General features: G+C 73.4%; 109 protein-coding genes and 1 pseudogene. 74 read left to right on the top strand and 36 right to left on the bottom strand.

The window, feature by feature from the left end:
* Window positions 1–230 precede the first annotated feature (230 nt).
* The 3 genes from metH to H299_RS0128750 all read left to right on the top strand — a co-directional run bounded on the left by metH (window position 231) and on the right by H299_RS0128750 (window position 6,605).
* Window positions 231–3,740: a methionine synthase gene (gene metH, locus H299_RS0128760; protein WP_027751244.1), complete on the top strand. Its 3,510-nt coding sequence runs from the start codon at window positions 231–233 to the stop codon at window positions 3,738–3,740.
* Window positions 3,741–3,914: 174 nt separating this feature from the next.
* Window positions 3,915–4,616, top strand: coding sequence for an HAD family hydrolase (locus tag H299_RS0128755; protein WP_027751243.1), 702 nt, complete (start codon window positions 3,915–3,917; stop codon window positions 4,614–4,616).
* Between the two features lie 390 nt (window positions 4,617–5,006).
* On the top strand, window positions 5,007–6,605 hold the full coding sequence (locus H299_RS0128750; RefSeq protein WP_027751242.1) for an ABC transporter substrate-binding protein: 1,599 nt from the start codon (window positions 5,007–5,009) through the stop codon (window positions 6,603–6,605).
* Between the two features lie 117 nt (window positions 6,606–6,722).
* On the opposite strand, the gene H299_RS0128745 is transcribed toward H299_RS0128750, so the two are convergent.
* Window positions 6,723–7,394, bottom strand: coding sequence for a response regulator transcription factor (locus H299_RS0128745; protein WP_027751241.1), 672 nt, complete (start codon window positions 7,392–7,394; stop codon window positions 6,723–6,725).
* A gap of 53 nt (window positions 7,395–7,447) precedes the next feature.
* Window positions 7,448–8,365, bottom strand: a complete 918-nt coding sequence (locus tag H299_RS36815; RefSeq protein WP_486587469.1) for a RecB family exonuclease — start codon at window positions 8,363–8,365, stop codon at window positions 7,448–7,450.
* A gap of 162 nt (window positions 8,366–8,527) precedes the next feature.
* On the opposite strand from H299_RS36815, the gene H299_RS0128735 reads away from it, so the two are divergent.
* The 3 genes from H299_RS0128735 (at window position 8,528) to H299_RS0128725 (ending at window position 11,569) form a co-directional block, all read left to right on the top strand.
* Window positions 8,528–9,763, top strand: a complete 1,236-nt coding sequence (locus H299_RS0128735; protein ID WP_027751240.1) for a site-2 protease family protein — start codon at window positions 8,528–8,530, stop codon at window positions 9,761–9,763.
* A gap of 122 nt (window positions 9,764–9,885) precedes the next feature.
* On the top strand, window positions 9,886–10,791 hold the full coding sequence (locus H299_RS0128730) for a tRNA (adenine-N1)-methyltransferase (RefSeq protein WP_027751239.1): 906 nt from the start codon (window positions 9,886–9,888) through the stop codon (window positions 10,789–10,791).
* A 166-nt stretch (window positions 10,792–10,957) separates the two neighbouring features.
* The gene (locus H299_RS0128725; protein WP_027751238.1) at window positions 10,958–11,569 is read left to right on the top strand and encodes a hypothetical protein; all 612 of its coding nucleotides are present in this window, start codon (window positions 10,958–10,960) and stop codon (window positions 11,567–11,569) included.
* Between the two features lie 39 nt (window positions 11,570–11,608).
* Here the strand turns inward: H299_RS0128725 and H299_RS0128720 are convergent, their stop codons facing one another.
* Window positions 11,609–11,896, bottom strand: coding sequence for a ferredoxin (locus H299_RS0128720; protein WP_027751237.1), 288 nt, complete (start codon window positions 11,894–11,896; stop codon window positions 11,609–11,611).
* Window positions 11,897–12,139: 243 nt separating this feature from the next.
* On the opposite strand from H299_RS0128720, the gene arc reads away from it, so the two are divergent.
* From arc to prcA, 6 genes and pseudogenes are all read left to right on the top strand, one after another.
* A complete protein-coding gene (gene arc / locus H299_RS0128715) occupies window positions 12,140–13,906 on the top strand; it encodes a proteasome ATPase (protein WP_027751236.1) in 1,767 nt (588 codons plus the stop codon).
* Between the two features lie 231 nt (window positions 13,907–14,137).
* On the top strand, window positions 14,138–15,649 hold the full coding sequence (gene dop, locus H299_RS0128710; protein ID WP_199782517.1) for a depupylase/deamidase Dop: 1,512 nt from the start codon (window positions 14,138–14,140) through the stop codon (window positions 15,647–15,649).
* A gap of 142 nt (window positions 15,650–15,791) precedes the next feature.
* Window positions 15,792–16,010 carry a ubiquitin-like protein Pup gene (locus H299_RS0128705; protein WP_027751234.1) on the top strand — a complete coding sequence of 73 codons (219 nt, stop codon included), beginning with the start codon at window positions 15,792–15,794 and terminating at the stop codon, window positions 16,008–16,010.
* A gap of 234 nt (window positions 16,011–16,244) precedes the next feature.
* Window positions 16,245–16,319 (top strand): annotated as a pseudogene (locus tag H299_RS40735) (endonuclease VII domain-containing protein); the annotation flags it as partial.
* Window positions 16,320–16,427: 108 nt separating this feature from the next.
* Window positions 16,428–17,273: a proteasome subunit beta gene (prcB, locus tag H299_RS0128700; protein ID WP_027751233.1), complete on the top strand. Its 846-nt coding sequence runs from the start codon at window positions 16,428–16,430 to the stop codon at window positions 17,271–17,273.
* 33 nt (window positions 17,274–17,306) lie between these two features.
* A complete protein-coding gene (prcA, locus tag H299_RS0128695) occupies window positions 17,307–18,089 on the top strand; it encodes a proteasome subunit alpha (protein ID WP_027751232.1) in 783 nt (260 codons plus the stop codon).
* 143 nt (window positions 18,090–18,232) lie between these two features.
* On the opposite strand, the gene H299_RS0128690 is transcribed toward prcA, so the two are convergent.
* On the bottom strand, window positions 18,233–19,276 hold the full coding sequence (locus H299_RS0128690; RefSeq protein WP_027751231.1) for a LacI family DNA-binding transcriptional regulator: 1,044 nt from the start codon (window positions 19,274–19,276) through the stop codon (window positions 18,233–18,235).
* A gap of 159 nt (window positions 19,277–19,435) precedes the next feature.
* On the opposite strand from H299_RS0128690, the gene H299_RS0128685 reads away from it, so the two are divergent.
* The 12 genes from H299_RS0128685 (at window position 19,436) to H299_RS36805 (ending at window position 32,688) form a co-directional block, all read left to right on the top strand.
* On the top strand, window positions 19,436–20,755 hold the full coding sequence (locus tag H299_RS0128685) for an MFS transporter (RefSeq protein ID WP_027751230.1): 1,320 nt from the start codon (window positions 19,436–19,438) through the stop codon (window positions 20,753–20,755).
* A gap of 9 nt (window positions 20,756–20,764) precedes the next feature.
* Window positions 20,765–22,126 carry a Pup--protein ligase gene (pafA, locus tag H299_RS0128680; protein ID WP_027751229.1) on the top strand — a complete coding sequence of 454 codons (1,362 nt, stop codon included), beginning with the start codon at window positions 20,765–20,767 and terminating at the stop codon, window positions 22,124–22,126.
* Window positions 22,127–22,210: 84 nt separating this feature from the next.
* Window positions 22,211–23,206: an FKBP-type peptidyl-prolyl cis-trans isomerase gene (locus H299_RS0128675; RefSeq protein WP_027751228.1), complete on the top strand. Its 996-nt coding sequence runs from the start codon at window positions 22,211–22,213 to the stop codon at window positions 23,204–23,206.
* Window positions 23,207–23,293: 87 nt separating this feature from the next.
* Entirely contained in the window at window positions 23,294–23,668 is a 375-nt protein-coding gene (locus tag H299_RS0128670) for an FKBP-type peptidyl-prolyl cis-trans isomerase (protein WP_027751227.1), read from the top strand.
* A gap of 160 nt (window positions 23,669–23,828) precedes the next feature.
* On the top strand, window positions 23,829–24,800 hold the full coding sequence (locus H299_RS0128665; protein ID WP_027751226.1) for a WYL domain-containing protein: 972 nt from the start codon (window positions 23,829–23,831) through the stop codon (window positions 24,798–24,800).
* A 54-nt stretch (window positions 24,801–24,854) separates the two neighbouring features.
* On the top strand, window positions 24,855–25,805 hold the full coding sequence (locus tag H299_RS0128660) for a WYL domain-containing protein (protein ID WP_027751225.1): 951 nt from the start codon (window positions 24,855–24,857) through the stop codon (window positions 25,803–25,805).
* Window positions 25,806–25,870: 65 nt separating this feature from the next.
* A complete protein-coding gene (locus H299_RS0128655; protein ID WP_027751224.1) occupies window positions 25,871–26,062 on the top strand; it encodes a hypothetical protein in 192 nt (63 codons plus the stop codon).
* Between the two features lie 166 nt (window positions 26,063–26,228).
* Window positions 26,229–26,528 carry a Sec-independent protein translocase subunit TatA gene (gene tatA, locus H299_RS0128650; protein WP_027751223.1) on the top strand — a complete coding sequence of 100 codons (300 nt, stop codon included), beginning with the start codon at window positions 26,229–26,231 and terminating at the stop codon, window positions 26,526–26,528.
* 105 nt (window positions 26,529–26,633) lie between these two features.
* Window positions 26,634–27,524 carry a twin-arginine translocase subunit TatC gene (gene tatC / locus H299_RS0128645; RefSeq protein WP_051262943.1) on the top strand — a complete coding sequence of 297 codons (891 nt, stop codon included), beginning with the start codon at window positions 26,634–26,636 and terminating at the stop codon, window positions 27,522–27,524.
* Between the two features lie 16 nt (window positions 27,525–27,540).
* A complete protein-coding gene (locus H299_RS0128640; RefSeq protein ID WP_027751221.1) occupies window positions 27,541–28,434 on the top strand; it encodes a diacylglycerol kinase in 894 nt (297 codons plus the stop codon).
* A gap of 44 nt (window positions 28,435–28,478) precedes the next feature.
* On the top strand, window positions 28,479–31,286 hold the full coding sequence (locus H299_RS0128635) for a DEAD/DEAH box helicase (protein WP_027751220.1): 2,808 nt from the start codon (window positions 28,479–28,481) through the stop codon (window positions 31,284–31,286).
* Between the two features lie 160 nt (window positions 31,287–31,446).
* Window positions 31,447–32,688, top strand: coding sequence for a phosphatidylinositol-specific phospholipase C1-like protein (locus H299_RS36805; protein ID WP_106965893.1), 1,242 nt, complete (start codon window positions 31,447–31,449; stop codon window positions 32,686–32,688).
* 52 nt (window positions 32,689–32,740) lie between these two features.
* Here the strand turns inward: H299_RS36805 and H299_RS0128625 are convergent, their stop codons facing one another.
* Both H299_RS0128625 and H299_RS0128620 read right to left on the bottom strand, forming a co-directional pair.
* Window positions 32,741–33,592: a siderophore-interacting protein gene (locus H299_RS0128625; RefSeq protein WP_027751219.1), complete on the bottom strand. Its 852-nt coding sequence runs from the start codon at window positions 33,590–33,592 to the stop codon at window positions 32,741–32,743.
* 75 nt (window positions 33,593–33,667) lie between these two features.
* The gene (locus H299_RS0128620) at window positions 33,668–34,573 is read right to left on the bottom strand and encodes a 5'-3' exonuclease (protein WP_027751218.1); all 906 of its coding nucleotides are present in this window, start codon (window positions 34,571–34,573) and stop codon (window positions 33,668–33,670) included.
* A 161-nt stretch (window positions 34,574–34,734) separates the two neighbouring features.
* Here H299_RS0128620 and H299_RS37815 point away from each other — a divergent pair, with 161 nt between their 5' ends.
* The 4 genes from H299_RS37815 (at window position 34,735) to H299_RS0128600 (ending at window position 39,892) form a co-directional block, all read left to right on the top strand.
* Window positions 34,735–35,949 carry a hypothetical protein gene (locus H299_RS37815; protein ID WP_027751217.1) on the top strand — a complete coding sequence of 405 codons (1,215 nt, stop codon included), beginning with the start codon at window positions 34,735–34,737 and terminating at the stop codon, window positions 35,947–35,949.
* A 303-nt stretch (window positions 35,950–36,252) separates the two neighbouring features.
* On the top strand, window positions 36,253–37,854 hold the full coding sequence (locus H299_RS0128610) for a TROVE domain-containing protein (RefSeq protein ID WP_027751216.1): 1,602 nt from the start codon (window positions 36,253–36,255) through the stop codon (window positions 37,852–37,854).
* Between the two features lie 69 nt (window positions 37,855–37,923).
* The gene (locus H299_RS0128605; protein ID WP_051262942.1) at window positions 37,924–39,090 is read left to right on the top strand and encodes a helix-turn-helix domain-containing protein; all 1,167 of its coding nucleotides are present in this window, start codon (window positions 37,924–37,926) and stop codon (window positions 39,088–39,090) included.
* Window positions 39,091–39,154: 64 nt separating this feature from the next.
* Complete coding sequence (locus H299_RS0128600) at window positions 39,155–39,892, top strand: helical backbone metal receptor (RefSeq protein WP_027751214.1); 738 nt, start codon at window positions 39,155–39,157, stop codon at window positions 39,890–39,892.
* Here the strand turns inward: H299_RS0128600 and H299_RS0128595 are convergent.
* Window positions 39,840–40,961: an SLAC1 family transporter gene (locus H299_RS0128595; RefSeq protein ID WP_027751213.1), complete on the bottom strand. Its 1,122-nt coding sequence runs from the start codon at window positions 40,959–40,961 to the stop codon at window positions 39,840–39,842. The genes H299_RS0128600 and H299_RS0128595 overlap by 53 nt on opposite strands.
* A 70-nt stretch (window positions 40,962–41,031) precedes the next feature.
* Between H299_RS0128595 and H299_RS0128590 the strand changes: the two genes are divergently transcribed.
* From H299_RS0128590 to H299_RS0128585, 3 genes are read left to right on the top strand one after another with little or no spacing between them, the layout of a single operon-like run.
* Complete coding sequence (locus H299_RS0128590) at window positions 41,032–41,997, top strand: LysR family transcriptional regulator (protein WP_078513122.1); 966 nt, start codon at window positions 41,032–41,034, stop codon at window positions 41,995–41,997.
* A 56-nt stretch (window positions 41,998–42,053) separates the two neighbouring features.
* Window positions 42,054–42,401, top strand: a complete 348-nt coding sequence (locus tag H299_RS40730) for a DUF6193 family natural product biosynthesis protein (protein ID WP_486587468.1) — start codon at window positions 42,054–42,056, stop codon at window positions 42,399–42,401.
* A gap of 43 nt (window positions 42,402–42,444) precedes the next feature.
* Complete coding sequence (locus H299_RS0128585) at window positions 42,445–43,368, top strand: DUF2510 domain-containing protein (RefSeq protein ID WP_078513121.1); 924 nt, start codon at window positions 42,445–42,447, stop codon at window positions 43,366–43,368.
* A gap of 70 nt (window positions 43,369–43,438) precedes the next feature.
* Here the strand turns inward: H299_RS0128585 and H299_RS0128580 are convergent, their stop codons facing one another.
* Entirely contained in the window at window positions 43,439–44,653 is a 1,215-nt protein-coding gene (locus H299_RS0128580; protein WP_027751210.1) for an alanine racemase, read from the bottom strand.
* A gap of 268 nt (window positions 44,654–44,921) precedes the next feature.
* Here H299_RS0128580 and H299_RS36795 point away from each other — a divergent pair, with 268 nt between their 5' ends.
* From H299_RS36795 to H299_RS0128560, 4 genes are all read left to right on the top strand, one after another.
* Window positions 44,922–46,067: a hypothetical protein gene (locus H299_RS36795; protein ID WP_051262940.1), complete on the top strand. Its 1,146-nt coding sequence runs from the start codon at window positions 44,922–44,924 to the stop codon at window positions 46,065–46,067.
* A complete protein-coding gene (gene mycP, locus H299_RS0128570; RefSeq protein ID WP_027751209.1) occupies window positions 46,067–47,257 on the top strand; it encodes a type VII secretion-associated serine protease mycosin in 1,191 nt (396 codons plus the stop codon). The genes H299_RS36795 and mycP overlap by 1 nt, the downstream gene beginning before the upstream one ends.
* Window positions 47,258–47,360: 103 nt before the next feature.
* Complete coding sequence (locus tag H299_RS0128565) at window positions 47,361–48,134, top strand: SseB family protein (protein ID WP_027751208.1); 774 nt, start codon at window positions 47,361–47,363, stop codon at window positions 48,132–48,134.
* A gap of 251 nt (window positions 48,135–48,385) precedes the next feature.
* Window positions 48,386–49,075: an MIP family channel protein gene (locus tag H299_RS0128560; RefSeq protein ID WP_486587482.1), complete on the top strand. Its 690-nt coding sequence runs from the start codon at window positions 48,386–48,388 to the stop codon at window positions 49,073–49,075.
* Window positions 49,076–49,091: 16 nt separating this feature from the next.
* Here the strand turns inward: H299_RS0128560 and H299_RS0128555 are convergent, their stop codons facing one another.
* The gene (locus H299_RS0128555) at window positions 49,092–49,409 is read right to left on the bottom strand and encodes a DUF1844 domain-containing protein (protein ID WP_051262971.1); all 318 of its coding nucleotides are present in this window, start codon (window positions 49,407–49,409) and stop codon (window positions 49,092–49,094) included.
* 412 nt (window positions 49,410–49,821) lie between these two features.
* Between H299_RS0128555 and infC the strand changes: the two genes are divergently transcribed.
* The 8 genes from infC (at window position 49,822) to H299_RS36790 (ending at window position 58,697) form a co-directional block, all read left to right on the top strand.
* Entirely contained in the window at window positions 49,822–50,466 is a 645-nt protein-coding gene (infC, locus tag H299_RS0128550; protein ID WP_078513119.1) for a translation initiation factor IF-3, read from the top strand.
* 101 nt (window positions 50,467–50,567) lie between these two features.
* Window positions 50,568–50,762, top strand: a complete 195-nt coding sequence (rpmI, locus tag H299_RS0128545) for a 50S ribosomal protein L35 (RefSeq protein WP_027751204.1) — start codon at window positions 50,568–50,570, stop codon at window positions 50,760–50,762.
* A 73-nt stretch (window positions 50,763–50,835) separates the two neighbouring features.
* Entirely contained in the window at window positions 50,836–51,219 is a 384-nt protein-coding gene (gene rplT / locus H299_RS0128540) for a 50S ribosomal protein L20 (RefSeq protein ID WP_027751203.1), read from the top strand.
* Between the two features lie 137 nt (window positions 51,220–51,356).
* On the top strand, window positions 51,357–52,196 hold the full coding sequence (locus H299_RS0128535) for a TrmH family RNA methyltransferase (RefSeq protein WP_027751202.1): 840 nt from the start codon (window positions 51,357–51,359) through the stop codon (window positions 52,194–52,196).
* 40 nt (window positions 52,197–52,236) lie between these two features.
* Window positions 52,237–53,340 carry an ATP-binding protein gene (locus H299_RS0128530; protein WP_027751201.1) on the top strand — a complete coding sequence of 368 codons (1,104 nt, stop codon included), beginning with the start codon at window positions 52,237–52,239 and terminating at the stop codon, window positions 53,338–53,340.
* A 115-nt stretch (window positions 53,341–53,455) separates the two neighbouring features.
* Window positions 53,456–54,598, top strand: coding sequence for a phenylalanine--tRNA ligase subunit alpha (gene pheS, locus H299_RS0128525; protein WP_027751200.1), 1,143 nt, complete (start codon window positions 53,456–53,458; stop codon window positions 54,596–54,598).
* On the top strand, window positions 54,598–57,108 hold the full coding sequence (gene pheT / locus H299_RS0128520) for a phenylalanine--tRNA ligase subunit beta (protein ID WP_027751199.1): 2,511 nt from the start codon (window positions 54,598–54,600) through the stop codon (window positions 57,106–57,108). Before pheS ends, pheT begins: the two co-directional genes overlap by 1 nt.
* 299 nt (window positions 57,109–57,407) lie before the next feature.
* On the top strand, window positions 57,408–58,697 hold the full coding sequence (locus H299_RS36790; RefSeq protein WP_486587467.1) for a PP2C family protein-serine/threonine phosphatase: 1,290 nt from the start codon (window positions 57,408–57,410) through the stop codon (window positions 58,695–58,697).
* A 173-nt stretch (window positions 58,698–58,870) separates the two neighbouring features.
* Here H299_RS36790 and H299_RS0128510 read toward each other — a convergent pair whose 3' ends face one another.
* The 3 genes from H299_RS0128510 to H299_RS0128500 form a co-directional block, all read right to left on the bottom strand.
* Window positions 58,871–59,728: a 3-hydroxybutyryl-CoA dehydrogenase gene (locus tag H299_RS0128510; protein WP_027751198.1), complete on the bottom strand. Its 858-nt coding sequence runs from the start codon at window positions 59,726–59,728 to the stop codon at window positions 58,871–58,873.
* A 254-nt stretch (window positions 59,729–59,982) separates the two neighbouring features.
* Complete coding sequence (locus tag H299_RS0128505; RefSeq protein WP_027751197.1) at window positions 59,983–60,177, bottom strand: DUF1918 domain-containing protein; 195 nt, start codon at window positions 60,175–60,177, stop codon at window positions 59,983–59,985.
* A gap of 104 nt (window positions 60,178–60,281) precedes the next feature.
* Window positions 60,282–61,259 (bottom strand): DMT family transporter, encoded by a 978-nt coding sequence (locus tag H299_RS0128500; RefSeq protein ID WP_027751196.1) that lies wholly within the window; start codon window positions 61,257–61,259, stop codon window positions 60,282–60,284.
* On the opposite strand from H299_RS0128500, the gene H299_RS0128495 reads away from it, so the two are divergent.
* The 3 genes from H299_RS0128495 (at window position 61,258) to H299_RS0128485 (ending at window position 63,940) form a co-directional block, all read left to right on the top strand.
* Entirely contained in the window at window positions 61,258–62,697 is a 1,440-nt protein-coding gene (locus H299_RS0128495; RefSeq protein WP_027751195.1) for an aminotransferase-like domain-containing protein, read from the top strand. The genes H299_RS0128500 and H299_RS0128495 overlap by 2 nt on opposite strands.
* Before the next feature lie 45 nt (window positions 62,698–62,742).
* Window positions 62,743–63,342 carry a histidine phosphatase family protein gene (locus H299_RS36785; RefSeq protein ID WP_486587466.1) on the top strand — a complete coding sequence of 200 codons (600 nt, stop codon included), beginning with the start codon at window positions 62,743–62,745 and terminating at the stop codon, window positions 63,340–63,342.
* A gap of 172 nt (window positions 63,343–63,514) precedes the next feature.
* Window positions 63,515–63,940 (top strand): hypothetical protein, encoded by a 426-nt coding sequence (locus tag H299_RS0128485; protein ID WP_027751194.1) that lies wholly within the window; start codon window positions 63,515–63,517, stop codon window positions 63,938–63,940.
* A 226-nt stretch (window positions 63,941–64,166) separates the two neighbouring features.
* On the opposite strand, the gene H299_RS36780 is transcribed toward H299_RS0128485, so the two are convergent.
* Entirely contained in the window at window positions 64,167–64,790 is a 624-nt protein-coding gene (locus H299_RS36780) for a winged helix-turn-helix domain-containing protein (RefSeq protein WP_051262939.1), read from the bottom strand.
* A 146-nt stretch (window positions 64,791–64,936) separates the two neighbouring features.
* Here H299_RS36780 and def point away from each other — a divergent pair, with 146 nt between their 5' ends.
* From def to H299_RS36775, 3 genes are all read left to right on the top strand, one after another.
* Window positions 64,937–65,551, top strand: coding sequence for a peptide deformylase (gene def / locus H299_RS0128475; RefSeq protein WP_027751193.1), 615 nt, complete (start codon window positions 64,937–64,939; stop codon window positions 65,549–65,551).
* A 147-nt stretch (window positions 65,552–65,698) separates the two neighbouring features.
* Entirely contained in the window at window positions 65,699–65,944 is a 246-nt protein-coding gene (locus H299_RS0128470; RefSeq protein ID WP_027751192.1) for a hypothetical protein, read from the top strand.
* A gap of 796 nt (window positions 65,945–66,740) precedes the next feature.
* On the top strand, window positions 66,741–68,288 hold the full coding sequence (locus tag H299_RS36775; protein ID WP_051262938.1) for an MFS transporter: 1,548 nt from the start codon (window positions 66,741–66,743) through the stop codon (window positions 68,286–68,288).
* 9 nt (window positions 68,289–68,297) lie between these two features.
* Here H299_RS36775 and H299_RS0128460 read toward each other — a convergent pair whose 3' ends face one another.
* From H299_RS0128460 to gvpO, 10 genes are read right to left on the bottom strand one after another with little or no spacing between them, the layout of a single operon-like run.
* Window positions 68,298–68,576, bottom strand: a complete 279-nt coding sequence (locus H299_RS0128460) for a gas vesicle protein K (RefSeq protein WP_027751191.1) — start codon at window positions 68,574–68,576, stop codon at window positions 68,298–68,300.
* The gene (locus tag H299_RS0128455) at window positions 68,573–68,803 is read right to left on the bottom strand and encodes a gas vesicle protein (protein ID WP_027751190.1); all 231 of its coding nucleotides are present in this window, start codon (window positions 68,801–68,803) and stop codon (window positions 68,573–68,575) included. Before H299_RS0128455 ends, H299_RS0128460 begins: the two co-directional genes overlap by 4 nt.
* Window positions 68,790–69,638, bottom strand: coding sequence for a GvpL/GvpF family gas vesicle protein (locus H299_RS0128450; protein ID WP_051262937.1), 849 nt, complete (start codon window positions 69,636–69,638; stop codon window positions 68,790–68,792). Before H299_RS0128450 ends, H299_RS0128455 begins: the two co-directional genes overlap by 14 nt.
* Window positions 69,635–70,027: a gas vesicle protein gene (locus H299_RS0128445; RefSeq protein ID WP_027751188.1), complete on the bottom strand. Its 393-nt coding sequence runs from the start codon at window positions 70,025–70,027 to the stop codon at window positions 69,635–69,637. Before H299_RS0128445 ends, H299_RS0128450 begins: the two co-directional genes overlap by 4 nt.
* A 6-nt stretch (window positions 70,028–70,033) precedes the next feature.
* On the bottom strand, window positions 70,034–70,954 hold the full coding sequence (locus tag H299_RS0128440; RefSeq protein WP_027751187.1) for an SRPBCC family protein: 921 nt from the start codon (window positions 70,952–70,954) through the stop codon (window positions 70,034–70,036).
* A gap of 2 nt (window positions 70,955–70,956) precedes the next feature.
* Window positions 70,957–71,493, bottom strand: coding sequence for a hypothetical protein (locus H299_RS36770; RefSeq protein WP_051262936.1), 537 nt, complete (start codon window positions 71,491–71,493; stop codon window positions 70,957–70,959).
* On the bottom strand, window positions 71,490–71,753 hold the full coding sequence (locus tag H299_RS0128430; RefSeq protein ID WP_027751186.1) for a gas vesicle protein GvpG: 264 nt from the start codon (window positions 71,751–71,753) through the stop codon (window positions 71,490–71,492). The genes H299_RS36770 and H299_RS0128430 overlap by 4 nt, the downstream gene beginning before the upstream one ends.
* 2 nt (window positions 71,754–71,755) lie before the next feature.
* Window positions 71,756–72,511, bottom strand: coding sequence for a GvpL/GvpF family gas vesicle protein (locus tag H299_RS0128425; RefSeq protein WP_027751185.1), 756 nt, complete (start codon window positions 72,509–72,511; stop codon window positions 71,756–71,758).
* A 3-nt stretch (window positions 72,512–72,514) separates the two neighbouring features.
* Window positions 72,515–73,012, bottom strand: coding sequence for a gas vesicle protein GvpJ (gene gvpJ / locus H299_RS0128420; protein ID WP_027751184.1), 498 nt, complete (start codon window positions 73,010–73,012; stop codon window positions 72,515–72,517).
* Window positions 73,013–73,043: 31 nt separating this feature from the next.
* On the bottom strand, window positions 73,044–73,370 hold the full coding sequence (gvpO, locus tag H299_RS0128415; RefSeq protein ID WP_027751183.1) for a gas vesicle protein GvpO: 327 nt from the start codon (window positions 73,368–73,370) through the stop codon (window positions 73,044–73,046).
* A gap of 620 nt (window positions 73,371–73,990) precedes the next feature.
* Here gvpO and H299_RS40725 point away from each other — a divergent pair.
* The gene (locus tag H299_RS40725) at window positions 73,991–74,122 is read left to right on the top strand and encodes a hypothetical protein (RefSeq protein WP_486587465.1); all 132 of its coding nucleotides are present in this window, start codon (window positions 73,991–73,993) and stop codon (window positions 74,120–74,122) included.
* A 45-nt stretch (window positions 74,123–74,167) separates the two neighbouring features.
* Here H299_RS40725 and H299_RS0128405 read toward each other — a convergent pair whose 3' ends face one another.
* The 3 genes from H299_RS0128405 to H299_RS40720 all read right to left on the bottom strand — a co-directional run bounded on the left by H299_RS0128405 (window position 74,168) and on the right by H299_RS40720 (window position 76,697).
* Window positions 74,168–75,148: a hypothetical protein gene (locus H299_RS0128405; protein ID WP_037761117.1), complete on the bottom strand. Its 981-nt coding sequence runs from the start codon at window positions 75,146–75,148 to the stop codon at window positions 74,168–74,170.
* Window positions 75,149–75,258: 110 nt separating this feature from the next.
* Window positions 75,259–75,933: a response regulator transcription factor gene (locus H299_RS0128400; protein ID WP_027751371.1), complete on the bottom strand. Its 675-nt coding sequence runs from the start codon at window positions 75,931–75,933 to the stop codon at window positions 75,259–75,261.
* Window positions 75,930–76,697, bottom strand: coding sequence for a sensor histidine kinase (locus tag H299_RS40720; RefSeq protein ID WP_486587464.1), 768 nt, complete (start codon window positions 76,695–76,697; stop codon window positions 75,930–75,932). The genes H299_RS0128400 and H299_RS40720 overlap by 4 nt, the downstream gene beginning before the upstream one ends.
* A gap of 93 nt (window positions 76,698–76,790) precedes the next feature.
* On the opposite strand from H299_RS40720, the gene H299_RS40715 reads away from it, so the two are divergent.
* Window positions 76,791–77,405 (top strand): ABC transporter permease, encoded by a 615-nt coding sequence (locus H299_RS40715; RefSeq protein ID WP_051262934.1) that lies wholly within the window; start codon window positions 76,791–76,793, stop codon window positions 77,403–77,405.
* Between the two features lie 66 nt (window positions 77,406–77,471).
* Here H299_RS40715 and H299_RS0128385 read toward each other — a convergent pair whose 3' ends face one another.
* Entirely contained in the window at window positions 77,472–78,056 is a 585-nt protein-coding gene (locus tag H299_RS0128385; protein ID WP_027751181.1) for an isochorismatase family protein, read from the bottom strand.
* A 273-nt stretch (window positions 78,057–78,329) separates the two neighbouring features.
* On the opposite strand from H299_RS0128385, the gene H299_RS0128375 reads away from it, so the two are divergent.
* The gene (locus H299_RS0128375) at window positions 78,330–78,665 is read left to right on the top strand and encodes a hypothetical protein (protein ID WP_027751179.1); all 336 of its coding nucleotides are present in this window, start codon (window positions 78,330–78,332) and stop codon (window positions 78,663–78,665) included.
* Between the two features lie 14 nt (window positions 78,666–78,679).
* Here H299_RS0128375 and gap read toward each other — a convergent pair whose 3' ends face one another.
* Together gap and H299_RS0128365 are read right to left on the bottom strand one after the other, a co-directional pair.
* Entirely contained in the window at window positions 78,680–79,678 is a 999-nt protein-coding gene (gene gap / locus H299_RS0128370) for a type I glyceraldehyde-3-phosphate dehydrogenase (protein ID WP_027751178.1), read from the bottom strand.
* A 103-nt stretch (window positions 79,679–79,781) separates the two neighbouring features.
* Window positions 79,782–80,738: a helix-turn-helix domain-containing protein gene (locus H299_RS0128365; RefSeq protein WP_027751177.1), complete on the bottom strand. Its 957-nt coding sequence runs from the start codon at window positions 80,736–80,738 to the stop codon at window positions 79,782–79,784.
* A 130-nt stretch (window positions 80,739–80,868) separates the two neighbouring features.
* Between H299_RS0128365 and argC the strand changes: the two genes are divergently transcribed.
* The 5 genes from argC to H299_RS0128340 are packed head-to-tail and all read left to right on the top strand — an operon-like array spanning window position 80,869 to window position 85,842.
* The gene (gene argC, locus H299_RS0128360) at window positions 80,869–81,903 is read left to right on the top strand and encodes an N-acetyl-gamma-glutamyl-phosphate reductase (RefSeq protein ID WP_027751176.1); all 1,035 of its coding nucleotides are present in this window, start codon (window positions 80,869–80,871) and stop codon (window positions 81,901–81,903) included.
* Complete coding sequence (gene argJ, locus H299_RS0128355) at window positions 81,900–83,051, top strand: bifunctional glutamate N-acetyltransferase/amino-acid acetyltransferase ArgJ (RefSeq protein ID WP_027751175.1); 1,152 nt, start codon at window positions 81,900–81,902, stop codon at window positions 83,049–83,051. The genes argC and argJ overlap by 4 nt, the downstream gene beginning before the upstream one ends.
* Complete coding sequence (gene argB / locus H299_RS36755; RefSeq protein ID WP_051262933.1) at window positions 83,048–83,998, top strand: acetylglutamate kinase; 951 nt, start codon at window positions 83,048–83,050, stop codon at window positions 83,996–83,998. The genes argJ and argB overlap by 4 nt, the downstream gene beginning before the upstream one ends.
* Window positions 83,995–85,272: an acetylornithine transaminase gene (locus H299_RS0128345; protein ID WP_078513115.1), complete on the top strand. Its 1,278-nt coding sequence runs from the start codon at window positions 83,995–83,997 to the stop codon at window positions 85,270–85,272. The genes argB and H299_RS0128345 overlap by 4 nt, the downstream gene beginning before the upstream one ends.
* A 42-nt stretch (window positions 85,273–85,314) precedes the next feature.
* A complete protein-coding gene (locus H299_RS0128340; RefSeq protein WP_027751173.1) occupies window positions 85,315–85,842 on the top strand; it encodes an arginine repressor in 528 nt (175 codons plus the stop codon).
* Window positions 85,843–85,885: 43 nt separating this feature from the next.
* Here H299_RS0128340 and H299_RS36750 read toward each other — a convergent pair whose 3' ends face one another.
* Together H299_RS36750 and H299_RS0128330 are read right to left on the bottom strand one after the other, a co-directional pair.
* Entirely contained in the window at window positions 85,886–86,818 is a 933-nt protein-coding gene (locus H299_RS36750; protein WP_051262932.1) for an SCO6745 family protein, read from the bottom strand.
* A gap of 108 nt (window positions 86,819–86,926) precedes the next feature.
* Window positions 86,927–87,112 carry a hypothetical protein gene (locus tag H299_RS0128330; protein WP_027751172.1) on the bottom strand — a complete coding sequence of 62 codons (186 nt, stop codon included), beginning with the start codon at window positions 87,110–87,112 and terminating at the stop codon, window positions 86,927–86,929.
* Between the two features lie 222 nt (window positions 87,113–87,334).
* Between H299_RS0128330 and H299_RS0128325 the strand changes: the two genes are divergently transcribed.
* The 4 genes from H299_RS0128325 to H299_RS0128310 all read left to right on the top strand — a co-directional run bounded on the left by H299_RS0128325 (window position 87,335) and on the right by H299_RS0128310 (window position 91,661).
* Entirely contained in the window at window positions 87,335–87,703 is a 369-nt protein-coding gene (locus tag H299_RS0128325; RefSeq protein ID WP_027751171.1) for a DUF488 family protein, N3 subclade, read from the top strand.
* Window positions 87,704–87,995: 292 nt separating this feature from the next.
* A complete protein-coding gene (gene argH, locus H299_RS0128320) occupies window positions 87,996–89,468 on the top strand; it encodes an argininosuccinate lyase (protein WP_051262969.1) in 1,473 nt (490 codons plus the stop codon).
* Between the two features lie 85 nt (window positions 89,469–89,553).
* The gene (locus H299_RS0128315) at window positions 89,554–90,105 is read left to right on the top strand and encodes a TetR/AcrR family transcriptional regulator (protein ID WP_027751169.1); all 552 of its coding nucleotides are present in this window, start codon (window positions 89,554–89,556) and stop codon (window positions 90,103–90,105) included.
* Window positions 90,102–91,661 (top strand): MFS transporter, encoded by a 1,560-nt coding sequence (locus H299_RS0128310; protein ID WP_027751168.1) that lies wholly within the window; start codon window positions 90,102–90,104, stop codon window positions 91,659–91,661. The genes H299_RS0128315 and H299_RS0128310 overlap by 4 nt, the downstream gene beginning before the upstream one ends.
* A gap of 94 nt (window positions 91,662–91,755) precedes the next feature.
* On the opposite strand, the gene H299_RS0128305 is transcribed toward H299_RS0128310, so the two are convergent.
* Complete coding sequence (locus H299_RS0128305; protein WP_027751167.1) at window positions 91,756–92,436, bottom strand: lysophospholipid acyltransferase family protein; 681 nt, start codon at window positions 92,434–92,436, stop codon at window positions 91,756–91,758.
* A gap of 256 nt (window positions 92,437–92,692) precedes the next feature.
* On the opposite strand from H299_RS0128305, the gene H299_RS0128300 reads away from it, so the two are divergent.
* Together H299_RS0128300 and H299_RS0128295 are read left to right on the top strand one after the other, a co-directional pair.
* Window positions 92,693–93,841, top strand: coding sequence for a glycerophosphodiester phosphodiesterase (locus H299_RS0128300; RefSeq protein WP_027751166.1), 1,149 nt, complete (start codon window positions 92,693–92,695; stop codon window positions 93,839–93,841).
* A 306-nt stretch (window positions 93,842–94,147) separates the two neighbouring features.
* A complete protein-coding gene (locus tag H299_RS0128295; protein ID WP_027751165.1) occupies window positions 94,148–94,654 on the top strand; it encodes a GNAT family N-acetyltransferase in 507 nt (168 codons plus the stop codon).
* Between the two features lie 7 nt (window positions 94,655–94,661).
* Here the strand turns inward: H299_RS0128295 and H299_RS0128290 are convergent, their stop codons facing one another.
* Together H299_RS0128290 and H299_RS0128285 are read right to left on the bottom strand one after the other, a co-directional pair.
* A complete protein-coding gene (locus tag H299_RS0128290; protein WP_027751164.1) occupies window positions 94,662–95,126 on the bottom strand; it encodes a hypothetical protein in 465 nt (154 codons plus the stop codon).
* On the bottom strand, window positions 95,119–95,487 hold the full coding sequence (locus tag H299_RS0128285) for a hypothetical protein (RefSeq protein ID WP_027751163.1): 369 nt from the start codon (window positions 95,485–95,487) through the stop codon (window positions 95,119–95,121). Before H299_RS0128285 ends, H299_RS0128290 begins: the two co-directional genes overlap by 8 nt.
* 592 nt (window positions 95,488–96,079) lie before the next feature.
* On the opposite strand from H299_RS0128285, the gene H299_RS36745 reads away from it, so the two are divergent.
* The 6 genes from H299_RS36745 to cobT all read left to right on the top strand — a co-directional run bounded on the left by H299_RS36745 (window position 96,080) and on the right by cobT (window position 105,100).
* Complete coding sequence (locus tag H299_RS36745) at window positions 96,080–97,243, top strand: ATP-binding cassette domain-containing protein (protein ID WP_078513114.1); 1,164 nt, start codon at window positions 96,080–96,082, stop codon at window positions 97,241–97,243.
* On the top strand, window positions 97,240–97,911 hold the full coding sequence (locus H299_RS0128275; protein WP_027751162.1) for a methionine ABC transporter permease: 672 nt from the start codon (window positions 97,240–97,242) through the stop codon (window positions 97,909–97,911). The genes H299_RS36745 and H299_RS0128275 overlap by 4 nt, the downstream gene beginning before the upstream one ends.
* 79 nt (window positions 97,912–97,990) lie before the next feature.
* Window positions 97,991–98,854, top strand: a complete 864-nt coding sequence (locus H299_RS0128270; protein ID WP_027751161.1) for a MetQ/NlpA family ABC transporter substrate-binding protein — start codon at window positions 97,991–97,993, stop codon at window positions 98,852–98,854.
* Window positions 98,855–98,998: 144 nt separating this feature from the next.
* The gene (locus H299_RS0128265; RefSeq protein ID WP_027751160.1) at window positions 98,999–99,637 is read left to right on the top strand and encodes a GNAT family N-acetyltransferase; all 639 of its coding nucleotides are present in this window, start codon (window positions 98,999–99,001) and stop codon (window positions 99,635–99,637) included.
* A 140-nt stretch (window positions 99,638–99,777) separates the two neighbouring features.
* Window positions 99,778–101,007: a precorrin-6y C5,15-methyltransferase (decarboxylating) subunit CbiE gene (cbiE, locus tag H299_RS0128260; protein WP_027751159.1), complete on the top strand. Its 1,230-nt coding sequence runs from the start codon at window positions 99,778–99,780 to the stop codon at window positions 101,005–101,007.
* Between the two features lie 250 nt (window positions 101,008–101,257).
* Window positions 101,258–105,100: a nicotinate-nucleotide--dimethylbenzimidazole phosphoribosyltransferase gene (gene cobT / locus H299_RS0128255; protein WP_027751158.1), complete on the top strand. Its 3,843-nt coding sequence runs from the start codon at window positions 101,258–101,260 to the stop codon at window positions 105,098–105,100.
* An 81-nt stretch (window positions 105,101–105,181) separates the two neighbouring features.
* Here cobT and H299_RS0128250 read toward each other — a convergent pair whose 3' ends face one another.
* Window positions 105,182–105,856: a polysaccharide deacetylase family protein gene (locus tag H299_RS0128250; RefSeq protein ID WP_027751157.1), complete on the bottom strand. Its 675-nt coding sequence runs from the start codon at window positions 105,854–105,856 to the stop codon at window positions 105,182–105,184.
* Window positions 105,857–106,137: 281 nt separating this feature from the next.
* On the opposite strand from H299_RS0128250, the gene cobA reads away from it, so the two are divergent.
* A complete protein-coding gene (gene cobA / locus H299_RS0128245; protein WP_027751156.1) occupies window positions 106,138–107,352 on the top strand; it encodes a uroporphyrinogen-III C-methyltransferase in 1,215 nt (404 codons plus the stop codon).
* Window positions 107,353–107,419: 67 nt separating this feature from the next.
* Entirely contained in the window at window positions 107,420–108,256 is an 837-nt protein-coding gene (locus tag H299_RS0128240; RefSeq protein ID WP_027751155.1) for a TrmH family RNA methyltransferase, read from the top strand.
* Window positions 108,257–108,655: 399 nt separating this feature from the next.
* On the opposite strand, the gene H299_RS36740 is transcribed toward H299_RS0128240, so the two are convergent.
* Window positions 108,656–110,053: a serine/threonine protein kinase gene (locus tag H299_RS36740; protein WP_078513113.1), complete on the bottom strand. Its 1,398-nt coding sequence runs from the start codon at window positions 110,051–110,053 to the stop codon at window positions 108,656–108,658.
* 798 nt (window positions 110,054–110,851) lie between these two features.
* On the opposite strand from H299_RS36740, the gene H299_RS0128230 reads away from it, so the two are divergent.
* The 3 genes from H299_RS0128230 to H299_RS0128220 all read left to right on the top strand — a co-directional run bounded on the left by H299_RS0128230 (window position 110,852) and on the right by H299_RS0128220 (window position 112,632).
* On the top strand, window positions 110,852–111,061 hold the full coding sequence (locus H299_RS0128230; protein WP_027751154.1) for a hypothetical protein: 210 nt from the start codon (window positions 110,852–110,854) through the stop codon (window positions 111,059–111,061).
* Window positions 111,062–111,279: 218 nt separating this feature from the next.
* Window positions 111,280–112,275, top strand: coding sequence for a phosphotransferase (locus H299_RS36735; RefSeq protein ID WP_037761110.1), 996 nt, complete (start codon window positions 111,280–111,282; stop codon window positions 112,273–112,275).
* A gap of 45 nt (window positions 112,276–112,320) precedes the next feature.
* Entirely contained in the window at window positions 112,321–112,632 is a 312-nt protein-coding gene (locus tag H299_RS0128220; protein WP_027751153.1) for a TFIIB-type zinc ribbon-containing protein, read from the top strand.
* Window positions 112,633–112,813: the final 181 nt, after the last annotated feature.

The following is a 112,813-nucleotide window of genomic DNA, read 5'->3' as shown; positions in this document are numbered from 1 at the left end:
CCCGTGCACGCGCGCTCCGTGTACCAGGCGTCTCCATGGATGTGCGATTCGGCAATGCCGAACACTATCGCCTCATGTCGACCGGGTGAAAGACGGGACCTGGAGCCCTTACGCCCGAGTGCCGCCCGTCGCCGCCGAGCCGGTCTTGCCCCGCCCGATACCCTGGCGAGGTGCGCGGTCCCACCGGGCCGTGCAAAGCCGACAGCCGTCGCACTCCAGGGAGCATTTCCATGGCCTCGTCCCAGTCCCAGTCCGCCGCCCAGAACACCCGGGCCGACGAACTCCGCGAGGCGCTGGCCTCGCGCGTGGTCGTCGCCGACGGGGCGATGGGCACGATGCTCCAGGAGCAGGACCCCTCGCTGGAGGACTTCCAGCAGCTGGAGGGCTGCAACGAGATCCTCAACGTCACCCGGCCGGACATCGTGGCCTCCGTGCACCGCGCCTACTTCGAGGTCGGCGTCGACTGCGTGGAGACCAACACCTTCGGGGCGAACTACGCCGCCCTCAAGGAGTACGACATCCCCGAGCGCAACTTCGAACTCTCCGAGGCCGGCGTCCGCATCGCCCGCGAGGTCGCCGACGAGTTCGCCGCCGACGGCCGGACCCGCTGGGTGCTCGGCTCGATGGGCCCCGGCACCAAGCTGCCCACGCTCGGCCACGCCCCGTACGTCACCCTGCGGGACGCCTACCAGGAGAACGCCGAGGGCATGATCGCCGGCGGCGCCGACGCGCTGCTGGTGGAGACCACCCAGGACCTGCTCCAGACCAAGGCCGCCGTTCTCGGCGCCCGCCGCGCCCTGGAGGCGACCGGGGCGCGCCTGCCGCTGCTGTGCTCGGTGACCGTGGAGACCACCGGCACCATGCTGCTCGGATCGGAGATCGGCGCCGCCCTGACCGCCCTGGAGCCGCTGGGCATCGACATGATCGGGCTGAACTGCGCGACCGGCCCCGCCGAGATGAGCGAACACCTGCGCTACCTGGCCCAGCACGCGCGGGTGCCCCTGTCCTGCATGCCGAACGCCGGGCTGCCCGTGCTGGGCAAGGACGGCGCGCACTACCCGCTCACCGCACCCGAACTGGCGGACGCCCAGGACACCTTCGTCGGCGAGTACGGCCTCTCGCTGGTGGGCGGCTGCTGCGGCACCACCCCCGAGCACCTGCGGCAGCTGGTGGAGCGGGTGCGCGGCCGGCGCCCGGTGGAGCGCTCGCCCCGGCCGGAGCCGGGCGCCGCCTCGCTCTACCAGAGCGTGCCCTTCCGGCAGGACGCCTCCTACCTGGCCATCGGCGAGCGCACCAACGCCAACGGCTCCAAGAAGTTCCGCACCGCCATGCTGGAGGGCCGCTGGGACGACTGCGTGGAGATGGCACGGGACCAGATCCGCGAGGGCGCCCACCTGCTGGACCTGTGCGTGGACTACGTCGGCCGGGACGGTGTGGCGGACATGAAGGAGCTGGCGGGGCGGTTCGCGACCGCCTCCACGCTGCCGCTCGTCCTGGACTCCACCGAGGTCGCCGTCCTGGAGGCCGGGCTGGAGAAGCTGGGCGGGCGCGCGGTCATCAACTCCGTCAACTACGAGGACGGGGACGGCCCCGAGTCGCGGTTCGCCAAGGTCACCGCGCTCGCGGCCGAGCACGGCGCGGCGCTCATCGCGCTGACGATCGACGAGGAGGGCCAGGCCCGTACCGCCGAGCACAAGGTGGCCATCGCCGAGCGGCTGATCGAGGACCTCACCGGCAACTGGGGCGTCCTCGAGTCCGACATCCTCATCGACTGCCTCACCTTCACCATCTGCACCGGCCAGGAGGAGTCCCGCAAGGACGGGGTCGCCACCATCGAGGCCATCCGGGAGCTGAAGCGGCGTCATCCCGAGGTGCAGACCACGCTGGGCCTGTCCAACATCTCCTTCGGCCTGAACCCGGCCGCCCGCGTCACCCTCAACTCCGTCTTCCTGGACGAGTGCGTCAAGGCAGGCCTGGACTCCGCCATCGTGCACGCCTCCAAGATCCTGCCCATCGCGCGGCTGGAGGAGGAGCAGGTCAACACCGCGCTCGACCTGATCTACGACCGCCGCAGCGAGGGCTACGACCCGCTCTCGAAGCTGCTGGAGCTGTTCGAGGGCGTGGACACCAAGTCCATGAAGGCATCCCGCGCCGAGGAACTCCTGGCCCTGCCGCTGGACGAGCGCCTCCAGCGGCGCATCATCGACGGCGAGCGCAACGGCCTGGAGGCCGACCTCGACGAGGCGCTCCAGACACAGTCGGCGCTGGTCATTGTCAACGAGACGCTGCTGGCGGGCATGAAGGTCGTCGGCGAACTGTTCGGCTCCGGGCAGATGCAGCTGCCCTTCGTGCTCCAGTCCGCCGAGGTCATGAAGAACGCGGTGGCCTACCTGGAGCCGCACATGGAGAAGACCGACGACGAGGGCAAGGGCACCATCGTGCTGGCCACCGTCCGCGGCGACGTGCACGACATCGGCAAGAACCTCGTCGACATCATCCTCTCCAACAACGGCTACACCGTCGTCAACCTCGGCATCAAGCAGCCGGTCGCGGCCATCCTGGAGGCGGCCGAGGAGCACCGCGCCGACGTGATCGGCATGTCCGGGCTGCTGGTCAAGTCCACGGTGATCATGAAGGAGAACCTCGAGGAGCTCAACCAGCGCAGCATGGCCGCCGACTACCCCGTCATCCTCGGCGGCGCGGCACTCACCCGCGCGTACGTGGAGCAGGACCTGCACGAGGTCTACGAGGGCGAGGTCCGCTACGCGCGCGACGCGTTCGAGGGGCTGCGGCTGATGGACGCGCTGATCGCCGTCAAGCGCGGCGTCCCCGGCGCCGTGCTGCCCGAGCTGAAGCAGCGCCGGGTGCCCAAGCGGGAGCTGACCATCGAGGAGCCGCCGCCGAACGACGGCTCGGTGCGCTCCGACGTCGCCGTCGACAACCCCGTGCCCACCCCGCCCTTCTGGGGCACCCGGGTCAGCAAGGGCCTCCAGCTCGCCGACTACGCGTCCTGGCTGGACGAGGGCGCGCTCTTCAAGGGCCAGTGGGGCCTGAAGGAGGCGCGTGGCGGTCAGGGGCCCGACTACGAGGAGCTGGTGGAGACGGAGGGCCGCCCCAGGCTGCGCGGGTGGCTGGACAAGCTCCAGACCGAGAACCTCCTGGAGGCGGCCGTCGTCTACGGCTACTTCCCCTGCCACTCCAAGGGCGACGACCTCATCCTGCTCAACGACGACGGCTCCGAGCGGACCCGGTTCACCTTCCCCCGGCAGCGCCGGGGCCGCCGCCTCTGCCTGGCCGACTTCTTCCGGCCCGAGGACACCGGTGAGACGGACGTGGTGGGGCTCCAGGTGGTCACCGTCGGGAACCGCATCGGCGAGGCGACCGCCGAGCTGTTCGCGGCCAACTCCTACCGCGACTACCTGGAGCTGCACGGGCTGTCCGTCCAGCTGGCCGAGGCGCTGGCCGAGTACTGGCACGCGCGCGTCCGGGCGGAGCTGGGCTTCGCCGGGCAGGACCCGGCACGCATCGTCGACATGTTCGACCTGAAGTACCGGGGCGCCCGCTTCTCGCTGGGCTACGGCGCCTGCCCCAACCTGGAGGACCGCGCGAAGATCGCCGAGTTGCTGGAGCCGGAGCGGATCGGCGTGGAGCTGTCGGAGGAGTTCCAGTTGCACCCGGAGCAGTCCACCGACGCCATCGTGCTGCACCACCCCGACGCCAAGTACTTCAACGCGAGGTGACCTGAGCCCGGCCCGGAGGGGTCCGGCGCCGCGGCGGTCCGGCGCGGCGGGCCGGATATCGGCAGGAGCGCGCGGAGAGATCGTCGTACACTGGTCGATCCGGTGAGACCGGTCGCCCGAGGTCCTCGTGACCTCGGGGGGCCGGTCTTCGTGTCCCTCAGGAGGTGCATGCGGATGACCAGCTCCATCCCGGCCACTGTCACCCGTACGGCGGGTGGTTCCGGCCTCCAGGCCGTGCTGCTCGACATGGACGGCACCCTGGTGGACACCGAGGGGTTCTGGTGGGACGCGGAGGTCGAGGTCTTCGCCGGCCTGGGGCACGTGCTGGACGAGGCGTGGCGGCAGGTCGTCGTCGGCGGGCCGATGACCCGCAGCGCGGGTTTCCTGATCTCGGCCACCGCCGCCGACATCACCCTCGCCGAGCTGACGGTCCTGCTGAACGCCAAGTTCGTCGAGCGTCTGGAGCTGGGCGTCCCGCTGATGCCCGGCGCCCGCCGTCTGCTCACCGAGCTGGCCGCGCACTCGGTCCCCACCGGGCTGGTCTCCGCCTCGCACCGCTCCGTGATCGACCGGATGCTGCACTCGCTGGGGCCGGAGCACTTCCACTTCACCCTCGCCGGGGACGAGCTGGAGCGGACGAAGCCGCACCCGGACCCGTACCTGACGGCCGCCGCGCGGCTCGGAGCGGACCCGGCGCGCTGCGCCGTGCTGGAGGACACCGTGACCGGTGTGGTCTCCGCCGAGGCGGCCGGCTGCCGCGTCGTGGCGGTCCCCTCCGTCGCACCGATCGAGGCCGCGGACGGCCGTACGGTGGTCGGCTCGCTGGAGGAGGTCGATCTCGCGTTTCTGCGATCTCTGATCATGGTCGAGCAGTGAGTCCCGCGGTGGGGCCTCTTCGGGGGAATACCGGAAAAGGCGTGGTGGCGGCGCACGCCGGGTCTCCCGCATTCCCGGCCGAATTCCTCTGCGTGGCCTGCGAGTTGGCGGCGTGATATTTGTCACGTGCGGTACTGTCGACAGTTTTCCCGTGCTGTGCTGGCAAGGGTGCGCCGCGCGGTAAAGTAGCGACCCTTGTGTCCGTATTGGTTCTCGGTCGCCTGGTACGTTCCGGCGTCCGTATAGCGGATCGGCGACAGGTGATATCGGTGCGCGATTGTGCGCTTACGGGACCCTGTTCGGGAATCCCGCAGCAGAACTACTAATGTCTTCTCCTCGGCCATAAGACCCCTGCAACAACCCCTGGCCGGACGAGGGAGACCGTCGACGATGAAGCGAAAGACCCTGGTGCTGCCTGCCCTGGCAGTTCTGCTCGCCCCGCTGCTCGCCGCATGCGGCGGGTCCGACGGGGGTGACTCGGGCGGCGACACCATCGTGGTGGGCACGACGGACCAGTTCGTCGTCACGGAGGACACCCCGGCGCCCTTCGATCCGGCAGCCGGTTACGAGACCGCCGCCTGGAACATCATGCGCAACACCTTCCAGACGCTGGTGCGCGCGCCCCGCTCGGGCACCGAACCGGTGATGGAGGCGGCGAAGAAGTGCGAGTTCACCGACCAGCAAGGTGAGCAGTACCGCTGCACATTGCGGGACGGCCTCACTTTCACCAACGGCAACGAGCTGACCTCCGCGGACGTCGAGTTCTCCGTGCAGCGCATGCTCGCCATCGGGAACGACATCGGCCCCGGCTCGCTGTTGGCGAACATCGACACGGTCGAGGCCCCCAGCGACAGCGAGATCGTCTTCCACCTCAAGAAGCCGGACGCGACGTTCCCCTTCAAGCTGGCCACCCCCGCCGCGGCCATCCTGGACAGCGAGAGCTATCCCGCGAAGGCCTTCAAGAAGGGTTACAAGGTCGTCGGCTCCGGGCCGTACACCCTCGACTCCTTCAAGGCCGCCAGCGGTGAGGCCGAGTTCGTCAGGAACCCGGACTACGAAGGCACACTCGACGTCAAGAACGAGAAGATCGAACTGCGGATGTACAAGAGCGCCGAAGCCATGGAGAAGGCGCTCACCGCCGGCAAGATCGATGTCATGAACCGCTCCATCTCCCCCGAGCAGGTGCAGCGGCTGGAGGCGGACCAGGGCGACAAGATCGACATCATCGAGTCGCCCGGCCAGGAGATCCGCTACCTCGTCTTCAACACCGACTCGCCCGTCGGCGGCAACAAGGCCATCCGCCAGGCCATGGCCCAGGTGGTCGACCGCAAGGCCCTCACCCGCGACGTCTACCGGCGCACCACCGAGGCGCTCTACTCCCTCGTCCCCAGCGGTCTCCCCGGGCACCGCAACTCCTTCTTCAACGAGTACGACGAGCCGGACACCGAGGCCGCGCGGGACATCCTGAAGTCCGCGGGCATCGAGAAGCCCGTCGAGCTCACCCTGAACTACACGACGGACCACTACGGCGCCGTCACCGAGGACGAGTTCAAGGCGCTCCAGAAGCAGCTGAACTCCACCGGCCTCTTCGACGTGGACATCAAGGGCGTCCCCTGGAAGGACTACCTGCCCACGGCCCTCAAGGGGAACTACCCGGTGTACGGCTTCGGCTGGTTCCCCGACTTCCTGGACCCGGACAACTTCATCGCGCCCTTCTTCGTGAAGGACAACGTGGTGAAGACGCCGTACGTCAACAAGGAGATCCGGGACAAGCTCATCCCCGAGACGCGGCGCGAGACCAACCGGGCCGCCGCCGCGGCCGACTTCGAGCGCGCGCAGGACATCATCGCCGAGGAGGTGCCCATCCTCCCGATCTGGCAGGGCAAGCAGTACATCGCCGTACGCGACGACATCACCGGCGCCGAATGGGCGCTCAACTCCGCCTCCGTGCTTCAGCTCTGGGAGCTGGGGCGAGGCGTCTCCGACTGAACGGCGCGCCCCCGCGGGCGCGAGCAGAGCCAAAGCAGGGGCAGGCGGCCCCGCCAGGTGCGCGGCCGCCTGCCCCTCCCGTGTGCCGCGGCGCTCCGGGCGGGGCGCCGGGACGGGTTACTGGGCGCCCGGCCGCACCAGCCCGCTCTCGTACGCGTACACCGCTGCCTGCACGCGGTCGCGCAGACTCAGCTTGGTCAGCACATGGCCCACGTGCGTCTTGACCGTCGTCTCGCTGACGAACAGGTCGGCGGCGATCTCCGCGTTCGACAGGCCGCGGGCCACCAGCTTCAGCACCTCCACCTCGCGCTCCGTGAGCGTATGCAGGGTGTTCGGCACCGAGTCCTCACCGGAGGGCAGCTTCCCCGCGTACTTGTCCAGCAGCCGGCGGGTGATCGACGGCGCGAGCATCGCCTCGCCCGCGGCGACCACCCGAATGGCCTGCACCAGCTCGCCGGCCGGAGCGTCCTTGAGCAGGAACCCGCTGGCCCCCGCGCGCAGCGCCTCCACCACGTACTCGTCGAGATCGAAGGTGGTCAGCACCAGCACCTTGGCCGGCCCGTCCTTGGCGGGACCGGTGATCTGCCGGGTCGCCTCCACGCCGTCCATCCGCGGCATCCGGATGTCCATCAGCACGACATCCGGCTGGAGCGCCCGCACCTGGTCGAGTGCCTGCAGGCCGTCTCCGGCCTCACCGACCACGGCCACGTCGTTCTCGGCCTCCAGAATCATCCGGAAGCCGGTGCGCAGCAGCGGCTGATCGTCGACCAGCAGTACGCGGATTGCCACGGAGTCTCCGTTCGTAGGCGGGATCGCCCCCATTCTGGCCTACGGGACGGCTCTCAGGCTCCGGCCGCCGACTCGTCCGCCTCCGCGGCGCGCTGCACGGGCAGCCGCGGCTGGATCGTGAGCGGATAGGGCGGGGGAGTGCCGCCGAACTCGGGGCAGCGCTCCTGGTGGTCGCACCAGTCGCACAGGCGGCTGGGCCGGGGGCGCCAGTCCCCGGACTCCGTCGCCCGCTCGATCGCCTCCCACAGGGCCAGCAGCTTCCGCTCCACGCCCCGCAGATCCGCCTCCTGCGGGTCGTACGTCAGGACGTCGCCGCTGCCGAGGTAGACCAGCTGGAGGCGCCGCGGCACCGAGCCGCGCAGCCGCCACAGGACCAGGGCGTAGAACTTCATCTGGAAGAGCGCGCCCGCCGCGTACTCCGGCTTGGGCGCCTTGCCCGTCTTGTAGTCGACGATCCGCACCTCGCCCGTCGGCGCGACGTCGATCCTGTCGATGATGCCCCGCAGCCGCAGCCCCGACTCCAGCTTCGCCTCCACGAACAGCTCGCGGTCCGCGGGCTCCAGCCGGGACGGGTCCTCCAGCGTGAACCAGCGCTCCACCAGCGCTTCGGCCTCCGCCAGCCAGCCCGCCAGCTCACGGCCCTCCCCGCCGCCCTCCCCGGCGAACAGCTCCGCCAGCTCCGGCCGCTTGGCCAGCAGCCGCTCCCATTCCACCGGCACCAGCGCGCGGGCGCGCGGCACGCTCCGCTCCGCGGCCGGAGCGTCGAAGAGCCGCTCCAGCACGGCGTGCACCACGGTGCCCCGGGTGGCCGCGGCCGACGGCTTCTCCGGCAGTCTGTCGATCACCCGGAAGCGGTAGAGCAGCGGACACTGCATGAAATCGCCCGCTCGCGAAGGAGACAGCGAACTCGGCGCCGCGGCCGGCCGGGACGCGCCCGCGGACTGCCCCGCCGCGGAAGGAAAGCTACTCATGGGCCCAGACCCTACGGCCCGCCACTGACACCGGGCGCATACCATCGACCACAGGCGCCCTCGTACGGCATGCCCGCACGGCACCGTCCCGGCGATCGTGTGATCGGCGTGTCGGGACCGGCCGCGCATGAGCGGAGGCGAGGACACGACGGAGAGGACCCCTTGGCAGACACGGACAACGGCGGCGGGCAGCACCAGGGCGGCGGCCCGCCCGGCGGCGGCGACGGGGACGGCAAACCCACCCGGCCCCCGCGCGGCAGCGGCGGCGGCATTCTGATGGGCCGCCCCTTCGGCGTGCCCGTCTACGTGGCGCCCAGCTGGTTCCTGGTCGCGGCACTGATCACCTGGGTCTTCGGCGGCCAGCTCGACCGCGTGCTGCCGGAGCTGGGGGCCGTGCGCTACCTCATCGCGCTCTTCTTCGCCGTCGCCTTCTACGCGTCCGTCCTCGTCCACGAGCTGGCCCACACGGTCGCCGCGCTGCGCTTCAAGCTCCCGGTGCGCCGCATCCAGCTGCAGTTCTTCGGAGGGGTCTCCGAGATCGAGAAGGAGTCCGAGACGCCCGGCCGCGAGTTCGTCCTCGCCTTCGTCGGCCCGCTCCTGTCCCTCGTCCTGGCCGCGCTCTTCTACGGCGGGATGCAGCTGGTCGAGCCCCGCACCGTGCCCGGTGTGCTGCTGGCCGGACTGATGGTCTCCAACCTCATCGTCGCGGTCTTCAACCTCCTGCCGGGCCTGCCGCTGGACGGCGGCCGGATGCTGCGCGCGGTCGTCTGGAAGCTCAGCGGCAAGGCCATGACCGGCACGGTCGCCGCCGCCTGGACGGGCCGCGCGCTGGCCCTCGCGGTCCTGGTCGGGTTCCCGCTCGCCACCCACGCGGGCGGCTTCACCGACGACGGTGTCGGCGGCATGGACACCCTCACCGACGCCCTGCTCGCCGCGATCCTCGCCGCGATCATCTGGACCGGCGCGGGCAACAGCCTGCGCATGGCCCGCCTGCGCGAGCGCCTGCCCAACCTGCGCGCCCGTACGCTCACCCGGCGCGCCGTCCCCGTGGAGTCCGGCACGCCGCTGTCCGAGGCGCTGCGCAGGGCGAACGAGGCCGGAGCCCGCGCGCTGGTCGTGGTCGACGGGCAGGGCGACCCGCTCTCCCTGGTGCGCGAGGCGGCCATCGTCGGGGTCCCCGAGCACCGCCGCCCCTGGGTCGCGGTGAGCACCCTGGCGCAGGACCTCAAGGAGGGCATGCGCGTGCCGGCCGAACTGGCGGGGGAGGAGCTGCTCGACCACCTGCGCGCCGCGCCCGCCACCGAGTACCTGGTGGTCGAGGAGACCGGGGAGATCTACGGCGTGCTCTCGACGGGCGACGTGGAGAAGGCGTTCGTCGCGGCGATGGCCAAACCCTGACCCCGGCGGACCGGGCCGGCGCCGCGGTGGACGGTGCGGGGCGGCCTCGCGGGCCCGGTGCCGTGCCGGGCACCGCCGCCCCGTGGTCACCGCGGCCCCCGCTGACCGCTAGGCTGGTGACCATGTCCGAACCGACCGGTGCCGCCCGCCGTCGCGGGCCCTTCAAGGTCGGGGACCAGGTCCAGCTCACCGATCCCAAGGGACGCCACTACACGTTCACGCTCGAGGCCGGGAAGAGCTTCCACACCCACAAGGGTGCTTTCCCGCACGACGAGCTGATCGGTGCGCCCGAGGGCAGTGTCGTCCGTACCACGGGAAACGTCGCCTATCTGGCGCTGCGCCCCCTGCTCCCCGACTACGTCCTGTCCATGCCGCGCGGCGCCGCCGTCGTCTACCCGAAGGACGCGGGGCAGGTGCTGGCCATGGCCGACATCTTCCCCGGCGCCCGGGTCGTCGAGGCCGGGGTGGGCTCCGGCTCGCTCAGCAGCTTCCTGCTCCGCGCCATCGGCGACCACGGCATGCTGCACTCCTACGAGCGCCGCGCCGACTTCGCCGAGATCGCGCAGCAGAACGTACAGCGCTACTTCGGCGGCCCGCATCCCGCCTGGACGCTCACCGTCGGTGACCTCCAGGACAACCTCGCCGAGGCGGACGTCGACCGCGTCGTCCTGGACATGCTCGCGCCCTGGGAGTGCCTGGAGGCCGTCTCCAAGGCCCTGGTCCCCGGGGGCATCGTCTGCGCCTACGTCGCCACCACGACGCAGCTGGCGCGCACCGTGGAGTCCATCCGCGAGCACGGCACGTTCAACGAGCCGCAGGCGTGGGAGACCATGGTGCGCAACTGGCACGTCGAGGGCCTGGCCGTGCGCCCCGACCACCGCATGATCGGCCACACCGGTTTCCTGCTCACCGCCCGCCGACTCGCCGACGGGGTCGAGCCGCCGCTGCGCCGCCGCCGCCCCTCCAAGGGCGCGTACGGCGAGGACTACACGGGCCCCGGCGCCACCCGCCCGGACTCCCCGAGCTGACCGGCGCGGGCCGGGCTGCTGTTCCCCGCGGGGAACTCGGCGCCCGGCCCCCGCCGTTGGCGGCCGCCCGGCGCACGCGCACCCGCACCCGGACGTTCCGCCGCACTGTGACGTATGGCACCATGCTGGGCACCCCGCCCTCCCAGCCTCACAGGAGACATCCCGCGTGCAGCCGTCGGCAGGCCCGGACCTCCCGCACACCCGCGTGCGCCTCGCGCACTGGATCGCCACCGGCGCGGCGCTCGCCGCCGTACTCGGGCTCGCGGCGGCGCTCCAGCCGTCCGACGCCGCCGCCCGCCCCGACGCGACCGCACGGCCCGGTGCCGCCGTCGGCCCGGCGGCCGGCCCCGACCCGGCGAAGGCGCGCTACCCGATCGAGTGTCCGGGTACGACGAGGACGGGCCGCGCCGTCGACGTACTCGACAAGGGCTCCGCGGACTTCGACGGCGACGGCCGCGCCGAGACCGTCGCCCTGGTGCGCTGCCACTCGGAGACCGGCACCCCGCCCAGCGGGATCTTCGTCCTGGCGCACCCGGCGAAGGCGGCCGAGCGGCCGCGCGTCGCGGCGACGCTGATGCCGACGGAGGAGGGCATGAGCGCGCAGGACTTCCGGGTCGGCGGCCCCGGGCCGCGGCACGGCACGGTGTCGGCGCGCCTGCTCGGCTACTCCTCGGCCGAGGTGCCGCGCTGCTGCCCCGACCAGGAGCGAAGGGTCAAGTGGGAATGGCGGGACGGTCAGTTCGCGCTGGTCCCCGCGCCGGTCGCCGGGAGTGTCTGAGCGCTCACCCGGCCGACCCGGTGGGCCGGGTCCGCGCGGTCACTCCGCGTCCGGGCCGTAGACTTCCACGCCGTCCGCCACCCGCCGCACGTGGATGCAGTCGCCGGGGCACTCCTTCGCGGAGTCGGCGACGTCCCGCAGCAGCGGCAGCGGCACGGGCGTGGTGGCGCCCGCCGACTGGAGCAGCTCGTCGTCGGCGCTCTTGACGTAGGCCAGACCGTCGATGTCCAGCTCGAAGACCTCCGGCGCGTACTGCACGCAGATCCCGTCGCCGGTGCACAGGTCCTGGTCGATCCAGACTTCGAGACCTTCGGTGCCGGTGCTCATCCTGGTACCTGCCGTTCCGGTGCTTGTGACGAAATAGTGCCACCCTTGACGGGTGTTGGCCTGATCGACGATACAACCGGGCCGCTTTCCGATGTCGATCGGTGGGTATTCCCCAGAGGTGAGGGAGTGCGCAAGGGTGAAGATCAGACACACCCCGACCGTCTTTGTGATCTAGGGGTTTCAACCCGCACCGGCCCAGGTAGGGTCAGGAAGCGTCCAGCTCCCCTGGAGGAGGTGAGGACCGTGGCAGCCCACGACGACGACACCAACCGCGGCATCCGGCCGGGTCGGGGTTCTGAAGACCCGGCCGGCCAGGTTGCCTATCTCGAGCAGGAGATCGCCGTCCTGCGCCGCAAGCTCGCCGACTCTCCGCGGCACACTCGGATTCTCGAGGAGCGGATCGTCGAGCTTCAGACCAATCTGGCCGGCGTGTCCGCGCAGAACGAGCGGCTCGTCAACACCCTCCGTGAAGCCCGCGACCAGATCGTGGCCCTGAAGGAGGAGGTCGACCGGCTCGCGCAGCCGCCGGCCGGCTTCGGAGCGTTCCTGGAGGCGAACGAGGACGGCACGGCCGACATCTTCACCGGGGGCCGCAAGCTCCGGGTGAACGTCAGCCCCAGCGTCGAGCTGGACACGCTCCGGCGTGGCCAGGAGGTGATGCTCAACGAAGCGCTCAACGTGGTCGAGGCCATGGCGTTCGAGCGCGCCGGCGACATCGTCACGCTCAAGGAGGTGCTGGAGGACGGCGAGCGGGCGCTCGTGGTCGGGCACACGGACGAGGAGCGGGTGGTGCGGCTCGCCGAGCCGCTGATGGACGCCACGCTCCGCGCCGGGGACGCCCTGCTGCTGGAGCCGCGCTCCGGCTACGTCTACGAGGTCGTGCCCAAGAGCGAGGTCGAGGAACTGGTCCTCGAAGAGGTCCCGGACATCGACTACAGCAAGATCGGTGGCCTGGGCGGGCAGATCGAGTCCATCCGCGACGCGGTGGAGCTGCCGTACCTCTTCCCGGACGTCTTCAAGGAGCACGAACTGCGCCCGCCCAAGGGCGTGCTGCTCTACGGCCCGCCCGGCTGCGGCAAGACGCTGATCGCCAAGGCCGTGGCCAACTCGCTTGCCAAGAAGGTCGCCGAGGTGACCGGGAAGCCCCAGGGGAAGAGCTACTTCCTCAATATCAAGGGCCCGGAGCTGCTCAACAAGTACGTCGGCGAGACCGAGAGGCACATCCGGCTGGTCTTCCAGCGGGCAAGGGAGAAGGCGAGCGAGGGCACTCCCGTCATCGTCTTCTTCGACGAGATGGACTCCCTCTTCCGCACCCGCGGCTCCGGAGTCAGCTCGGACGTGGAGAACACCATCGTCCCCCAGCTGCTCTCCGAGATCGACGGCGTGGAGGGCCTGGAGAACGTCATCGTCATCGGCGCCTCGAACCGCGAGGACATGATCGACCCGGCGATCCTGCGGCCCGGCCGCCTCGACGTGAAGATCAAGATCGAGCGCCCGGACGCGGAGGCGGCCCGGGACATCTTCTCGAAGTACCTCACCCCGACCCTGCCGCTGCACCCGGACGACCTCGGTGAGCACAACGAGGACGCCAAGGCCACCGTGGCGGGCATGATCCAGTCGGTCGTCGAGCAGATGTACGCTGAATCCGAGGAGAACCGCTTCCTCGAGGTGACGTACGCCAACGGCGACAAGGAAGTCCTCTACTTCAAGGACTTCAACTCCGGCGCCATGATCCAGAACATCGTGGACCGGGCCAAGAAAATGGCCATCAAGGCATTCCTCGACCAGAACCAGAAGGGTCTGAGGGTCTCCCACCTGCTCGCCGCCTGCGTGGACGAGTTCAAGGAGAACGAGGACCTGCCCAACACCACCAACCCCGACGACTGGGCCCGTATCTCCGGCAAGAAGGGCGAGCGGATCGTCTTCATCCGCACCCTCGTCACCGGAAAGCAGGGCGCCGACACGGGGCGCTCCATCGACACGGTGGCCAACACCGGGCAGTACCTGTAAGGCAGTCCGACCGGCTGCGGGTGTCCCTGAGCGGGGCCCCGCAGCCGGATGTTTTCCCAGCCAGTCCGGAAGGAAGCCCGCAGTGATGTCCCCACCCGGGGCCGCGCGTTCTAGGCTCTGCCGTACCACCGCCTCGCGCAGTGCGGGTCCGGGGACCGCGGCCGGGCCGGATGCGCAGCGGGACGTGAGCGGGGGCCCTACCGCGGGCCGCCGCCGGGCAAGGAGGGCCGCATGACCGTACGGCGAGTAATGGGCATCGAGACGGAGTACGGCATCTCCGTCCCCGGCCACCCCAACGCCAATGCCATGCTCACCTCGTCCCAGATCGTCAACGCCTACGCGGCGGCGATGCACCGGGCGCGCCGCGCGCGCTGGGACTTCGAGGAGGAGAACCCGCTGCGGGACGCCCGGGGCTTCGATCTCGCCCGGGAGGCCGCCGACGCCAGCCAGCTGACCGACGAGGACATCGGCCTGGCCAACGTCATCCTCACCAACGGCGCGCGGCTGTACGTGGATCACGCCCACCCCGAGTACAGCTCGCCCGAGGTCACCAACCCGCTGGACGCCGTGCTCTGGGACAAGGCCGGTGAGCGGATCATGGCGGAGGCCGCGCAGCGCGCCGCCGAGGTCCCCGGCTCCCAGCCCATCCACCTCTACAAGAACAACACCGACAACAAGGGCGCCTCCTACGGCACGCACGAGAACTACCTGATGAAGCGGGAGACCCCGTTCTCGGACATCGTGCGCCACCTGACACCGTTCTTCGTCTCCCGGCAGGTCGTGTGCGGGGCCGGCCGGGTGGGGCTGGGCCAGGACGGCGGCGAGCACGGCTTCCAGATCAGCCAGCGCGCCGACTACTTCGAGGTCGAGGTCGGGCTGGAGACCACGCTCAAGCGGCCCCTGATCAACACCCGCGACGAGCCGCACGCGGACGCCGAGAAGTACCGTCGCCTGCATGTGATCATCGGCGACGCGAACCTCTCCGAGATCTCGACCTATCTCAAGCTGGGCACGACCGCCCTGGTGCTCTCCATGATCGAGGACGGCTTCATCGCCGTCGACCTCGCGGTGGACCAGCCGGTGCGGACTCTGCACGACATCTCGCACGATCCCTCGCTGCGCCGGCTCGTCACGCTGCGTGGCGGCCGTACCCTGACCGCCGTACAGCTCCAGATGGAGTACTTCGAGCTGGCCCGCAAGTACGTCGAGGACCGCTGGGGCGCCGACGCCGACGAGCAGACCAAGGACGTGCTGGCCCGCTGGGAGGACGTGCTGGTGCGCCTCGAGCACGACCCGATGAGCCTGTCGGGGGAGCTGGACTGGGTCGCCAAGCGGGAGCTGATGGAGGGCTACCGCCGCCGGGACCGCCTGGAGTGGGACGCGCCCAGGCTGCACCTGGTGGACCTCCAGTACGCCGACGTGCGCCCGGAGAAGGGCCTGTACAACCGTCTGGCGGCGCGCGGGAAGATGCGGCGGCTGCTGGACGAGGAAGACGTGCTCAGGGCGGTCGGCAAGCCGCCCGAGGACACGCGGGCCTACTTCCGCGGGCGCTGCCTCGAGCAGTACGCGGACGACGTCGCCGCGGCCTCCTGGGATTCGGTCATCTTCGACCTGCCCGGCCGTGACTCACTGCAACGGGTCCCCACGCTGGAGCCGCTGCGCGGGACCCGGAACCACGTCAAGGAGCTGCTGGACCGCTGCCGTTCCGCGGAGGATCTGGTGCGGTTGCTGTCCGGCGGCTGAGAAGCGGCTAAGTCGGGCGCGATCCGGGAATCATCGTGGGGACTTCCGGACGTTGAGCGAAGTGAAGGGCCGATGTCAGTCCCGGATTGTAGGGTCTGATCTTGTAGGTCTCGCGTACACCGAACCGAGCGGGGTGAGGGAAATGGCGACCAAGGACACCGGCGGCGGACAGCAGAAGGCGACGCGTCAGACCGAGGAGACCGAGGAGCAGGCCGAGGAGACACAGGCGTCCGAGGACCTCAAGGAGCGCCAGGAGGCCCTGTCGGAAGACGTGGACTCCGTCCTGGACGAGATCGACGACGTCCTCGAAGAGAATGCCGAGGATTTCGTGAGGTCGTTCGTACAGAAGGGCGGAGAATAGCAGTAAATGTCCGGATGGTGCCGAGGGAGGTGTGCTCCCGTGGCAGCGGACATCGCGGTGCGACGCCTTCGGGCGCGGCACAGGAGCGCGTGACGGGCTCCAGGCTGTTGCCGAGAGCGTCAGCAAGCAGGGGAGGCAGGCGGTCCGGGTCCGGACGCCTCCGCGGGCCGGACGGGACCGGACCGCCTGCCTCCCCGGAAGCAGGGCCTGGCGGAAGCGGCGCGGGGCGATCTCGTGGCGAGCCGGCTGGGCGTCTGCCCCGTTCGCCTCTCCGCTCCCGCAATCCATGTGGATCACGACCACGCGCCGGGTAGGGTCCGGGGCGTGCTGTGCTTCAGCTGCAATGCCGCACTGGGGCCAATTCAAGGACCGGCCCGAGGCGATGCGGCGGGCCATCTCCTACGTGGAAGGAAACGTGTGGAAGCCGAAACTCGTAGCACCGGGCGTCTACCTGCTGCCTTCCTGACGCCCGGCTCGTCCTCCTTCATGGACTTCCTGTCCGTGCACGCGCCGGAGCAGCTGCCGGGCAGCAGGACGCTGCCGCCCGTGCAGGGGGCGATCGAGGCGCCGCACGGCACCACGATCGTGGCGGCGTCGTTCGACGGCGGCGTGATCATGGCCGGTGACCGGCGGGCCACCATGGGCAACGTCATCGCGCAGCGCGACATGGAGAAGGTCTTCCCCGCCGACGAGTACTCGGCGGTCGGTATCGCCGGTACCGCCGGGCTCGCGGTGGAGATGGTGAAGCTCTTCCAGCTGGAGCTGGAGCACTTCGAGAAGGTCGAGGGCTCGCAGCTGTCGCTGGAGGGCAAGGCCAACCGGCTCTCCACCATGATCCGCGGCAACCTGGGCATGGCTCTCCAGGGCCTGGCCGTGGTGCCGCTGTTCGCCGGGTACGACGTGGATCGCGGGAAGGGCCGGATCTTCCTGTACGACATCACCGGCGGGCGTGCCGAGGAAGTCGGCTTCACCGCCGTCGGATCGGGCTCCGTCTTCGCGCGCGGCGCGCTCAAGAAGCTGTTCCGCGAAGGGCTGACGGAGCAGCAGGCGGTCACCGTCGCCGTCCAGGCGCTCTACGACGCGGCGGACGACGACTCGGCGACGGGCGGGCCGGACTTGGTCCGGCGGATCTATCCGACCGTCACCATCATCACCGCGGAGGGCTTCCGGAAGCTCACCGAGGACGAGGTCTCCGAGATCGCGCGTGCCGTGCACGAGGGGCGTCTCCAGCACCCCAACGGGCCGCAGGCCCCGGTCGTCTAGTAGCCGTCGAGAAGCAGGAAGGGACGATTGCCGGTGTCGACGCCGTTCTATGTCTCACCCCAGCAGGCCATGGCAGATCGCGCGGAGTACGCCCGCAAGGGCATCGCGCGCGGGCGCAGCGTGGTCGTGCTGCAGTACGCCGACGGCATCGTGTTCGTCGCGGAGAACCCCTCCAGGGCGCTGCACAAGGTCAGCGAGATCTACGACCGGATCGCCTTCGCGGCGGTCGGCAAGTACAACGAGTTCGAGAACCTCCGGATCGGCGGGGTGCGCTACGCCGACCTGCGCGGCTACACCTACGACCGGCAGGACGTGACGGCGCGCGGCCTGGCCAACGTCTACGCCCAGACCCTGGGCACGATCTTCTCGGCCAACGCGGAGAAGCCCTACGAGGTCGAGCTGATCGTCGCCGAGGTCGGCCCGGCGCCGGAGGACGACCAGATCTACCGCCTGCCGCACGACGGCTCCATCGTCGACGAGCACGGCTCGGTGGCGGTCGGCGGGAACTCCGACCAGATCGGCACCTACCTCGACCAGCGGCACCGGGACGGCATGTCGCTCGCCGAGGCGCTGAACCTCGCGGTGGAGTCGCTCACCCGGGACAGCAACGGCGCCGACCGCAGCCTGACCGCCGAGCAGCTCGAGGTGGCCGTGCTGGACCGCGCCAGACCGCAGCAGCGTAAGTTCAAGCGGGTGCTGGGCCGCCAGCTCGCCGGCCTGCTGGAGGAGGGCGCGCCCGCCCCCGCGGACGAGGAGGGTGAGGCGGACGGGGAGTCCGGCTCCGGCGAGGCGGCGGGCTCCGACGACACGAAGTGACGGGTGCGGGGCGGTCGCCGCTCCGCACACGCCGCACGGGCCGCGGGCGGACAGCCCAGCCTCCGCCTCCGCCGTATCCTGTGCCCCGCCGCGCGCCCCGCGGTGGGGCACGGCCGTGCCCGGGGCCGGGCGGGCGCCGCCCGTCAGCGGGCCGCAGGAGGCCCGGTGGACCCGCGGACCACCAGGGAGACCGGCAGCACCTCCGGCTTCGGCGTGCGGCCCGCCAGGACGTCCAGGAGGGCGCGCATGCCCGCCGCGCCCACGTCCTGGGCGGGCAGCCGTACGGTGGTCAGTTCCGGCTCCAGCGCGGTGGCCAGGTCCAGGTCGTCGAAGCCGGTGACCGAGACGTCGCCGGGCACGCGCAGCCCCAGCCGCCGCGCCGCCTTGCAGGCGCCCGCCGCCAGCAGGTCGTCGTCGCAGACGAGCGCCGTGGGCGGGTTCCGCGCGGCGAGCACCCTGGTCGCCGCCCGCAGCCCGTCGCGGACGCTGAGCGCGGCCGGTTCCGTGTCCACGAGGGCGCCGCCGGTGCCCGCGAGTGCCTCCGCGAGCGCCCGCGCCCGGACGGCGAAGGTCCACGAGTCGACGGCGGCGGTCAGATGCGCCAGCCGGCGATGGCCCAGGCCCAGCAGGTGCCGGGTGATCCCGCGCATGCCGTCGGCGATGTCCAGGTTGACGGTGGCGGTGGCCTGCGTGCCCTGCGGATCGCTGTCCAGCATGACCAGCGGAAGGCTGTCACCGCGCAGCGCCGCGAGGGCCTCGGGCGCCATGGAGGAGGCGATCACGCCGTCCAGCGCGGAGCGCGCGGAGTCGAACGGATCGGGCGCCGGGCCGATCCCCTCGGGCGAGGGGTAGAGCACGATGCCGAAGTCGTGCTCCGCGGCCACCCGGGCGGCTCCGGTGTGCACATGGGCGAAGAAGTCGCCGGTGATCACGGGGACGACCAGCAGCGCGGTGCGGGTGCGGCCCAGCCGCAGGCTGCGGGCGGCCAGGTTCGGCCGGTAGCCCAGCTCGCGCGCGGCGGCCCGTACGGTCTCCGCCCGGACGGCGGAGACCCGGCCGTGCCACTTCTCGGCCAGGACGAGGGACACCGTCGCCTGGGAGACACCGGCGTGCCGGGCGACGTCACGGCTGGTGGGCCGGGCGCCGCCGGGCGGGACGGCGGGGCCGTCGGCTGTCGCACGGGGCACGGGCCGCTCCTTGTCACTGGACCTCGGTCAGCCGCCATGGTACGTATGGAGACCAACATTATACGTAACACCTTCGCGGATTCGTCACTCCCGGTGACCATCGGGCCGGGCGGTGCTGCCGTGGATCTCCCGGTGCGCCGGGCGGAGAGGAGCCCTGGGATGGCGACCGGCTACGCGGAGCTGCTGCGCGCCAAGCACGCGGCGCGACTGCTGGCGGGCACGCTCATCGGCCGGCTGCCGAACGCCACGGCGGCGCTGGCCATCGTGCTCTTCGTCCGTGCCGAGGGCGGGAGTTACACGCTCGCGGGCGTGCTCTCCGCCGTCTACGGCGCGGCCACCGCGGTCGGCCAGCCGGCGCTGGGACGAGCCGTGGACCTGCTGGGCCAGCCCCGGGTGATGGTGCCCGCCGCGGCGCTCTCCGCGCTCGGCATGGGCGTGTTCGCCCTCACGGGTACGGACTCGCTGCCGCTCGCGTGCGCCCTGGTCTTCGTCGCCGGGCTGTTCACGCCGCCGCTGGAGGGCGGGCTCCGGGCGCTGTGGCCGAGCGTGCTCGGCCGCGAGGAGCGGGTGCACGCCGCCTACGCGCTGGACGCGGTGGCGCAGGAACTGATGTTCGCGCTCGGCCCGCTGCTGGTGACCCTGCTCGTCGCCCTGTGGGACGAGGGGGCGGCACTGCTGGTGATCAACGTGCTCGGCGTGCTGGGCGCCCTGTGGGTGGCGGCCTCGCCGCCCTCCCGGCAGTGGCGTTCGGCGCCCCGCGAGGCGCACTGGCTGGGCGCACTCCGCGCGCCCGGCCTGCTCGCGCTGCTCGGCGCGTTCTTCTTCGTCGGTCTGGCCCTGGGCACCATCGCCGTCTCCGCCGTCGCCTACGCGGACGACCACGGCGACAGCCTGATCTCCAGCTACCTCCTCTCGGGGCTCGGCGCGGGCGCCCTGCTGGGCGGCCTGCTCTACGGTGCGCGGCTGTGGCCGGGCAGGCCGGAGCGCAGGCTGCGGCTGCTGGTGGCCGCGCTCGCGATTGGCTACCTGCCGCTGCCGCTGGTGCCGGGGGTGGCCGCGATGACGGTGCTGGCCGGCGTCGCGGGCGTGTTCCTGGCCCCGGCACTCGCCTGCGCGTTCGTGGTGGTCGACCGGCACGCACCGAGGGGCACCGTCACCGAGGCGTTCTCCTGGCTGGTGACGACCTTCGGTGTCGGCGCCGCCCTGGGCACGGGTGCGGTCGGCCCGGTGATCGAATGGGGCGGCGCGTCGGCGGGCTTCGCGGTGGCGGGCGCGGGCGGCGCCGCCGCGCTGGGGGTCCTGCTGGCCACCCGCCGGGTGCTCGACGCCCCCGCGGTGCGTTCGGGAGGGGCGGCGGTCCCGGTCGCCGCGTCCCCGCCGGGCCCGGTGCCGGGCCCGGTCCCGGAGTCCGGCCCGGCCGCCGAAAATGATCGCAACGGTGCCGCCGAACCCGGTTTCAGAACCCGTCATCAGGCGTAATGTTCAGTCATGGACCGCCGAATCTTCGGGCTGGAGAACGAGTACGGCGTCACATGTACGTTCCGGGGGCAGCGGCGGCTGTCCCCTGACGAGGTGGCGCGGTACCTCTTCCGCCGTGTCGTGTCATGGGGCCGCAGCAGCAACGTCTTTCTGCGGAACGGAGCCCGCCTGTACCTGGATGTGGGCTCGCACCCCGAATACGCGACCCCCGAGTGCGACAGCGTGACCGAGCTGGTAACCCACGACAAGGCGGGCGAGCGCATCCTGGAGGGTCTGCTCGTCGACGCCGAGCGCCGCCTGCACGAGGAAGGAATCGCGGGCGACGTCTATCTGTTCAAGAACAACACCGACTCGGCCGGCAACTCCTACGGCTGCCACGAGAATTACCTCGTGGCCCGGCACGGGGAGTTCTCGCGCCTCGCGGACGTCCTCATTCCCTTCCTCGTCACCCGTCAGCTGATCTGCGGAGCGGGCAAGGTGCTCCAGACTCCGCGCGGCGCGGTGTTCTGCGTCAGTCAGCGCGCCGAGCACATCTGGGAAGGGGTCAGTTCCGCCACGACCCGCTCCCGGCCCATCATCAATACGAGGGACGAGCCGCACGCCGACGCCGAGCGCTATCGCCGCCTGCACGTCATCGTCGGCGATTCGAACATGTCCGAGACCACGATGCTGCTCAAGGTCGGCGCCACCGACCTGGTGCTGCGCATGATCGAGGCGGGCACGGTGATGCGCGACCTCACCCTGGAGAACCCGATCCGGGCCATCCGTGAGGTGAGTCACGACATCACGGGCCAGCGCAAGGTGCGCCTGGCCAGCGGCCGGGAGGCGTCCGCCCTCGAGGTGCAGCAGGAGTACTACGACAAGGCGGTGGACTTCTGCGAGCGGCGCGGAATCCGCACGGGCACGGTCGAGCAGGTCCTCGAGCTGTGGGGCCGCACCCTGGAGGCGGTGCGCACCCAGGAGCTGGGCAAGGTGGGCACCGAGATCGACTGGGTGATGAAACACCAGCTCATCGAGCGCTACCGGGAAAAGAACAACCTCACGATGTCGCATCCGCGAATCGCGCAGATAGATCTCGCCTACCACGACATCCACCGCCGTCGCGGGCTCTACTACCTGCTGGAGCGGAAGGGGCAGGCAGCCCGGATCTGCAATGACCTGAAGATCTTCGAAGGCAAGTCGGTGCCTCCGCAGACCACGCGGGCCCGGCTGCGCGGCGATTTCATCCGGCGGGCGCAGGAGCAGCGCCGCGATTTCACCGTGGACTGGGTGCATCTGAAGCTGAACGACCAGGCACAGCGCACCGTGCTGTGCAAGGACCCCTTCCGGTCCGTGGACGAGCGAGTGGAAAAGCTGATCGCGGGAATGTGATTCCGTGTCGGGCGGGGTAGGGGTAGTCGCACGGGGCCGTAGGCTGACAGGAAAGGCGACACCCCCTACCTCGCGAGTTGACACATGACTCTCTCCACCACGGCCCGGCGATTCGCCGCGCTGTTGTCCGTCCCCCTGATCATCGCCTCCGTCGCCGCGTGCGGCAGCGACGACTCCGACGCCGAGGAGAAGCCCAAGGCGGCTACGGAGAAGCCCAAGGCCGCTGGGGAGAAGCCCAAGGCCGCTGGGGAGAAGCCCAAGGCCGCCGCTGTGCCCGCTGTCACGGCCGAGGACGGGAAGCCCAAGATCGAGAAGGGCGAGGGCACCCCGCCCAAGGAGCTCAAGGTCAAGGTCCTCAAGGAGGGCAAGGGCGAGAAGGTCAAGAAGGGCGAGGTCCTCAACGCCGCCTATGTGGGTCAGCTGTGGAACGGCAAGGTCTTCGACAGCACGTGGCAGGAGGGCCGGACCCCGGCCAGTTTCGAGGTCGGCACCGGCAGCGTCATCAAGGGCTGGGACGAGGCGCTGGTCGGCAAGCGGCTCGGCAGCCGCGTCCAGATGGTCATCCCGCCGGAGAAGGGCTACGGCGCCCAGGGCAAGCCGCCGCAGATCCCTCAGAACTCCACTCTCGTCTTCGTCGTGGACCTGAAGAAGACCATGCCGAGCAAGATCGACGGGCAGCCCGTGGAGGGCGAGCAGAACGCGGACCTGCCCAAGGTCGGCACCAAGATCGAGGACAAGGCGCCGGAGATCGAGATCAAGAAGGGCGCCAAGGCGCCCGGCAGGATCATGAGCGAGACGATCATCGAGGGCGACGGCAAGGAGGTCGACGCGAAGAGCACCGTCCTGGCCAACTTCAGCGCCAAGCTGTGGGACGGCAAGGACTTCGCGGACACCTGGCAGCAGGGCGGCCCGCAGGAGTTCCCGGTCGCCCAGATCCCCGGCTGGAAGCAGGGCCTGGAGGGCAAGAAGGCCGGCAGCCGTGTGGTGATCTCGGTGCCCGAGAACAGGTTCCCCAAGGAGCAGCGGCCGCAGTTCAAGTCGGGCATCGTCTTCAGCGTGGACGTGCTCAGCGTGAACTGAGCCCGGCGTCAATCGGGCGCGCGCCAGGTCACCCGGCGTGACAGACTGGTGAGCTGTCCAGCAGATTCCTTTCGTAGGAGCAATTTCGTGAGCATCGAGAAGCCCGAGGTCGACTTCCCCGAGGGCGAGCCGCCGGCCAGCCTGGAGATCAAGGACCTCTGGGAGGGCGACGGGCCTGTGGCCAAGGCCGGAGACCAGGTCTCCGTGCACTACGTGGGCGTCTCTTTCTCCACCGGTGAGGAGTTCGACGCGAGCTGGAACCGCGGCAATCCGCTTCAGTTCCAGCTCGGCGCCGGGCAGGTCATCGCCGGCTGGGACCAGGGCGTGCAGGGCATGAAGGTGGGCGGGCGCCGTCGGCTGACCATCCCGTCCCACCTCGCCTACGGCGAGCAGGGTGCGGGTGGCGGCCGGATCAAGCCCAACGAGACGCTGATCTTCGTCTGCGACCTGGTCTCCGTCTGACGCACGCGGCCGGGGGCGCCGCACCGGCGCCGGCCGCCGGAGCGCCCCGCCGGGCCCCTGCCGTACGCGATCCGCGTACGGCAGGGGCCCCGGCTTTGCGCTGTGTGCACCGAGCGGTACGGTCAGCACCCGGGAGCGGAACGAGAGAGGCAAGGGGTCCATGGCGATTGCCAAGGCCGAGCGGCTGATGAATCTGGCGCTGTGCCTGCTGGGAGCCCGGCGCCCGCTCACCAAGCACGAGCTGCGCGCCTCCATCGAGGCCTATCTCGAAGCGGGCAGCGACGAGTCCTTCAACCGGATGTTCGAGCGGGACAAGGACGACCTGCGCGAACTCGGCCTGGTCATCGACGCGGTGGACAACCTCGACGGCGACGCCGGCTACCTCGCGCGCCGGGACAGCAACAGCCTGCCGCCCATCACGCTGGACGCCGCCGAGGCCACCGCGCTCGGCCTGGCCGCGCGCGTCTGGCAGCAGGCGCGGCTGGCCGGCGCCGCCAGCGGCGCCCTGCACAAGCTGCGGGCCGCCGGCGGGATGCCGCAGGCGGACGAGGAGGAGTCGTACGGGCAGCTGCATCCGCACAGCAGCCTGGAACCGTACATCCCCGCCCGCGAGGCCGCGTTCGAGCCGCTGATGCTCGCCTGCCGCGACCGCCGGGTGGTCGTCTTCGACTACCGCAAGTCCACCGCCGCCCGCCCCGAGCGCCGCCAGGTGGAGCCGTGGACGCTGGAGTGCTGGCGTGGCCAGTGGTATCTGGCGGGCTTCGACCGCGACCGGCAGGCGGAGCGCGTCTTCCGGCTCTCCCGCATCACCGGCCCGGTCCGCTCGCGCGCGGCGGCCTTCACCGCCGTCGTGCCCGACCAGGTCAGGGTGCGCGAGACGGTGGAGCGCTGGGCGGGGGAGAGCGCCTCCCGCACCGCGCGCATCCGGCTGCGCCGGGGCGCCGGATATCCGCTGCGGGCGCGGGCGAGCGAGGTCTGCGAGCGGGAGGACGGGTGGGACGAGCTGGAGATCCCCTACGGGCACGGGCTGGACGCCTGGCTGGTCGAGTTCGGCCCGGACCTGGTGGTGCTGGAGCCCGCCGAGCTGCGGGCCGACGTGGTGGACCGGCTGCGCGCCGTGGCCAAGGGCTGAGCGGCGCGAGCCGAGCAAAACGGTACGGGTAGAGGGGCAAGGGGAGCGCAAGCCATGGCGTCGAACGCGATCGACCAGACCCGCAGGATGCTGTCGCTGGTCACCTACCTGCGGGACCGCCCCGGCGCCCGCGTGGACGAGGTGGCGCGGGCCTTCGGCATCACCGTCGACGAGCTGATCTCCGACCTCGACGTGCTGCCGCTGTGCGGTACGAGCTTCCGCGGGGGCGACCTGCTGGAGATCGACACCGACGGTGAGCACATCTGGTGGCGCAACGCCGACGACCTCGCGGCGCCGCTGCGCATCGCCGCCGACGAGGCGACCGCCCTGCTGGTGGCGGCCCGCGCGGTGGCCACGCTGCCGGGGCTGCGCGAGGGCGACCGGGACGCGCTGCTGCGGGCGACGGCCAAGCTGGAGGCGGCGGCGGGGGAGACGGCGGGCGCCTCCGCCAGGCTGTCGGTGACCTTCGAGTCGGAGGGCGGGGTCTTCGCGGATGTGGACCGGGCCATAGCGGAGCGGCGCAGGCTGTGGGTGCGCTACTACTCGCCGGCGCGGGACGAGCTCACCGAGCGGGAGATCGATCCGATCCGGCTCTTCGCGGTCGGCCACACCTACGTCGAGGCGTGGTGCCGCCTGTCGGAGGCCCGGCGTACGTTCCGGCTGGACCGGGTGGCCGAGATCCGGCTGCTGGACGAGCCCTCCGACCCGCCGCCGGTGGAGCTGCGTGATCTGTCCGAGGGGCTGGTGCAGCCCGCGGCCGAGGACCCGGAGGTGGTGGTCGAGGTGGCGCCCGGCGGGCGCTGGGTGGCCGAGTACTACCCGCACGACAGCGCCGAGGAACTTCCGGACGGCGGCCTGCGGATCACCCTGCGCACCCCCGACCCGGCCTCGCTGCGGCGGCTCGCACTGCGGCTGGGCCCGGACGGCCGGATCACCGCCCCGCGTGAGCTGGCCGACAGTGCCCGGGACGCGGCGAAGCGTGCACTGGCGGGGTACGGGGAGTGAACCGGCGGGTGAGCCGCGCGGTGGCCGGGTGCGGCGGCTCCGTCCGCGCTCGTTAGGCTCGGGGCATGCTCTGGCCGATGTTCTTCCTCGTGCTCGCCTTCTGCGGGATCGCCCTTCTGAGCCTGCTCGCGGTGCGCGTGGCACTGGAGGTCCGGCGGTTCTCGCGCGCGGTGGGGGACGGCTCGGAGCGCATCGCGCGGGCCGCTGAGGATCTCGAGCGTGCCACGGTCTCCTGTGCTCGTACCTTTGAGCGGTAGGCTTACCCTGCTGCGTCGCCGCCGCGGCGACCGTCAATCCGGAGTACGCACAGGGATTGCCACGCGTTTACTCCACAGGGTTACGATCGCTGGCAGCGCGACGAAGCCAGTCCGATTCCAACGGCAGGCAAGAACACACGCCGCCCCGGCGAGAAGGTAGTGGCACATGCTCGGCAATCTGAAGCCCATCGAGATCGTGCTGATTCTCCTTGTCATCCTGCTGCTGTTCGGTGCCAAGAAGCTTCCGGACATGGCACGCTCCCTCGGTAAGTCGGCCCGCATCCTCAAGAGCGAGGCCAAGCAGATGAAGAAGGACGGCGCCGCCGACAGCGACGCCGACAAGGACGCCGGCCCGCCCGCGGACGCCCAGCAGACCGCTCCGAGGACGATCCAGGCCGCCCCCGGCGACGTGACCAGCTCCCGCCCGGCGGGCGAGCCCGCGAAGCAGCCCAACAGCCAGAACTGACTCCCCACTCCTGCCGGACCATGGCCGGCACGACTGACATGAGGACCCGGGTTGCTCAAGTCCGCCCGCAAAGAGGGTAAACAGCAGAGAGATCCCGAGGGCCGGATGCCGCTCGCGGAGCATCTGCGGGAGCTGCGCAACCGGCTGATGAAGTCGGTGCTGGCGATTCTCGCCGTCACCGTCGTCGCGATCATCTACTACAAGCAGATCGCCGAGTTTCTCACCGACCCCGTGCGCGATGCCGTGGGCTGCGACGACGGTTTCGGCGAGGATTCCGGCGGTGAGGTCTGCGCCGAGATCACGATCCAGGGTCTGGTCGCCCCCTTCACCATCATGCTCAAGGTCGCCCTCACCGCCGGCGTGGTCGCGGCCTCCCCGGTGTGGCTCTACCAGCTCTGGGCCTTCCTGGCGCCCGGTCTGCACCGCCAGGAGAAGAAGTACGCCCGCGGGTTCGTCGCCGCCGGAGCCCCCCTCTTCCTCGGCGGCGCGTGGCTGGCGTACATCATCCTGCCGACCGCAGCGAAGGCGCTGCTGGACTTCAGCCCCGACGGCACGGGCAACCTCATCCCGCTGGACGACTTCCTCGACATCGTCACCCGGCTCGTGATCGTCTTCGGGCTGGCCTTCGAGCTGCCGCTGCTGCTGGTCATGCTGAACTTCGGCGGCATCGTCCGGGGCAGGCAACTGCTGGGCTGGTGGCGGTTCATGGTGATCGGCATCGCGGTCTTCTCCGCGGTCGCCACCCCCACCGGTGACCCGCTGACGATGGCGGCCCTGGCCGTGCCCATCGTGCTGCTGTACTTCGCGGCCGTGGCAGTGTGCCTCTTCAACGACCGGCGCCGCAGGCGCAACGACCCGAACGCCGGGCTGGACGACGACGAGGCATCCGACCTCGACCTCACCCCGGAGCCGGTGGCGCCGGGCGGCGTCCCCAAGCCGACCTCCTCGCCGGAGGTCAACGGCACCCCGCGCGAGGGTTTCGACGACGCGACGTGACCGGTAAAGTCCGCGCGTGACCAGCGAGATCACCCTCTTCGTCAACCCGACGGCGGGCCGCGGCCGGGGTGCCCGGGCCGCCCAGCCCGCAGCCGCGGCGCTGCGCGCGGCGGGGTTCGCCGTGCGCACCGTGGTCGGCCGCGATGCGGCGGACGCCCTCGTACGCGCCCAGGAGGCCGTCCGGGGCGGCACCGGGGCGCTGATAGCCGTCGGCGGGGACGGCATGGTCTCCCTGGCACTCCAGGCCGTCGCCGGTACGCAGGTGCCGCTGGGCGTGGTGGCCGTCGGCACGGGCAACGACTTCGCCCGCGCGACGGGGCTGCCGCTGCGCGACCCGGCCGCGGCGGGGCGGGTGATCGCCGAGGCGCTCAAGGCGGGGCAGGTCCGCTCCCTCGACCTGGGCCGGGTCGGCGGGCGCTGGTTCGGTTCCGTGCTGGCCTCCGGCTTCGACTCGCGGATCAACGACCGGGGCAACCGCATGCGCTGGCCCCGCGGCCGGCTGCGGTACGACCTGGCGATGCTCGCGGAGCTGGCCGTGACGCGGCCCATCCCCTTCCGCCTCACACTGGACGACGGGGAGCCGCGCGAGCTGGCGGCCACACTCGTCGCCGTCGGCAACGGGTCCAGCTACGGTGGTGGCCTGAGGATGTGCCCGGGGGCCGTGCTGGACGACGGGCTCTTCGACATCACGGTGGTGGGGGTGTGCAGCCGGGCCACGCTGCTGCGGGTCTTCCCCCGCGTCTACCGGGGCGCGCACCTGAGCCATCCGGCGGTGAGCGTCCACCGGGCCCGGAAGGTGCGGCTGGAGGCCGAGGGGCTGACCGGGTACGCGGACGGTGAGCCGGTGGGGCCGCTGCCGCTGACGGCGGAGGCGGTGCCGGGCGCGGTGCGGGTGCTCGCCGCCGGTTAAAGACCAGGGCACTGTCACACTCGGCCGGTACGCTCGTAGACACGATGACCGACGACCTCTCCCCAGCTGAGCGGTATGCCGAGGCACGGAAACGCGCCGCGGACGCCGCCACCGCTCTCGCCCCGTTCCGTGACCTGTACGACTTCGAGCTGGACGGCTTCCAGATCGAGGCGTGCCAAGCCCTCGAAGCCGGTAAGGGAGTGCTGGTCGCGGCGCCGACCGGCTCCGGCAAGACGATCGTCGGCGAGTTCGCCGTCCACCTCGCCCTCGCGCAGGGCCGCAAGTGCTTCTACACCACCCCCATCAAGGCGCTGTCGAACCAGAAGTTCAACGACCTCTCGGCGCGCTACGGCGCCGCCAACGTCGGCCTGCTGACCGGCGACAACAGCGTCAACGCGGACGCCCCGGTGATCGTGATGACCACCGAGGTCCTGCGGAACATGCTCTACGCGGGCTCGCGCGCGCTGCTGGGCCTGGGCTATGTCGTGATGGACGAGGTGCACTACCTCTCCGACCGCTTCCGCGGCGCCGTCTGGGAGGAGGTGATCATCCATCTGCCCGAGTCGGTGACGCTGGTGTCACTCTCGGCGACGGTCTCCAACGCCGAGGAGTTCGGCGACTGGCTGGACACCGTCCGCGGCGACACCCGGGTGATCGTCTCCGAGCACCGCCCGGTGCCGCTGTGGCAGCACGTGCTGGCAGGCCGCCGGATGTACGACCTCTTCGAGGAGAAGGGCGACAAGAAGGAGGTCAACCCTGACCTGGTGCGGATGCTCCGGATGGAGAACGGCCGCCCCACCGCCGGGCGCGACAAGCGCCGGGGCCGCCCCCAGCGCGAGGCGGACCGCGAGCGGGAGCGGCGCCAGCGCAGCCGGATCTGGACCCCCAGCCGTGCCGAGGTCATCGACCGGCTGGACACCGAGGGGCTGCTGCCGGCCATCACCTTCATCTTCAGCCGCGCCGGCTGCGAGGCCGCCGTACAGCAGTGCCTGCACGCCGGGCTGCGGCTGAACGCCACCGCGGACCGCGCCCGGGTGCGCGAGATCGTCGAGGCGCGTACCACCGACATCCCTGACCAGGACCTGCACGTGCTGGGCTACTTCGAGTGGCTGGAGGGCCTGGAGCGGGGCATCGCCGCGCACCACGCGGGCATGCTGCCGACGTTCAAGGAGGTCGTGGAGGAGCTGTTCGTCCGCGGTCTGGTCAAGGCCGTGTTCGCCACCGAGACGCTGGCGCTGGGCATCAACATGCCCGCGCGCTCGGTGGTGTTGGAGAAGCTGGTCAAGTGGAACGGCGAGCAGCACGCCGACATCACCCCCGGCGAGTTCACCCAGCTGACCGGGCGGGCCGGGCGGCGCGGCATCGACATCGAGGGCCACGCGGTCGTGCTGTGGCAGCGCGGCATGGACCCGGGCGCGGTGGCCGGGCTGGCCGGGGCGCGTACGTATCCGCTGCGCTCGTCCTTCAAGCCGTCGTACAACATGGCGGTCAACCTCGTCTCCCAGTTCGGGCGGCACCGCTCGCGCGAGCTGCTGGAGACCTCGTTCGCGCAGTTCCAGGCGGACCGCGCCGTGGTCGGCATCTCCCGTCAGGTGCAGAAGAACGAGGAGGGGCTGGAGGGCTACCGCGCTTCCATGACCTGCCACCTGGGGGACTTCGAGGAGTACTCGCGGCTGCGCCGCGATCTCAAGGACCGGGAGACCGAGCTGGCCAAGCAGGGCGCGGCGCAGCGCCGTGCGGCGGCCTCGGTGGCGCTGGAGAAGCTCAAGCCCGGTGATGTCATCCACGTGCCCACCGGCAAGTTCGCCGGGCTTGCCCTCGTGCTCGATCCGGGCACCCAGGCCGGGCGCGGCACGGGGCGGCGGGGCGCCTACGACCAGCACGAGGGGCCGCGCCCCATGGTGCTCACCGCACAGCGGCAGGTGAAGCGGCTGGCCGCACTGGACTTCCCGGTTCCGGTCGAGCCGCTGGACCGGATGCGCATCCCCAAGTCCTTCAACCCGCGCAGCCCGCAGTCCCGCCGGGACCTGGCCTCCGCGCTGCGCACCAGGGCGGGCCACCACGAGCCGCAGCGGCACCGCAGGCAGCGTTCGGAGGCGGCCGACGACACCGAGATCGCGCGGCTGCGCGCGGAGATCCGCAAGCACCCCTGCCACGGCTGCGCCGAGCGGGAGGACCACGCCCGGTGGGCCGAGCGGTACCACCGGCTGCGCCGGGACACGCGGCAGCTGGAGCGCCGCATCGAGGGGCGTACGAACACCATCGCCCGCACCTTCGACCGGGTCTACGCGCTGCTGTCCGAGCTGGAGTACCTGCGCGGCGACGAGGTGACGGACGACGGGCGGCGCCTGGCGCGCCTCTACGGCGAGCTGGACCTGCTGGCCTCCGAGTGCCTGCGCGACGGCGTGTGGGAGGGGCTGCCGCCCGCCCAGCTCGCGGGCTGCGTCTCGGCGCTGGTCTACGAGGCGCGTGCCTCGGACGACGCGCTGCCGCCCCGGCTGCCCGGCGGGCAGGCGAAGGAGTCGCTGGCCGAGATGGTGCGGATCTGGGGCCGGCTGGACGCCCTGGAGGAGCGGCACGGGATCACGGCGGCCGAGGGCGTGGGGCAGCGTGAGCCGGACCTCGGGTTCGCCTGGGCGGCGTACCGCTGGGCGGAGGGCCACGGCCTGGACGAGGTGCTGCGGGACGCGGACATGCCCGCGGGCGACTTCGTGCGCTGGTGCAAGCAGGTCATCGACGTGCTGGGCCAGCTCTCCTCGGCGGCCCCGGAGGCGGGCACGGTGGGGAAGAACGCGCGCCGGGCGATCGAGGAGATGCGGCGCGGCGTGGTGGCGTACACCTCGGTGGGCTGAGGCGCGGCCGGGCGGCCGTGGCTCCGGCTCCGGCGCGGTCCCCCGGCGTTCCGGTGATCTCCCAGAGTTCAACCGCCGGTCCGGCGCACGCTGTTGATTGTGCGGCGGTCCGGCGGCATGTTGAGGCGCGACCGTGTTCGCGCTCCAACGGGAGGTGGATGTGCCCAGGCACTCCAGCAGGCACCTCGGCAGGCATTCGGACCACAGCTCCGGCCGCAGCGCGGCCCGCAGACCGCGCGGCGCCCGGCTCCGGCGCTGGCTCGCCGCGGTGACGGCGGCCACCGCCGTCGCGGCTCTCTCCTCCGCCGCCCAGGCCGAGCCGCGCCATGGGCGCGACCCCGCGCAGCAGTTGCGGCTCAACCAGATTCAGGCGATGGCCACGCACAACAGCTACCACCGCGAAGTCTCCTTCGCCGAGCAGAAGTTCATGGAGCAGAACGACCCGAACTTCCGCAACCTCCTCTACAGTCACGCGTCGCTGCCGCAGCAGTTCGAGCGGCAGCGGGCGCGCGGCATCGAGCTGGACGTCTTCCCGGACCCGGACGGCGGCCTCTACGCCGATCCGCTCATCCGCAAGGCCGCCGGTCTGCCGCCACTCGCCGACGCCGACCTCGGGAAGCCCGGCTTCAAGGTGCTGCACTGGGCGGACTTCGACTACCGGAGCAGCTGTGTGACGCTGCGCGGCTGCCTCACCCAGGTCAAGGAGTGGTCACAGCGGCAGCCGGGCCACGTCACCGTGCCGATCCTGCTGGAACTGAAGAAGACCGACCCGCGGCTCGAGGAGCGGGGCGGGGCCAAGAGCCCGCCGTGGGACACTGCGATGCTCGACGCGCTGGACGCGGAGATCCGCTCCGTCTTCCCCGACGGCGACACGGTCACCCCCGACGACGTGCGGCGCGGGGACGAGACGCTGGAGCAGTCCCTGCTGCGGCACGGCTGGCCCGAGGTCGCCAAGACGCGCGGGCAGACGATGTTCCTGATGGACAACACCGACCAGAAGATCCAGGACGCCTACCGCGCGGGCGGCCGGGAGAGCCTCCAGGGCCGGGTGCTCTTCACCGACTCCCAGGCACCGGGCCGCCCCGACTCGGCGTTCATGAAGGTCAACGACCCCACCGGCGCGAACAAGGCGGTCATCCGGGATCTGGTCGAGCGGGGCTACTTCGTCCGCACCCGCTCCGACGTGCCGCTGGACCAGGCGTCCAGCGGTGACACCACGATGCTGCGGGACGCCCTGGAGTCCGGCGCCCAGATGGTCAGCACGGACTTCCCGGTGCCCGGCCTGGCCGCCCGTTACGGCTCCGACTACGTCGCGGAGCTGCCCGGCGGCAAGGACGTGGTGCGCTGCAACCCCGTCTCCGTGCGCAAGTGGCAGTGCCCCTGGCGCCCGTTGGAGGGCTGACCCCCCGCCCGCGGCGGGAGGAGGGGGCCGGGGCCCGGTGTCCGGTGCGCGTTCACACCGACTGCCGGGCCCGCTCCTGCTCCGCCTCCACCCGCTCGTTCCACTCCTTCTTCGACGCCTGCCAGCCGTCCTCGTTGTGGCCCAGCCGCCAGTAGCCCGAGATGGAGAGCTGTTCGCGGGCGACCTCCCGCTCCAGCCGCAGGTGCCGGCGCAGCTCCTTGACCATGCCGGCCTCGCCGTGCACGAACGCCTGCACGCGGCCGGCGGGGAAGTCCAGCGCCCGTACGGCCGCCACCAGCGCCGTTCCGGGCGCCGCCGCGCCCCGGTGCAGCCAGCGGACGCCGACGCCGGGCGGTGCCTGGAGAAGCTGCTCCTCCTGCGGCCCGGCGACCTCGACCAGCGCGTGTACGGGCGCGCCCGCGGGCATCCGCTCCAGTGCGGCGGCGATGGCGGGCAGCGCGCTCTCGTCGCCGGCCAGCAGGTGCCAGTCGGCCGCCGGGTCGGGGGTGTACGCGCCGCCGGGCCCCAGGAGCAGGAGTGCGTCGCCGGGCCGGGCGGCCAGCGCCCACGGGCCCGCCAGCCCCTGGTCGCCGTGGATCACGAAGTCCAGGGCCAGCTCCCGGGTCCGCGGGTCCCAGTGGCGCACCGTGTACGTGCGGGTCACCGGCCACTGGTCGCGCGGCAGCTCGGCGCGGACGCGGGCGAGGTCGAAGGGCTCGGGGTAGCGGACCCCGGGCAGCGGGAAGAGCAGCTTGAGGTAGGAGTCGGCGTGCATCTCGCGGGGGAGGTGCGCCAGCCCCTCGCCGCCCAGGACGACGCGGAGCATGTGCGGGGTGAGCCGCTCGGTGCGCACCACCCGGCCGCGGTGAGGTTCCGGCTGCTGACGGCTCGTACGGTCTGCCACGGCATCTCCAGGGAACACGAGGGAGCACGCGAGGGCACGCCGCCTCCGGAAATTAGGTATGCCTAACTTAACAGATCATGGGCCCAGGACGTCGAGCAGCCGTTCGAGCGAGCCGCCCAGGCCCCAGCGGGCGGACAGCGCGGACAGCGCGGCCGGATCACGGGGAGCGGCGGGCAGCGCGGGGTCGAACTCGGGCAGCGCCACGTCATCGGCGACCCGCACCACCGCCGGGGCCACCGCCAGATACGGGCGCGCCTCCACCAGCCGCCTGCGCTGCGCCGGGGTCACCGCCGAGGAAGGGTCCTCGGCCGCCGCCAGGATGCCGGCCAGGTCACCGTAGGCGGCCAGCAGCTTGGCCGCCGTCTTCTCACCGACGCCCGGCACGCCCGGCAGCCCGTCGCTGGGGTCGCCGCGCAGCAGGGCCAGAGCGGCGTAGCCCGGGCCGTCCACGCCGTACTTCTCGCGCAGCGCGGCCTCGTCGAACACGGCGAGCTTGCCCACGCCCTTGACCGGATACAGCACGCGCACGCCGCGCGCGTCGTCGACCAGCTGGAAGAGGTCCCGGTCGCCGGTGACGATGTCCACCGGACCGGCCGCCCGCGCGGTCAGCGTCCCGATGACGTCGTCGGCCTCGAAGCCGGCCGCGCCCACCCGGGCGATGCCCAGCGCGTCGAGCACCTCGTCGATCACCGGCACCTGCGGGGAGAGCGTGTCGGGCACCTCCTCGGTGTCCGGGCCCCGTTCGGACTCCTCCTGGACGCGGTGCGCCTTGTAGGAGGGGATCAGCTCGACCCGCCAGGCGGGCCGCCAGTCGAAGTCCATGCAGGCCACGAGCGTGTCGGGGTGGTGGTCCTGGACCAGCCGGGCGATGAAGTCCAGCAGGCCGCGCACCGCGTTGACCGGCGTGCCGTCGGGGGCGCGCACCGTCTCCGGCACGCCGAAGTAGGCGCGGAAGTACAGGGACGCGGTGTCGAGAAGCATCAGGCGTGGAGTCACGACTCCGATGATGCCGCAGGCCGGGCGTGACGGGTCCCCGGGCACGGCAGGTCGTGCGGTACGGCGGGTCGCGCGGTCCGGCCGCGGATATCATCAGCGGGGGCCTACCGGGTGCCCCGGACAGACGGACAGGGTGGGGGTAGCGGATGTTCGACGCTCTGGCGTCGCTCTTCGGCGGGGGCCGGCGGGAGAGCGACGAGCTTCGCGAGATCGAGCGGGAGATCACCGCGTTCGGCGAACTGCTCGCCCAGCACCCCTTCGTGCCGGGCGCGAGCGGCCAGGACGCGGAGACCCTGGCCGACTACGAGAAGGCGTTGCACGCCTACGAGGAGGCCAAGCAGGCGTTCGTGGGCGACCGCGACCGGAGCGACGCGGAGGACGTCCTCCTCGCCCTGGACGCCGGACGCCACTCCCTGGCCCGCCTGGACGCGCGCCTCGCGGGCCTCCCGCTGCCCGAACGCCACCCCCTCTGCTACTTCGACCCCCGCCACGGGCCGTCCGCCCAGGTCGTGCGCTGGGCGCCGCCGGAGGGCGTGGCCCGTACCGTCGCCGTGTGCGCCGCGGACGCCGTACGGCTGGCCGACGGGTACGCGCCCCTGGCCACCGGCGGTCGCGGCGCCGGTGCGCCGCGGCAGCGCCGCCCGCAGCGCGGCGACGGCACGCCGCCGCGGGCCCCGTCCCAGCACCCGTCCCCGCCCCCGCGCCCACGCCCGCGCACCGGGGCGCCCCGCCCCGCCGCACAAGGCACCGGGGCGCCACGCCCTGCCGCGCAAGGCGCCGGGGGCCGGCCCGAGGGGTCTTCCCGCAGCGCGGAGGGCCGCGGCTCCGCCCGCATCGAACTGCCCCGCTTCGCTCCCCACCTGCCCGTCCTGCTGGTCCTGCGCGTCTTCGAGGACGGCCTCGTGGAGCTGTACGACGCGGCCGACGGCTCCTCGGGCGAGCAACTGCTGCGCGGCGGGGCGCCGCTGCGGGCGCGGCTCGCCCTGCCGCCCGACGGTGCCGACCACGTCCGGCTCGACCTGCACACCTCCTCCCACTGGCGCGCCTCGCTCCAGCGTCCGCGGAGCGTGCGCGCGGTCGACCTCTCCGACCTCTCCGGCCGTGAGGTGCGGGGCACCGGGTGCGACGTGCTGGAATACCGGGGCCCGTCCACCCCGGCCCTGCTCTCGCACGAGGGCAAGGGCGAGGTGCGGGTGTGCGTCCTGGACGCCGACTTCCGCCCCGCGGGCGAGCCGGCCGAGGGGAAGGGCAGCGGCACCACGGCGATCCCGCTGCCGGGGCCCACGCTGCTGGCGATCACGGCCCGAGGCGCGTGGACGCTCTCCGCACCGGCCGCGCGCGGCGTCTTCCGGCGGCGTTAATTCGCGTGACGTGCACGGTCGTTGCTCCTAGCCTCACAGGTGTGAACGAACGCACCTCCCGGTGCGAGGACGACGGTTACTTCGGCTGACACAGGTTCGACTCCTGAGACTCCGCACCCCTGGGCGCGGAGTTGGACCGTCGTCGCATTCCTGATCTCGGGAGGCGTGCTCGGCACACCGGAGCGCCCGGTGCGCAGGTGACGGTTACTTCCTCCTAAGAACCACCGTCGCCGCTCGCATGTCCGACTCGGGCGTCTCCGGCATGCCGTCACGCACTCCCCCTGTGCCCGCTTCGGGGGAATCATGAGCAAGTTCAACCGCGCGGCTGCGCGCGAGGCACCGGTGGTCACCCACGAGGGCGCCCCGGCCTACCGGCGGGACGCGAAGTCGGAGCTGGTGCTGCTGGCCGTGGTGAACATGGTCGGTGAGCAGACCTTCTACGAGCGGGCAAGCGAGCGCGACGCGCGCTTCGCGCGGCTGGTGCGCGCCGTCGCCGTCGAGGACGGCGCCTGGACGCTCCGCTTCCTGACCTGGCTGCGCGGTGAGGCGCAGATGCGCTCCGCGTCGCTGGTCGCCGCCGCCGAGGCCGTACGCGCCCGGCTCGCCGCCGGACTGCACGGCGGCAACCGGCAGCTCGTCGCCGCCGTGTGCCTGCGGGCGGATGAGCCGGGCGAGTTCCTGGCCTACTGGACGGCCGCGTACGGGCGGGCGCTGCCCAAGCCGGTCAAGCGGGGGCTGGCGGACGCGGTGCGGCGGCTGTACGGCGAGCGGGCGCTGCTCAAGTACGACACCAGCAGCAGCGCCTTCCGCTTCGGCGACGTGCTGGAGCTGGTGCACGCCGCGCCCGAGCCCGCCAAGCCGTGGCAGGGACCGCTCTTCCGGCACGCCCTGGACCGGCGGCACGGCCGGGACGGCGAGGTGCCGCCCGAGCTGGGCACCGTACGGGCCCGCGCCGAGCTGGCGGCGCTGCCGGCGGCCGAGCGGCGCGCCGCCGTCACCGCTCCGGACGCCGCCGCGACGCTGCGCCGGGCGGGCATGACCTGGGAGGCGCTGGCGGGCTGGCTCCAGGGCCCGCTGGACGCGGCGGCCTGGGAGGCGGTGCTGCCGTCCATGGGCCTCATGGCGCAGCTGCGCAACCTGCGCAACTTCGACGAGGCGGGGGTCTCCGACGAGGCGGCGCAGCTGGTGATCGACCGGCTGTGCGACCCGGCCGAGATCGCGCGCTCGCGGCAGTTCCCGTACCGCTTCCTCTCGGCGTACCGCTCGGCGCCCTCGCTGCGCTGGGGCCACGCCCTGGACCGGGCGCTGACCGCGGCGACGGCCTGCGTGCCACAGCTGCCGGGTCGCACGCTCGTCCTGGTCGACACCTCCGGCTCGATGCAGCGCCAGGTGTCGCGTCGCTCGGCCGTACGGCACGTGGACGCCGGTGCGCTGGTCGGCGTGGCGCTCGCCCAGCGCGGCTGCGCGGTGGACCTGGTCGGCTTCGCTTCCGGATGGTTCCGCCACCCGCTCACCCCCGGAGGCTCGGCGCTGCGCGAGATCGACAGTTTCTGCGCCCGCGTCGGCGAGGTCGGCCACGGCACGAGCACGGTGGAGGCGCTGCGCGGGGCGTACGCCGGGCACGACCGCGTCGTGGTCGTCTCGGACATGCAGGCGTTCGCCTCTCCCGGGCAGTACGGGCCGGACACCGTCTCCGAGGCGGTGCCCGCCCACGTGCCGCTGTTCGGCGTCGACACGACCGGCTACGCGGCGACGGCGATCGACGCGAGCAGGCCGTACCGGTACGAGATCGGCGGCTTCAGCGACAAGCTGTTCACCATGATGGACGTGCTGTCGCGGGGCGCGGCGCCGCGCCGGGAGCCGGGCCAGGAGGCCGGGGTGTGGCCGTGGGAGAGCGCGGCCTGACGGCGCCCCTCCCGCTCCTCCCTCAGCTGAGGGATGGGCGGGAGGGGCCGGGCCTGCGATGCTGGTGAGGTGACCAGCCCCGCCACAGCCCGCGCCGCCTCGGCCCGCGCGCCCTCCGCCCGTACGGCCGCCTCCGCCCGTACGGAACTGCTCTCCCGCGCCGCGCGGGCGCGCGACGCCCTGGACATGTTCGCCGCCGCCTCCACCCGGCTGCGCCGGCTGCTCCCGTACGACGCCGCGGTCTGGCGGGTCACCGACCCGGTGACCGGGATGATGACCGCGCCGGTGCGGGCGGAGAACCTGGACGAGGCCGGCTGCGCCGTCTACTGGGAGTCCGAGCTGTTCTCGGAGCAGGTGAACACCTTCCGGCAGCTGGCCCGCGCCGACGTGCCGGTGGCCGGACTGCGTGAGGCCACCGGCGACCGGCCCGCCCGCAGCTCCCTCTACCAGAGCTTCATGCGCCCGCGCGGGCTGGGCGACGAACTGCGCGCGGTGCTGCGCGTCAACGGGCGCCCGCAGGGGCATCTGAGCCTCTTCCGGGAGGCGGGCCGCCCCGCCTTCGGCACCGAGGAACTGCGGCTGGTCGCCGGGCTGACCACCCCGCTGGCCCGGCAGCTGCGCGCGTACGCCGAGCCGCCCGCGCCGCCGCCGGCGCCGGACGGGCCCGGCGGTCCGGGGCTGCTGCTCTTCGGCGCCGACGGGACCCTGCTCTCGGCGAACGACGAGGCCCGCGCACACCTGGCCGACCTGCCCGAGGGCCCCGCCACCAGCTCCCCGCCGGGCCTGCGGGTGCCCGCCTGGGTGCGCGCGATGGCGCTGCGGGCCCGTGCGGCCCAGCTGCGGCCCGAAGAGGGGCCGGCCCGGGTGCGGGTGCGCACCCGGTCGGGCCGCTGGCTGGTCTGCCACGCCTCGTGCCTGCGCGACGCGGACGGCGGCGCCGGGCCGTGCGCGGTGGTCCTGGAGGCGGCGAAGACCTCGGACATCGTGCCGCTGATCGTCGACGCCTGCGAACTGACCGCCCGGGAGGCGGAGGTCACCCAGTGCGTCGCGCGCGGCCTGGCCACCGGGGAGATCGCCGCCGCGCTGGGGGTCTCCCAGCACACCGTCCGCGACCACATCAAGGCCGTGTTCGAGAAGGTGGGGGTCTCCAGCAGGGGTGAGCTGGTGGGCAGGCTGTTCACCGAGTACGCTGCGCCGCTCGCCGAGCGCGGTACCGTCCGGGTGTGGACGGGCTGACCGGGCCCGAGCGCACGCGGGGCCGGGCAGGGCGCGCGGCCGGATCGGCGGAAGGGATCAGCGGATGGCGGGCAGCGGCACCGTACGGCGCGTCGTCTCGCTCGTCCCCTCGCTGACCGAGGCGGTCGCGGCGACCGAGCCCGGCCTGCTGGCCGGGGTGACCGACTGGTGCAGCCACCCGCCCGGTCTGACGGCGGCCCGGGTGCGCGGCACCAAGAACCCGGACGTGCCCGCGATCGTCGCCCTCGCCCCTGACCTGGTCCTCGCCAACGAGGAGGAGAACCGGGCCGCCGATCTGGCCGCCCTGCGCGCCGCTGGGCTGCGGGTACTGGTGACCGAGGTCCGCACGCTTCCGCAGGCGTTCACCGAGCTGGAACGGACCCTGGTGCACGGCTGCGGCCTGCCGCGGCCCGGCTGGCTGGCCCAGGCGGAGGAGGCCTGGCGGGCGGTGCGCGCGGAGTTCGACGCGGTGGCCGTCGTGCCGGTGTGGCGCAGGCCCTGGATGGTGCTGGGCAGGGACACCTTCGCGGGCGCCCTCCTGGCCCGCCTCGGCGTCCGCAACGCCTACGCGGGCCACCTCGAGCGCTACCCCCGCGTCCCGCTGCCCGAGCTGAACGACGGGCGCGCCTCGCTGGCGGTGCTGCCCGACGAGCCCTACCGCTTCACCCCGCAGGACGGGCCCGAAGCCTTTCCCGCGCTGCCCGCGGCACTCGTCAGCGGACGCCATCTGACCTGGTACGGCCCCTCGCTCAGCGAGGCGCCGGAAGTGCTGGCGCGGGCCCTGCGAGCAGCCCTCCGCTGACCAGCCCGCGCAGGGTGCACGCCAGCGCGGTCGCCCACGCGCACACCAGCAGCGCGTACAGGCCGCCCGCCAGCCAGTCCAGCGCGACCAGCCCGGTGTGCCGGGCCAGCGAGGCGGCCCCGGTCACGCAGGTGCCGACCGGGAAGGTGAACGCCCACCAGGTGAGGGTGAAGCGCATGCCGCGCCGCGCCGCCCGTACCACCAGCGCGGCCGAGACCGTGAGCCACAGCAGCGCGAACCCCAGGACGGGCACGCCGTAGAGCACCGCGGCGGCGGCGAAGGGGTCCGGCGCGGCGTCGGCGAGGTTGCCGACCGCCGTCGTGGACTGCCCCAGCGGCCCCAGCACGAGGAACATCGTCGGCGTCAGGGCCGTGGGCAGCGCCCCGTACTGCACCAGCCGGGAGAAGACCAGCGGCAGGATCAGCAGCGTGGCGAACAGGCTCAGCCCGAACAGCGCGTAGCAGCCCAGCAGCAGCGTCGACCGAGCCTGCCCGGCGGGCAGGTACGGCGCCAGCGCGGGCCCCAGCGCGGCGGAGACCATGGGGGCGACCACCGGCAGCAGCCACACCGGCGACGCGTCACCCGGCGCGATCCGGTGCCGGGCGATCATCAGGTACGGCACCCCGGCCGCCGCCGCCAGCGCGGCCAGGGTGCCCACCGCCCACAGCGCGCCGGCGATCGCGGCGCCGCCGGGGACCCCGGTGGCCGACGCGCCGCCGCCCACCGCGAGCAGCGCCATCGCCATGCAGCCGTGGAACGGCGCGACGGCGGGGTCCAGCAGGTGCGCGCGCGCCTGGTCGGCGTGGCGCGCCCAGTGCACGGCACGGGCGGTGAGCAGCGCGGCCAGCATCAGCGCGGAGAGCGCCCAGACGAGCATCAGCCCGGGTATCCGTACCGGCAGCGCGGCCCCGGCTCCGGCCACGATGGCGGTGCCCATCACCGAGGCGTACCAGTGGGGCCCCAGGTGGCGGACGGACCGGACGGCGGGGGCGCCGGGGGAGCGGCGCGGGCGGCGGGCTGATCGGCCCGGGGCGTCACGCGAGAGAAGCAGGTACGGGGCGGTGGTCATGTACCGACGGTCGCCGCACCGCACGCCGCCCGCCAGAGCGCCGAGGGCTATCGGGGCATAAGCTGGGTCTATGAGTGGCAACGGAGCAGGCGGTGTGACGGGCGCCGCGGCGGGGGCGGGCGCGGCGGGCGACGGCGCCGGGCTCTCCCGCCGGGTCCCCGACCTGGGTGCCCTGCAACTGCTCCTCGCCGTCGCCCGGCTGGGCAGCCTGGGCCGCGCGGCCCGCGAGTGCGGGGTGAGCCAGCCCGCCGCCAGCAGCCGCGTACGGGCGATGGAACGGCAGCTGGGCATCGCCCTGCTGGAGCGCTCACCGCGCGGTTCCCGCCTCACCGGTGCCGGAGCGCTGGTCACCGACTGGGCCCGGCGCGTCGTCGAGTCGGCGGAGGTCTTCGACACCGGGGTGCAGGCCCTGCGCGGCCGCCGCGACTCGCGGCTGCGGGTCGCGGCGAGCATGACCATCGGCGAGTACCTGCTGCCGGGCTGGCTCATCGCGCTGCGCACCCGGCACCCCGGCACCGCCGTGTCGCTCGCGGCGGGCAACTCCGCACTGGTCGCCGAGCGGCTGCGCTCGGGCGAGGCGGACATCGGGTTCGTGGAGGGGCTCGCCGTGCCGCACGGGCTGGACGGCGCGGTCATCGGCCGCGACCGGCTGGTGGTCGTCGTGGCCCCGGCCCACCCGTGGGCCCGCCGCCGCAGGCCGTTGGAGGCGGCGGAACTGGCCGCCACCGCGCTCATCCTCCGCGAAGAGGGCTCCGGCACCCGCGAGGTGCTGGCAGGTGCCCTGGGCGAGCTGGCCGCGCCGCTGCTGGAGTTCCCCTCCACGACGGCCGTCAAGGCGGCGGTCGTGGGCGGCGCGGGCCCGGCGGTGCTGAGCGAACTCGCCGTACGGGAGGAACTGGCCGCCCGCCGCCTGGTCGCGGTGCCGGTCGCGGGCGTGGAACTGCGGCGGGCCCTGCGCGCGGTGTGGCCCAAGGGGCAGCGTCCGCCCGCCGGCCCGGTGCGCGACCTCCTCGGCCTCAGCAGGCTGCCGCGCTGAGGCCCCGGCCCGCCGGAGCCCTCGCGCTCGCGCAGGCCGACGGGCAGGATGACCCGATGACGAGGACGCCGTCCGGAACTGCTGGCCGCCGCCTTCGACCAGCCGCGCCTGCGGCAGCTGTTCCCCTGGACGGGCAGGCGAGCTGCACTTCAGCCGGTGCACCGCACCACGCTGGACCTGGGACATCCCCCTACGTCCTGCCCACCGCCGGAGGCGGCTACCTGGTCCTGGGCCCGCTGCGCTCGCTGACCGCGGGACCCGCGGAGACGGCCGGGGAAGCGGTCGCCTTGCTGCTGGCGCACCTCCCGCCCGGCTGTGGGCCCGCCTTCCTGGGCACGCCGGTGGAGCGCGGCACGCCTGCGGGAGGGCTCCTGGCCGGTTCGCGTGCCGTAATTCCCTCCTGAGTCCTCACTCGCACATCTGTTGCCCTAGGGTTTCCCCGTGACCATGACGACTCCGCCCGGCTGGTATCCAGACCCTGGGCACACAGGCAACGGCCCCGCCCTGGAGCGCTGGTGGGACGGCTCGGTCTGGACGGAGCAGACCCGCGCGCCGGGCTACCCCGCGATGATGCAGCCCCCGCCCCCGCTGCCGCCGCCCGGCGGCGCCCGCCCCAAGGGGCCGTTGATAGCGGGGATATGCGCGTCCGTGGTCGTGCTGGCGGCTCTGATCATCGGCGGCGTGCTCGTCCTGGGCGACTCGGACGGTGACTCCGGCGGCGAGGCGAAGGACGACCCCTCCGCCTCCGCGCCCGAGAAGCCGGGCGACGACGAGGCGCCCGAGGACGGCGAGGGCAAGCCGGAGGACGAGGCTCCCGAGGGCCCGCCCGACCAGCCCGCCCCCGGAGCCCCCGGCAGCATGGCCGAGGGCGTCACCCTGCCGCAGCTCAGCGGCTGGCAGCGGGCGGAGGGCGCGGCGGGCGCGGCGGTCACCATCGGCCCGTACAAGTGCCCCGGGGACAAGGCGCAGCGCTGTGTGCGCGGCGGCGCGTCGGTACTCAACGCGTCCGAGAGCGAAGGCGACGCCGAGACGCTCGCCAAGGCCGACATCGAGCCCAACGCGGAGCAGTCCTACAGCGACGAGGTCTACGGCGGCGTCGAGTCGCACAAGGAACTGCTCTCCGAGAAGGTCACCGTCGCGGGCCAGGAGGGCTACCGCGTCCGCTGGAAGGTGGAGAACAAGCTCGGCCCGGACGCCTACATCGAGTCCGTCGTCTTCCCGCACCCCGACGAGTCCGGCCGGATGCTGGTGATGCGCAGCGGCTTCGACATCCACGACGAAGCCCCGCCGCTGAGCGAGATGGACAAGCTGGTCAAGGGCGTGACCAAGGGCTCGGTCGCCGAGGACGACGGCAGCAGCGAGCAGGTGTGAGCCGAGCGCCCCGCGCACGTACCGGTGCGGCCCGGAAGGGCGCGGGGCGCACCACCGGGGCGGCGGGCCGTCACAGGAAGGCGTGCCCCTCGCCCCGGTAGGTGGGCACGGTGGCGGTCACCCGCCCACCCTCCACCAGGTGCAGGGACGCGAACCGCTCGCACAGCTCACCGGACTTGGCGTGCCGGAACCACACCTTGTCGCCGAGGCGCAGCCCGTCCGCCGCGCGGCCCAGCAGCGGCGTCTGCACCTCGCCCGGGCCCTCCAGCGGGTCGTAGCGCAGCCCGGGGGGCAGGTAGGGCTGCGGCAGCCGGTCCGCCCCGTGCGCCCCGGAGGCCGGGTAGCCGCCGCCGAGGACGGTCACCACCCCCGCGCCGGGCCGGCGCACCACCGGCAGCGCGAAGAGCGCCGCCGCCCGGCCGGTGAAGGAGGTGTAGTCGTCGAAGAGCCGCGGCACGAACAGGCCGGAACCGGCCGCGACCTCGGTCACCGCCTCCTCCTCCGCCGTGTGCTGCACGCTTCCGGTGCCCCCGCCATTGACGAACTCCAGGTCCGGCACCACCGCGCGTACCGCCCGTACGGCCGCCGCCCGGCGTACCGCCAGCTCCCGGCGCGCTGCCGCCTGCATGACCCGGATGCCGCGGGAGCGCAGGGGATGGCCGGGGACCGCGTCGCCCACGCCCGCCACATGCCCCTCGTACGCCATCAGCCCCGCCAGCCGGAAGCCGGGCCTGCGCGCGACGGCGCGGGCCGCCGCGGTCAGCCGGGCGGGGGAGTGCAGCGGCGAGCGGCGTGCCCCGATCCGGACCCGGCCGCCCAGCAGCCGCAGGGAGGTGTCCAGTTCCAGGCAGACCCGGATCTCCTCCCGGCCGCCGGCGCGCGCGGCGTCGATCAGCGCGAGCTGGGCCGGGTCGTCGACCATCACCGTCACCGCCCGCGCCAGTTCCGGGTCCGCCGCCAGCCGCGCGAAACCGGCCCGGTCGGCCGACGGGTAGCCGAGCAGCACATCCCGTACGCCGTGGCGCGCCAGCCAGAGGCACTCGGCGAGGGTGAAGCCGAGCACGCTCTCGAAGCCGTCCATGGCCAGCACCCGCTCCAGCAGCGCCCGGCAGCGCACCGACTTGCTGGCCACCCGCAGCGGCTTGCCGCCCGCCCGGCGGCGCAGCGCGGCGGCGTTGGCGTCGAAGGCGGCGAGGTCGACGAGGGCCAGCGGCGCCTCCAGGGCGGCGGTCGCCCGGTCGTAGCGGGACCGGTCGGCGGCGAGGTCGGCGGTGGTGTCGAACACCCTGGGCAGCCTGCCAGACCGACGCCCGCGCGCACAGCCCCGGCGACCTCGCCGCTCGCGGCGGTGCCGCCGGGGGCGTACGCGGGGCGGACGGGTTGCCGCGCACACCCGTCGGCCCCGTAGAGTGACCGCGCACACCACACCTCGGCGGGAGCGCGGGCGCCTCCCGGGCCGCCGAGCCCAGGAAGAGCCGGGCTCGTCCGGGTACCGGCCCGGCTCGTGTGGAGGGCACTTGTGCGGACGGCGGGGGTGCGGAAGGGGGCTGCGAATGAGCACGGAGGCCGACGCCGCGTACTCCGCGTCCCCACCGGGTCCGCCGACGGCTCCGCCGCGCCCCGCCGCGCCGCCCCGCCCCCCGGCCGCGCCGCCCGCGTGGCCGCCGCCGCCCACCGGCAGTCCCCGGACGGGGCCGGAGGCGTCCGGGGAGGGGGCGGACGACGTGCCGCCGCCGAGACCGCCTGCCCCGCCGCGCACCGCCGTCCGGCGCCCGCCGCCGCCCGGCGCGCCACCGCAGCCCCCGCCGCCCACCGGCGACCCGATCGTCGGCCCCCGGCGCGCCGCCCGTGCCCCCGCCGCCGACCCGGGCCCCCCGCCCGGCCCGGCCGACCTCGCCGGGCCGCCCACCTTCCGGCTGCGGCCCATCCCGGCCCAGCGCCGCCGCCCGCCGCTGCGCACCGTGCTGGCCGTCGTCTGCCTGGTGCTGGGCGCGGGCCTGCTCGGCGGCGTGGGCACCGGCGTCTGGTTCACCGACGACGCGGACGCCGAGCCCGCCGCCGAGGCCGCCTTCGACGACTCGCGCGAGCTGTGGCACAGCGTCCCCGTCGACACCCTCTTCCCCCGGAAGCTGACCGGGAAGGGCGCCGGCCCCGGCGGCGCAGACCGGGCCTGGACCAGGGTCGCGGTGGCCCCGGACAGCACCTGCCGGGACGCCTTCGACCCCCTGCTGGGCAAGGTGCTCAAACCGGTCGGCTGCGAGCGCCTGCTGCGCGCCACCTACGCGGACGAGACCAGCAGCAGCGTCACGACCGTCGGCATCGTCTTCACCAAGGCCGACGCGAAGGGCATGCGGGAACTGCACGACCGGTACGCGGCCGAGCAGCTCGCCGAACGCGGTGACCTGATGCCCCGCCCCTACGCGGCGCGCGGCACCCTCTCCGCCGACTTCGGGGACGCGCAGCGCGCGAGCTGGACCCTCGAGGTCCTCACCGACGCCCCCGTCCTCGTCTACACCGTCACCGGCTTCGCCGACGGCCGTACCGTCAGCGACCCGCAGCCGGCGGCGGACGCCACCGGCAAGGACCAGACCTCCGCACCCGCGCAGGCGGGACTGGGGCACGACGCCCGCAGCATCGCGGAGCGGATCGAGCGCGGCCTCCGCAAGCAGCTGCCGGGCGCGGACACGGAAGACAAGTGATGACAGCGCACCCCCTCCGGCTGCCGTTCGCCCTGCTGCTGGCCACGGCGCTCCTGCTCACCGGAGCCCCCGGCCCGGCGTACGCGGCCGGCGACGGCATCCGGGAGCGCCAGTGGGGCCTGGAGGCGGTGCACGCGGCGGACGCCTGGAAGACCACCAAGGGGGACGGCATCACTGTCGCCGTCCTGGACACCGGAGTGGACGCGACCCATCCCGACCTGCGCGGCTCCGTGCTGGAGGGCAAGGACATGGTCGGCTTCGGCGCCTCACGTGGCGACGCGGCGTGGGCCCGCCACGGCACCGCGATGGCCGGGATCATCGCCGGGCACGGCCACGGCCCGGGCGGCTCCCAGGGGCTGCTGGGCGTCGCTCCGCAAGCCCGCGTCCTGCCCGTACGCGTGCTGCTGGAATCGGGCGACCCGCAGCGCGACAAGGCCCGCCGCGACCGCGGCGGCGCCCTGGCCGAGGGCATCCGCTGGGCCGTCGACCACGGCGCGGACGTCATCAACCTCTCCCTCGGCGACGACAGCGACTCCGCGCACCCCGAGCCGCGCGAGGACGCCGCCGTGCGGTACGCGCTGCGCAAGGGAGCGGTCGTCGTCGCCTCGGCGGGCAATGCGGGCGAGGACGGCGACCACATCTCCTACCCGGCCGCCTACCCCGGCGTGATCGCCGTCGCCGCCGTCGACCGCAACGGCGCCCGCGCCTCGTTCTCCACCCGCCGCTGGTACGCCACCGTCGCCGCACCCGGCAAGGACGTGATCATCTCCGAGCCGGACCGCCGCTACTACGAGGGCTGGGGCACCAGTGCCGCCGCCGCCTTCGTCTCCGGCGCGGTCGCGCTGGTGCGGGCCGCGCACCCCGACCTGACCCCAGCCCAGATCAAGACGCTCCTCGCCGACACCGCGCGCAACACCCCCGAGGGCGGGCGCAGCGACGCCCTGGGCACCGGCATCGTCGATCCCGCCGCGGCTATCGAGACGGGCGCGGACCTCTCCGCGCGCCGCCTGGAGCCGAGCAGACTGCCGCAGGACAAGCGGTACTTCGGTGCCGGGCCCCAGGAGGAGAGCGAGGACACCGGGTGGCTCGCCCCGGTCGCCGGGGTCTTCGGCGTCCTGCTCATCGGGGCTGCGCTCGCCCTGCTGCGCGGGCTGCGGTTCCGGCTGCGCCACGGGGTGCCGCGCGGCTGACACGGCGCGCGCCGCCCCCTGCGTACGGCCGGTCGGCCGGCCCGGTGCCGGACGCCCCGGTGCTCGCGAACCGCGGCCCGCAGCGCCCGATACGCTCGCTCCCATGGAGCCCAAGAACATCCCCGACCCCGGATTCTCCGGCGACGACGGGTCGGCCGACCCCGCACTGACCGCGGCGCTCGCCGCCTGGCGGGCGGACCCGGCCACCGAGCCGAAGCTGCTGGCCGTCCTGTCCGGGGCGCGGCTGCTGGTCCCGGTCCTCGCGGTGCTGGGCGAGGCGGAGACGGGGCCGGACGGGCTGCGCCGGGACAAGACCAGCGACATGGCGGTGCCCACCCTCACCGCCCCCGGCGGCCGGCGCGCGCTGCCCGCCTTCAGCTCCACCGAGACCCTCGCCCGCTGGCAGCCCGACGCGCGGCCGGTGGCCGTACCGCTGGGGCAGGCGCTGCGGGCCGCCGCGCAGGAGCGGGCCGACACTCTGGTCATCGACCTGGCCGGACCGGTGCCGTACGAGCTGACCGGCAGCGGGATGCGCGCGCTCGCGAGCGGCCGGCCCGGCCAGGAGGGCGGGCCGCTGCGGGACCCGGCCGTCACCGCTGCGCTGCGCACCGTACTGGCCGCCGAGCCGGAGGTGCTGGGCGCCCAGCTCGCGCCCAGCGGCGGCGACGGCGCGACAGGTGCCGGCGGAGGGCACGGCACCGACGGGACGCTCGCCCTGGCGCTGGCCCCGGCGGCGGACGTGTCCGCGGTCGCCCGCCGGGTGGCGGGTGCGCTGGCCGCCGACGAGGCGCTGCGCGCGCGGCTGGTGCGCGGCCTGGACCTGGCGGTGCTGCCGCCGGGCAGCGCGCTGCCCGGCGACGCGCTCTACCGGCGCTGACCGGCCCCCCGCTGCCCCGCCCTGGGCCCGCTCACCCGGATGGCGCACTGCGGATGCGGGGTCCCGTACCCCGTCCCACACTCAGGAGGACATCACGATCCGTGACCATCCTGAGGGAGGGCGCCATGTCTCACGAGCGGGAGTTCCCGCCGGACGAGGACCCCGGCGGCGACGCGGACGAGCGCGGGCGCGCGAGTGCCAACGCCGGTCTGCGGACCCGCCTGACGACCCCGGTGGCGCCGGAGATCCTGGTGGCCGAGTGCCTGGGCACCGCACTGCTGGTCTTCTTCGGTGTGGGCGCGGCCGTGCTGTCCGCCGAGTACATCGGCACCCTGGGCATCGCGCTCACCTTCGGTTTCGTCCTGCTGGCGCTCGCCTACGCGCTGGGCGCGGTCTCCGGCTGCCACGTGAACCCCGCCGTCACCCTGGGCATGCTCATCGCCGGACGGCTGGACCTCGCGATGGCCGTCCGCTACTGGGTCGCGCAGGTCGTCGGCGCCATTCTGGGCGCGCTGGTGCTCTTCCTGGTGGCCAAGCAGGTGCCGGGGATCGAGACCAGCGAGAGCTTCGGCAGCAACGGCTTCGGCGACCGCTCGGCCGTGCAGATCAACACCGGCGGCGCGTTCGTCGCGGAGATCGTGCTGACCTTCCTGCTCGTGTTCGTCGTGCTCGCGGTGACCCACCGGGTGGCCGTCGTCGGCTTCGACGGGCTGCCGATCGGCATCGCGCTGGCCGTCGTCCACCTGGTGGGCATCCCGCTGACCGGCACCTCGGTCAACCCGGCGCGCAGCATCGGGCCCGCGCTGTTCGCGGGCGGGGCCGCGCTGACCCAGCTGTGGCTGTTCCTGATCGCCCCGCTGATCGGCGGCGCGCTCGCGGCGCTGGCGCACCGCGCCACGCACCCGCCCACGCTCGGCTCGCCCGGCCTCGCCGGTGACTGAGGGCGGCGGCGCCGGGTCAGCCGTAGACCGGCCCGGTGAACTGCTCGCCCGGCCCCTGCCCCGGCTCGTCGGGCACCGAGGACGCCTCCCGGAAGGCGAGCTGGAGCGACTTGAGGCCGTCCCGCAGCGGAGCCGCGTGGTACGAGCCGATCTCGGTGGCGCTGGAGGTGACCAGTCCGGCCAGTGCCTGGATCAGCTTCCGGGCCTCGTCCAGGTCCTTGTGCTTGTCGCCCTCCTCGGCGAGCCCGCACTTGACCGCCGCGGAACTCATCAGGTGCACGGCCACGGTCGTGATCACCTCCACGGCGGGCACGTCCGCGATGTCGCGGGTCATGCCGTCGAAGTCGGCCACCGGCGCCTGCGGTGCCTCCTGGGCCTGGGCCTGGTCTGTCCGGCCGCCGCGGGCCCGGTCCTGGGGGGAGTCGCTCATGGACCCAGCGTAGGCCCTGGTCCGGGGCGGGCGCCCGCCCCCTCGAACCCTGGTATGCTCGAACATCGACCGGCCGAGTGCGCGAGCCCCACCCACGTGGGCCCTCCGGATTCGGCCCGCAAGTGGAGGCTCCGCACTCCCACCCGACGGTCCCCCGGATCGCGGGTCAAAGGTCAGGCTGCGCTCCGCCCGACAGGCGAGGGTGCTCCCGGTCCGTGAGGAGCCCCGCCTGTGTCCCGTGCGGGGCTTTTTCGCGTGCTGCGTGCGGTGGTCACGATACTCATAAGACTCATGCACGGCCGTCCGCCAGACCGCCGTGTGGTGGACCCGAGGAGGCCCCATCAGCGCCGAGCCCCGTATCAACGACCGGATTCGCGTCCCCGAGGTGCGACTCGTCGGTCCCAGCGGCGAGCAGGTCGGCATCGTGCCGCTTGCCAAAGCCCTGGAGCTGGCACAGGAATACGACCTCGACCTGGTCGAGGTGGCGGCGCAAGCACGTCCGCCGGTGTGCAAGCTCATGGACTACGGAAAGTTCAAATACGAGTCGGCCATGAAGGCCCGTGAGGCGCGCAAGAACCAGGCGCACACGGTCATCAAGGAGATGAAGCTCCGGCCGAAGATCGACCCGCACGACTACGACACCAAGAAGGGTCATGTCGTCCGGTTCCTCAAGCAGGGGGACAAGGTCAAGATCACGATCATGTTCCGCGGTCGTGAGCAGTCCCGCCCCGAGTTGGGTTTCCGGCTGCTCCAGCGGCTGGCCGACGATGTGCAGGACCTGGGCTTCGTGGAGTCCAATCCCAAGCAGGACGGCCGGAACATGATCATGGTTCTGGGCCCGCACAAGAAGAAGACCGAGGCGATGGCCGAAGCCCGCGAGGCGCAGGCCGCCCGCAAGGCCGGCCGCCAGCCGGAGGGCGACTCCGTCGAGGAGCCCGCGGAGGAACCTGCCGAGGCGTGAGTCTCCGGCTCGCCCGGGACCAGCAAGTGAACGAGTTCGACGCTGCCGCACGCCGGTTCACCCCGGCCAGGGCAGCGCCACCGACGAGGAGAGACGGCGACATGCCGAAGAACAAGACGCACAGTGGTGCCCGTAAGCGCTTCAAGATCACCGGCACCGGCAAGGTGATGCGCCAGCGTGCAGGTCGCCGCCACTATCTCGAGCACAAGCCGTCGACCCTGACGCGCCGCCTGGCCAACGACGTCGAGACGGCTCCGGCCGACGCCAAGAAGATCAAGAAGCTTCTCGGCAAGTAAGCCCCGTTCGACCGGGACCCCATCGATTTGGACCGTGTGAGTCACCCGCGGTTCCGCTACAAGGAGTTATCAAGTGGCACGCGTCAAGCGGGCAGTCAACGCCCAGAAGAAGCGCCGGGCGATCCTCGAGCAGGCCAGCGGCTACCGTGGCCAGCGCTCCCGCCTGTACCGCAAGGCGAAGGAGCAGGTCACCCACTCCCTCGTCTACAACTACAACGACCGCAAGAAGCGCAAGGGCGACTTCCGTCAGCTGTGGATTCAGCGGATCAACGCCGCCGCCCGCGCCAACGGCATGACCTACAACCGCTTCGTGCAGGGTCTCAAGGCCGCCAACATCGAGGTGGACCGCAAGATCCTGGCCGACCTCGCGGTCAACGACGCCAACGCGTTCGCCGCGCTCGTCGAGGTGGCCCAGAAGGCACTTCCGAGCGACGTCAACGCGCCGAAGGCCGCCTGAGCGTCCTCCCCGCGCCGTCACGCCCGGACCCGCAGGCCGTGTGCCTGCGGGTCCGGTGCGCTCCGGGCCCGGCACCACCGGGGCCCGGCACCGGGCTCGCACCCCGCCGGACCCGCACCTCCCAAGGGAAGGCACCCGTGAACCCCCCGTCCTCCGCGCGCGTCGCCGCCGCCCGCAGGCTCGCCCGCCGCGCACACCGCGCCCGGGAGCGCCGCTTCCTGGCCGAGGGCCCGCAGGCCGTACGGGAGGCCGCCGTGCACCGGGTGGCGGACGAGCCGGCGCTGCTGGAGCTGTTCACCACCGCGGAGGCCGCCGAGCGGCACGCGGAGATCCTCGGCCTGGCGCACGACGCGGGCGCCCGGGTCCACCTCGCATCCGAGGCGACCCTCGCCGAGGTGTCGCAGACGGTCACCCCGCAGGGCCTGGTCGGCGTCTGCCGCTTCCTGGACCGCCCCTTGCAGGAGGTACTGGCCGCCCGGCCCCGCCTGGTGGCGGTGCTGGCACACGTACGCGATCCGGGCAACGCGGGCACCGTGCTGCGCTGCGCGGACGCCGCCGGGGCCGAGGCCGTGGTGCTCACCGACGCCTCCGTCGACCTGTACAACCCCAAGTCCGTACGGGCGTCGGTCGGTTCGCACTTCCATCTGCCGGTCGCCGTCGGCGTGCCCGTCGAGCGGGCCGTAGAGGGACTGCGCGACGCGGGGGTGCGGGTGCTGGCCGCCGACGGCGCCGGCCCGCGGGACCTGGACGCCGAGCTGGACGACCAGCGGCTGGGGGGCCCCACGGCCTGGATCTTCGGCAACGAGGCGTGGGGGCTGCCGGCCGACACCCGTGCCCTGGCCGACGAGGTGGTGCGGGTCCCGATCCACGGTCTGGCCGAGAGTCTCAACCTCGCCACCGCCGCCGCCGTATGCCTGTACGCGTCCGCGCGAGCGCAGCGCGCACCGGGAGGGTGCCGCACGGTGACGGCGCGATAGTAAGGTAGCCGCCCGGGCGGGCACAGGAAGGGGGCGGCGGATGGATGTCAAGGCGTGGGACGACTCCGCGCACCCGCTCTTACCGCGGCCGGACGAGCTGTGCCTGCACCCCGACGACCTGCCGGACGGCCTCGTCGTCGCTGACCGCACCGGCCGGGTGATCTGCTTCAACGCCGCCGCGGCCCGCATCTGCGCGCTGCGCCCGCCCCAGGTGCTGGGCCGCCCGATCGAGAGCGCCCTGCCCCTCCAGGACCTGGAGGGCAACCACTGGTGGCGGCTGACCGATCCCTACCGCGGCCTCGCCACCCGCACCGGCCAGCCCGAGCGCGGCCTGTTGCTCGGCGGCCGGGAGATGCTGGTCTCGGCCCGCTACGTGCGCACCCGGCCGACCGGCCCGCTGCACCGGCTGGTGGTCACCCTGCGGGGCACGGAGGCGCGGCGCCGCTCGGAGCGCAGCGATGCCGAGCTGATCGCCACCGTCGCGCACGAGCTGCGCTCGCCGCTCACCTCCGTCAAGGGGTTCACGGCGACGCTGCTGGCCAAGTGGGAACGCTTCACCGACGACCAGAAGCGGCTGATGCTGGAGACCGTCGACGCGGACGCCAACCGCGTGACCCGGCTGATCGCCGAGCTGCTGGACATCTCCCGGATCGACTCCGGGCGGCTGGAGGTCCGCCGCCAGCCGGTCGACATGGCGGCGGCCGTACGGCGCCACGTGGCGGCCCACACGGTGGCCGGGCAGCCCGCGGACCGCTTCGTGACCCGCGTCGTGGAACCGCTGCCCCCGCTGTGGGCCGATCCCGACAAGATCGATCAGGTGCTCGGCAACCTGCTGGAAAACGCGGTGCGCCACGGCGAGGGGACTGTCACCCTTCAGGTGGCCCCCCATCCGCACCATCCGCACGACGAAGGAACGGCTGTCACCGTGAGCGACGAGGGTCCCGGCATCCCTGAGGAGTCGATGAGCCGCGTCTTCACCCGCTTCTGGCGCGGCAGCAGGCGCGGCGGCACCGGGCTGGGCCTCTACATCGTCAAGGGCATCGTCGAGGCGCACGGCGGGCGGATCACCGTCTCCCGCGCGGCCTCGGGCGGCGCCCGCTTCCGATTTACCCTGCCCGCGGGCGCCCCGGCCTTCCTGGCCTGACCTGCCGCGCGGGCTCCTCGCGTACGTACGTGCGCCGCATGCCGACGGGGCCGCAGGGCCTACACTCGACCCCTGGCACGCAGCGCAGCCACGCCACACGGAAACACGGGAAGAGATGTCGGCACCCAATAAGTCGTACGACCCTGTCGAGGTCGAGGCACTGAAACCGGAAATGATCGACGCGGCGCGGGACGAGGCGCTCGCGGCGGTCGCCGCGGCCCAGGACCTGCAAGCGCTGCGCGAGGCGCGGACCGCCCACGCGGGCGACCGCTCCCCGCTGGCCCTGGCCAACCGCGAGATCGGCGCCCTGCCCCCGCAGGCCAAGGCGGACGCGGGCAAGCGCGTCGGGCAGGCGCGCGGCGCGGTCGGCCAGGCGCTCAAGGCCCGGCAGGAGGAGCTGGAGGCCGCGCGGGACGAGCGGATGCTGGTCGAGGAGGCGGTGGACGTCACGCTGCCCTACGACCGGGTGCCCGCCGGCGCGCGTCACCCGCTGACCACGCTCTCCGAGCGGATCGAGGACATCTTCGTCGCGATGGGCTACGAGGTGGCCGAGGGACCCGAGGCGGAGGCGGAGTGGTTCAACTTCGACGCGCTCAACATCCCACCGGACCACCCGGCCCGCACGGAGCAGGACACCTTCTTCGTCGGAGACCTCGCGGGCCGTACGCCCGAGGGGGAGGACGGCGACGGCAGCCGCCTCGTGCTGCGTACGCACACCTCGCCCGTGCAGATCCGCTCCCTGCTCGCGCGTGAGCTGCCGGTCTACGTCATCTGTCCGGGCCGCGTCTTCCGCACGGACGAGCTGGACGCCACGCACACCCCGGTCTTCCACCAGGTCGAGCTGCTCGCCGTCGACGAGGGCCTGACCATGGCGGACCTGAAGGGGACGCTGGACCACATGGTCCAGTCGCTCTTCGGCGAGGGGGTGCGCACCCGGCTGCGGCCGCACCACTTCCCGTTCACCGAGCCGTCCGCCGAGATGGACATGGTCTGCTACGTCTGCCACGGCGCGTCCGTCGGCGACCCCGAGCGGCCCTGCCGCACCTGTTCCAGCGAGGGCTGGATCGAGCTGGGCGGCTGCGGCATGGTCAATCCGCGCGTGCTGACCGCCTGCGGGGTGGACCCGGAGCGGTACAGCGGATTCGCCTTCGGGTTCGGGATCGAGCGGATGCTGATGTTCCGCCACAACGTCGAGGACATGCGAGACATGGTCGAGGGTGACGTGCGTTTCACCAGGCCGTTCGGGATGGAGATCTGATGCGGGCCCCGCTTTCCTGGCTGCGGGAGTACGTCGACCTGCCGGCCGGCGAGTCCGGCCGCGACGTCGCGGCGAAGCTGATCGCGGCCGGTCTGGAGGTCGAGACGGTAGAGGCTCTCGGCACCGGGCTCAAGGGCCCGCTCGTCGTCGGCAAGGTGCTGGCGATCGAGGAGCTGACCGAGTTCAAGAAGCCCATCCGCTACTGCCAGGTGGACGTGGGCACCGCCAACGGCACGGGCCTGCCGCAGAACATCATCTGCGGCGCCCGCAACTTCGCCGCCGGCGACAAGATCGTGGCGGTGCTGCCCGGCGCCACGCTGCCCGGCGGCTTCGGCATCAGCGCGCGGAAGACCTACGGCAGGGTCTCGGAGGGCATGATCTGTTCGGCCGCCGAGCTGGGCATGGGCGACGACCACGACGGCATCATCGTGCTGCCGCCCGAGTACGAGCCCGGCACCGACGCGATCGCCCTGCTGGAGCTGGTCGACGAGGTGCTCGACATCGCCGTCACCCCCGACCGCGGCTACTGCCTCTCGCTGCGCGGCATCGCCCGTGAGACGGCGACGGCCTACGGCCTGCCGCTGCGCGACCCCGCGCTGCTGGACGTCCCGGCGCCCAACTCCGCCGGGCCGCGGGTCGAGATCGCCGACGCGCACGGCTGCGACCGCTTCACCGCCCGCGCCGTCACCGGCATCAGCCCCGAGGCGGCCTCGCCGCTGTGGCTCCAGCGGCGGCTCCAGAAGGCGGGCATGCGCCCCATCTCGCTCACCGTCGACGTCACCAACTACGTGATGCTCGAGCTGGGCCAGCCGCTGCACGCCTACGACCGGTCCCGGATCGAGGGAGCGATCGGCGTGCGGCGCGCGGAGGCGGGCGAGAAGCTCACCACCCTGGACGGCGTGATCCGCTCGCTGGACCCGGCCGACCTGGTCATCACCGACGACCGCGGCCCGATCGGACTGGCCGGGGTGATGGGCGGGGCCAGCACCGAGATCGCCGACGCGCACGGCCAGGCGGCGGCGAGCACCGAGGTCGTCATCGAGTCGGCGCACTTCGACGCCGTCTCCGTGGCCCGCACCGCGCGTCGCCACAAGCTCTCCTCCGAGGCGTCCCGGCGCTTCGAGCGGGGCGTCGACCCGCAGGCGGCGGCCGCCGCCGCGCAGCGCACCGTGGACCTGCTGGTGCTGCTGGGGCGCGGTATCGCCGAGCAGGGCGTCACCGCCGTCACCACGCCCAGCGGCCCCCGCACCATCCGGATCGCGGCCGATCACCCGGACCGGGTGGCGGGTGTGGTCTACGGGCGGGAGACCGTCGTGCGCCGCCTCCAGCAGGTGGGCTGCGACGTCTACGGGCAGGACGAACTGACGGTGACCGTGCCCTCCTGGCGGCCCGATCTGCGCGACCCCAACGACCTCGCCGAGGAGGTCATCCGGCTCGAGGGCTACGAGAACCTGCCCGGCACGCTGCCCAGGCCCCCCGCGGGCCGCGGGCTGACCGAGCGGCAGCGGCTGCACCGCCGGGTCGGCCGTGCGCTGGCCGCGGCGGGGTACGTCGAGGCGCCCAACTACCCGTTCATCGGCGCCCCCGTCCTCGACCAGCTCCTGCTGGCCGCCGACGACCCGGCCCGCCGTACGGTCGAGCTGGCCAACCCGCTCTCCGACGAGGAACCGGCGCTGCGCACGACGCTGCTGCCCGGCCTGCTCGCGGCCCTCCGCCGCAACGAGGGGCGCGGCAGCCAGGGCAGCCACGGCGGAGTGGCCCTCTTCGAGACGGGACAGGTCTTCCGGCCGACGGGCGAGGAGCCCGCGCCCGTCCGGCTGCCGGTCGGCACGCGTCCCTCCGACGCGGACCTGGCCGCCCTGGACGCCGCGCTGCCCGCCCAGCCCCGGCACGCGGCCGTGGTGCTGGCCGGAGCCCGCGAGCAGGCGGGCTGGTGGGGCGAGGGCCGCGCGGCGAACTGGGCCGACGCCGTGGAGGCGGCCCGTACGATCGCGCGGGCGGCCGGGGTGGAGCTGACCGTGGAGAGCGCCGCTTACGGGCCGTGGCACCCGGGCCGCTGCGCCCGGCTGTCGGCGGCCGGGCACGCCCTCGGGTACGCGGGGGAGCTGCACCCGCGCGTGGTGAAGTCGCTGGGGCTGCCGCCCCGTGCCTGCGCGATGGAGCTGGACCTGGACGCGCTGGAGCGGGCCGGGGGCGGTCCGACGTCCGCGCCCCGTGTCTCCGGCTATCCGGCCGCCGCGCAGGACGTCGCGCTGATCGTGCCGCGGAGCGTCCCGGCGGCGGAGGTGGAGGCGGCGCTGCGCGCGGGGGCGGGCGAACTCCTGGAGTCCGTGCGGCTGTTCGACGTCTTCACCGGTGAGCAGGTCGGCGAACTGCACAAGTCGCTGGCGTACACGCTGCGCTTCCGGGCGGGCGACCGTACGCTCACCGCGGAGGAGGCGAGCGCGGCCCGGGACGGCGCCGTGGCCGAGGCGGTCGAGCGCACGGGCGCGGTGCTGCGGGGCGCGTAGCAGCGCACGTGTGGAGGCGGGGGCGGCGGCCGGGCCGAGTGCCGGGCCGCCGCCCCCGTTTTCGGTCCCGGGTCCGCGCCCGCTCCCGCACACCGGCGCTCCGGGCAGTCCCAGCAGTCCCAGCAGACCGGGCAGGATCTTGAGCAACACTTGCCCCAATTTTGCCCCTATTTCACCCGTTCGAGTGGAGTATGCACCGAGAGTTTCCAGTCAGGTGCGCTCCATGGTCACAATCGGCCTGATCGAGAGGGCCCCTGGTCGAGAGATCCTCAGCGGGGCCGGCGAGGGGGCCGTGAGTGGTGACCGGAACCAGGACGGGAAGCGTCGGCGCCGCCTCCCCGCACGCCGTCTCCCCACCCGCCGCCACCCCCGTCCGGCTGCGCCGCCTGCGCAAGGTGGTGGCGTACGGCCTGCCCGGCGCCTGGCTGCTGGCCATCGTCGGCTGGCAGCTCTCGCACCCCGGCGGCCTGTACCTGGCACCCCTCCTGGCGGCCACCCCGGTCATCGCCTGCGCGGGCAGCGGGCGGCGCCCCTGCGTGCTGCTCTCGGGGTTCTGGTCCCTGCTCGCCCTGATCGCCCTGGCGGGAGCGGGGATGAAGACGCCAGGGCTGGGGCTGGCCTGCTGCGCCGCCATCCTGGCCGTCGCGACGGCCAGCTACTGCGCGGCCGGCCGGCGTGCCCGGCTCTCGCACGACCTGCGGCTCGCCCGCGAGGCGGCCGTGGCGGCGCAGGACGCGCTGCTCCGCCCGCTCCCCTCGCGCGTCGGCGGCCTGGAGGTGGCCGCTGGGCACCTGTCCGCCACCCGTGGTGCCGCGCTCGGCGGCGACCTGTACGAGGCGGCGGCCACGCCGTACGGGGTGCGGGTGGTCATGGGCGACGTCCGCGGCCACGGGCTGGCGGCGATCAGCACGGTCGCGGCGGTGCTGGGCGGCTTCCGCGAGGCCGCGCACGACGAACGGGACCTGGCCGAGGTGCTGCGCCGCCTGGAGCGCGGCCTGCTGCGGCACCTGCGGGACCGCCGTGCCGTCGCGGACGACCTGGCGGACGCGGCCGAGGCGTTCGTCACCGTCCTGCTGCTGGAGGTGGCGGCGGACGGCACGGTCACCGCGCTCAACTGCGGCCATCCCTGGCCCTATCTGCTCGCGCCGCCGACGGAGGGCGCGGGGCGTCCCGGGCAGGGAGGACGGCCTGGGCCGGGGAGCCCGGGGGGAGGGGCGGGCGCCCTGGTGCGGCCGGTCGCCGAGGCGGAACCGATGCCGCCGCTCGGCCTCTTCCCGCTGCCCTCACCGCTGCCCGGCCCCTGCCGGATGGAGCTGCCGCCGGGCGGGACGCTGTGCCTGTTCACCGACGGCGCCCAGGACGCCCGCGACTCCCACGGCGGCTTCTTCCCGCTGCCGGAGGCGCTGGCCCGTGCCGCCGCCGGGACGGACGGCTGCCCGGCGGCGCTGGTGCGGTCCGTGCGTGAGGCGCTGCTCGGGCACACCGGCGGCAGGCTGAGCGACGACGCGGCGGTGCTGATGCTGCGGAGCGAGCGGATCACGGTGCCCCGGCAGGCGGTCGCGGGCCACGCCGTCTCCGGGCGAGGGTGAGGGCCGCATGCCGGGGCCGGGCCGTACAGCGCACCTGCCCGGGCGCTCGGCCGCCGCTTCCACGGCGCGGCAGTCCCTGAGCCCGCCCGCGCGGAACGGCAACGCCGCCGTACGCGGTGATCCGGGTGAAGTCCCTGGAGCAGCGCGCCACTTGGCGGCGTCGCCGGGTGGCGTCAGTACGCGTAGAAGCCCGCGCCCGCCTTGCGGCCCAGCCGGCCCGCGTCCACCATGCGCTGGAGCAGCGGCGGTGCGGCGTACAGCGGCTCCTTGAACTCGTCGTACATGGAATCGGCGACCGAGGCGACCGTGTCGAGCCCGATCAGGTCGGTCAGCTTGAGCGGCCCCATCGGGTGCGCGCAGCCCAGCTCCATGCCGTTGTCGATGTCCTCGCGGCTCGCTATGCCCGACTCGAACATCCGGATGGAGGAGAGGAGGTAGGGGATCAGCAGGGCGTTGACGACGAAACCGGAGCGGTCCTGCGCCCGGATGGCGTGCTTGCCCAGTATCCCGCCGACCATCGCCTCGGCCCGGGCGATGGTCTCCTCGCCGGTGGTCAGCGCGGGGATCAGCTCCACCAGCTGCTGCACCGGTGCGGGGTTGAAGAAGTGGATGCCGATGACCTGGTCGGGGCGGGAGGTGGCCACCGCCAGCTTGACCAGCGGGATGGAGGAGGTGTTCGAGGCCAGGATCGCGTCCGGCCGGCTGACCACCTGGTCGAGGACCTGGAAGATCTCCGTCTTGACCTGCTCGTTCTCCACGACCGCCTCGATGACCAGGTCGCGGTCGGCGAACTCGCCGAGATCGGTGGTGAAGCTGAGCCGCTCCAGCGCCGCGTCCCGCTCCGCCTCGGTCAGCTTGCCCCGTCCGGCCGCCTTGTCCAGGGAGTTCACCAGCCGGGTCCGCCCCAGCTCCAGCGCCTCGCCGGTGGTCTCGGCGACTCTGACCTCCAGCCCGGCGCGGGCGCACACCTCGGCGATTCCGGCGCCCATCTGGCCGCAGCCGACCACTCCGACGCGTTGGATGTCGGTCACATCGTGCCTTTCGCAGATCTACGGGTCCCGGGCGGCCCGGCGCCGGGGTCGCCGGGCCGCGCTGCCTCGCCGCCCGACGTTACCCTCCGGTGTGCCGCCGCCGGGTCCAGGGGTCGCCCGCGTGGCAAGGGCGCAGCGCACAGCGCGACGGCGCGGCGGACCGGTGCTCGCTGCGACCGGTCCACCGCGCCGTACGGGGGTGGTGTGCTGGGCCGTGCGCCGGGCCGCCGCCGGGCGCGGGGGCACCGGCCGGGCTACTCCGGCTCGTCGCGCTCGCGCACCACGGAGTCGGGCCCCGGCGACATCACCGTCTCGTGCCCGTCGGTGAACCGCACCCGGTAGGGCGGCTCGCCGTCCGCGCCCATCACCTCGACGATCTCGCCGACCCTCTCGTGCTGGCCGACCGTCCTGCCGTGCATCTGGAGCCGGTCGCCCTTGTTTGCATGCATGCGGGCCCTCCTCGTGCGGTGGTGCTCACCTCGACTGTGCCGTGGGTCACATTCTACGGCCGCCCGTCGCGGAACGCCCCGTCCCCCGGAAACGGCCCCGCCCCCTACGCCCGGCTGCGCTGGGTGGCGACGATGCACGCCAGGACGGCGACCGCCGCGAGCGGTGCGACCAGGGTGATCTCCTCGCCCAGCAGCAGGAAGGACCACACCAGGGTCAACAGCGGCTGCGCCAGCTGGATCTGGCTGGCGCGGGCCACCCCCGCGCGGGCCATGCCGCGGTACCACAGCAGCATGCCGACGAACTGGGAGCCTGCGGCCAGCCACACCAGCCCGGTCACCGCCTGCCAGTTCGGTTCCGCCGGTTCGGCGGCCAGTGAGATCCAGGCGCCCGGCACCGCCAGCGGCAGACAGCCCACCAGTGCCCAGCCGATGACCTGCCAGCCGGGCATCTCGCGGGCCAGCCGCCCGCCTTCCGCGTAACCCGCCGCGCAGACCAGCAGGGCTCCGGCGAGGTAGAGGTCGCCGACGGCCGGGGCGCCGCCGCTCTCGTACAGGGCGAAGGCGAGGACGACGACGGCGCCGGCCAGCGCGGCGGCCCAGAAGGCGCGGGAGGGGCGGTGCCCGGTGCGCACGGCGGAGTACGCGGCGGTGGTGAGCGGTAGCAGTCCGACCACGACGGCGGCGTGCGCGGTGGAGGAGGTCTGGAGGGCGAGCGTGGTCAGCAGGGGGAAGCCGATCACCGTCCCGGTCGCGACCACGGCGAGGCCGGCCCACTGGCGCCGTACGGGCGCCGGCACCCGGAGCGCCATCAGGACGCTGCCGGCCAGCACCCCGGCCAGCACCATGCGGACCGTGACGACCGACCAGGGGCCGAAGCCGCGGAGCGCCCAGTCGGTGCCGGGGAAGGTGAGGGAGAAGGCCGTGACCCCCAGGGCCGCGAGCAGCAGACCGCTGCTGTCGCCCGTGCCGGTGGAGGGGCCGGTCACCGAGTCCGCGTCGGCCGCCGCGCCCACGCCCGCACCCGTAGGCCGCCGGGGGACCGCTACTGCTGAGCGCGGAGAAGCGCTATCGTGTCCTGTCATGGAACAGCGTAGCAGTGTCGCCGAGCTGGCCGATTCCCTGCGCCGGGACCTCAACCGCTACTCAGCTGGAGAGAAGCTCCCCTCCAGTAGGGCGCTCGTCGAGCGGCACCGCGTCAGTCCGGTCACGGTCTCCCGGGCGCTCGCCGTGCTCGCGGCCGAGGGCCTCGTGGTCACCCGGCCCGGTGCCGGGGCCTTCCGGGCCGCCCCGCACCCCGCCGCGCACCCCGGCGGCGACACCTCCTGGCAGGAGGTCGCGCTCAGCGCCGAGGCCGCCCCGGACCTCACGCCGCGCAGCGTCGACGCGCGCGGCGTGATCGCCTCCCTCGCCGCCAGCCCGCCCGGCGTCATCGAGCTGAACGGCGGCTACCTGCCCGCCTCGCTCCGGCCCGAGCGCGCCCTCGCCGCCGCGCTGGCCCGGGCGGGCCGACGGCCCGGCGCGTGGGGGCGACCGCCCCTGGAGGGCATGACGGAGCTGCGGGCCTGGTTCGCCCGCGAGATCGGCGGCGGGACGCTCAGCGCCTCCGAGGTGCTGATCACCGCCGGTGGCCAGAGCGCCCTGACCACCGCGCTGCGCGGACTCACCACCCCCGGAGCCGCCGTGCTCGTCGAGTCGCCCACCTACCCCGGCATCCTGGCCGCCGCGCGTGCCTCGGGGCTGCGCCCCGTCCCGGTGCCCGTCGACGGCGACGGGGTGCGCCCGGAGCTGCTCGCCCGCGCCTTCCGCGCGAGCGGGGCGCGGCTCTTCGTCTGCCAGCCGCTCTTCCAGAACCCGACCGGCTCCGTGCTCGCCCCCGCCCGCCGCCGCGCGGTGCTGGACGCCGCTCGCTCGGCCGGTGCGTTCGTCATCGAGGACGACTTCGCACGGCGGCTCGCCCACGAGGACGCGGGTCCGCTCCCCGGCACCCTGAGCGCCGACGACCCCGACGGCGTGGTGGTGCACGTCTGCTCGCTGACCAAGGTCACCTCGCCCAGCCTGCGGGTCGGTGCGCTCGCCGCGCGCGGCCCGGCCCTGGAGCGGCTGCGCGCCATCCAGATCGTGGACAGCTTCTTCGTGCCTCGGCCGTTGCAGGAGGCCGCGCTCGAACTGGTGGGCGCGCCCGCCTGGAGCCGCCACCTGCGGGCGGTGGCGGGGGAGCTTCGGCTGCGCCGGGAGGCGATGCGCACCGCGCTGGCCGGCGCCCTGCCCTGGCTGGAGAGGTCTCCCGCGCCGCGGGGCGGGTACCACCTGTGGCTGCGCCTCCCGGACGGGACGGACGAGACCGTGCTGGCCGGTGCGGCCCTGCGCGCCGGGGTCGCCGTCGCCTCCGGGCGTGCCTACTTCGCCGCCGAGTCCGCGGCGCCGCACCTGCGGCTGAGCTACGCCCCGGCCGCGGGCGCGGCCGAGGTCGCCGAGGGGGTGCGCAGGCTGCGCACCGCCTGGGACGGGGTCGGCGGCTGAGCGCGGCAGAGGCTACACCGCGCCCGCGCACCCTACGATCGCCGGATGCACCTCCGTGTCACGCTGCTCACCGCGGCCCGCAACGCGTCGGTGCTCGACGGCCGCTTCGACGACGACCGCCCGCTGGACACCGCCGGCCGGCGCGAACTCCAGCGCGTCGTCCCCCGCCTCGCCCCGCTGGCCGCGGCGCAGCTGCGCTCATGCTCGCCGTCCGCCCGCTGCCGTGAGACCGGGGACCTGCTCGGCCTCACGCCACTCGCGCAGCCCGCGCTGAGGGACTGCGACATGGGACGCTGGCGCGGTCGCCCCTTCCAGGAGGTGGCGGCCCGGGAGCGCGGTGCGGTCGACGCGTGGCTGGCCGACCCGCGTTCCGCGCCGCACGGCGGGGAGTCGCTGCTCGCCTTCATCTCACGGGTGGGCGGCTGGCTGGACACCCGCCCGGCGGGCGGTGACGAGTGGGTCGTGGCCGTCGCCGAGCGCGTCAACCCGCACCTCTTCGTCAACCGGAAACCAGCACCACGGATCACGCCCGTCAGCCGTAGCTTCCCCTGGATCGCGGCCCAGCTGAAATCGCAGGCTCTGCGTGAGGACCGCATCCTCCAGGAGACCCACGCGACCGGCGGGGACGTTCGGCGCATCTGTTGACCTGTTCGGACTCTCGATCACCGCAGCGGTCCGCTATGCCAACACGCTTGGACATCCTGACCTGGTTCGCGGCCACCACGACAACCCGGTGGCTCCCGAAGAGAATCCTTGAGATCTTGGGTCGACGGTGACCGTCCGAGTTTCCCTGACCCCAGCAGGAGGATCCACCCGCGTGACAATCCCTGAATCCGAGAGCGCCCTTGCCTACGCCGCCGACCTCACGCGCGAAGACGTCACCGCCTTGGGGACGTTTTTGAACACACAGCTGGGGCGGGTATACGAGGTGGTGGGTGAAACTGGCGAGACGTCCTTCGCGATGCAGTCCTTGCTCATCCTCGTCAGTGACTCGGCCGGGTTCCTGCATGCCCTCCTTCGGCTGGAACAGCCCGATTCGTGGCAGCGGGCCGCGATCGTGCGTGAGTGGCAGCGGTTGCGCAGCACCGCGCACCCCTTCAACCACTGCGAGGGGTTCAATTACGACCGCTGGTGGAACCAAGTGCAGCACTATGACGCCACCGACGAGAGAGCGGAACAGGAGCGGATTACTCGGCTGGCCGATGAAACTGTTCTCGACGAAGGGCCGGCGCCGACCGCATGAGATGTTCCGTCAAGGGGAGCACGGTTCGCGTATTGCGCCTTGGCCCAGTCGAACCGACCCTTGGGTAAGATGCGTCATATTCGTGAACTCACGGACCTTTGCGTTCAGGCCCTCGTTGGTGCCCTGGACGATGAGTTCGCGGATGAACTCCGCGAGTGCTGCGCATACGTTTCTCGCACACGATCCAGCGCCGTTCCGGCCGTGGGCCGCTGCTTACCGATCTTGTTCAGGAATCGGTCGATCCTTCAGCACCACGGCCCGGCATGGGCTGCGGCGGCACTTGGAGATGTGCCTCGAGGAGCGGAAACAGCCGGGTGACCGCGGCTACGGCCATGGCGTTGGGCGGGCGTGTGGCGGGGTGGTCTTGCCGGTTGCGGTAGCCGTCGAGGAGGCGGCGGATGGAAGTAGCGAGTTCGGCTGTTTCGGCCGGGGTGAGGTGGAGCACAGTGCTGAAGGATTCGTCCTGCTGCCACTCGGCCGGCGCCTGATCCCGGTGAGACAGCCAGCGCTGGTAGCTCTCGTCCTCCAGGTCTCGGGTGAGGATGGCGAATTCATCGGGCCCTTCATGCCCTGTGGGGTGGGGGGTGTCCCATCGCAGCTGCCAGGGCCGGGCTCGGCCTCCTCGGTGGGGGGCTTCTTCGATGAGGCCGTACCGGGCGAGCTGGCGCAGGTGAAAGGAGCACAGGCCGGAGCTGTGCCCGAGACGGGCGGCGGCCTCGGTGGAGGTGAGGGTGCCGACTTCGGCGAGCAGGTCGAGCAGGGCAACACGCACGGGGTGGTCGGGCAGAAGCTGGCGGACCCGGCCCTGCAGGGCCCTTGTGGCTTCAGCTCGACGGTTTCCATCGCTCATTTTGCAAAGTCTGCTACTTTGCAAAGTCCTTGGCAAGCCGACGAGTCCTTGGCCATCCGGGTCCGGTGGCTGGGGAGTTGCACAGAAGGGGTTGATGGTTCGTGGCTGTTGGGTTCGGTGACACGGTGCCAGATCGCCGGGTTCGGGTGCAGGGCAAGCCCGTCGAGTCCTATCCACGGCTCGCGCCTGAGGCGAAACGTGGTGCGGTGCGCAGGATCACCGTGGTCGGGGAGGAGATCCTGCGCCGCGGGTGCCGGGAGGTGACTGATTTCGGCACGGTGGAGCTGGCGAGGCTGATCGACGACATGTTCGCCACCAACCAGGTCGCGGAGGGCGCTGGGCTGGCCGCCAACCAGGTGGATGTGGATCTGCAGTTGTTCGTGTGGGACATCACGGACGAGTGGGGTGTGCGTCACGTCGGGCACATCGCCAACCCGGTTCTTGAGGAAGCGTCCGCCGATGGCCGCCGCTTGGTGGAGGAGCCCGAAGGGTGCCTGTCCGTCCCCGGTCCCTACCGCGTGGTGCCCCGCCTCGACCGTGCGGTCGTCCGAGGCTGCGACAAGGACGGCAATCCTCTGGTGATCGAAGGCAGGGGGTACTTCGCCCGGTGCCTGCAGCACGAAACCGATCACCTGCACGGCCACCTGTATCTGGACCGGCTCGCGCAGAAGGAACGGAAAGCTGCTCTCCGGGAGATGCAGAACGCCCAGGACAAGGTGTTCGCCCGGAGGGCCGCCGCGGCAAAGCGGCTCGGGAAGTGACTGGCGTTCTTCCGGACCCGCCTTCGGCTCCGGACGGCCGCCCAGCGGCTATGCGTCGTCGTCCCCGTCTTCCTGCCGAGGGTCGCGCAGAGGACGCAGACCCGGTGTTGGGGGACTGGTGAAGGCGTAGCGGCCGAGGAAGTTGATGTGGTCGCACTGGAGTGGGGGAGAGCCGGGCGACAGGACGCAGCCCGCCAGATGATGCTGGAGCACAGCGCCGACTGGTGCGAGTGGCGGGCCGGGGAGATGCAGCACGGCACCCTCCGGGCCAAGCTGAACCTGCTGAGCACGGAGGAGGGCGGACGTCGGACCGCCTTCTCCGGGCAGGGGCAGCTGCGACCTCTCATCGAGGTCTCACCGCCTTCCGTCGCTGGGCGCGAGGGAGATCTGTAGCGCCATCTGCAGGAGCCGAGCCGCGCGGAGGGGTGCGGGCAGTCCGGGCTGGTCGCGTAACGCCCGCAGCTGGGAAGATGACCACCATGTCGATCAACAGAAAGGCCCATGCCGCGTAGGCGGCCTGGGCGCGTACGGGCCGAGTTGCCGCGCCGACGCCGGACGCATGACGACATCACGGCCATCCGTGGCCTCTCCTCGGCAGCACTCGCTGAGATTCGACGGACCGAGCGTCAGAAGAATTACCTGTGGCCGGGCTCGATCGGGTCGGCGATGGTGCGCTGGCGGAGCTTTGTCCACCAGCCGAATCGACGGTTGTGGGAGTACGAAAGTGGTGGCTGCACGGAGTGGGCCTGCTGCGGTGATCCGTGGAAGGCACGTGAGCTCCTCGAAGCGGTGATGCTGGCGATGTCCCGCCGCCGGTCGCGCGAACTTCGCAGTCTCGTTGAGGCTTTGGACCGACGGTACTGATGCGAGGCGGCACCACTGTCAGGGCTCGGCCGTAGCGGGCCTCTTGCTCAGCAGACAAGTATTCAACAGGCATGACCAGGCACGTAGAGCCCGCTGACCAGGCAAAACGGGCACGTCACCGAAACGGAATCAAGATCGCTCCGCTGCCGCTGCGCCCGGCAGGCCAGCTGCTGGACCTGCCGCCGCACCGGACCCGCTCGGATGTCGGATCTCCGGCACTTGCGGGACTCTGGGTAGGCGAGTCCGCGCGCCCCCGCCGCTCGCAGGGGCGCCATGCAGACGCCGTACGCGGTGCCGGGCGGAGACGCCGTACGAGGGAGAGGCCATGCGCAAGTGGGGGCCGCTGCTGGCGGTCTGTCTGGGCACGTTCATGCTGCTGCTGGACGTGACCGTGGTGATCGTCGCCCTGCCGGACATCGCGCACTCGCTGGACGCCTCGCTCACCGATCTCCAGTGGGTCATCGACATCTACGCCCTGGCGCTGGCCGCGCTGCTGCTCGGCGCCGGGGTCGCCGGTGACGTGCTCGGCCGCCGCCGGATCTACGCGGCCGGCACGGCGCTCTTCGCCCTCTCCTCGCTCGCCTGCGGTCTCGCCTCCAGCTCGACGGTGCTGATCGCCATGCGCGGGCTCCAGGGGGTGGGCGGCGCCGCGATGTTCGCCACCACGCTGTCCCTGCTGGGCGCCGCCTACCAGGGGCGGGACCGGTCGCTGGCGCTGGGCATGTGGGGCGCGGTCAGCGGGGCGGCCGCGGCGCTCGGCCCCATCCTGGGCGGAGTGCTGACCCAGAGCCTCGGCTGGCGCTGGATCTTCCTCCTCAACCTCCCGGTGAGCGTCGCCGCGATCTGGATCACGCTGCGGGCGGTCGAGGAGTCGAGGAACCCGGCCGCACGGCGTATCGACTGGGCCGGCACCGCCGCCTTCGCCGCCTTCACCGGTGCGGCCACCTTCGCCGTCGTACGGGCTGCCGGCGTCGGCTGGGCCTCGACGCGTACGGGCGTCACGCTCGCCGTCTCCGCGGCCGGACTGCTCGCTTTCCTCCTGATCGAGCGGCGCACGCCGTACCCGCTGCTCGACCTCTCGCTCTTCCGCCGCCCCGCGTTCGTCGCCGTGATGGCCGGGGCGCTGGCCTTCAACGGGGCGGCCTTCGGGGTGCTGCCCTACACCTCGCTCTGGCTCCAGACGGTGCTGGGCATGAGCCCCGTACGCGCCGGACTGGCCCTGGTGCCGATGGCCGCCGCGTCCTTCGTGGTGGCCGCCGCGGCGGGGCGGCTGCTGCACGGCGCGTCCCCGCGGCTGGTGGTGGGCGGAGGCCTGCTCCTCGTCGGCGCCGGAGTGCTGGCGCAGGCGGTGCTGGACGCGGGCTCCGACGGGAAGGTGCTGATCGCGGGGCTGACGGTGACCGGCGTGGGGGTGGGGCTGGTCTCCCCGGCCCTCGCGGGCGCGGCGCTGGGGTCCGTACCCGGGCGGAACGCGGGCATGGCGGGCGGCGCGGTCAACACCTTCCGGCAGTTCGGATTCGCCCTGGGCGTGGCCGCGTTCGGCACGGTGGCGACCGGCCGGATGGAGGAGTCGCTGCGCACCACCGCCCAGGGCGTGCCCGACCCGCAGGCGGCGGCGCACGCCCTGGCGGGCGGCGGTGCCCCCGCGCTGCGCGCGGCGGGCGTGCCGGAGGAGGCGCTGCGCGCGGCCTTCGCCACCGGGCTGAACACGGCCGCCGTGGTGGCGGGCGTCACCGGGGTCGTGGCCGGTCTGGCGGTGCTGGCGTTCCTGCGCCCCAGGCGTGAGGGGAGGGACCCCGGGGACGCGGACCGCTCCGGCGAGGCCGCGTCCCCCGCCGGGGCGGAGCCGGCCGTACGCCCGGATGAGCCCTGAGCGGCGGGCTCAGTCGCGGGGGAGCAGGGTGCCCAGCGGGCCGAGGTCGAGGTTGAGGTCCTCCGGGCTGAGCCCGTGCTGTGCGCAGAGGTCGGCCATGTGCTCGTCGAGCCGCATCAGCGTGGTGCCGATGCGCTCCACCTGCTCCTCGCTGAGGTCTCCCTGGTCGACCCGCCGGATCGCCTGCCGCTCCATCAGCTGCCGCAGCAGCTCGACGACCGTCAGGACCAGGGCGGCCAGGTCCCGGCCGACCGTGTCCGCGTCCACGTCCAGCCGCGGGCCCGTCACAGCGGGCCTCCGTCGGCCCACGGCGCGCGCACCCGCTCGTTGACCGACGAGAGCAGCGCGTGCAGGGAGAGGCGCACCAGCGGCACCTCGGCGATGGCGATCACGACGTCTCCGCTGATGACCACGCCGGTGGCGAGCACGCGGTCCAGCAGGTCCACCAGGGGTACGCCGAGAGGTCCGCCGAGGCCCTCCGGCGCCTCCCACGACACGACCTCACCGCCCGCCATCGTCGCCACCTCCGTCGGCGAAGGAGTAGGGCACCCAGGGGCCGGTCACCTCGACGGCGACACCCGGCTCGGCGGCACCCAGCCGCCCGACGGCCTCGGTCACCGCACGGTCCGCGCCCGCGGCGACCAGATAGGCGGCGTTCAGCAGCTGGGGCCGCCGCTCCCCGGTCAGCTCGGGGCCGTGGGTGCGCAGCCGCCGCGCGGCCACGGCGATCCCGCGGAACTCCGCGTCCACCCGCTCTGCCGCCCGCAGACCGGTGTCCATCCGGTCCTCCCGCGCACGGTTGCGGCTGCGGACCCGGGACAGGTAGTCCCGGCCCGACGCGTCCGCCCCGTCACCGCGCTCGGCGGCGGGCGCGGCCGGGCCCGGCCCGGCCGCGGGGACCGGGGGCGCCGTCGCGTACACCTTCACCCCCCACTCCACCCGGCCCGCGACACGCTCCAGCGCGGCATGGAACCTGGGCGCGTCGGTACGGAGCGCCTCGCGGACGCGGTGCTCGCCGAGGTACAGCGTGGCCAGCGGCAGCGGCACCGTGTCGGCGTGCCGTGCGGCTGCCGAGATCACGTCGTGGTGCGTACGGGCGCAGCGCTCCAGCTCGTCCTGCTCCGCGAGCCGCTGCCGCAGCGCCTCCTCCGAGAACGCCGCGGCGGGCACCTCCTGCACCACGGCGGTCAGGGAGCCCGCGGCGAGTGCCCGCACCGGCCCGCCTCCTGGATGACCGGGTGTACGGGAGAGGTCCCCCGAGGGATCGCCGCTCCGGCAGACGGCGAAGACGTAGAGGGCCGGTACACCGCCGGGGACCGTGGACACGGAGCTGTCCGGGGACGCCGTCATGTGGCGTACCGCTGCTTCTCGCCGCTCCCGCGCCCCGGCCGGCCTGCCACCTCCGGACGGTCCGGGGAGGGCTCCGCCTCCAGCGCGGCCACCTGCTCCCGCAGCTGCCGGTTCTCTGCGGCGAGTGCGTCGTGCGCGGCGCGGGAGGAGAGCGCGGGGTCCGTCTCCCACCAGTCGATGCCCGCCTTCTTCGCCGTGTCGACGGAGGAGATGAAGAGCCGCAGGCGAATGGTCAGCAGTTCGATGTCGAGCAGGTCGATCTTGATGTCCCCGGCGATGACGATGCCCTTGTCGAGCACCCGCTCAAGGATGTCGGCGAGGTTGGCGGGGGTGCCGCGCCCGTAGTCCTCGGGGGGCGGCGAGCCGTACCGGACATCGGGCACCGTCATGCCGTCTCACTCCTCCTCGTCTTCGTCCTCGTCATCCTCTTCCTCCTCCTCGTCGTCGTCCTCTTCCTCGTCGAGGTCCTCCGCGTCGCCGTCGTCCTCGTCGTCCTCGAGCCCTTCCTCATGGCTGCGGACGACCTCGCTGTCGCGGATCTCGCCGCGCCAGCCCTCGACCTCCTCCTCGCTGCCCAGCGTCACGTAGCGCTGGAAGTGCTTGAGGTCGAGCCGGAGGCGCCGGCCCTGGGCGCGCCAGATGTTGGCCGTCTTCTCGAAGAATCCGGCGGGGTAGTACTCGACGACGACGACAATGCGGGTGAGGCTCGGCGCCAGCTCGTGGAAGGAGACGGCGCCGCGGGTCGTGCCCTTGGACCCCTCCGAGGTCCACACGATGCGCTCGTCCGGCACCTGCTCCTCCACCGTCGCCTGCCAACTGCGCGAGGAGGGGCCGACCTTCAGCTTCCAGTCGGATGTCGTCTCGTCGGTCACCGACACATGGCTGACGCCCTTGGTGAAGCCGCTGAAGTCCTCGTACTGCGTCCAGTGGTCGTAGCAGGTGCGCAAGGGCACGCCGATGTCGATCACTTCGACGATGTTGGTCACCTTCGTGTCTCCCGCCGACGAGCTTCCCGACCCGTCACCGCCCACCGCTTCCTTGACCTTGCCGACCGTGTTGTCCTTCACGCTCTTGGCCTTCTCGGCGACCATCGCCTTGACCGGCGACTCGCCGCCGATCAGACGGGACCCGACCTTCGACAGCATTCCGCCGTTGTCGGCGGCGTCGTTGAGGTTGTCGGCGAGCCCGGTGATGCGGTCGCCCAGCGAGTCCGCCAGATGCTGCGCACGCGCTCCGAGGTAGTGGGTGAGTTCCTCGCGCAGCCGGTCGAGCCCGGAGGGGCTCTCGTCCCCGGCGTCCTGATCCTTGGTGGGCATGACTACCTCCGACGTCCGGGCCGGGCCGCCGTCTTCTTGGCCGCCGTCTTCTTGGCGGCTGCCTTCTTCGGGGCGGTCTTCTTGGCGGCTGCCTTCTTGGCGGTCTTCTTCCTCGGCCGCGGGCGCTCGGCCGGCTCTTCGGGCTCCTCCGGCTCCTCCTCGGTCTCGCCGTCCTCCGGCTCCTCCGGCTCCTCCAGTTCCTCCGGTTCCTCCGGTTCGTCGGGCTCCCCGGACTCGCCCAGCGCCCGGGTGCGCTCCTGGAGCGAGTCGGCCAGGGAGTCGAAACGGCGCTGCGCCGCGGCGGTGGCCATGGAGCGCCCCGCCTGCCACAGGTCTCCGCGCACCTGCTGGCTCAGCCGCCCGAACTCCGGGGAGGCGCTGAGCTTGCGCGCCCCCTGGGTGAGCACCTTCTGCGGGCTGAGCCCGATCCGGCGGCCCGCGACGTACGAGACCACGGCGAGTGCCATCTTCGCCTTCCTGGTGCGGCCGAGCAGATAGCCGCCCGCGATGCCCGCCGCGATTGCTCTGGTGTCCGTCATGGGTGTCTCCCGGCTGCTGTGTGAGCGCCGCCGCCCGGCCCGGATTCGAGCAGGTCCAGCAGGTACTCCTCTTCGCGTTCGAATTCCTCGGTGCCGATGTCCCCGTTCTCCCACGCCTCGTTGAGCGCGTTCAGCCGGAGCCGGACGACGGCGGGGTCGTGCAGTTCGTGCTCCGCCGCGTCGGTCAGCCGCTCGGCCACCCACACCACCCCGCGCACCGGCGCGAGCGGCAGCAGGCACAGTTCCTTCAGGAGGCCCATCCTCAGACCCTCCGGGCGGCGCGCGCGGGTTGCGGGGCGGCGGACGTGACGAAGCTGTAGCAGGGCAGCGGGCCCGTCAGCCGCAGCTCCGCCAAGTCGCGGTGGGCGCCGGCCAGCCGGCCCGCCACAGCCCGGAACTCCTTCTCCGCCGCGCGCGGGATCAGGAACGAGGTGTTGCGGACGCAGCCGCCGACAGCCGGGCCCTGTACCGAGTCCCCGGCCAGGTGGGCGAGCTGCGCGTGCGCCTCGTCGGCTGCCCAGGCCGCTCTGGCCGCGAGCCCGGCCGAGACCGCTTCGCCCAGCCGTAGGCTCGCCTCGTAGCCCGGCCTGCGCCGCGCCGCCTCGCGCAGCCGCCGCACGGCCGGGTCCTCGCGTACGAGCGCCGCGAGGCCGTGCTCGACCGGCAGCACCTTGACGTTCATCTCGATCTGCCCCTCGAGACGCTCCAGCACCCCCAGGTGGGATTCTTGCGAGGCGGCCAGTTCGCCCAGCACCGTGCGCTCGTCCGGGGCGACCATGCCGAACCGCATCGGCAGCACCGCGCCCCCGGCCGCGAGGGTGAGCAGGACGTCCTGGTGTGCCGTCAGGTCTCTCCGGCGCGCCCGCAGTCCTTCCGGAGCTTCGCTGACCACGGCCGAGACCGGCCCCGACGGCAGCAGCCGCAGGGCGGCCGGCGGCGCACCGAGCCCGCGCAGTCCGGGCGGGAGCGGGCGGCCGGTACGGATGATCCCGTACACGCAGAGGTCACTCGTGCCCATGGGTCACTCCTCCCGGAAACGGCGTGCGCGGCTGCCCGCCGCTGCTTTGGACCTGGTGCTGGAACGCGAGCCGGACCGGCTCCGCGCCGGTGCGCTGCGGGCGGGCTCCGCCTCACGGGTGTCCTCGTCCTCGTCGTCTTCGTCGTCCCTCTCGCTCCCGACCACTTTCCGTACTTTGTCCCCGACCGACTCCACGGCCTTCCGGGCGCCCTTCTTGCCCGCCGCCCTGGCCGCCGTGCCGCCGCCGAACAGTTCCGGCACGGTCCGGCTGTGCTGGTCGGACTCCAGGTCCAGGCGGTTGCACGCCTCGGCGAACCGGAGATAGGTGTCGACACTGGCGACGACGATGCGCGCGTCGATCTTCAGGATCTCGATGCCCACCAGGGACACGCGGACGAAGACATCGATCACCATTCCGCGGTCGAGGATGAGTTCGAGGACGTCGTAGAGCGTGCCCCTGCGCGGGACGCAGACGACGCCGTCGTTGTAGGTGGTGCTCATGGCAGGTCCTCTCGGGCAGACGGTCGGACGTTCACTCGTCGGCGGCGCCGCGCCGGTAGCGGCGGGTCCGGCGGTACTGGAGGAGTTCGCCCTCCTGGTCGAGGTCCACCTCGTAGGTCGCCAGCAGACTGGTGGTGTCCGGGATGCGGCACAGCTCCAGCACCTCCACCTCGGCGCGCCAGCCCTCCTCGATCCGGCACACCGAGGAGACGCCCTCCACCGGGTGCTCGGTCAGCTCGGAGAGCGCACGGCTCGCGCTCTGCGCCGCGGCCTGGGGGCTCGTACGGCTGGTACGCCGTGCCGTGGACGTCTTGGTGGTCGTACGGGTGCGCCGTTCACGTTGCTGCTCAGCTGCCATGTTGATCATTCTGTGCACGCACCCGCACGGGCTGCGCACGTTGCTACGCCGAACGGGCGGCGGCGGCCCGCCCACTCCGGAACTGCCGCCGGTGGGCCGGGCGGGGGTGCTCAGGCGAGGCCGAGGCCGCCTTGCCGTGCAGTCACCCTTCGAGCAGCGCGCCGATCACGGTGTCCGCCTCATGCCGGTGACCAGCAGCCGCCTGCCCCGCGGCGGACCCACCCGGTGCAGCGCGCTGTACGCGCCCCGCCGCGGACCGTGCTCACGGCTCCGTGATCCGCTCCGGGGGCACCGTGCCGATCAACGCGGCGTCCACCGCGCGGAGTCCGGCACCATCACGGTCGCGTCCCAGCCCAGTACGGCTACGACGGGGGCGGCTGGAGCACGAAGCGGACCTCGCCGTAGTTGCGGGAGGCGGCCGTCACGCGGCAGCAGCAAGGAAGACGCGGTCAGGGCGCCGACTCAGGACCTGTGGCTGCTCTCCCTCGACGCGTCAAAGACCTCCGAGCCGGCCGGCGGCCCGTACACCGTCGATCGACGCGCACCACCTGCACTTCTGCGAGCGCACCGGCCGTGCGGCACAGGGCACCCTCCACCGGCGGCTGGGTCTGACCGAAGACATGCTGGTCGCCGCCCAGCGCCGGGCGCAGGCGGTCTGGGTGGCGCAGCGGGGCACCCCCACCCGCGCCGCGCTCGTCGTGCACCTGCGCGAAGCCTTCGCGGCTCTGCCCGCCTTCGTGCGTACCCGGTGAGCGGCCCGCCGCGCAGTCGCCGCCCGGCGACCGGCTGCCGCGGACTCAGGCGCGCACCGGCGGGCTGCCGGCGCGGGCGCGCACCAGCGTCCGCAGCAGCCCCGCCCCCGCCACCACCGCGGCCACGTACAGGAGTTCGGCGACGACCGGCCGCTCCGGCGGGACGACCGCCCCGGCCGGGTCCGTCAGCGACAGATAGAGCGTCAGCGGCAGCTTCCAGGCGCTCCACGCGAACAGCGAGCCCGAGCCGAGCCAGGCGAACACCAGCGGAACCCACCGGGGCAGCCGCGCGGGACGGGCACGGGCGAGCCCCCACCCGGCCGCGGCCCCGGCGAACGCCCAGAGAGCGGAGACGGCGGTCAGCGCGTGCCAGTGAGCCTCCCGGGCGGCCGGGTGCGCGAGTCCTGCCGTGCCGCCCGCCGCCCAGTACAGCCACACCAGGCCGACCGCGCCGCCGAGCAGCGCTGTCCACGGCGGTACGGCGCGCGGACGGCCGACGCCCCGCCGCGCCACCGTCCCGTCCCCGAGGCGCCCCGCGAACGCGCCCGGCCAGCGTCGCCGCAGGTACGCGGGCAGCGCGATCAGGAGGCCCAGTCCCGTCCCGACGAAACCGATCTGGACCAGCACCGCCTCCCAGACCGGCATGGCCGGGTCGTCCTCGCCACCGCCACCGCTGTCACCCCCGGTCCCGCCGCCCGCGGGTTCCCACAGGGTGCTGAGGACGGCGTACGGCAGCAGGGAGACCAGGAAGCCCGTCGCCACCCAGGCGCAGAAGGCCAGCGGCGGTCCCGGTATCCGCATCCCCCACGGCCGTACCAGGGCGAGCGCCAGGATGATGCCCGTACCCGCCATGCCGACCGTCACGGTGTTGAGCACCACCCACTCCGCCAGGCCGAAGCCGCCGCCTACCGGCAGCACGCCCAGCAGCGAGGCCACCACCCAGGACACCTTGATCAGCGCGTACGGTGCCAGCGCCAGCGCCGCCCCGTACGCCGCCGCCCGCCCGGCCCGATCCCACCACGCCACCTCGTACTCCCTCCGCCGACCAGGTCCCAGCCTCGTCCGGCAACCGGCTGCCCGCGTCGTGCGCCAGGCGTATCGGCTTCCGCCGCGCGGTGGAGGAGTCGCGGCGGCGGTCACCGCGCAGGCGGTACCAGCCCCGCCTCGTAGGCGAGGATCACCAGGTGGACGCGGTCGCGGGCGTCCAGCTTGGTGAACAGCCGCGCCACGTGCGCCTTGACGGTGGCGGTGGTGATGTGGAGGAGCGCGGCGATCTCGGAGTTGGCGTGGCCGCGTGCCACCAGGGTGAGGACTTCGCGCTCGCGGTCGGTGATGCCGGTCAGCACGCGGTGCGGCGGTACGGGGGCCCCTGCGCTGGGGCGGGTGGCGAATTCGGCGATGAGTCGGCGGGTGATGCCGGGGGCGATGAGGGCGTCCCCGGCTCCGACGACGCGGATGGCGTTGAGGATCTCCTCGAGCGCCATGTCCTTCACGAGGAAGCCGCTGGCCCCGGCCCGCAGGGCGCCGTAGACGTAGTCGTCGTCGAAGGTGGTCAGGACGAGGACGCGGGTGGCGGTCCGAGGCGCGGTGGTGATGCGGTGGGTGGCCTCGATGCCGTCCATGCCGGGCATCCGGATGTCCATGACCACCACGTCGGGGCGGGTGTCGTGGGCCAGCCGGACCGCCTCGGCACCCGTACCGGCCTCACCGACGACTTCGAGATCGGGGGTGTCGGCCACGAGCACACGCAGCCCGGCACGGACGAGCGGCTGGTCGTCGGCGAGCACGACGCGGACCGGGGCCGCCCTCACCGCAGCGCTGCTGGCAGGGGCCGGGGGTGCCCGTCGCGCCGGATGTCGACGCGGACCCCGGCGGCCAAGGTGGCTGCGGCCAGTCGGTCGAGGTCGGCCAGCCCCGGGGCCGGTTCCCTGGGCAGGCGTCCGGGTGCGTGTCCTGGTGTGCTTCCGGGTGCGGGCGCCGGGCCGGCGACCGAGTCGTCCGCCCGTGCCGGTTCGGCCTGGCGGAGCGCGCCCAGCATCCGCCGCAGTCCGGACAGCGTGTCCCTGCTGGTGGCTTCGATGGCAGAGAGGCTCTTGCGGGCCTCGGCGGGCTGGGTGTCCATGACCCGGCTGCCCACTCCCGCCTGGATGGCGATGATCCCGATGCTGTGCGCCACCATGTCGTGCAGCTCACGGGCGATCCGCAGCCGCTCCGCGGTGACGGCCTGCGACGCGGCCTGCGCGCGCAGTCGGTCGGCGTGCACGTGCCCCTGGTGGATCGAGTTGCCGATCAGCCAGGCGATGACGGTCGTGAGCGTGACCACCAGCATCGTCGAGGCGACGACGGGCATGCCCAGCAGCACCCGGACCGTCGAGTAGCCGACGACCACGCTCAGCGCCATCCCCGCGGCGGTGGCCGAGACACGGCGCGGCCGGGTCGCCGCGACGAAGCACAGCGCGATGTCCACCGCCAGGAACTGCGGCAGGGGGATGTCCTTCACGCTCAGCGCGACAGTCGAGAGGACCGTACCGGCCAGCAGCAGGGCCAGTGCGGACAGCGGCCTCCTGCGGGCCACGGCCGCGCAGAGCACTCGGCACGGACGAACGCCAGCCGGCTCCGGACCCAGCCGCTGGCCGATCCGTTCCACCCCGAGTTCCGCTTCGACGCGATGGGGACCGCGTTCGTCGATCCCGCGTGGCAGATCCTGATGGTGCTCGCCGCCAGCGTCGGTGCGCTCACGATCGTGGGCGAGTACAGCACCGGTCTCATCCGTACCACCCTCGTGGCCGTTCCCGACCGCCGTGCGCTGCTGAGCGCCAAGGTGGCGGTCGTCACGGCCGTCATGCTCGCCTTCGGCGCCTTCGGCGCCGGGTCTTCCTTCTTCCTCACCCAGGCGTTCCTGCACGACCACGGCGGTCTCTCGCTCGCCGACCCAGGGGCGCTGCGCGCCGTCGCTGCCTCCGCTGTGCTGGCGCCGCTGTGCGCGCTGGTGGGCATGGGGCTGGGGGCGCTCATCCGGCATGCCGCCGGCACCGTGGTAGGCGTCATCGGCGTGCTGCTGCTCCTCCCGGCGCTCTTCCAGGGGGACACCTACCGCTGGGTCAAGGAGATCGGCAACGCGATGCCGCTCACAGCCTGGGAAAGGCTCGTCCTCAACCCGGACAGCTCTTTCGGCCTGGGCAAGTACCCGGTGTCGGTCACCGAGGCGTGGGTCGTCCTCGCCGCCTGGCCGCTCGTCGCCGCGGTGGTGGCCGTGGTCGTGGTGTGCCGCCGCGACGCCTGAGGAAACCGGCGCCCCGCAGACCGCTGCGGCGGTGGAGGAAGGGGAGCGGGGAGGGTGCGGGCAGGGTCAGGGCAGCGGGTGGGGGAGTGCCTCGAAGGTGACGTCGGAGGCGTGCGCGAGGATCTCGGCGTCGCTGCCCAGCGCCCACTCCGCCACCCGCGACACCGTCGCCGCCGGGATCGCCTCGCTGATGCCCGCCACCGCCGGAGCGTCCTGCGTGGCGTGGGCGTCGTGCGGGACGACCACCCGGTAGCCCTGGGCGAGGGCCGTACGGGCGGTCGCGCTCACGCACATCTCGGACATCACGCCGCAGACGGCCAGCGCCCGCACCCCCGTGCCGGTCAGCAGCCCGCTCAGCCGCGTGCCGTCGAATCCGTCGTCCCTCGGCTTGCGCACGACGATCTCCCGCGGCCCCTCGGCGACCCGTATCCACAACCGCCAGCCCAGGGTCTCCGGTTCGTCCGGCGCCCCGGCCTGGCCGTCGTTCTGGAGATGGACGATGAGCGCGTCGTGCGCACGTGCCCTGGCGATCAGGTCGTCGGTGCGCTGGAGCAGCCGGGCCGCTCCGGGCACGGCGTCAGGCCCGGAGACGAAGGCCGTCTGGACGTCCACAACGATCAGGGCCTGTACGGGCGCGACGAGGTCGGTCATGCGGATGATCGTACTCACGGAGTGCCGCAGCCTCCGGCCGGGAGCCAGGCGCCGGCCGGGCGCACCAGGCCCGACTCGTAGGCGAACACCGCCGCCGTGTCCGACATGCCCTGCGCGATCAGCACCAGGACCTCCGTCTCGCGTTCCGTCAGTGCCCGACGCGGGCGACGGACGGGACGCGGCGGGAGCCGGATATCCGGGCCGACCCGCGACCACGCCTTCACCCGCGCACTCCAGCCGCCTCCCGCGCAGCTGGTCACGCTGACCGCGACCATGGGTAAAGCCGTCTACGACTTCCGCTACAGCAAGGACGGGGTGCACCAGAACCCCTGCCCGCTCGAGAACGGCGCCGGCGCACGCCCGGAAATGTACGAACTGGGCTGGTACACCCCGGGCGAGAGGCCCTTCGCCCCCGAAGCGCCGCTGAGCTTCCTCAACCCGCACCTCCGCCGCGCGGAGGAACGCACCGACCGGACGGACGGCATCCCGCTGTCCTTCGCCGGACTGGAGCGAGCCCTCGGCCTCTGTCTGCCCCGGGACGCGATCACCTCCGGGCACGTACGCTGCGCCCGCCCCGCCGGCGGTGCCGCGGCGGGTCGGGCGAACTGACCGGCGACGTGCGGTCAGCTGGAGGCGAGGAGCCCGAGCGTATCGACCACGCGGTTCGAGAAGCCCCACTCGTTGTCGTACCAGGCGACCACCTTGACGTGCCGGCCGTCCACGCGGGTGAGGGCCGAGTCGAAGATCGAGGAGGCCGGATTACCCGTGATGTCGGAGGAGACGAGCGGGTCGTCCGAGTACTCGAGGATGCCCGCGAGCGGCCCCTCGGCCGCGGCGCGGTACGCCGCCAGCACGTCCTCGCGCGTCACGTCCCGGGCGACGGCCGTGTTGAGTTCGACGATCGAGCCCACCGGGACCGGCACGCGGATCGAGTCGCCCGACAGCCTGCCGTGGAGGTTGGGCAGCACGAGGCCGATCGCCTTGGCGGCGCCGGTGGTGGTCGGCACGATGTTGACGGCGGCGGCGCGGGCGCGGCGGGCGTCGCGGTGCGGGCCGTCCTGGAGGTTCTGCTCCTGCGTGTAGGCGTGCACCGTCGTCATGAAGCCGTGCTCGATACCGGCGAGGTCGTCGAGCACGGCGGCCAGCGGCGCGAGCGCGTTGGTCGTGCAGGAGGCGTTCGAGACGATCGTGTGCGCCGCCGGGTCGTAGGCGCCGGTGTTGACGCCGTACGCGAGGGTGACCTCGGCACCTTCGGCCGGCGCGCTGATGAGTACCCTCTTGGCGCCCGCGTCCAGGTGGGCGCGGGCGGCCGCGGCCGAGGTGAAGCGGCCGGTCGCCTCGAGCACGAGGTCGACGCCCAGTTCGGCCCACGGCAGCCGCGCCGGTTCGCGCTCGGCGAGCACGGTGACGCGGCGGCCGTCGACGACGAGGACGTCTCCGTCCACGGTCACCGGGCGACCGAGCCTGCCCGCCGTCGTGTCGTAGGCGAGCAGCCGCGCGAGGGTGGCGGGCTCCGTGAGGTCGTTGACGGCGACGACCTCGAGGTCGCTCTCGCGTTCGAGCAGTGCGCGCAGCACGTTGCGTCCGATGCGGCCGAATCCGTTGATGGCGATGCGAGTCATGAGTGTGTCCCTTCGGGTCCGCCTTCAGGTTCGCGTGCGGCGTCAGCCGGGGACAGCGGCGTGATCGCCACGCTCCGAAAGGATCACGCCACGTGGCGGCGGGCTACTCGCCCCGGGTGAAGGTGCGCCGGTACTCGCTCGGCGTGGTGCCGAGGATGCGATGGAAGTGCAGCCGCAGATTCGTACCGGTGCCCAGTCCGACGTCGCCGGCGATCTGGTCGACGCTCCGCTGCGAACGCTCCAGCAGTTCGCGGGCCGCGTCGACGCGTACGCGCATGACCCACTGCATCGGCGTGTACCCCGTGTCCTGGGCGAAGCGCCGCGAGAACGTGCGCGGCGACACCGCCGCGTGCCGGGCGAGCGCTTCGAGGGTGAGGGCCTCGCCGAGCCGGTGCAGCGCCCACTCCCGGGTGGCGGCGAACCGCTCGCCGAGCGGCTCGGGCACGCTGCGCGGCACGTACTGTGCCTGGCCGCCGCTGCGGTAGGGGGCCGCCACCAGGCGCCGGGCCGCGTGGTTCGACGCGGCCACCCCCAGGTCGCCGCGCAGCACGTGCAGGCACAGGTCGATGCCCGAGGCGGCGCCGGCCGAGGTGAGCACGCTGCCCTCGTCGACGAACAGGACGTTCTCGTCGACCTGGACCAGCGGATGCCTGGCCGCGAGTGCCCGCGTGTAATGCCAGTGTGTCGTCGCGCGCTTGCCGTCGAGCAGGCCCGTGGCGGCGAGTGCGAAGGCGCCCGTCGAGATCGCGGCGAGCCGCGCGCCCCGGTCGTACGCGCCGATCAGCGCGTCGACGACGGCCGGCGGCGGGTCGTCGCGGTCGGGGGACCGGTAGCCGGGGACGAAGACGATGTCCGCCCACTCCAGTGCGCCAAGACCGTGGGCCACGCTGTACGACAGGCCGTCACCGCCGGTCACCAGACCGGCTCGCGCGCCGCACACCCGCACTTCGTACGGCATGCTCGCGCGGGTCGTGAACACCTGCGCGGGAATCCCGACATCGAGAGGCTTCGCGCCTTCGAGCACGAGGACGGCGATGTGGCGGAGGGGTGAGACTGGCACGGGTGACGAGGGTACGCGGGCGCCCCGTCACGGCCCCGCGCCGTCACGGACGCCGCGGCCTCTCATCGGCACTGCATTGCATAACACTGCATGAGTACGTATAGTCATGCCATCAAGGATGGAGGCTTCGATGGTCGTGCGAGCAGCGGTGGCAGGGGCGAGCGGGTACGCGGGCGGTGAGCTGCTGCGACTGCTTGCCGGGCATCCCGAGGTGGAGATCGGGGCGCTGACCGGCCATTCCCACGCGGGCCGGCGCCTGGGCGAGCTGCAGCCGCAGCTCGGCGCGGGTCCGCTCGCGGAGCGCGTGCTGGAGCCGACCGACGCCGAGGTCCTGCGCGGTCACGACGTCGTCTTCCTCGCCCTGCCGCACGGCCGGTCCGCGGCGGTCGCCGCCGAGCTGGGTGAGGACGTCCTCGTCATCGACTGCGGCGCCGACTTCCGGCTCACCGACGCGGACGACTGGCAGCGGTTCTACGGCACCCCGCACGCGGGCACCTGGCCCTACGGCCTCCCCGAGCTGCCCGGTGCCCGGGAGGCCCTGCGCGGCTCCCGGCGGGTCGCGGTCCCCGGCTGCTACCCGACGGCCGTCTCTCTCGCCCTCTTCCCGGCCTACGCGGCGGGCCTCGCCGAGCCCGAGGCGGTGATCGTCGCCGCGACGGGCACCTCGGGCGCGGGCAAGGCGCTCAAGCCGCACCTCCTGGGCAGCGAGGTGATGGGCTCCATGAGCCCCTACGGAGTCGGCGGCTCGCACCGGCACACGCCGGAGATGATCCAGAACCTCTCGGCGGCGGCCGGCCAGGCGGTGAGCGTCTCCTTCACCCCGACGCTCGCCCCCATGTCCCGCGGCATCCTGGCTACCTGCACCGCACGCGCCCGCCCCGGGCTGACCGCCGAGGCGCTGCGCGCCGCGTACGAAAAGGCGTACCAGGACGAGCCGTTCGTCCACCTGCTGCCCGAGGACCGGTGGCCGTCCACGGGCGCGGTCCAGGGCACCAACCAGGTACTGCTCCAGACCGCGTACGACCAGGCGGCGGGCCGGATCGTCGTGCTGGCCGCCCTGGACAACCTCACCAAGGGCACCGCCGGCGGCGCGGTGCAGAGCATGAACCTCGCCCTCGGTCTCCCCGAGACGCAGGGACTTCCCACGATCGGAGTGGCACCGTGAGCGTGACAGCCGCGAAGGGGTTCACGGCCGCGGGCATCGCCGCCGGGATCAAGGACAGCGGTGACCCGGACCTGGCCCTGGTCGTCAACGAGGGCCCCCTGCGGGCCGCCGCCGGAGTGTTCACCTCCAACCGGGTCAAGGCCGCGCCGGTCCTGTGGTCGGAGCAGGTGCTCAAGGGCGGGCGGGTCTCCTGCGTCGTCCTCAACTCGGGCGGTGCCAACGCCTGCACCGGTGCGCCCGGCTTCCAGGACACCCACGCCACCGCCGAGCGGGCCGCCGAGGCGCTCGGCGTCGACGCCGCCGAGACGGCCGTCGCCTCCACCGGACTGATCGGCCTCCGGCTCCCGATGGACCGGCTGCTGCCCGGCATCGCCAAGGCCGCCGGTGAACTCTCCGCGCACGGCGGGGAGAAGGCGGCCATCGCCATCAAGACGACCGACAGCGTGCACAAGAGCGCCGTCGTCGAGGGCGACGGCTGGTCGGTGGGCGGCATGGCCAAGGGCGCGGGCATGCTCGCGCCCGGGCTGGCCACCATGCTCGTCGTGCTCACCACCGACGCGGAGGTGGCCGCCCCCCAGCTGGACGAGGTGCTGCGCGCGGCCACCCGTACGACCTTCGACCGCATCGACTCCGACGGCTGCATGTCCACCAACGACACGGTCCTGCTGCTCGCCTCCGGCGCCTCCGGCACGGCGCCCGGCCGCGAGGAGTTCGCCGAGGCGGTACGCGCCCTCTGCGCCGACCTGGCCCGGCAGCTGATCGGGGACGCGGAGGGGGCCTCCAAGGACATCCGCATCGAGGTGGTGGGCGCCGCGAGCGAGGACGACGCGGTTGAGGTCGGCCGCTCCATCGCCCGCAACAACCTCCTCATGTGCGCCCTGCACGGCGAGGACCCGAACTGGGGCCGGGTGCTCTCCGCGATCGGCACCACCTCCGCCGTGTTCGAGCCGGACGCGCTGAACGTCGCCATCAACGGCGTCTGGGTCTGCCGCGGCGGCTCGGTCGGCGAGGACCGCGACCTGGTGGACATGCGCTACCGGGAGGTCGTCATCACCGCCGACCTGGCGGCCGGTACGGAGTCGGCGGTCATCTGGACCAACGACCTGACCGCCGACTACGTCCACGAGAACAGCGCGTACAGCTCATGACGGCCCGCAGGCACACCGCGCTGCCCAAGGCGGAGACGCTCGTCGAGGCGCTGCCCTGGCTCACCCGGCACCACGGGCGGACCGTCGTCATCAAGTTCGGCGGCAACGCCATGGTCGACGACGAGCTGAAGTCCGCCTTCGCCCAGGACGTCGTCTTCCTGCGGCACGCCGGGCTGCGTCCGGTCGTCGTGCACGGCGGCGGACCGCAGATCAACCGCCAGCTGGACGAGCTCGGCCTGGAGTCGGAGTTCCGGGCCGGGCTGCGGGTCACCTCGCTGGAGACGATGAACGTCGTCCGCATGGTGCTGGCCGGGCAGGTGCAGCGCGAGCTGGTCGGCCTGCTCAACCGACACGGGCCGCTGGCGGTGGGGATGACCGGCGAGGACGCGCACACGATGACGGCCACCAAGCGTTACGCGGAGGTCGACGGCGAGCCGGTCGACCTCGGCCGGGTCGGGGAGATCACCGCCGTGGACACCGGGGCCATCCAGGCCCTGCTGGACAACGGGCGCATCCCCGTCGTCTCCTCCATCGCCCGCAGTACGGACGACCACCACGTCTACAACATCAACGCCGACACCGCCGCTGCGGCCCTGGCCGCCGCCCTCGGCGCCGAGACGCTGATGGTCCTCACCGATGTCGAGGGCCTCTACGCCGACTGGCCCGACAGCGACGAGGTGATCAGCCAGCTCACCGCGAGCGAGCTGGAGAAGCTGCTGCCCGAGCTGGCCAGCGGCATGGTCCCCAAGATGGAGGGCTGCCTGTACGCCGTGCGCAACGGTGTGCGGACGGCGCGCGTGCTGGACGGCCGGGTCCAGCACTCGATCCTGCTGGAGATCTTCACGGACGAGGGCATCGGCACCATGGTCCTCCCGGACGGCGCGCGGCCCACCACGCCCGCGTCCGCTTCCCGTACGACCACGAACCAGGAGGAGCGCACCTCATGACCAGCGCCGCCGAGACCACCGGCACTCTCCACGGCACGCCGCAGCGCGTGGACCACGGCGCCCCGGGGAGCGGCAACGCCGCGCTCACCCGGCGCTGGCAGGGCGCGCTGATGGACAACTACGGCACCCCGCGCATCCCGCTGACCCACGGCGAGGGCGCCCGGATGTGGGACGCGGACGGCAACTCCTACCTCGACCTGACCGGCGGCATCGCGGTCAACTCCCTGGGCACCGGGCACCCCGCGGTCGTCCGCGCGGTCTCCGACCAGATCGCCACCCTCGGCCACGTCTCCAACCTCTTCGTCGCCGAACCGCCGGTGCTGCTGGCGGAGAAGCTGCTGGAGCTGGCCGGGATGCCCGGCCGGGTCTATTTCTCCAACTCCGGCGCGGAGGCCGTCGAGGCGGCCTTCAAGATCGGCCGGCGCACCGGCCGCGGCCACGTGGTGGCCGCCGAGGGCGGCTTCCACGGCCGCACCATGGGCGCCCTCGCGCTCACCGGGCAGCCCGCCAAGCGGGAGCCGTTCCTGCCGCTGCCCGGCGAGGTCAGCCATGTCCCCTACGGTGACGTGGCGGCCCTGCGCGCGGCCGTGACCACGCAGACGGCACTGCTGATCCTGGAGCCGGTGCAGGGCGAGCGTGGCGTCGTGCTGCCGCCCGAGGGCTATCTCGCGGCGGCCCGCGAGATCACCGAGGCCACCGGGACGCTGCTGGTCATGGACGAGATCCAGACCGGCGTCGGCCGCACCGGAGACTGGTTCGCCTCGCTGGCCCAGGGCGTACGCCCCGACGTGCTGGTGCTCGCCAAGGGGCTGGCCGCGGGCATGCCCATCGGCGCCACCCTCGCCTTCGGCGACGCGGCCGGCCTCCTCACCCCCGGTCAGCACGGCTCCACCTTCGGCGGCAACCCCGTCTCCTGCGCGGCCGGGCTCGCCGTGCTGGAGACGCTCGCCGCCGACGGCTTCCTGGGCCAGGTCAAGCGGACCGGCGCCCTCCTGCGCGACGGTGTCACCGCGCTCGGCCACCCGCTGGTCGACCATGTCCGCGGCGCGGGACTGCTGCTGGGTATCGTGCTCACCGAGTCCGTCGCCCCGAATGTCCAGCAGGCGGCTCAGGACGCGGGATTCCTGGTGAACGCGGTCGCTCCGGACGTCATCCGGCTCGCCCCTCCGCTGATCCTCGGCGAGAGCGAGGCACAGGCGTTCCTCGGGGCGCTCCCGGCCGTCCTCGACGCGGCGGGCGGAACCGGTGGAATGGGCGGAACCAGAAGCGCCTGATGGCCCGAGGGGGCCGATCAGCCTGACGAGAAGAGCGGGACGATGACCGAGGAGCAGCACAACGGCCAGGCCGTGCCGCAGACCCGTACGGCCAGGCACCGCCGGATCGTGGACATCCTGAACCGGCAGCCGGTCCGTTCCCAGAGCCAGCTGGCCAAGCTGCTCGCCGACGACGAGCTGAGCGTCACCCAGGCCACCCTCTCCCGCGACCTGGACGAGCTGGGCGCGGTCAAGATCCGCAACACCCGCGGCGAACTCATCTACGCCGTACCGGGGGAGGGCGGCGACCGTACGCCCCGCGCCCCGCTCGGCGAGTCGGCGAGCGAGGCGCGGATGGCGCGGCTCGCGGGGGAGCTGCTCATCTCGGCGGAGGCGTCCGCCAATCTGGTGGTGCTGCGGACGCCGCCGGGCGCCGCCCAGTTCTTCGCCTCGGCGATCGATCAGGCGGGCGTCCACGACATCCTGGGCACCATCGCGGGCGACGACACGCTGATGCTCATCAGCCGCGACCCGAGCGGCGGCCAGGCGCTGGCCGAACACCTGCTCCAGCAGGCGCAGAAGGCGCGCTGAGGGCGCTCCGGGGTGCCGCGGCGCGCTACGGCGTGCCCGCCCGTCAGGTCGCGGGTACGGCCGCCGCGCTCCCCGCGGCTCCCGGCTCCCGCGAGGCGGCGGTGGGGGCCTGGACGGTGAGGATGCCCAGCGTGGACCGGGCCGGCAGCATGCCCGTGCCCACGACCGCGAGGAAGAGCGGTCCGACCAGCTCCGCCAGCCGCGCGCAGCCCTCCTCGCCCAGGGCGCGGTAGGGTGCCTCGGCCAGTTCGTCCGTGGTGCGCTCGATGCTGTCACGCCGGCGGCGCCCCAGTTCGGTCGCCCGCCCCTCGCCGTCCAGCCAGCCGCGCGCGGTCAGGCGCTCGCGCGCGGCGGCCCACTCCTGCTCCGTCCAGCCCCGGGAGGCGAAGTGGGCGAGCGGCGCGGCGCCGATCGCCTCGAAGGAGACGAGCGCCTCGCAGCCGTCCAGCCCGGCCGTGCGCAGGGCCATCAGATGGCCGTCGCCCCGGTGTTCGCGCAGTACCGTCGCCGCCTGCCACAGCGCCAGGTGCGGCTCCCGCGGCCAGGGCAGGTCCCGGTTGGCGGCGCTCAGCGCCCGGCCGCCCACGTCGGCCGCCTCGGCCGCCGTACGGGCCAGCTCCGCCGCCTCGGCGAGCTGCGGGCTCCCGGCGGCGTCGCCGGTCAGCGCGCGCACCGTGCGGTCGACCGCACGCAGCCGGGCGGCGAGCACCTCCTCGGGGGAGGCGGTGGCCCAGACGGCGGGTACGTGCGCGCGCACGGCCGCGGGGCTGAAGCTGTAGTACGCGGCCGCCACCAGCTCCGGCCCGGCCGCGCCGAAGGGGGCGGAGCGGTAGGCGAAGTAGCGCGGCCAGCGCGACGCGGTGCCGAAGCCCAGCGAGGCCGCCTCGGCGACGGCCTCGGGGGCGAAGTAGACGGAGGCGTGCAGCGGCTCCAGCTGATGCCACATGCGGCGGGCGAGCGAGGGGAAGTCGGTCATGGAGGGGACGCTACCGAGCGCATGTTTACGGCGTCAACATAAGGCGGTGACGGTGCCCCCGCCCGACCTGGCGCCGCGGCCCGTACGGCAGAGCCTGCGGTGGATTCCTCAGGCAGCCCGTACGGGGTGACCGGGGATGCGGTGCAGGGAGCGCAGGTCGCTCCAGTCCAGCGCCTCGCTCGCCTCCCGAAGGGCCTGCTCGGCCACCTTGCGGGTCTCGGCGAGCACGTCCCCGTGTTCGTCTATGAGCCGATCGTAGATCGGTGACGGGCTGGTGCCGTCCGTGGTGTTCATCTTCGCCCTGTTCCCTCGTCGCAGCCGCGCCCCCCGGTGGGGCGTGGGGTCGGCCCGGGTGCGTGGCGCGCCCGGCGCGCGGGCCCGTCGCCGGGTCCGCACCGGAGACAGTATGCAGGCCCGGTGATCACGGCGGGCGACCCCCGGGGGTGCGTCCGGCTCCGGGCGCGCCGGTGCGCGGCGCGGGTGGCGGGCTCTCCCGCACGGCGCGAGGCTGGTGCCATGAGCAGTGGGAAGACGGACGTCAGGGTGCGGCGGATCTACGACGAGGCGGCCGGCGGGGATGGCTCGCGGGTGCTGGTGGACCGTATCTGGCCGCGCGGCATGTCCAAGGAGAAGGCGCGGCTTGACGACTGGGTCAAGGGGGCCGCACCCTCCACGGAACTGCGCCGCTGGTACGGCCACGACCCCGGGCGCTTCGACGCGTTCGCCGAGCGCTACCGGGCGGAGCTGGCCGGTCGGGAGCCGCGCGAGGCCCTCGACCGCCTGCGTGAGCTGGCCGCCGGCGGTCGCCTCACGCTCCTGACGGCCACCAGGGATCTCGGGCTCAGCCACGCGCAGATCCTGGCGGAGGCCGTGCGCGAGGGGTGAGCCGGCCGCCGACCGGCCGGGTTGACGCGGCGCGGACCCTGACTGCATAGTTATGCTGTGAAGTGCATGTTTCGACGGAGGGGGGTCCCGTGGTCCGACCGCGTCGCACCCGCCCGCCCGGACATGCCCTCAGCATCGCCGCGTGCCGTGACCTCGCGCAGTAGTCTGCCCCGGTCCGTGCCCGCGCCCCGGCCGCCGCGCCTTCGCCGCCAGGCGGCGGGCAGGCGTCACCCAGAGGCCGCCGGGACACCACCGGTCGGCGCCACCATCAAGGAGCACAGCAGCGATGAGCATGGGACCGCAGGAAGGCGTCCGGCAGGACGTGCGTGACGACGCCCGGCAAGGGGCCGGCGGCGACGTACGGCTGTGGGGTGCGCGGTTCGCCGACGGCCCCAGCGAGGCCCTGGCCAAACTGTCCGCCTCCGTCCACTTCGACTGGCGGCTCGCCCCGTACGACATCGCGGGCTCGCGCGCCCACGCGCGTGCGCTGCACACAGCCGGGCTGCTGACCGAGGACGAGCTGCGCCGCATGCTCGACGGGCTGGACCAGCTGGCGGCGGACGTCTCCGACGGCTCCTTCACCGGCACCGTCGCGGATGAGGACGTGCACACCGCGCTGGAGCGCGGTCTGCTGGAGCGGCTCGGCCCGGACCTGGGCGGCAAGCTGCGGGCGGGCCGCTCCCGCAACGACCAGATCGCGACCCTCTTCCGGATGTACCTGCGCGACCACGCGCGGATTCTGGGCGGGCTGCTCGCCGACCTCCAGGACGCCCTGACCGGCCTCGCGCGGGCGCACCAGGACGTCGCGATGCCCGGCCGCACCCACCTCCAGCACGCGCAGCCCGTACTCTTCGCGCACCATGTCCTCGCCCATGTCCAGGCGCTGTCCCGGGACGCGGAGCGGCTGCGCCAGTGGGACACCCGTACGGCCGTCTCGCCGTACGGCTCGGGCGCGCTCGCGGGCTCCTCGCTCGGCCTTGACCCGGAGGCGGTCGCCCACGAGCTGGGCTTCGAGCACGGCTCGGCGGCCAACTCGATCGACGGGACGGCCTCCCGCGACTTCGCGGCCGAGTTCGCCTTCATCGCCGCGATGATCGGCGTGGACCTCTCGAAGATCGCCGAGGAGGTCATCCTCTGGAACACGAAGGAGTTCTCCTTCGTGACCCTGCACGACGCCTTCTCCACCGGCTCCTCGATCATGCCGCAGAAGAAGAACCCGGACATCGCCGAACTGGCGCGCGGCAAGTCCGGGCGGCTCATCGGCAACCTCACCGGACTGATGGCCACCCTCAAGGCGCTGCCGCTGGCGTACAACCGCGACCTCCAGGAGGACAAGGAGCCGGTGTTCGACTCCTGCGACCAACTGGAGCTGCTCCTTCCGGCGTTCACCGGGATGATGGCCACCCTCACCGTCAACGGGGAGCGGATGGCGCAACTGGCGCCCGCCGGGTTCTCCCTCGCCACGGACATCGCCGAGTGGCTCGTCAAGCAGGGGGTGCCCTTCCGGGTGGCGCACGAGGTCGCGGGTGCGTGCGTGAAGGCCTGCGAGGCGTCCGGCATCGAGCTGGACGAGCTGACGGACGCGCAGTTCGCGGAGATCTCCCCGCACCTGACCCCGGAGGTGCGCCGCGTGCTGAACGTGCCCGGAGCGCTCGCCGCACGCGACGGGCGGGGCGGTACGGCGCCCGCCGCGGTCGCCGTACAGCTCGCCGAGGTCACGGCGGACCTGTCGCTGCAACGGGAGTGGGCCGCCGCCCGGGGCTGACCGGTCGGGAGGGCCGTGCCGGGGGAGGGGTCCTCCACACTCCCGCGATGAGACAAATCTGTCTCACTCGGGTTAGTCTCGTTTCATGACTGTGGACCGTGAGCACGTGCTGAGCGAGGCCGCCCACCTGCTGACCCGCAAGCCGGCCTCCTCGATGGACGACATAGCACGCGCCGCGGGCATCAGCCGGGCCACCCTCCACCGGCAGTTCGCCGGGCGCGACGCGTTGGTCAGGGCGCTGGAGCAGATCGGCATCCAGCAGCTGACCGCGGCCGTGGACGCGGCGCGGCCCGAGCAGGGGGACCCCGAGGAGGCGGTGCGGCGCCTGATCGACGAGGCCGGGCGGCACGCCGGCTTCCTCGCCTTCCTGCTCACCGAGAACCAGCTCTTCGAACCCGGCGCGCAGCACCCGGGCTGGACCGCGCTGGACGAGCGCATCGCCGCGCTCTTCCAGCGCGGCCAGGAGCAGGGGCTCTTCCGCGTCGACCTGACCTCGGTGTGGCTCACCGAGGCCCTGTACGCGCTGATCACCGCCTCCGCCTGGGCCGTCCAGGACGGCCGGGTCGCAGCCCGCGACTCCGCCCGCATGACCGCCGAACTGCTGCTCGGCGGCGTACGCAGAGGGGCGGAGTCATGAGCGGGAAGGTCATCGGCCCCGCCCCGCACGGCTCGTCGCCCGAGGTGGCCCCCGCCCGGCAGCGCTGGATCGCCCTCTCCGTGCTGGTGCTGGCCGTGCTGCTGGTGGGCGTGGACGCCACCGTGCTCGGCCTGGCCGCCCCCTTTCTGAGCGAGGACCTGGGCCCCTCCGGCACCCAGCTGCTGTGGATCGGGGACGTCTACTCCTTCGTCATCGCCGGACTGCTGGTCTCCATGGGCTCCCTCGGTGACCGCATCGGCCGCAAGAGGCTGCTGCTGATCGGCTCCGTGGCCTTCGGCGCGGTCTCCTTGCTGACCGCCTACGCGCACAGCGCCGAGGCCATGATCCTGTGGCGGGCGCTGCTGGGCGTGGCGGGCGCGACGCTGATGCCCTCCACCCTCGCGCTCATCCGCAACCTCTTCCCCGACCCCAGGGAGCGCAGCCTGGCTGTGGGCATCTGGGGGGCCATGGCCTCCGCCGGCGCGGCCGTCGGCCCGGTCGTCGGCGGGTTCCTGCTCGAGCACTTCTGGTGGGGATCGGTCTTCCTGATCAACCTGCCGGTCATGGCCGTGCTGGTCCTGGTGGGCAGCAAGCTGCTCCCCGAGTCCCGCAACCCGGACCCGGGCCCCTGGGACCTGCCCAGCGTCGGCCTGTCCATGGTGGGCATCATCGGCGCGGTCTACGCCGTCAAGGAAGCGGCGGCACACGGCCTCCACTGGGACGCGGCGCTGGCCGGAGCGGTCGGCTCACTCGCGCTCCTGCTGTTCGTACGGCGGCAGCTGCGGCTGCCCTCGCCCCTGCTGGACATGCGCCTCTTCCAGCACCGCGGCTTCTCGGGGGCGGTCCTGGCCGACCTCCTGACCATCCTGGGCCTGTCCGGGCTGATCTTCTTCCTCTCGCAGTTCCTCCAGATGGTCCAGCAGCGCTCTCCACTCCAGGCGGGGCTGGCCGAACTGCCCGCCGCGGTGGGCGCCGTCGCGGCCGGGCTCGCGGCGGGCACCATCGCCCGCCGGACGTCGGTACGCGGCGCCGTCTCCGGCGGACTGGCAGCCGTCGGGCTGGCCCTGGGCTGCTGCGTCTTCCTCCAGCCCGCGACCGGCTACTGGCTGCTGGGGCCGGTGCTGCTGCTCCTGGGCCTGGGCGCCGGGCTCGCGTTCACCGTCACCGCCGACGTCATCCTCTCCAGCGTCCCCAAGGAGCAGGCGGGCGCCGCCTCCGGTGTCTCGGAGACGGCGTACGAGCTGGGCGCGGCCCTGGGCATCGCCCTGCTCGGCTCCGTGGTGACCGGCTACTACCGCACCTTCGCCACGCCCCCCGGCGTACCGGAGAGCAGCGCGGACGCGGCGCGGGAGTCCCTGGGCGGAGCGGCCGAGGCGACCAGGCACCTGCCGCAGGAGGCCCGCGAGCGGCTGCTGACGGCCGCCCAGGACACCTTCACCGAAGGGCTGCGGGCCGGGGCCGGTGTGGGCGCGGCCGTCCTGCTGGGCGCCGCGGCCCTGTCCTGGCACCTGCTGCGCGGCCAGCGGCTGGAGGACTCGCCGCCGGCGCACGAGTGAGGCCCGCCGTGCGTGCGGCCCCGCGCCCGGCGGGGAACCGCGAGCGGCCGGGCCTCCGCGCCATGCCGCGGCCGGACCGCCCGGCCGCGGCGCGTCACGCGGCGCGCGCCTTGGTGGCGTACATGTCCACGTACTCCTGGCCCGAGAGCCGCATGACCTCGCTCATGACCTCGTCGGTCACCGCGCGCAGCACGTAGCGGTCGCGGTCCATGCCCTCGTAGCGCGCGAAGTCCAGCGGCTCCCCGAAGTGGACGCTGATGCGCCGGCCGCGGCGCAGCCGGGGCAGGCCGTTGCCGCCGGGCTGCACCTCGTCGGTGCCGATCATCGCGAACGGCACCACCGGGGCGCCCGTCATCAGCGCCAGCCGCGCGATGCCCGTACGGCCCCGGTAGAGCCGCCCGTCGGGGGAGCGGGTGCCCTCGGGGTAGATGCCGAAGACACGCCCCTCCTCCAGCACCCGGCGGCCGGTCATCAGCGCGGCGACGCCCCCGCGGCCGCCGTCCCGGTCGACCGGGATCATGCCGACTCCGGTGAAGAACCACGCCATCGCGCGCCCCTTCAGCCCCTTCCCGGTGACGTACTCGTCCTTGCCGATGAAGAAGACCTGCCGCTTGCACACCAGCGGCAGGATCACCGAGTCGATGAAGGTGAGGTGGTTGCCGGCCAGGATCACCGGACCGGTGCCCGGCACGTTCTCCACGCCCTGGACCCGGGGGCGGAGCAGCAGGCGCAGGACGGAACCGAGCAGCGCCTTGATCAGCAGGAAACGGGACAACGGACCCTCCGTCGACGATGGTACGGCGCACACGCGCGGCGCAGGTGAGGACATTACTCGCCGCGGCGCGCGGGAGCACCATCGGCCCGTGGACGGACCGAGGGCCGTGTTTCCGCCGTGTTCCGCCGTGCGTCTCCCGCCCGAAAGGTCCACGCACCTACGATCGGCGCGTTGTTCGAGCCGCCGGGCGCGTGTTGAGGCGCCCGGCGGGGCCGGGACACACAGGCGACACCGGATCACGGAGTGAGGAGACCCCATGTCACAGGAGCAGCGGCCGGGCCGCAGAGTCCTGCTGGGCGCGGCGGCACTCGGCGCGGGCGCGGCCGCGCTGGGCCCGGCGGGCGCGGCGCGGGCGGCGCAGGGGAAGGGGGGCGGGGGCTCCCGGCACCGCCTGCCGGTGCCCGCCGTCGTCGCCCACCGCGGCGCCAGCGGCTACCGCCCCGAGCACACCCTGGGCGCCTACCAACTCGCCCTGGACATGGGCGCCGACGTCATCGAACAGGACGTCGTGCCGACGAAGGACGGGCACCTGGTCTGCCGTCACGAGAACGACATCACCGGCACCACGGACGTGGCCGACCACCCCGAGTTCGCCGGGCGCAAGACCACCAAGCCGATCGACGGCAAGCCCCTGACGGGCTGGTTCACCGAGGACTTCACGCTCGCCGAACTCAGGACGCTGCGCGCCACGGAGCGGCTGCCCAAGGAGCGGCAGCACAACACGCTCTACGACGGCCGCTGGCAGGTGCCCACCTTGGAGGAGGTGCTGCGCTGGGCCGACGCGCAGCGCCGTGAGCGCGGCGGGCGGCCGGTGTGGCTGCACATCGAGACCAAACACCCCAGCTACTTCCGGTCCCTGGGCCTGGACCTGGAGGAGCGGCTGGCCCGGCTGCTGCGCAAGTACGGGCGCCAGCACCGCCACTCACCGAACTTCGTCCAGTCCTTCGAGCCGACCAGCATCCAGAAGCTGGACAAGCTGGTGGACTGCCCCGGCGTCGTCCTGCTGGGCTCCGCCTCCTCGCGGCCCTGGGACTTCCAGGAGGCGGGCGACCCGCGTACGGTCGCCGACCTGGTCACGCCCGAGGGGCTGACGTGGATGGCGGGCTTCGCCAAGGGCATCGGCCCGACGCTGGACCTGGTCATCCCGCGGCGGCCTGACGGCTCCCTGGGCGAGCCGACGACCCTGGTGCGCGACGCGCACGCCAAGGGCCTTGTGCTGCACCCCTACACGATGCGCAACGAGAACACCTTCCTGCCGCGCGAGTTCCGCCGCGGCACCGAACCGGAGGCGTACGGGGACGCGTTCGGCGCCTTCCGCGCCTACTTCGGGACGGGCATCGACGGCATCTTCTCCGACAACCCGGACACCGCCCTGCTTGCGGCGGAGGACTTCCGGAAGGGCTGAGCCCGAACGCTGCTCCTGAACGCCGGGCCCGGCCGGGCGGCCGGGCCCGGCGGCGTCCGTTCCCACGGACGGCGCCCGGCCAACCGTCCGCCGCGCGTCGGGAATCTCACAGGATGGTCACCGGCCGGTGAGGTTCCGGTTGTCCCGGATGCCGCGCACAATGCTCTGGGCGGAGGTTGCGGCACCCCAACTCCAGGGAAGGGTGCGGTGAGCAACCGGTGTCCTCCAGGCAGACAGCCCCGGCGCGGCACCCTCACACCCGAGCCGGTCCGGGCGTAAACGGCACACATGGGGAGGCATGCGCACATGGGCATGAGCGTGACCATCTCTGCGGCGACGGAGCAGGACGCCGAACAGATCCTCAAGCTTCAGTACCTCTGCTACCAGTCCGAGGCGGAACTCTACGGCGACTACCGCATCGAACCGCTCACCCAGACCCTCCAGGAGCTGCGGGCCGAGCTGAGCGCGGGCTGCGTCCTGGTGGCGTGGCTCGGCGAGGAGGTCGTCGGTTCCGTGCGCGGCACGGTCGACGCCGACTCCACGGCACGCATCAGCAAGCTGTGCGTCCATCCGCGCATGCGCCGGCACGGCCTGGGCGGCCGGCTGCTGGCGCGGATCGAGGAGCGGCTGCTGGCCGAGCGCGCGGCCAAGCGGTACCGCCTGTTCACCGGCGGGCGCAGCGAGGGCAACCTGCGGCTCTACCGGAGGTACGGCTACGCGGCGGTCGGCAGCGCGCCGGACGGGCACAGCAGCGTCACGCTGATCACGATGGAGAAGGAAGCGGGCGCGCGGGCGTACACGACCAGCGCCTGAGCCGGCGTCAGGCCCGCGGGCGGGCGCCGCGCAGCCACAGCATCCCGGTCACCGGCAGCACCAGCGGGAGGAAGAGGTACCCCATGCCGTAGTCGGACCAGACGGTGGCGTCCGGGAAGGCGGACGGATCGGCCAGCGTCCAGGTGCCCACGGTCAGCACGCCGAGCAGCTCCGCGCCGCAGCACGCCAGCGCCGCCTTGCGGGCACCCTCGCCGCCGCGCACCAGGGCGACGGTGATGAACGCGTAGACGAGCGCGGCGACGGCGGACAGGACGTACGCCAGCGGCGCGTCCTCGTAGTGGGTCGACAACTGCACGATGGAGCGGGACGCGGCGCCGACGGTGAAGATGCCGTACAGCGTGACGAGCAGTTTGCCCGGACCGCTGCCGATCTTCGGCCGGCCGGCGCCGGGTCCGCCGCTCCCGTCGGCCCGTGCCGCCGCGGCGCCCGTGTCTTCCGTCCGCTCAGCCACCGCTGCCGCTCCAGATGTCGTAGAGCCGCACTTGCAGTACGGCCAGCACCACCGCACCGGCCACCACGCTGAGCGAACCCCAGCGGGTCCGCTCGCTCAGCGACAGCAGCCCGGTCACCGGCACGCAGCACACGATCCCGACCAGGTACGAGACGAAGATCACCGTCCCGTCGGCCGGCTTCTCGCCGCGCGCCAGCTGCACGATCCCCACCACCAGCTGGGCCAGCGCCAGCGCCGTCACCACGGCCATGCCGATGAAGTGCCAGTCCTTGGTCGACTGGTCGCGGTAGGCCGCGTGGCCGCACCAGGCGGCCAGTGCGAGGGCGGCCACGGCGAGCGCGACCGTCAGCGGGGTGAGCATGTCCACGATTCTAGGAGGAGCGCTCCGCCTGGCTCCGTGACCCCCCTGCGGGGTGCCGGAGCACCGCGGGGCGTCGTGGCGTTTGCCACAGGGCGGCAGCGGCGCGCGCCTCGCCGGGCGCGGTCCTTCGCTGCCACGAGTCGGCGTCGCCGCAGGTCACGGTGAGTTTCGGAGAGACTTTCAGAGGGCTGGCCGGTGCACGTACGCCCCTCCCCGGCCCGGGCCTGCGTCCAGAATGCGGACGCGTTGTCTCATTTTTGCGAGTCGCGGGTGCCGGTCTGTTTTACTGAGTCCATGAGCACGACGAGCAGCCGCACCCTTGCGACCGAGGCGACGATGACGCCCGGTGCTCGTTGTATGCCCGCGCACCGGATGTGTGCCGGCCGAATGTGTGCCTTCTGAGGGCCCACGGCTGAGCCACCACCCCGCGCCCCGAAGCGGAATCTGAGCCCCGCGCTCACCTCGCAGTGCCCCCGCCTGGCTCCATCCGGCTGCGGCCTGCCCTGAATCTCCCTCCCCGCCTCCCCAGGGGATGCCACGTGCCCGGTGCCGCGAACGCGCGCGCCGCGCACTCGACAGTGACGGAATCCAAGTGATCACCACCACGGACCTGACCAAGGTCTACCGCACCAGGGAACGCGAGATCACCGCGCTCGACGGTGTGAACCTGCACGTCCGCGAGGGCGAGGTGTACGGCGTCATCGGGCAGAGCGGTGCCGGGAAGTCCTCGCTCATCCGCTGCGTGAACCTGCTGGAGCGGCCCACCTCGGGCACGGTCACCGTCGACGGCCAGGAGCTGACCGCGCTCGCCCGGCGCGGCGGTGCGGCCCGCGGGCGCGCCTCCCGCCGCCCCACGGCGGAACTGCGCGCCGCGCGCAGCCGCATCGGCATGGTCTTCCAGCACTTCAACCTGCTCTCCTCGCGCACCGTGCGGGGCAACGTCGAACTGCCGCTGGAGATCCTCGGCCTCTCCGGACGCGAGCGCACCCGCAAGGCCGGTGAACTGCTCGACCTGGTCGGCCTCGCCGACAAGGCGCGAGCCCACCCCGCCCAGCTCTCCGGCGGCCAGAAGCAGCGCGTCGGCATCGCGCGGGCGCTCGCCGGGGACCCCAAGGTGCTGCTCTCGGACGAGGCCACCTCCGCCCTCGACCCCGAGACCACCCGCTCCGTCCTCCAGCTGCTGCGCGATCTCAACCGGCAGCTCGGGCTCACGGTGCTGCTCATCACGCACGAGATGGACGTGGTCAAGGCCGTCTGCGACTCGGCCGCCCTGATGAGCGACGGCAGGATCACCGAGTCGGGGACCCTGACCGACCTGCTCGCGACCCCCGGCTCCGAGCTGGCCCGCTCGCTCTTCCCGGTCGGCGGCGAGCCCAGCGGTGCGGACCGGACCGTCGTCGACGTCACCTTCCACGGCGCGACCGCCACCGAACCGGTCATCTCCCAGCTCTCGCGCACCTACAACGTCGACATCTCCATCCTCGGCGCCGCCATGGACACCGTGGCGGGCAGGCAGGTCGGCCGGATGCGCATCGAACTGCCCGGCCGCTTCGAGGACAACGTCGTGCCCATCGGCTACCTGCGCGAGCAGGGCCTCCAGGCGGAGGTCGTGACCGTGCCGCCCGCCCAGGAGCGGGAGGCCGCGACGCTGCTGCGGAAGACGCCGGCGCAGGAGCGGAAGACGCGGCCTGCGGAGCGGCCGAACGAGGCGCCGGCAGGGGCGCCGCTGCGACCGGAAGAGGAAGGTGCCGCATGACCTGGGACGAGATGGAGCCCCTGCTGAGCCAGGGATGTATCGACACCCTCTACATGGTGCTCTGGTCCACCGTCGTCTCGGTGCTGGGCGGGCTGCCCCTGGGCATCCTGCTCGTCCTCACCGACAAGGGCGGCCTGCTCCAGAACGCCCCCGTCAACCGGGTCGTCGGCGTGCTCGTGAACATCGGGCGGTCGCTCCCGTTCATCATCCTGCTGGTGGCCCTGATCCCCTTCACCCGGCTCGTGGTGGGCACCTCCATCGGGCCGACCGCGATGGTCGTGCCGCTGGCGATCGGCGCGATCCCCTTCTTCGCCCGGCTGGTGGAGACCGCCGTGCGCGAGGTGGACCACGGGCTGGTCGAGGCCGTGCAGGCGATGGGCGGCGGCGTACCCACCGTGGTGCTCAAGGCGCTGCTCCCGCAGGCCCTGCCCTCCCTGATCGCCGGGCTGACCACGACCGTGATCACGCTCGTCGGCTACTCGGCGATGGCCGGCGCGGTCGGCGGCGGCGGACTGGGCTCGGTTGCGGTGACGTACGGCTACCAGCGCTTCGAGACCGACTTCATGCTGCTCACGGTCGCCGTGCTGATCGTGATCGTCACCGTCGTACAGCTGCTCGGCGACGGCGCCGTCCGGCTGCTGGCACGCCGCGAGCGGACCGCCACCTGAGCGGAACCGGCACACCACACACCCACACACCCACCCCACGCATCAGGGAACCAAGGAACCAAGGAAAGAGGCACTTTTCGTGCGCAGGAACATCAAGATCACCGCTGCCGCGGCAGCCACCACCGCCCTCGCCCTGGCGCTCTCCGCCTGCGGCACCGATTCCGACCCGGCCAGCTCGTCCGACGACGCCGGTGACGCCGACAAGCCACTGGTCGTCGCCGCCAGCCCCACCCCGCACGGGGACATCCTCAACTACGTCAGCAAGGAGCTGGCGCCCAAGGAGGGGGTGAAGGTGGAGGTCAAGGAGTTCACCGACTACGTCCTGCCCAACACCGCCACCGAGAGCGGCCAGGTCGAGGCGAACTTCTTCCAGCACAAGCCCTACCTGGACGACTTCAACAAGAAGCAGGGCACCCACCTCGTGGGCGTGACCGGCGTGCACCTGGAACCGCTCGGGCTCTTCTCGGAGGACCTCAAGGACCTGGAGGACCTCAAGAGCGGCCAGACCGTCGCGGTCCCCAACGACACGACCAACGAGGGCCGCGCGCTGCAGCTCCTGGCCGACAACGACCTCATCACGCTCAAGCCCGGCGCCGGAGCGGACGCCTCGCTCTCCGACATCAAGGACGCCAAGGGCCTGAAGTTCAAGGAGCTGGAGGCCGCCACCCTGCCGCGCGCGCTCGGTGACGTCGACGCCGCCGTGATCAACGGCAACTACGCGATCGAGGCGGACCTCAAGCCCGCCACCGACGCGCTGGCGCTGGAGAAGGCGGAGGGCAACCCGTACGCCAACCTCCTCGTCGTCAAGAAGGGGGACGAGGACGACCCCCGCGTCAAGAAGCTGGCCCGCATCCTGAACTCCGACGAGGTCAAGAAGTACATCGAGGACACCTACGACGACGGCGCCATCCTCCCGGCGTTCGGCCCGGTCAAGTCCTCGTAGCGACAAGTCGACTCACAGCGCCGGGCCCGTGCCACCACAGGGGCCCGGCGCTGCGCGTCCCCGGTGCGATGCTGCATGCTGTGCACTGCTGCAACCTTCCTGGGCGCGGCCCCGGACCCCCGAGGCATCTGCATGGAGCGGCGCATGACACCGACCTTTCCGGACATCTCCATCAGTACGGACCGGCTTGTACTGCGCCCGTTCGAGCTGGCGGACATCCCCTCCTTCACGGAGATGATGAACGACGAACTGGTCGCCGTCTGGACCTCCGTCCCCGCCCCCTACACCGAGGCCGACGCGCGGGCCTGGATCACCCGGCAGGCGCCCGCCGAACGCACGGCGGGGCGCGGCATCGTGCTGGCCGTCACCGAGTTCCTCACCCAGCGGCTGGTGGGCACCGTGCACGTCAAGAACACCGACTGGCGGCTGCTCATCACCGAGATCTCCTACGTCATCGCGCCCTGGGCCCGCGGCGAGGGGTACGCCTCCGAGTCCGTGCTCGCCACCGCGCAATGGCTCTTCCAGGACCAGAAGTTCGAGCGCCTCGAACTGCGCACCGCCGCCGACAACACCGCCTCACAGCAGGTCGCCCAGAAGCTCGGCTGCATCAGCGAAGGCGTCCTGCGCAACGCCTGGACCGCGCGCTCCCGCACCGAGGACGGCGGCTGGACGGAGATCCGCACCGACCTCATCGTCTGGAGCCTGCTGCCCGAGGACTTCGACGGAGCGCCCGAGCAGTTCTCCGACGGCGGCGGATTCTCCGCCTATCCCGAATGGAACTGAGCGCACCCGCGCCGCGCACCTGCCTTCGGCGGGGGTAATCTCGCTCTGCCCCGGCCGGAGGGACCCGGCCCCGCCGCACCGGCACCCCACGCGCACCAGCACCCGCACCGCACCCGCACAGGAGCAGGAGAAATCCGCCGATGGCCGACCGTGTGACTGTGATCGGGTGGGACGGCACGCCGCTGACCGATGCGGCCCGCGCCGCCCTGGGCGCGGCCACCCTGGTCGCCGGTGCAGCACACCATCTGGCCCTGCCCGAGGTACCGCCCGCCGCCGAGCGCATCCGGCTGGGCAGCGTCTCGCTCGCCGCCCGGCGGATCGCCGGACACCGCGGCACCGCCGTCGTGCTGGCCGACGGCGACCCCGGCTTCTTCGGCGTCGTACGGACCCTGCGCGCACCCGAACACGGGCTGGAGGTGGAGGTGCTGCCCGCCGTCTCCGCGGTGGCCACCGCCTTCGCCCGGGCCGGCATGGCCTGGGACGACGCGCAGGTGGTCGTCGCGCAGCGCCGCTCCCTGCGCCGCGCGGTCAACGTCTGCCGCGCGCACACCAAGGTCGCCGTCCTCACCTCACCCGGTGCCGGGCCGCCCGAACTGGCGCTGCTGCTGGCGGGAGTCCACCGCACCTTCGTCATCTGCGAGGCGCTGGGCACCGACCGCGAGGAGATCAGCGTGCTCACCTCGGACAAGGTCGCCGACCACACCTGGCGCGACCCCAACGTGGTGATAGTCCTCGGCGGCACGGTGGACGCGGGCTCCCGCGAGCACCAGAACTCGGGCTGGCTGGCGGGCCGCGAGCCCGGCTACCCGCCGGCCGCCCGCGGCTGGGCGCGCCCGGCGGCGGAGTACGCGCAGGACGCAAGAGCCCGCACCCGCCCCGGCGGGTCGGCGCAGCTGCGCGCCGCCCAACTGGCCCGGCTCGGACCCCGTATCGGCGATCTGGTCTGGGACATCGGCTCGGGCGGCGGAGCGGTGGCTCTGGAGGCGGCGGGCTTCGGTGCCGCCGTGATCGCGGTCGACCGGGACGCGGAGGCGTGCGCCCGCACGGCCGCCGCGGCCCGCAGCCGCGGGCTCCAGCTCCAGACGGTGGCGGGCACGGCCCCGCACGTGCTGGAGGACCTGCCCGAGCCGGACGTCGTACGGATCGGCGGCGGCGACGTCCGCACGGTGGCCGCGGTGTGCGACCGGCGCCCGGAGCGGATCGTGACCCACGCGACGACCCGGGACGAGGCGGAGGCGATCGGGCGGGTCCTGGCGGACGGCGGCTACGCCGTGGAGTGCGCCCTGCTCCAGTCGGTCGAACTCGACACGCGGCACTGGGCGGAGAGCGAACGTACGGTCGTTTTCCTCCTTTCGGGTGTCCGCGGATGAAGTCCCGTGAACATTGCTGACGAAGCCCGCGGAGTGCCACTTCTCACCCACCCGTGGCAGGTGAAGTGCTCTGTGCCCGGTAGGCTGATGGACCGTTGTGCCGTCTCCGGACACGGACACTTCGTCCTCAATGTCCGGGTGGCGGGGACGGAGGCTCGTGCCGCAACGAGCACGCGCTCGTTCTTCATCCAGGGGGCGCGGCGGGCATCCGCCGGGTGGGAAGAGGACTACCGATGGGCGAGGGGTACGCATGACTGACACCGGCCAGATCCCCGGCGAGGGAGCGCCGGCCCACGCGGGCGCACAGCCGGAGCCGCAGCCGGGCACCCCGGCCGCCCCCGGCGCGTATTCCTCGGCGGACCCGGCGGCGGGCGCTCCCGGCCCGTCCGGCGACGAGGAGGACCTGCTGATGCCGGGTTCCCAAGGAGCCTGGGGCGACACCCAGTTGGTCGCCCCGGCCCCCCAGCACACCCGCCCGGTGGGCACGCACGAGACGGACGGCCGGAACTCCGGGACGATCGACTACGGCGCGGTCCGGATGCCGCAGCCCGGTACTCCGCCGGGCGGGGTGCCGACCGGCGGCGTGAACGGCATGACCACCGGGGACATCTACGGTGCGCACGTCGAGGGGATGCCCGGCGGGGGAGTGCACGGCGCGGGGGCTCCTCCCGCCGCCGGCGCCCCGGCCGCGGGCACCCCGGCCGCCGGTACGCCCGTCGCCGCGCCCGCCTCCGGAGTCCCCGGTGCGCCGGGTATGCCCGGAGCCGTCGTGAACGGCGCTGCTGCTGCGGCCCCCAACGGCGTGGCCGGCACCCCGGCCCCCGAACCGGTCGCCGGAGGCGGCGCGCACGGGGAGCCCCAGGGCGAAGCCCCGTCCACGCCCGCCACCTCTCCCGCTGACTCTCAGTCCGCGCCGGACGCCCCCCTTCCGCCGGACGCCCAGCGCCCGCCCGAGGCGCCGTCCGCAGCCGAGCCACGGCCCGAGCCCGGCCAGCCGCAGGCGGCGCAGCCGCGCCGCCCGCTCCATCTCGGCCCCCCGGTCCCCGAGCAGTCGGGCGCCGTGCGGTCGCTCGCCGACCGCGGCCCCAGCGCGCCTGCCGCGCCCCCCGCCCAGGTGGTCAACGGCACCTCGCCGCAGCAGCATGCGCGGCCGGGTTCCGCGGCGCCCACCCCGGGCACCCCGGCACCGTCCCCGGTGCCGCAGCCGGGGCTGCCCGCCACCGGGCTGGAATACCTCGACATCGCGAACCAGGGGCCCGACTCCCTGCCCGGACCGCAGCTCGGCGAGATCCCGGCCCAGCCGGACGCCTGGACCTCGCGTGCACCGCAGTCGGCGGGGGCGGCGCCGGGCAGCGGGACCCCGCTCCCCGGGCCCGACCTCGCGGCCATCCCGGCGCCCGCCGCGCCCGTGGACCCCTCCGCGCAGCCGGTCGCGCAGCCGGTGCCCGTCGAAGTGCCGGAGCAGGCACTCCCCGTCGAGCCGTCCGCCGCGGCCGAGCCGGTGGCCGCCGTGCCCATTCCGACCGCGCAGGGCGCGGCGCCCCAGCCGGCCCAGGTGCCGGACGCGGCCCCGGTCGCCGGGCCGCAGGCCGTACCGGCGGGCGACGACGCCGTAGCCGCCGAGCCCGTGCACACCGAGCCGATGCACACCGAGCCCGTGAGCCCCGAGCCGGAGCCCGCGGCGGCGTCGCAGGCCGCACAGTCCGAGGCAGCGGCGGAGCCGGAAGCCGTACAGCCCGAGCCGGTGGCGGCGGAGCCTGCCGCAGCGGAGCCTGCCGCGCCGGAGCCCGTAGCGGCGCAGACCGCCCCGGTGGCGGCGGAGACGGCGCCCTCGGTGGCGCGCATCCCGCAGCAGGCCACCTCGGAGACGGCCGCACCGGCCGCCCACCCGGCAGCCGCCGCCGCGGAGGAGACCTCGGAGCCCGCAGGGGAACCGGTGTCGGCCGAGGCGGCAGCCGCGCCGGAGTCCGCCGGGCCGGAGCCGGAGCCCGCGGCGGTCGCGCAGCCCGCCGCCGAGCCCACGCCGCAGGGTGTGCCGGAAGGCGCTCCGGAGCCCGCGGCGGCCCAGTCCGAACCCGCGGCGGCCACCCAGGAGGCCGAAGCCCCGGCCGCCGCGCAGCCAGCCGCGCCGCAGCCGCCGATAAGTGAAGGCGGTGCAGAGGCGCAGGCCGCGCCGTCCACCGGCGCCGAGTCCGCGGTACCGGCCCGGACACCGGACCCGGCCGCCGCCCCGGCTCCGCCGGAGGCCGAGGCTGTGACCGAGGCCGAGAGCGAGGCCGAGGCCGAGGCCGAGCCCCCGGCAGCTGCGGAGGCGGCGAAGGCCCCGGAGGCGCAGGAGCCCCCCGCCCGGCCGGAGTCCTCGGCCGCCTCCGGCTACGACGAGGCGGAGCGCGAGGCTGTGCACCGGCTCATGCGCGAACGCCGCGACATCCGCAAGGGCTTCCGGCCGGACCCGATCCCGCACGACGTGCTGCTCCGAGTTCTGGAGGCGGCGCACACCGCGCCCAGCGTCGGCCACTCGCAGCCCTGGGACTTCGTGGTCATCCGGTCCGAGGACACCCGGCGCACCATGCACGAGATGGCGCAGCGCCAGCGGGACGCGTACGCCAAGTCGCTGCCCAAGGCGCGCGCGAAGCAGTTCAAGGAACTCAAGATCGAGGCGATCCTCGACACGCCGGTGAACATCGTGGTGACGGCTGACGCCACCCGCGGCGGCCGGCACACCCTGGGGCGGCACAGCCAGCCGCAGATGGCGCCGTACTCCTCCGCGCTCGCCGTCGAGAACCTCTGGCTCGCCGCGCGCGCCGAGGGCCTCGGCGTCGGCTGGGTGAGCTTCTTCGACGAGCGGGAGATGGTCCGCGCCCTCGACCTGCCCGAGCACCTCGACGTGGTCGCGTACCTGTGCATCGGCTACGTCGACGAGTTCCCGGACGAGCCCGAGCTGATGCAGGCGGGCTGGTCCAAGCGCCGCCCGCTCTCCTGGGTGGTGCACGAGGAGTCCTACGGCCGGCGCGCGCTGCCCGGTGCGGCACCGCACGACCTGCTGGCCGAGACCCTGGAGCGCATCCGCCCGCTGGACGCCAAAGCGCTCGGCGAGGCGTGGGAGCGGCAGAAGCGGATGACCAAGCCGGCCGGTGCGCTCGGCATGCTGGAGATCATCTCCGCGCAGCTGTGCGGTCTCTCCCGGCAGTGCCCGCCGCCGATTCCGGAGCCCGCCGCGGTGGCGGTGTTCGCCGGTGACCACGGCGTGCACGCCCAGGGGGTCACCTCCTGGCCGCAGGAGGTGACGGCGCAGATGGTCGCCAACTTCCTCGGCGGCGGCGCCGTGGTCAACGCCTTCGCGGCCCAGGTGGGTGCCGAGGTGTGCGTCATCGACGTCGGGGTCAAGGCCGAACTCCCCACCAGTCCCGGGCTGATGCCCCGCAAGGTACGGCACGGCACCGCGGACATGACGCAGGGGCCCGCCCTCACCCAGGAGGAGGTGCTGCGGGCGGTCGAGGTCGGCATCGAGACCGCGCGCGACCTGGTGGCGGCGGGGAACAAGGCCCTGCTCACCGGTGAGATGGGCATCGCCAACACCACCGCCTCGGCGGCGCTGATCGCGGTGTGCACCGGCGCCGACCCGGCGGAGGTCACCGGGCGCGGCACCGGGATCAGCGACGAGACCCACGCCCGCAAGGTCGAGGTGGTCCGCCGTGCCCTCCAGCTCCACCGGCCGGACCCGGCGGACCCGCTGGGGATGCTGGCCGCCATCGGCGGGCTGGAGCACGCGGCGCTGACCGGCCTGATCCTGGGCGGGGCCTCGCTGCGTACGCCGGTGATCCTGGACGGCGTCAGCGCGGGCGCGGCGGCGCTGGTCGCGCGGCTCATCGCCCCGGAGGCGCTGGCCGCGTGCATCGCCGGGCACCGCAGTGCGGAGCCGGGCCATGTGGCCGCGCTGACCAAGCTGGGTCTGCGCCCGCTCATCGACCTCGACCTGCGGCTCGGCGAGGGTACGGGAGCGCTGCTCGCGCTGCCGATGGTGCAGAGCACCGCCCGCGCGATGCACGAGGTGGCCACCTTCGACTCGGCGGGCGTCACCGAGAAGAACTGATCCCGGCTCCCGTGGCCCTCCCCGCGCGGGGAGGGCCACGTCGGCGTGTGCGGCGCCGGGTGCGGGCCGGCCCCGCCGGCCTCAGTCCGCGAGATACCGCCTCAGCTGGGCGGGCCGCAGACCGGCCGCGTCGGCCGCGTCGAGCGCCCGGGTCAGGTCCGCCTCCAGGGTGGGCGTGAAGTGCAGCAGGACGATGTCCCCGGCCTCCAGCCGCGGCGTGGGCGGCGCCGAGTCGCCCCAGGTGGTGAAGTCATGGGTCCACATGACCACCGCCGCCGCCCCGCAGCCGCCGGCGGCCCTGGGCGTCCACCCGTCGTAGCGGCCCCTCGGCGGGCGCAGCAGCCGAGGACCGTCCCCGAACGCGGCGAGATGCCGGGCGCGGACGCCGCAGACCTCCGCCCGCTGGGCGGCGAAGCCGAGGGTGTCCAGCTCCGGATGGGAGACGGTGTGGTTCTCCGGCCGGGCGGGTCCCCGGCCGAGCAGCGCGCGGAAGTAGCCGGTGTCCTCCGCGTACGCACCGGGCAGCACGAAGAGCGACGCGGGCACCTGCCGGTCCAGCAGGAGCCGCTGGGCGGCCGGGTCGCGGTGCCAGCCGTCATCGATGGTGAGGAAGACGACCGGGTCGTCCGTCTCGACCTGGGACACGACCGGTACCGGCTCCGGCCAGTCCCCCAGGGTCTCCACCCGCGCCGGGCCGGCGGGCACCAGCAGCAGGAGCGGCAGCAGGAGGGCGAGGGCGGCGCGGCTTCTCGGCATGTTCCAGAGTTCGCCCCGCGCGCAGGGAGTGTCAAACGGACCCGGCGGGGCGCGCCGACGCGGAGCCAGACGGCTGACGCCGCGTCATGCGCCGGTGTGAGGTGTCCCACCTGACCAGCGCCGACGGGGGGTGCGCGCCGGAGTACTAAGGTGTTCAGCGTCCCGCCCGCCCTGTTTCCCCTGCCGCCTGTCCCCTTCCGCCCCGCCCCTCTTCCCGACGCCGCTCCGACGCCGCAGCGGCACCACCGCACCACCGCGTCACCGCAAGGAGCCCCGCCGCGATGTCCGATACCCCCGCCTACCCCGTAGGGCTGCGCCTGTCCGGACGTCGTGTCGTGGTCCTCGGCGGCGGCACGGTGGCGCAGCGGCGGCTGCCCGCCCTGCTCGCCGCGGGCGCGGACGTCACCCTCGTCGCCCCCTCCGTCACCCCCTCGGTGGAGGCCATGGCGGACGCGGGCGAGCTGACCTGGCAGCGGCGGCCCTTCCGGGACGGCGACCTCGCGGACGCCTGGTACGCCCTGATCGCCACCGACGACCCGGCCGCCAACGCCGCCGCCTCCGCCGAGGCCGAGGCGCACCGCGTCTGGGCCGTACGCAGCGACGACGCCGAGGCGGCCACCGCCTGGACGCCCGCCACCGGCCGCAGCGACGGGGTCACCGTCGCCGTCCTCACCGGCCGCGACCCGCGCCGCTCCGCCGCCGTACGGGACGCGGTCGTCGAGGGGCTGCGGGAGGGCACGCTCGTCGCCCCCCGGCACCGCGCGCGCACCGCCGGGGTGGCGCTGGTGGGCGGCGGCCCGGGTGACCCCGACCTGATCACCGTGCGCGGGCGGCGGCTGCTGGCCGAGGCGGACGTGGTGATCGCCGACCGGCTCGGCCCGCGCGACCTGCTGGACGAACTCCCCCCGCACGTCGAGGTGATCGACGCGGCGAAGATCCCGTACGGAAGGGCGATGGCGCAGGAGGCGATCAACGACGCGCTGATCGAGCACGCCCGGGCGGGCCGCTCGGTCGTACGGCTCAAGGGTGGCGATCCCTTCGTCTTCGGCCGGGGCATGGAGGAGGCCGAGCAGCTCGCGGCGGCCGGGGTGCCGGTCACCGTCGTGCCCGGCATCTCCAGTTCCATCAGCGTGCCCGGTGCGGTCGGCATCCCCGTCACGCACCGGGGTGTCGCGCACGAGTTCACCGTCGTCAGCGGTCATGTCGCCCCCGATGACCCGCGTTCCCTGGTCGACTGGGAGGCGCTCGCCCGGCTGCGCGGCACGCTCGTGCTCATGATGGCCGTCGAGCGCCTCGGCGCCATCGCCGAGACACTGATCCGGCACGGCCGAGCGGCAAACACCCCGGTGGCGATGGTGCAGGAGGGAACCATGGCCAACGAGCGCCGGGTGGACGCCACCTTGGCGACGGCCGCCTCGATCGCCGAGGCGGCGGACGTACGGCCGCCCGCCGTGATCGTCGTGGGCGAGGTCGTCACCATCGTGGGCCCCCGCTGACGGTCCGCGGTGAACGACGAACGGCGCCCCGCAGGCAGGACCCGGCACACGGAAGGATGCAACAGCGGTGGCTGACGTCATCACCGTCGACGACCCGGACGACCCCCGGCTGAGCGACTACACGGCCCTGACCGACGTCGAGCTGCGCCGGCGGCGCGAACCGGCCGAGGGTCTCTTCATCGCCGAGGGCGAGAAGGTCATCCGCCGCGCCGAGCACGCCGGTTACGCCATGCGCTCGATGCTGCTCACCGCCAAGTGGCTGGAGGTGATGCGCGAGGTGATCGAGCGCACCACCGCGCCCGTCTACGAGGTCACCCCGGAGCTGGCCGCCCGCGTGACCGGCTACCACGTGCACCGGGGCGCCCTGGCCTCCATGCGGCGCAAGGCCCTGCCCGAGGCGGACGTGCTGCTGGGCGCGTCCTCGCCCCGCAGCACGCGGGAGAGTGCCGACCGGCGGGTCGCCCTCTTCGAGGACATGGTCGACCACGCGAATCTGGGGGCCGCCTTCCGCAACGCCGCCGCCCTGGGCGTGGACGCCGTCCTCCTCACGCCACGCTGCGCGGACCCGCTCTACCGGCGGGCCGTGAAAGTGTCGATGGGCGCCGTCTTCCAGGTCCCCTGGACCCGGCTGGACGCATGGCCGCGGGACGCCGGGCTGTTCCGTCGGCACGGCTACGTGACGGCGGCCCTGTGCCTCTCCGAGCAGTCGATCACGATCGACGAACTGGCCGGCCGCCGGTACGGGAAGCTCGCCCTGATGTTCGGTACCGAAGGCGACGGCCTGTCGGACGGCGCCCTGCGCGCGGCCGACGAGCACGTCCGCATCCCGATGGCCGCCGGAGTGGACTCCCTCAACGTCGCCGCGGCGTCCGCCGTCGCCCTCTACGCGACGAGGCCCAGGTAGCCCGCGCCGTCGCTCTGGCAGCGGCTGGATGGCGCGCGCTCGGGTGCGCTACGGCGCTCCGGACGGCGACGTCGCCCGCTTGAGGGCGGCCCTGGCGGAGGGTGCGCCCGTGGACGCCGGTGGCAGCCACGGCAGCACCGCTCTGCACGACGCGGGTTTCCCACCACCGCGGTTTTCCGGCAACGCTCCCGGTGCTGCTCGATGCCGACCACGACGTGGCCGTTCACCTGCCCGCGGCCGGGCAGAACCGGTAGGCACCGGCCCGACCTCATGCCTCTCACGCGGCTGCCCGCCGGGATGCGCGGAGGATGCGCCGCGGAGCAGCGCGGAGAGGACACCGGCTCGGCGCCGGGACGTCCGAGCGCTGGCGGGACCAGGCAGCGGATGCCAGCGCGCGCGTCAGCCCGGGCCCAGGCCCGGAGTGGGCCCGGGCGGGGGGCCGTCGGTGGAGGCGGCCGACGGTGCGGCGGGCGCGCCCAGGCCCCGTATGGTGCTCTGGCAGCCCTGCGCCGCCGCGATACCGAGGGCGACGAGCAGCGTCACCGTCACGAAGACCACCAGCCGCTGCCGCAGCAGTCTGCGGTTCGGGCCGCCCCGGCCCCCCGTGCCGGAACGGTTGCGCGGCCTGGCCGGGGGGCGCGTGCCCGTCCGCCCCGGGCCGGCTCGCCCCGCGCCCGTCCGCCCCGCCCCCGTCGCGCGCGGGACCGGCCGGGATGCCGAGGGGCGCGCGGCCGGGTGGCGCGAGGAGGAGGGCCGCGAAGCGGAGGGCCGGGAGGCGTGCGGCCGTGAGGACGAAGTGCGGGAGGAGGGCGTACGGGAGGAGCTGGGCGCCCGGTCCGCGCCCGGCCCGCCCTGCTCGCGCTCGGTGTGCTGCCGCGCGTACTCGTCCGCGCGCCTCCCGGTGGGCCGTCGGCCCGGCTGCTCCGGCGCCGGCGGAGCGGCCCGCGTGCCCGCGCCGCCGCCCTCCGGCAGGCCGCGCGCCTCGCGGGCGGCGATCTCCTTGAGCCGCAGCGAGAGTTGCAGTGTGCTGGGACGGTCCTCGGGTGCCTTGACCAGGCACGCCTCGATCAGCGGTGCCAGCGCCGCGTGCACGTCCCGCAGCTGCGGTTCCTCGTGCACCACGCGGTAGAGCATGACCTCGGAACTGCCCTGCCCGAAGGGGGAGTCGGCCGTCGCGGCGTAGGCGAGGGTGGCGCCCAGCGCGAAGACGTCCGTCGCCGGGGTCACGGCCGCCCCGCGCACCTGCTCGGGGGCGAGGAAGCCCGGCGAGCCGACCGCGGTGCCCACGTGCGTGAGCGTGCTCGCCCCCGTCGACCAGGCGATCCCGAAGTCGATGATGCGCGGCCCCTTCGGGGACAGCAGGATGTTCGACGGCTTCAGGTCCCGGTGTACGACACCGGCCTCGTGCACGGCGACCAGCCCCTCCGCCAACGCCGCTCCGACGGAGGCCACCTGCGAGGGCGGCATGGGGCCGCCCTCGTTGACCTTGTCGTGCAGCGAGGGCCCCGGCACGTACTGAGTGGCGAACCACGGCCGGTCCGCGTCCAGATCGGCCGCCACCAGGCGCGCCGTGCAGCCGCCGCTGATCCGCCGGGCGGCGGACACCTCGCGTGCGAAACGCGAACGGAACTCCGGGTCCTCCGCGAGGTCCGGGCGGATCACCTTCAGTGCCACCCGCTGCCCGCGCCGGTCGGACCCGAGATAGACCACGCCCATGCCGCCCGCTCCGAGCCGCCGGTGAAGCCTGAACGAGCCGACGACTCGCGGGTCCTCGCGCCGGAGCCGCATCATCGCCATCTCGTTCCCCTACTCCGGTGGGGAGGCCCAGCCCCCAACTCTGGCGGGGGAGGCCCCATCCGCTGCCCGTCCGTCTGACGAGGGACAGCTTACGGACTGCGGGCTCCCGGCCACGATAGGCGGCACACGCGCCGTCAGCGGGATTGACCGGCGTGCCGCGAGCGGTTGTCACGCGGTCGCGGGCAGCCGCCCCGGACCAGCGGCACTGGGCGGTGCGGCGACCCAAGGAGGGTGCCTGGCAAGGCGATTGACGCTCCGCCAGCACCCGCACGAAAGGCGGTCCCGGCCCAGCGCCAGGAGCTCGCCGGTCCCTGCCACGGCGCCCCCTCGACGCCCCGCGGCGCGGCGTACCGGATGGCGCCACGGGAACCGAGTGAGAGAAGTCACGCCTGTTGACGCCCCGTTTGCCGGGCCGCCCGCGGAACCTGCACGCTCCCTGGCGCGCTGTGGGCGCCCGGCCGTCGGGCAGCCGTGCGCCCGTAGGCGGATTCCGCCGCCCCCAGGCGTGCGACACCCCGCCGTCCGGCTCACGGAGGAGGCCCGGAGTATGCCGCTGACCTGCAATGCCGTTGGCATGAGGCAGTACCCCTGGGGGATCTCCCGGGTGTCCCGGGCGAGCTCTCCACCCTGGGTAGTATCCGGGGCCGTCGGCTCTCATCCTGGGGGAGGCCCCGGAGTCAGTACGCGGGCATGACGCCGTATGGGCGCCCCCCCGCCTAATGTTGCTCTCAAGCGGCGGGCGCAGCACTCGTCCCCCGAGGTCAGACGCCCGCCGCCCCGAACTGACAGGAGCCGATCATGGCGCACACGGCAGGGCGTACCGCGTCCCGGGCACACGGACGGATGGCGGCGGTCGCCGCCATCGGCGTCCGGCCCGGGGGGCGGCGGCACCCGCTGGTGGCAGCCGCGATGGTGCTCCCGCTGGCCCTGCTCCTCGCCGTCGTCTTCGGCGGCGTGGACGCGGTGGTCACACAGGCGTCGTCCGTGGCCGGAATGCTGGGGCGCTGAGAGGCGCCCCGGGCTCGGGAGAGCGGCCCGAGTCGGGGACATCCGACCAACAGCCCCGTGGGGACGGGGGTGCGGCGGACGGCACGAGAGCCCGGGCAGCTGGGGAGCTGCCCGGGCTTCGGGCTGTCCGGGCCCGGTGCGGGGGCTCCCCTTCTGCCGCGGCCACCGCGGTTGCGCCGGGCGGACGGCGCCTGGCGCGCCGCGTACGATCCGGTCGCATGTACGTGGACCGAGCCGCCGACGGCCCCCCGCTCGCCCACGCGCTCACCGCCCTCGCCCGCGCCGCCCCCGGGGGCGGCGCGTGGCCGGGTGAGCCGCAGCTGCTCGCGGACCGGGCGGACGGCACGGTGGTCCGGGTCGGCGGTGCGGTGGCCAAGGCACACGCGGCCGGTACGGACGCGGCGGCTCTCGCCGTCCGTCTGCGCGTGGCCGCCGCGCCCGAACTCACCGGCATACTGCTGCCGCCGCTGCCTCCAGGCCTGGTCACCCGGCTCGGCGACGGACGCCCCGCGACGGTGTGGCCGTACGGCGTGCCCGTCGATCCCGACGCGCCGCCGGCGGCGCCCTGGGAGGCGGCCGGGACGCTGCTGGCGCGGCTGCACGCCGTACCCGCCGGCCCGCTGGGCGGGCGGCTGCCGGGGCCGCTGCCCGCGATGCGCGGCCCGCAGCGGGCGGTCGCGGCGCTGGAAAGGATGCGGACCGCCACCGCCGGAGCCGCCGGTCTGCGGCACGGCGCGGCCCGGGAGGCCGTCGAGCGCGTCTGGGCGGGGCTGCCCGCGTGGTGCCGGGGCGAGCGTACGTCTGAGGGGCACGGTGCGCGCGGCGGCGCCGTCGCACTGTGCCATGGCGACTTCCACCTGGGGCAGTTGGTCCGCCACCCGGTGCCCGGCGGTGGCTGGCTGCTCATCGACATCGACGATCTCGGCGTGGGTGACCCCCTCTGGGACCTGGCACGCCCCGCCGCCTGGTACGCGGCCGGGCTGCTGCCCCCAAGGTCCTGGGAGCGCCTGCTCGGGGCCTACCAGGACACCTCGGGCACCCGCGGCGACCCGTGGCCTCGACTGGACGCCCCCGCACGCGCGTTGACGGCGCAGAGCGCGGCGCTCGCGGTGGCCAAGGCGTCGGCGGCGGACCGCGCGCTGGACGAGGACGAGGACGCGCTGGTGGCGTCCTGTAACCGTATTGTCCAACTGCGGGCTGGTCGGGAGCCGTAGGGTGGGGCCGCAAGTGAACCGAACGGCGAGGAGATGAAGCCGACGATGCAGTGTCCCAAGTGTGGTGCGCCGATGCAGAGTTTCAACCGCAGCGGTGTCCAGATCGAGCAGTGCAGCGGCTGCCGGGGGATCTTCCTCGACTACGGCGAGCTGGAGGCGCTGAGCCGCTTCGAGTCGCAGTGGTCCCAGCAGGCGCCCCCGCCCCCGCCGCCGCCCGCCCAGCCGGGGCACGGTCCGGCCCCGCAGGCGTACCCGGCCGCCCCCGCCTGGGGCGCCCCGCACCAGGGCGGGCACGGCCATCACGGGCATCACGGCCGCGGCCGCCAGGGCTTCGGCAGGATGCTCTTCTCCTCCTGACCGGACGGGCCGAGCCGGCCGCGTCAGGCCGGCACGGCTCAGCAGAGCCCGGCACGGCTCAACACGGCACGACAGAACCCCCGGCCGAGATCTGCCGGGGGTTCTGAGATGGTGGACGATACTGGGATTGAACCAGTGACCTCTTCCGTGTCAGGGAAGCGCTCTCCCGCTGAGCTAATCG

This window comes from Streptomyces sp. CNH287, from assembly GCF_000424825.1.
Note: the sequence above shows the minus strand (reverse complement) of the source record. Positions and strands in the feature narration are given on the sequence as shown.

Coding starts and splice junctions, on each gene's coding strand:
- metH (WP_027751244.1), top strand. CDS start 231: ATGGCCTCGTCCCAGTCCCAGTCCGCCGCCCAGAACACCCGGGCCGAC.
- H299_RS0128755 (WP_027751243.1), top strand. CDS start 3,915: ATGACCAGCTCCATCCCGGCCACTGTCACCCGTACGGCGGGTGGTTCC.
- H299_RS0128750 (WP_027751242.1), top strand. CDS start 5,007: ATGAAGCGAAAGACCCTGGTGCTGCCTGCCCTGGCAGTTCTGCTCGCC.
- H299_RS36815 (WP_486587469.1), bottom strand. CDS start 8,365: ATGAGTAGCTTTCCTTCCGCGGCGGGGCAGTCCGCGGGCGCGTCCCGG.
- H299_RS0128730 (WP_027751239.1), top strand. CDS start 9,886: ATGTCCGAACCGACCGGTGCCGCCCGCCGTCGCGGGCCCTTCAAGGTC.
- H299_RS0128720 (WP_027751237.1), bottom strand. CDS start 11,896: ATGAGCACCGGCACCGAAGGTCTCGAAGTCTGGATCGACCAGGACCTG.
- dop (WP_199782517.1), top strand. CDS start 14,138: ATGACCGTACGGCGAGTAATGGGCATCGAGACGGAGTACGGCATCTCC.
- H299_RS0128705 (WP_027751234.1), top strand. CDS start 15,792: ATGGCGACCAAGGACACCGGCGGCGGACAGCAGAAGGCGACGCGTCAG.
- H299_RS0128685 (WP_027751230.1), top strand. CDS start 19,436: ATGGCGACCGGCTACGCGGAGCTGCTGCGCGCCAAGCACGCGGCGCGA.
- pafA (WP_027751229.1), top strand. CDS start 20,765: ATGGACCGCCGAATCTTCGGGCTGGAGAACGAGTACGGCGTCACATGT.
- H299_RS0128675 (WP_027751228.1), top strand. CDS start 22,211: ATGACTCTCTCCACCACGGCCCGGCGATTCGCCGCGCTGTTGTCCGTC.
- H299_RS0128665 (WP_027751226.1), top strand. CDS start 23,829: ATGGCGATTGCCAAGGCCGAGCGGCTGATGAATCTGGCGCTGTGCCTG.
- H299_RS0128660 (WP_027751225.1), top strand. CDS start 24,855: ATGGCGTCGAACGCGATCGACCAGACCCGCAGGATGCTGTCGCTGGTC.
- H299_RS0128655 (WP_027751224.1), top strand. CDS start 25,871: ATGCTCTGGCCGATGTTCTTCCTCGTGCTCGCCTTCTGCGGGATCGCC.
- tatA (WP_027751223.1), top strand. CDS start 26,229: ATGCTCGGCAATCTGAAGCCCATCGAGATCGTGCTGATTCTCCTTGTC.
- tatC (WP_051262943.1), top strand. CDS start 26,634: ATGCCGCTCGCGGAGCATCTGCGGGAGCTGCGCAACCGGCTGATGAAG.
- H299_RS0128635 (WP_027751220.1), top strand. CDS start 28,479: ATGACCGACGACCTCTCCCCAGCTGAGCGGTATGCCGAGGCACGGAAA.
- H299_RS0128620 (WP_027751218.1), bottom strand. CDS start 34,573: ATGCTTCTCGACACCGCGTCCCTGTACTTCCGCGCCTACTTCGGCGTG.
- H299_RS37815 (WP_027751217.1), top strand. CDS start 34,735: ATGTTCGACGCTCTGGCGTCGCTCTTCGGCGGGGGCCGGCGGGAGAGC.
- H299_RS0128610 (WP_027751216.1), top strand. CDS start 36,253: ATGAGCAAGTTCAACCGCGCGGCTGCGCGCGAGGCACCGGTGGTCACC.
- H299_RS0128600 (WP_027751214.1), top strand. CDS start 39,155: ATGGCGGGCAGCGGCACCGTACGGCGCGTCGTCTCGCTCGTCCCCTCG.
- H299_RS0128595 (WP_027751213.1), bottom strand. CDS start 40,961: ATGACCACCGCCCCGTACCTGCTTCTCTCGCGTGACGCCCCGGGCCGA.
- H299_RS0128590 (WP_078513122.1), top strand. CDS start 41,032: ATGAGTGGCAACGGAGCAGGCGGTGTGACGGGCGCCGCGGCGGGGGCG.
- H299_RS40730 (WP_486587468.1), top strand. CDS start 42,054: ATGACGAGGACGCCGTCCGGAACTGCTGGCCGCCGCCTTCGACCAGCC.
- H299_RS0128585 (WP_078513121.1), top strand. CDS start 42,445: ATGACGACTCCGCCCGGCTGGTATCCAGACCCTGGGCACACAGGCAAC.
- H299_RS36795 (WP_051262940.1), top strand. CDS start 44,922: ATGAGCACGGAGGCCGACGCCGCGTACTCCGCGTCCCCACCGGGTCCG.
- mycP (WP_027751209.1), top strand. CDS start 46,067: ATGACAGCGCACCCCCTCCGGCTGCCGTTCGCCCTGCTGCTGGCCACG.
- H299_RS0128565 (WP_027751208.1), top strand. CDS start 47,361: ATGGAGCCCAAGAACATCCCCGACCCCGGATTCTCCGGCGACGACGGG.
- H299_RS0128555 (WP_051262971.1), bottom strand. CDS start 49,409: ATGACCCGCGACATCGCGGACGTGCCCGCCGTGGAGGTGATCACGACC.
- rpmI (WP_027751204.1), top strand. CDS start 50,568: ATGCCGAAGAACAAGACGCACAGTGGTGCCCGTAAGCGCTTCAAGATC.
- H299_RS0128530 (WP_027751201.1), top strand. CDS start 52,237: ATGGATGTCAAGGCGTGGGACGACTCCGCGCACCCGCTCTTACCGCGG.
- pheS (WP_027751200.1), top strand. CDS start 53,456: ATGTCGGCACCCAATAAGTCGTACGACCCTGTCGAGGTCGAGGCACTG.
- pheT (WP_027751199.1), top strand. CDS start 54,598: ATGCGGGCCCCGCTTTCCTGGCTGCGGGAGTACGTCGACCTGCCGGCC.
- H299_RS0128505 (WP_027751197.1), bottom strand. CDS start 60,177: ATGCATGCAAACAAGGGCGACCGGCTCCAGATGCACGGCAGGACGGTC.
- H299_RS0128495 (WP_027751195.1), top strand. CDS start 61,258: ATGGAACAGCGTAGCAGTGTCGCCGAGCTGGCCGATTCCCTGCGCCGG.
- H299_RS0128500 (WP_027751196.1), bottom strand. CDS start 61,259: ATGACAGGACACGATAGCGCTTCTCCGCGCTCAGCAGTAGCGGTCCCC.
- H299_RS36785 (WP_486587466.1), top strand. CDS start 62,743: ATGCACCTCCGTGTCACGCTGCTCACCGCGGCCCGCAACGCGTCGGTG.
- H299_RS36780 (WP_051262939.1), bottom strand. CDS start 64,790: ATGAGCGATGGAAACCGTCGAGCTGAAGCCACAAGGGCCCTGCAGGGC.
- H299_RS36775 (WP_051262938.1), top strand. CDS start 66,741: ATGCGCAAGTGGGGGCCGCTGCTGGCGGTCTGTCTGGGCACGTTCATG.
- H299_RS0128455 (WP_027751190.1), bottom strand. CDS start 68,803: ATGGCGGGCGGTGAGGTCGTGTCGTGGGAGGCGCCGGAGGGCCTCGGC.
- H299_RS0128450 (WP_051262937.1), bottom strand. CDS start 69,638: ATGACGGCGTCCCCGGACAGCTCCGTGTCCACGGTCCCCGGCGGTGTA.
- H299_RS0128445 (WP_027751188.1), bottom strand. CDS start 70,027: ATGACGGTGCCCGATGTCCGGTACGGCTCGCCGCCCCCCGAGGACTAC.
- H299_RS0128440 (WP_027751187.1), bottom strand. CDS start 70,954: ATGCCCACCAAGGATCAGGACGCCGGGGACGAGAGCCCCTCCGGGCTC.
- H299_RS36770 (WP_051262936.1), bottom strand. CDS start 71,493: ATGACGGACACCAGAGCAATCGCGGCGGGCATCGCGGGCGGCTATCTG.
- H299_RS0128430 (WP_027751186.1), bottom strand. CDS start 71,753: ATGGGCCTCCTGAAGGAACTGTGCCTGCTGCCGCTCGCGCCGGTGCGC.
- H299_RS0128425 (WP_027751185.1), bottom strand. CDS start 72,511: ATGGGCACGAGTGACCTCTGCGTGTACGGGATCATCCGTACCGGCCGC.
- gvpJ (WP_027751184.1), bottom strand. CDS start 73,012: ATGAGCACCACCTACAACGACGGCGTCGTCTGCGTCCCGCGCAGGGGC.
- gvpO (WP_027751183.1), bottom strand. CDS start 73,370: ATGGCAGCTGAGCAGCAACGTGAACGGCGCACCCGTACGACCACCAAG.
- H299_RS40725 (WP_486587465.1), top strand. CDS start 73,991: ATGCTGGTCGCCGCCCAGCGCCGGGCGCAGGCGGTCTGGGTGGCGCAG.
- H299_RS40715 (WP_051262934.1), top strand. CDS start 76,791: ATGGGGACCGCGTTCGTCGATCCCGCGTGGCAGATCCTGATGGTGCTC.
- H299_RS0128385 (WP_027751181.1), bottom strand. CDS start 78,056: ATGACCGACCTCGTCGCGCCCGTACAGGCCCTGATCGTTGTGGACGTC.
- H299_RS0128375 (WP_027751179.1), top strand. CDS start 78,330: ATGGGTAAAGCCGTCTACGACTTCCGCTACAGCAAGGACGGGGTGCAC.
- gap (WP_027751178.1), bottom strand. CDS start 79,678: ATGACTCGCATCGCCATCAACGGATTCGGCCGCATCGGACGCAACGTG.
- argC (WP_027751176.1), top strand. CDS start 80,869: ATGGTCGTGCGAGCAGCGGTGGCAGGGGCGAGCGGGTACGCGGGCGGT.
- argB (WP_051262933.1), top strand. CDS start 83,048: ATGACGGCCCGCAGGCACACCGCGCTGCCCAAGGCGGAGACGCTCGTC.
- H299_RS0128345 (WP_078513115.1), top strand. CDS start 83,995: ATGACCAGCGCCGCCGAGACCACCGGCACTCTCCACGGCACGCCGCAG.
- H299_RS0128340 (WP_027751173.1), top strand. CDS start 85,315: ATGACCGAGGAGCAGCACAACGGCCAGGCCGTGCCGCAGACCCGTACG.
- H299_RS36750 (WP_051262932.1), bottom strand. CDS start 86,818: ATGACCGACTTCCCCTCGCTCGCCCGCCGCATGTGGCATCAGCTGGAG.
- H299_RS0128330 (WP_027751172.1), bottom strand. CDS start 87,112: ATGAACACCACGGACGGCACCAGCCCGTCACCGATCTACGATCGGCTC.
- H299_RS0128325 (WP_027751171.1), top strand. CDS start 87,335: ATGAGCAGTGGGAAGACGGACGTCAGGGTGCGGCGGATCTACGACGAG.
- argH (WP_051262969.1), top strand. CDS start 87,996: ATGGGACCGCAGGAAGGCGTCCGGCAGGACGTGCGTGACGACGCCCGG.
- H299_RS0128315 (WP_027751169.1), top strand. CDS start 89,554: ATGACTGTGGACCGTGAGCACGTGCTGAGCGAGGCCGCCCACCTGCTG.
- H299_RS0128310 (WP_027751168.1), top strand. CDS start 90,102: ATGAGCGGGAAGGTCATCGGCCCCGCCCCGCACGGCTCGTCGCCCGAG.
- H299_RS0128300 (WP_027751166.1), top strand. CDS start 92,693: ATGTCACAGGAGCAGCGGCCGGGCCGCAGAGTCCTGCTGGGCGCGGCG.
- H299_RS0128295 (WP_027751165.1), top strand. CDS start 94,148: ATGGGCATGAGCGTGACCATCTCTGCGGCGACGGAGCAGGACGCCGAA.
- H299_RS0128285 (WP_027751163.1), bottom strand. CDS start 95,487: ATGCTCACCCCGCTGACGGTCGCGCTCGCCGTGGCCGCCCTCGCACTG.
- H299_RS0128275 (WP_027751162.1), top strand. CDS start 97,240: ATGACCTGGGACGAGATGGAGCCCCTGCTGAGCCAGGGATGTATCGAC.
- H299_RS0128265 (WP_027751160.1), top strand. CDS start 98,999: ATGACACCGACCTTTCCGGACATCTCCATCAGTACGGACCGGCTTGTA.
- cbiE (WP_027751159.1), top strand. CDS start 99,778: ATGGCCGACCGTGTGACTGTGATCGGGTGGGACGGCACGCCGCTGACC.
- cobT (WP_027751158.1), top strand. CDS start 101,258: ATGACTGACACCGGCCAGATCCCCGGCGAGGGAGCGCCGGCCCACGCG.
- H299_RS0128250 (WP_027751157.1), bottom strand. CDS start 105,856: ATGCCGAGAAGCCGCGCCGCCCTCGCCCTCCTGCTGCCGCTCCTGCTG.
- cobA (WP_027751156.1), top strand. CDS start 106,138: ATGTCCGATACCCCCGCCTACCCCGTAGGGCTGCGCCTGTCCGGACGT.
- H299_RS36740 (WP_078513113.1), bottom strand. CDS start 110,053: ATGGCGATGATGCGGCTCCGGCGCGAGGACCCGCGAGTCGTCGGCTCG.
- H299_RS0128230 (WP_027751154.1), top strand. CDS start 110,852: ATGGCGCACACGGCAGGGCGTACCGCGTCCCGGGCACACGGACGGATG.
- H299_RS36735 (WP_037761110.1), top strand. CDS start 111,280: ATGTACGTGGACCGAGCCGCCGACGGCCCCCCGCTCGCCCACGCGCTC.
- H299_RS0128220 (WP_027751153.1), top strand. CDS start 112,321: ATGCAGTGTCCCAAGTGTGGTGCGCCGATGCAGAGTTTCAACCGCAGC.